General features: G+C 43.6%; 79 protein-coding genes (1 of these 79 running past the window's edge). 64 read left to right on the forward strand and 15 right to left on the reverse strand.

What is annotated here, in order from left to right; all coding sequences use genetic code 11:
• The 6 genes from Q1V85_RS13155 to Q1V85_RS13180 form a co-directional block, all read left to right on the forward strand.
• Positions 1-437: RHS repeat-associated core domain-containing protein (locus tag Q1V85_RS13155; protein ID WP_300600643.1), on the forward strand; the 437-nt coding region annotated here is incomplete at its 5' end.
• A gap of 453 nt (positions 438-890) precedes the next feature.
• A complete protein-coding gene (locus Q1V85_RS13160; RefSeq protein ID WP_300600645.1) occupies positions 891-1,283 on the forward strand; it encodes a hypothetical protein in 393 nt (130 codons plus the stop codon).
• A gap of 359 nt (positions 1,284-1,642) precedes the next feature.
• The gene (locus tag Q1V85_RS13165; RefSeq protein WP_300600647.1) at positions 1,643-2,143 is read left to right on the forward strand and encodes an RHS repeat-associated core domain-containing protein; all 501 of its coding nucleotides are present in this window, start codon (positions 1,643-1,645) and stop codon (positions 2,141-2,143) included.
• An 8-nt stretch (positions 2,144-2,151) separates the two neighbouring features.
• Positions 2,152-2,520, forward strand: coding sequence for a hypothetical protein (locus Q1V85_RS13170; RefSeq protein ID WP_300600648.1), 369 nt, complete (start codon positions 2,152-2,154; stop codon positions 2,518-2,520).
• A gap of 20 nt (positions 2,521-2,540) precedes the next feature.
• Positions 2,541-2,840 carry a hypothetical protein gene (locus Q1V85_RS13175; RefSeq protein WP_300600650.1) on the forward strand — a complete coding sequence of 100 codons (300 nt, stop codon included), beginning with the start codon at positions 2,541-2,543 and terminating at the stop codon, positions 2,838-2,840.
• Between the two features lie 43 nt (positions 2,841-2,883).
• The gene (locus Q1V85_RS13180; protein WP_300600652.1) at positions 2,884-3,033 is read left to right on the forward strand and encodes a hypothetical protein; all 150 of its coding nucleotides are present in this window, start codon (positions 2,884-2,886) and stop codon (positions 3,031-3,033) included.
• Positions 3,034-3,311: 278 nt separating this feature from the next.
• On the opposite strand, the gene Q1V85_RS13185 is transcribed toward Q1V85_RS13180, so the two are convergent.
• From Q1V85_RS13185 to Q1V85_RS13205, 5 genes are read right to left on the reverse strand one after another with little or no spacing between them, the layout of a single operon-like run.
• Positions 3,312-4,481, reverse strand: a complete 1,170-nt coding sequence (locus Q1V85_RS13185) for a type II secretion system F family protein (protein WP_300600654.1) — start codon at positions 4,479-4,481, stop codon at positions 3,312-3,314.
• A complete protein-coding gene (locus tag Q1V85_RS13190) occupies positions 4,478-4,996 on the reverse strand; it encodes a hypothetical protein (RefSeq protein ID WP_300600656.1) in 519 nt (172 codons plus the stop codon). Before Q1V85_RS13190 ends, Q1V85_RS13185 begins: the two co-directional genes overlap by 4 nt.
• Complete coding sequence (locus tag Q1V85_RS13195; protein WP_300600657.1) at positions 4,983-5,387, reverse strand: hypothetical protein; 405 nt, start codon at positions 5,385-5,387, stop codon at positions 4,983-4,985. The genes Q1V85_RS13190 and Q1V85_RS13195 overlap by 14 nt, the downstream gene beginning before the upstream one ends.
• Entirely contained in the window at positions 5,375-6,658 is a 1,284-nt protein-coding gene (locus tag Q1V85_RS13200) for a hypothetical protein (RefSeq protein WP_300600659.1), read from the reverse strand. Before Q1V85_RS13200 ends, Q1V85_RS13195 begins: the two co-directional genes overlap by 13 nt.
• 3 nt (positions 6,659-6,661) lie before the next feature.
• A complete protein-coding gene (locus Q1V85_RS13205; RefSeq protein WP_300600661.1) occupies positions 6,662-7,183 on the reverse strand; it encodes a hypothetical protein in 522 nt (173 codons plus the stop codon).
• A 1,138-nt stretch (positions 7,184-8,321) separates the two neighbouring features.
• On the opposite strand from Q1V85_RS13205, the gene Q1V85_RS13210 reads away from it, so the two are divergent.
• The 4 genes from Q1V85_RS13210 to Q1V85_RS13225 are packed head-to-tail and all read left to right on the forward strand — an operon-like array spanning position 8,322 to position 15,613.
• Positions 8,322-11,612 carry an RHS repeat domain-containing protein gene (locus tag Q1V85_RS13210; protein WP_300600663.1) on the forward strand — a complete coding sequence of 1,097 codons (3,291 nt, stop codon included), beginning with the start codon at positions 8,322-8,324 and terminating at the stop codon, positions 11,610-11,612.
• Positions 11,613-11,646: 34 nt separating this feature from the next.
• The gene (locus tag Q1V85_RS13215) at positions 11,647-12,138 is read left to right on the forward strand and encodes a DUF6443 domain-containing protein (RefSeq protein ID WP_300600664.1); all 492 of its coding nucleotides are present in this window, start codon (positions 11,647-11,649) and stop codon (positions 12,136-12,138) included.
• 8 nt (positions 12,139-12,146) lie between these two features.
• Positions 12,147-15,284 (forward strand): polymorphic toxin type 44 domain-containing protein, encoded by a 3,138-nt coding sequence (locus Q1V85_RS13220; protein WP_300600666.1) that lies wholly within the window; start codon positions 12,147-12,149, stop codon positions 15,282-15,284.
• Between the two features lie 2 nt (positions 15,285-15,286).
• Positions 15,287-15,613: a hypothetical protein gene (locus Q1V85_RS13225; RefSeq protein ID WP_300600668.1), complete on the forward strand. Its 327-nt coding sequence runs from the start codon at positions 15,287-15,289 to the stop codon at positions 15,611-15,613.
• 36 nt (positions 15,614-15,649) lie between these two features.
• On the opposite strand, the gene Q1V85_RS13230 is transcribed toward Q1V85_RS13225, so the two are convergent.
• On the reverse strand, positions 15,650-16,015 hold the full coding sequence (locus Q1V85_RS13230) for a helix-turn-helix transcriptional regulator (protein WP_300600670.1): 366 nt from the start codon (positions 16,013-16,015) through the stop codon (positions 15,650-15,652).
• Between the two features lie 125 nt (positions 16,016-16,140).
• Between Q1V85_RS13230 and Q1V85_RS13235 the strand changes: the two genes are divergently transcribed.
• The 29 genes from Q1V85_RS13235 (at position 16,141) to Q1V85_RS13370 (ending at position 48,325) form a co-directional block, all read left to right on the forward strand.
• A complete protein-coding gene (locus tag Q1V85_RS13235) occupies positions 16,141-16,419 on the forward strand; it encodes a SymE family type I addiction module toxin (RefSeq protein ID WP_300600671.1) in 279 nt (92 codons plus the stop codon).
• A 2-nt stretch (positions 16,420-16,421) separates the two neighbouring features.
• Positions 16,422-18,065, forward strand: a complete 1,644-nt coding sequence (locus Q1V85_RS13240) for a hypothetical protein (protein ID WP_300600672.1) — start codon at positions 16,422-16,424, stop codon at positions 18,063-18,065.
• Positions 18,066-18,121: 56 nt separating this feature from the next.
• Entirely contained in the window at positions 18,122-19,093 is a 972-nt protein-coding gene (locus tag Q1V85_RS13245) for a tyrosine-type recombinase/integrase (RefSeq protein ID WP_300600674.1), read from the forward strand.
• Positions 19,080-20,012, forward strand: coding sequence for a tyrosine-type recombinase/integrase (locus Q1V85_RS13250; RefSeq protein ID WP_300600676.1), 933 nt, complete (start codon positions 19,080-19,082; stop codon positions 20,010-20,012). The genes Q1V85_RS13245 and Q1V85_RS13250 overlap by 14 nt, the downstream gene beginning before the upstream one ends.
• Positions 20,013-21,031: 1,019 nt before the next feature.
• The gene (locus Q1V85_RS13255) at positions 21,032-21,985 is read left to right on the forward strand and encodes an RHS repeat-associated core domain-containing protein (protein WP_300600678.1); all 954 of its coding nucleotides are present in this window, start codon (positions 21,032-21,034) and stop codon (positions 21,983-21,985) included.
• The gene (locus tag Q1V85_RS13260) at positions 21,975-22,415 is read left to right on the forward strand and encodes a contact-dependent growth inhibition system immunity protein (protein ID WP_300600680.1); all 441 of its coding nucleotides are present in this window, start codon (positions 21,975-21,977) and stop codon (positions 22,413-22,415) included. The genes Q1V85_RS13255 and Q1V85_RS13260 overlap by 11 nt, the downstream gene beginning before the upstream one ends.
• Positions 22,416-22,962: 547 nt before the next feature.
• Complete coding sequence (locus Q1V85_RS13265) at positions 22,963-23,388, forward strand: prepilin-type N-terminal cleavage/methylation domain-containing protein (protein ID WP_300600682.1); 426 nt, start codon at positions 22,963-22,965, stop codon at positions 23,386-23,388.
• Entirely contained in the window at positions 23,348-23,929 is a 582-nt protein-coding gene (locus Q1V85_RS13270) for a hypothetical protein (protein ID WP_300600684.1), read from the forward strand. Before Q1V85_RS13265 ends, Q1V85_RS13270 begins: the two co-directional genes overlap by 41 nt.
• Positions 23,929-25,353 carry a GspE/PulE family protein gene (locus Q1V85_RS13275; protein WP_300600686.1) on the forward strand — a complete coding sequence of 475 codons (1,425 nt, stop codon included), beginning with the start codon at positions 23,929-23,931 and terminating at the stop codon, positions 25,351-25,353. The genes Q1V85_RS13270 and Q1V85_RS13275 overlap by 1 nt, the downstream gene beginning before the upstream one ends.
• A gap of 69 nt (positions 25,354-25,422) precedes the next feature.
• Entirely contained in the window at positions 25,423-27,318 is a 1,896-nt protein-coding gene (locus tag Q1V85_RS13280) for a hypothetical protein (protein ID WP_300600687.1), read from the forward strand.
• Between the two features lie 8 nt (positions 27,319-27,326).
• Entirely contained in the window at positions 27,327-28,547 is a 1,221-nt protein-coding gene (locus tag Q1V85_RS13285) for a hypothetical protein (RefSeq protein WP_300600689.1), read from the forward strand.
• Complete coding sequence (locus tag Q1V85_RS13290) at positions 28,544-29,080, forward strand: hypothetical protein (protein WP_300600690.1); 537 nt, start codon at positions 28,544-28,546, stop codon at positions 29,078-29,080. The genes Q1V85_RS13285 and Q1V85_RS13290 overlap by 4 nt, the downstream gene beginning before the upstream one ends.
• Complete coding sequence (locus Q1V85_RS13295; protein WP_300600692.1) at positions 29,077-29,475, forward strand: fibronectin type III domain-containing protein; 399 nt, start codon at positions 29,077-29,079, stop codon at positions 29,473-29,475. The genes Q1V85_RS13290 and Q1V85_RS13295 overlap by 4 nt, the downstream gene beginning before the upstream one ends.
• On the forward strand, positions 29,465-29,986 hold the full coding sequence (locus tag Q1V85_RS13300) for a hypothetical protein (protein ID WP_300600693.1): 522 nt from the start codon (positions 29,465-29,467) through the stop codon (positions 29,984-29,986). Before Q1V85_RS13295 ends, Q1V85_RS13300 begins: the two co-directional genes overlap by 11 nt.
• 505 nt (positions 29,987-30,491) lie before the next feature.
• Complete coding sequence (locus tag Q1V85_RS13305) at positions 30,492-32,570, forward strand: hypothetical protein (protein ID WP_300600695.1); 2,079 nt, start codon at positions 30,492-30,494, stop codon at positions 32,568-32,570.
• Positions 32,558-34,189 carry a DUF5977 domain-containing protein gene (locus Q1V85_RS13310; protein WP_300600697.1) on the forward strand — a complete coding sequence of 544 codons (1,632 nt, stop codon included), beginning with the start codon at positions 32,558-32,560 and terminating at the stop codon, positions 34,187-34,189. The genes Q1V85_RS13305 and Q1V85_RS13310 overlap by 13 nt, the downstream gene beginning before the upstream one ends.
• A 21-nt stretch (positions 34,190-34,210) precedes the next feature.
• The gene (locus Q1V85_RS13315; RefSeq protein ID WP_300600699.1) at positions 34,211-38,119 is read left to right on the forward strand and encodes a DUF6443 domain-containing protein; all 3,909 of its coding nucleotides are present in this window, start codon (positions 34,211-34,213) and stop codon (positions 38,117-38,119) included.
• Between the two features lies 1 nt (position 38,120).
• Entirely contained in the window at positions 38,121-38,612 is a 492-nt protein-coding gene (locus tag Q1V85_RS13320; RefSeq protein ID WP_300600700.1) for a hypothetical protein, read from the forward strand.
• A 224-nt stretch (positions 38,613-38,836) separates the two neighbouring features.
• A complete protein-coding gene (locus Q1V85_RS13325; protein ID WP_300600702.1) occupies positions 38,837-39,700 on the forward strand; it encodes an RHS repeat-associated core domain-containing protein in 864 nt (287 codons plus the stop codon).
• Positions 39,666-39,959 carry a hypothetical protein gene (locus Q1V85_RS13330; protein WP_300600704.1) on the forward strand — a complete coding sequence of 98 codons (294 nt, stop codon included), beginning with the start codon at positions 39,666-39,668 and terminating at the stop codon, positions 39,957-39,959. Before Q1V85_RS13325 ends, Q1V85_RS13330 begins: the two co-directional genes overlap by 35 nt.
• A 3-nt stretch (positions 39,960-39,962) precedes the next feature.
• The gene (locus tag Q1V85_RS13335; protein WP_300600706.1) at positions 39,963-40,424 is read left to right on the forward strand and encodes a hypothetical protein; all 462 of its coding nucleotides are present in this window, start codon (positions 39,963-39,965) and stop codon (positions 40,422-40,424) included.
• A 669-nt stretch (positions 40,425-41,093) separates the two neighbouring features.
• Positions 41,094-41,216, forward strand: a complete 123-nt coding sequence (locus tag Q1V85_RS25200; RefSeq protein WP_366914010.1) for a GH-E family nuclease — start codon at positions 41,094-41,096, stop codon at positions 41,214-41,216.
• 13 nt (positions 41,217-41,229) lie between these two features.
• Positions 41,230-41,553 carry a DUF2185 domain-containing protein gene (locus Q1V85_RS13340; RefSeq protein ID WP_300600707.1) on the forward strand — a complete coding sequence of 108 codons (324 nt, stop codon included), beginning with the start codon at positions 41,230-41,232 and terminating at the stop codon, positions 41,551-41,553.
• A gap of 390 nt (positions 41,554-41,943) precedes the next feature.
• A complete protein-coding gene (locus Q1V85_RS13345; RefSeq protein ID WP_300600709.1) occupies positions 41,944-42,768 on the forward strand; it encodes a M91 family zinc metallopeptidase in 825 nt (274 codons plus the stop codon).
• Between the two features lie 12 nt (positions 42,769-42,780).
• On the forward strand, positions 42,781-43,416 hold the full coding sequence (locus Q1V85_RS13350) for a hypothetical protein (RefSeq protein WP_300600710.1): 636 nt from the start codon (positions 42,781-42,783) through the stop codon (positions 43,414-43,416).
• A gap of 337 nt (positions 43,417-43,753) precedes the next feature.
• On the forward strand, positions 43,754-44,062 hold the full coding sequence (locus Q1V85_RS13355) for a hypothetical protein (protein ID WP_300600712.1): 309 nt from the start codon (positions 43,754-43,756) through the stop codon (positions 44,060-44,062).
• Between the two features lie 305 nt (positions 44,063-44,367).
• Positions 44,368-44,841, forward strand: a complete 474-nt coding sequence (locus Q1V85_RS13360) for a hypothetical protein (protein WP_300600714.1) — start codon at positions 44,368-44,370, stop codon at positions 44,839-44,841.
• A gap of 779 nt (positions 44,842-45,620) precedes the next feature.
• On the forward strand, positions 45,621-47,876 hold the full coding sequence (locus Q1V85_RS13365) for an excinuclease ABC subunit UvrA (protein ID WP_300600716.1): 2,256 nt from the start codon (positions 45,621-45,623) through the stop codon (positions 47,874-47,876).
• Between the two features lie 89 nt (positions 47,877-47,965).
• Complete coding sequence (locus Q1V85_RS13370) at positions 47,966-48,325, forward strand: SnoaL-like domain-containing protein (RefSeq protein WP_300600718.1); 360 nt, start codon at positions 47,966-47,968, stop codon at positions 48,323-48,325.
• A gap of 606 nt (positions 48,326-48,931) precedes the next feature.
• Here the strand turns inward: Q1V85_RS13370 and Q1V85_RS13375 are convergent.
• A complete protein-coding gene (locus tag Q1V85_RS13375) occupies positions 48,932-50,566 on the reverse strand; it encodes a helix-turn-helix domain-containing protein (protein WP_300600720.1) in 1,635 nt (544 codons plus the stop codon).
• A gap of 486 nt (positions 50,567-51,052) precedes the next feature.
• Between Q1V85_RS13375 and Q1V85_RS13380 the strand changes: the two genes are divergently transcribed.
• The 9 genes from Q1V85_RS13380 (at position 51,053) to Q1V85_RS13420 (ending at position 67,885) form a co-directional block, all read left to right on the forward strand.
• Positions 51,053-52,798, forward strand: coding sequence for a helix-turn-helix domain-containing protein (locus tag Q1V85_RS13380; RefSeq protein WP_300600721.1), 1,746 nt, complete (start codon positions 51,053-51,055; stop codon positions 52,796-52,798).
• 700 nt (positions 52,799-53,498) lie between these two features.
• Positions 53,499-55,529: a M43 family zinc metalloprotease gene (locus Q1V85_RS13385; RefSeq protein ID WP_300600723.1), complete on the forward strand. Its 2,031-nt coding sequence runs from the start codon at positions 53,499-53,501 to the stop codon at positions 55,527-55,529.
• A gap of 513 nt (positions 55,530-56,042) precedes the next feature.
• Positions 56,043-57,503: a hypothetical protein gene (locus Q1V85_RS13390; RefSeq protein ID WP_300600725.1), complete on the forward strand. Its 1,461-nt coding sequence runs from the start codon at positions 56,043-56,045 to the stop codon at positions 57,501-57,503.
• Between the two features lie 271 nt (positions 57,504-57,774).
• Positions 57,775-59,457: a hypothetical protein gene (locus Q1V85_RS13395; RefSeq protein ID WP_300600727.1), complete on the forward strand. Its 1,683-nt coding sequence runs from the start codon at positions 57,775-57,777 to the stop codon at positions 59,455-59,457.
• A 693-nt stretch (positions 59,458-60,150) separates the two neighbouring features.
• Entirely contained in the window at positions 60,151-60,684 is a 534-nt protein-coding gene (locus Q1V85_RS13400) for a response regulator transcription factor (protein WP_300600729.1), read from the forward strand.
• 12 nt (positions 60,685-60,696) lie between these two features.
• A complete protein-coding gene (locus Q1V85_RS13405; RefSeq protein WP_300600731.1) occupies positions 60,697-60,963 on the forward strand; it encodes a hypothetical protein in 267 nt (88 codons plus the stop codon).
• A gap of 1,543 nt (positions 60,964-62,506) precedes the next feature.
• Complete coding sequence (locus Q1V85_RS13410) at positions 62,507-66,562, forward strand: Ig-like domain-containing protein (protein WP_300600732.1); 4,056 nt, start codon at positions 62,507-62,509, stop codon at positions 66,560-66,562.
• Between the two features lie 20 nt (positions 66,563-66,582).
• Positions 66,583-67,593: a hypothetical protein gene (locus Q1V85_RS13415; protein WP_300600734.1), complete on the forward strand. Its 1,011-nt coding sequence runs from the start codon at positions 66,583-66,585 to the stop codon at positions 67,591-67,593.
• A 61-nt stretch (positions 67,594-67,654) separates the two neighbouring features.
• Entirely contained in the window at positions 67,655-67,885 is a 231-nt protein-coding gene (locus Q1V85_RS13420) for a hypothetical protein (RefSeq protein WP_300600736.1), read from the forward strand.
• 854 nt (positions 67,886-68,739) lie between these two features.
• Here the strand turns inward: Q1V85_RS13420 and Q1V85_RS13425 are convergent.
• Positions 68,740-69,360 (reverse strand): dihydrofolate reductase family protein, encoded by a 621-nt coding sequence (locus Q1V85_RS13425; RefSeq protein WP_300600738.1) that lies wholly within the window; start codon positions 69,358-69,360, stop codon positions 68,740-68,742.
• 517 nt (positions 69,361-69,877) lie between these two features.
• The gene (locus tag Q1V85_RS13430) at positions 69,878-70,855 is read right to left on the reverse strand and encodes a hypothetical protein (RefSeq protein ID WP_300600740.1); all 978 of its coding nucleotides are present in this window, start codon (positions 70,853-70,855) and stop codon (positions 69,878-69,880) included.
• 1,028 nt (positions 70,856-71,883) lie between these two features.
• Here Q1V85_RS13430 and Q1V85_RS13435 point away from each other — a divergent pair.
• From Q1V85_RS13435 to Q1V85_RS13460, 6 genes are all read left to right on the forward strand, one after another.
• On the forward strand, positions 71,884-75,168 hold the full coding sequence (locus Q1V85_RS13435; protein ID WP_300600742.1) for a SusC/RagA family TonB-linked outer membrane protein: 3,285 nt from the start codon (positions 71,884-71,886) through the stop codon (positions 75,166-75,168).
• Between the two features lie 11 nt (positions 75,169-75,179).
• On the forward strand, positions 75,180-76,670 hold the full coding sequence (locus Q1V85_RS13440; protein ID WP_300600744.1) for a RagB/SusD family nutrient uptake outer membrane protein: 1,491 nt from the start codon (positions 75,180-75,182) through the stop codon (positions 76,668-76,670).
• A 14-nt stretch (positions 76,671-76,684) separates the two neighbouring features.
• Positions 76,685-78,073 (forward strand): substrate import-associated zinc metallohydrolase lipoprotein, encoded by a 1,389-nt coding sequence (locus Q1V85_RS13445; protein WP_300600745.1) that lies wholly within the window; start codon positions 76,685-76,687, stop codon positions 78,071-78,073.
• Between the two features lie 57 nt (positions 78,074-78,130).
• Entirely contained in the window at positions 78,131-79,468 is a 1,338-nt protein-coding gene (locus Q1V85_RS13450) for a DUF4302 domain-containing protein (RefSeq protein ID WP_300600747.1), read from the forward strand.
• Between the two features lie 95 nt (positions 79,469-79,563).
• Positions 79,564-80,058 (forward strand): asparaginase domain-containing protein, encoded by a 495-nt coding sequence (locus tag Q1V85_RS13455; RefSeq protein WP_300600749.1) that lies wholly within the window; start codon positions 79,564-79,566, stop codon positions 80,056-80,058.
• Positions 80,059-80,077: 19 nt separating this feature from the next.
• On the forward strand, positions 80,078-80,320 hold the full coding sequence (locus Q1V85_RS13460; RefSeq protein ID WP_300600751.1) for a hypothetical protein: 243 nt from the start codon (positions 80,078-80,080) through the stop codon (positions 80,318-80,320).
• 81 nt (positions 80,321-80,401) lie between these two features.
• On the opposite strand, the gene Q1V85_RS13465 is transcribed toward Q1V85_RS13460, so the two are convergent.
• From Q1V85_RS13465 to Q1V85_RS13490, 6 genes are all read right to left on the reverse strand, one after another.
• Positions 80,402-83,263, reverse strand: a complete 2,862-nt coding sequence (locus Q1V85_RS13465) for a glycoside hydrolase family 2 TIM barrel-domain containing protein (protein ID WP_300600752.1) — start codon at positions 83,261-83,263, stop codon at positions 80,402-80,404.
• A gap of 57 nt (positions 83,264-83,320) precedes the next feature.
• Entirely contained in the window at positions 83,321-84,589 is a 1,269-nt protein-coding gene (locus Q1V85_RS13470) for a histidine-type phosphatase (RefSeq protein ID WP_300600754.1), read from the reverse strand.
• Between the two features lie 94 nt (positions 84,590-84,683).
• Complete coding sequence (locus Q1V85_RS13475; protein WP_300600756.1) at positions 84,684-85,877, reverse strand: glycoside hydrolase family 88 protein; 1,194 nt, start codon at positions 85,875-85,877, stop codon at positions 84,684-84,686.
• Positions 85,878-85,890: 13 nt separating this feature from the next.
• On the reverse strand, positions 85,891-87,756 hold the full coding sequence (locus Q1V85_RS13480; protein ID WP_300600758.1) for a heparinase II/III family protein: 1,866 nt from the start codon (positions 87,754-87,756) through the stop codon (positions 85,891-85,893).
• 6 nt (positions 87,757-87,762) lie between these two features.
• The gene (locus Q1V85_RS13485; protein WP_300600759.1) at positions 87,763-89,058 is read right to left on the reverse strand and encodes a hypothetical protein; all 1,296 of its coding nucleotides are present in this window, start codon (positions 89,056-89,058) and stop codon (positions 87,763-87,765) included.
• 27 nt (positions 89,059-89,085) lie between these two features.
• On the reverse strand, positions 89,086-92,025 hold the full coding sequence (locus tag Q1V85_RS13490) for a TonB-dependent receptor (protein ID WP_300600761.1): 2,940 nt from the start codon (positions 92,023-92,025) through the stop codon (positions 89,086-89,088).
• A 333-nt stretch (positions 92,026-92,358) separates the two neighbouring features.
• Here Q1V85_RS13490 and Q1V85_RS13495 point away from each other — a divergent pair, with 333 nt between their 5' ends.
• The 10 genes from Q1V85_RS13495 to Q1V85_RS13540 all read left to right on the forward strand — a co-directional run.
• Positions 92,359-96,306, forward strand: coding sequence for a two-component regulator propeller domain-containing protein (locus Q1V85_RS13495; RefSeq protein ID WP_300600763.1), 3,948 nt, complete (start codon positions 92,359-92,361; stop codon positions 96,304-96,306).
• Between the two features lie 1,345 nt (positions 96,307-97,651).
• Positions 97,652-98,368, forward strand: coding sequence for a LuxR C-terminal-related transcriptional regulator (locus Q1V85_RS13500; protein WP_300600765.1), 717 nt, complete (start codon positions 97,652-97,654; stop codon positions 98,366-98,368).
• Between the two features lie 629 nt (positions 98,369-98,997).
• On the forward strand, positions 98,998-99,522 hold the full coding sequence (locus Q1V85_RS13505) for a hypothetical protein (RefSeq protein WP_300600767.1): 525 nt from the start codon (positions 98,998-99,000) through the stop codon (positions 99,520-99,522).
• 48 nt (positions 99,523-99,570) lie between these two features.
• Positions 99,571-100,023, forward strand: coding sequence for a T9SS type A sorting domain-containing protein (locus Q1V85_RS13510; protein ID WP_300600769.1), 453 nt, complete (start codon positions 99,571-99,573; stop codon positions 100,021-100,023).
• An 80-nt stretch (positions 100,024-100,103) separates the two neighbouring features.
• Positions 100,104-106,730 (forward strand): FG-GAP-like repeat-containing protein, encoded by a 6,627-nt coding sequence (locus tag Q1V85_RS13515; RefSeq protein ID WP_300600771.1) that lies wholly within the window; start codon positions 100,104-100,106, stop codon positions 106,728-106,730.
• A gap of 12 nt (positions 106,731-106,742) precedes the next feature.
• On the forward strand, positions 106,743-107,333 hold the full coding sequence (locus Q1V85_RS13520) for a hypothetical protein (RefSeq protein ID WP_300600773.1): 591 nt from the start codon (positions 106,743-106,745) through the stop codon (positions 107,331-107,333).
• A gap of 401 nt (positions 107,334-107,734) precedes the next feature.
• Positions 107,735-108,178 carry a hypothetical protein gene (locus Q1V85_RS13525; RefSeq protein WP_300600775.1) on the forward strand — a complete coding sequence of 148 codons (444 nt, stop codon included), beginning with the start codon at positions 107,735-107,737 and terminating at the stop codon, positions 108,176-108,178.
• A 566-nt stretch (positions 108,179-108,744) separates the two neighbouring features.
• On the forward strand, positions 108,745-111,123 hold the full coding sequence (locus Q1V85_RS13530) for a glycoside hydrolase family 127 protein (protein WP_300600777.1): 2,379 nt from the start codon (positions 108,745-108,747) through the stop codon (positions 111,121-111,123).
• Positions 111,124-111,329: 206 nt separating this feature from the next.
• Complete coding sequence (locus Q1V85_RS13535) at positions 111,330-111,518, forward strand: hypothetical protein (protein WP_300600778.1); 189 nt, start codon at positions 111,330-111,332, stop codon at positions 111,516-111,518.
• Between the two features lie 696 nt (positions 111,519-112,214).
• On the forward strand, positions 112,215-115,343 hold the 5' portion of the coding sequence (locus tag Q1V85_RS13540) for a two-component regulator propeller domain-containing protein (protein WP_300600780.1). It continues 981 nt past the right edge of the window; the window shows 3,129 of its 4,110 coding nt (coding positions 1-3,129); its start codon is at positions 112,215-112,217; the stop codon falls past the right edge of the window.

Raw genomic sequence — 115,343 nt, forward strand, 5'->3', positions numbered from 1 at the left:
ACGGAGCAAGGTATTACGATGCACAGATCGGAAGGTGGCATGTTGCAGACCCTTTGGCTGATCAAATGCGGCGATTTTCTCCTTACAATTATGCTTTTGATAATCCGGTACGGTTTATCGATCCGGATGGTATGGCGCCTATTCCAGGTGCTGCGGAACTCATAGCATGGGCAAAGATGAAATCCGGGGAAGAAGATAATATGCCTCCTGATGAATGGGAAGTTTACCGATTTAATAACAGGGTTACCAATATTCGGCATATTTCAAATCGAGGAGGAGACGACAGAGACTATATTAACTTTATAGATGACATGGTCGTTGGGCGAGAGATGAAAACGATGCGACATTTGAAGAGCGTAAAGGTTCACTATAAAGTGGTGGTAGTGGGCGATCATCCAGAGCGGTTTGCTGACCGAATCCCCGGATTCAAAATATAAAATCCAAATTCGGTCCACAGGCTATTGAGCCAACTTCAAATCCAATTGAGTTTTTACTTGGTGCCGTTCCGGGGATAACGGAAAGGCTTTCTTTGGCGCTGCTATCCAGAAGTGCTGCCAAGGGCGGCAGTAATATTGCATTAGGTGTTTCGGAGCATTTGGATGATTTTGCGAAGGCAGTTGGTGGAAACACTTGGAAGTCTTGGGGAGCAAAGGACTTTCAAACTCAATTCCTGGAGACTATAAATAATTCTGCAAATAAAATTCATTTTAATTTAGACGGAGTTCGTAGCCGTAGGGCGCGGTTTCTGAAGGAGCTAAAGGTTTAGGTGTGAGTAGAGCAACAAGTTGGGAGTTATATCAATTGTATTCAAATCCAGCGGCGCTTCAACGAACCATTTTTTATCAAGGAGGCAAAGTAGTGCCAAATCCATTTCAATAAAAAGAAATATTATGAAGGAAGAAATTTTTCGTTCAAATAGGTATTTTACAACTTTTGATGTGTTGGTTAGTCATGGACAATTCCTTTTAAGATCTCAAAAAAATGAGAGCTACACATCCAATATTGATATCATATTTTTTGACACGACATACATTCAACTATTTAGCAGGCTGAATGGACTGACTATTAAAATGAAAAAAGGGAAAAATCTTACTGGATATAGGTCAGTCAGCAACTATTTAAGTTATGAAAATAATCATTTATTTGAAATAGAAAGTGGAGAAGAAAAGTATTATATAGCAGCTTCTTTTGTAAAAGTATTTGAAAATGTATTGGAATTTAATGAAACAAGTTTGGGATATGAGGACAGAGGTAGGGCGAATGAAATAGCAAGCAGCCTCTGAGGAGTGAGTGCAGGTCCTGATAGTGCAGGTCTGTAGTCCGGTTTATAGACACGGTTTTGTGATGCACAGATCGGGAGATCGGATGTAGTGGGCTCGCTGACGGATGAAAAAGCGGTGGGGTGGTGCTCTCCCTCTAACATCTAGCGCAGGTCTGTAACATAGCCAGGTGCAATAGCTGATCTCTGCTATCCGGTTACTTGCTTGTCTGCTTCCTTTGATCTGGGGGCATGATCTTTGAAATGATGTATTGCAGCATGTGGTCCCGATAGCTATCGGGAGAAGAGGGCCGGTTCCGCCCCAATGGTACGGCCTTTACGGCGGATTGTTTCCTTAAGGATCATTTGGGTAATGTGCGGTCGATGGTCAATGAGGATAAGACCTTGTTGGAGGAGACGCATTATTATCCGTTCGGCTTGGCGATGAGGGGGATATCGACTCAAAATGCAACCGCTTCTTTACGGAACAAGGACAAAACATTCCAGGGGCAGAAGTTTGATGATGACCTGGGGTTAAACTACTACAGCTTTAAATATCGGAATCATGATCCGCAAATTGGAAGGTTTATACAAATAGATCCAATTGCAGGAGATTATCCTCATAACAGTACTTACGCGTTTTCGGAGAACCGGGTTATAAATGGAGTGGAGTTAGAAGGGTTAGAATACATGACCTATGGATATAATTTGGCAGGTGTAAGAGCCAATCAACAAGCAACTGCACAAAGATCAACACAACGGTCAAGATCTGGTGCAATGAGGACATTTGACAAAGGAATAAAACTTGCGGGAGGATTGGCGTTGACAACAAAAACCCTACGGGATTGGTTGCTGGAGGGATATTGCTTGTGGGGACTACAATGATCGTGCTTATGCAGGAGGCATTAGAAGGTGATCATTTAGGAACATCGGGTGAAAATGTAAGCTCTTCGTCTTCGAAAACAAAAAGTGAGGAGATAAGGAATTTAGAAAAAGAGAATTCTGATTTAGAAAAAGCAAACAAAGGCCAACAAGCTGCTCTTGATGAGCATGAAGAGAAACTTGAAAACTATAAAAAAGATCCTGAGGGAAATGATAATAAAGGTCTTCTGAAAGGGAAAGAAGGAACTGAAAGGCAGAGGATAATTGATGGTAGAGTAAAAAAGTTAGAACAGACCATTCGCAATGTAAAAAATCAGTTAAAAAAGAATAATGACATTATCGAAAAGAACAAAGAAACTATACAGAATCTAAGAAAATAATCCTAAAGCAAATCAAAAAAATGATGAGTTTAAGTATTGAAATATCTTGTCTGATTTTAGAATTAAGAAGATTGATTGAAAGACTTGAGTCAAGTAAGGATAAACAATTAAATTTTATCGAGGATGAATATTGGGAGGTTCCACTTGATAAATGGTCTGATTTTGATAAAGAACCAGAATTAATTATAGGGTCTCTCTCGGATGATTATAGTCTTCTGAAAACAATTTCAAGCGCGGAAGGGGCGTTTTCGTTTGTTGAAATAGATGCCCTTATACCAATCCTTAAAGCGCTTAGTAAGCAATGGATGAGCGAATTGTAATTTGTTGTTAACAGCCCCATTGTTTTCTGGTGCAGGTCTGTAGTTGGGTAGCAGTACCACGTTTACAGCGGACTACTTCCTGAAGGATCACCTGGACAATGTGCGGTCGATGATCAATGAGAATAAGACCCTGTTAGAGGAGACGCATTATTATCCGTTTGGGCTGCTGTTGTATGCTTTTAACCTGGAATAAATTCCGGATTTGTTTATATACACAGGCTGATGGCCTTTGTAAAAAATATATGTAAACGGGCAGTCGCCTCACCCGTGTATCACTGCCCCCGGTTACTGTAAAGGACTGGGAAGTGGAACGCTATCGGCCTGAACCATCAATAAACATCGGTGATGATCGCATGCATCGTTTCAGTGCAGCAACCTTCCCGGAACCTGGCAGGGTGCACGTGGTGTATACAGGCCGTGTGCATCAATACTGCCGGCCGAAGATCTTTAAAAGGATATTGATGGTACGGCCTACTGTATCGTATTGCCCATATTAAACATCGGCAGGTACATGGCAATGAGTACAACTCCTACGACCAATCCCAATACAATGATGATCACCGGCTCGATAAACTTGCTCAGCTGCGCGGTTTGATAGTCGAGGTCTTCACTGTAACGTTCGGAGAGATTTTTGAAGAATAACTCCAGCTCATTGACTTCTTCACCCACCTTAACCAGGGCGGTCATTTTGGAGGGGAAGATCTTTTTGGTGCGCATGCTTTCATGAAGCGGCAACCCTTTGAGAATGTCCTGCTCCATTTGCTCCAGGGCATGTTCCAGGGGGTAGAAGCCCATCACCTGCTTGCTCAGGCTTAATGCCTGAACCAGGGGCACCCGGGCGCCCAGCAGCAGCTGCATGGTGGAGGCAAAGCGTGCCAGGTAGATCTTGGATACGATATTTTTTACCACCGGTAATTTTTGCAGTAGCAGATCTTTATACTTTTTATACCAGGGTTTGCTGCGGTTTATGCCAATAAAAATAATAACGGCCAGCAGCAGCAGGAAGAGTTTGCCGGCCGCCGCCTGCATAAAATTAGAAGCGTTTAATACCTGCCGCGTTAGAAAGGGCAGGTTGCCACCAAAACGCTGAAATACGTCGGCAAACATCGGCACTACATAGTTCATCATAAAGAGCACGGAACAGCAGGCTACAGACAATACAATCAGGGGATAGGTAAGGGCCCCGATGATCTGCCGCCGTTGTTTGATCTTTGCTTTATAATAAACCGACAGCTGTTGCAACACCGTGTTCAGTTTTCCCGTTTCTTCCCCGATCTCTACCGTAAAATATTCGTAGGGCGTAAAATTTTTGTTTTCGCGCAGGGCCGTAGAGAGGCTGCTGCCATTGATCACTTTTTCAAAAACGGTGCTAAGGATGGCTTTAGGGGCTTTTTTGGTTTGCTCATCCCGGATCAGCTGCAGGGCCGTGCGGATATCCAGGCCGGCATCCATCAGGCTGCCCAGCTCCAGGTAAAACGATTCCTTGATCTTATCGGAAAAAGGCTTGCCAAACAAGGTGAACTCCCGGGTCAGCAGTCCTTCCAGTTGCTTCATAAAGGAAACCGGCTGCGCTCCGGAAGGCTGTTGCGGCTCCCTGCTGCTTTGCTTTTTCAGCGAATGTATATCGATCGGTTGATTCATGGTTCCGTTTGAATTGAGTCGTTAAGGATCTCCGACCGCGCATAGCGCTTCTGAAGATACGTATAAAAGTATTGCGCCTGGTAGCGGTGCTGCAGTTTTAATGAAGCCACCAGGGTGCTGCTATCGCTCACGTAACGCCGGGCGGCAATGGAGGCACCCGGCCGGAGGGTATCGGACCCATCCGGATCTGTGCGTACAAAAAATGCGGTGTCCAGCTGGTAAACCGTGGTTGTGAATGCAGGGCCGCTTTTCATTTGCAGGATGAGCTGATTGCGTTCCGGATCCAGCCGTACCGTATTGGCCTTTTCAACATCACGCTGCAGCAGCTTTTTTGTGACATAATAATCGGTAAAAAAACGGTTGCCGGCAAAGTAATGGCCCGACTGCCGGGCGAGGATCATATACACGGTAGCAATCACCCCAAAGAGGATGGCCATCAGCAGCAGGCCGATCACCAGCTCCGGCAGCGTAAACGCCGGGATCCTGCGGGTAACTGTTTTTTTAAGGCTGCACATCGGGCAATAATTCAGAAGGGTTTTGAGGGCGTACCAGGAAGCTGCGGGTGATGAACGGAGCCGCCAGGCTGTCTCTTTTATAAACGGTAAAACGCACCTGCCGGAGAGCTGCCTCTTTTGTATCCTGGCTGCTTTCCCGGCTGACCGTCCAGCTATCGACGGTCTCCTTTTTAATGCTGAAGTCCCTGTGAAGAAAGGATGCCTGTATGTATTCATCCAGCGCGCTTTCGGCCTGCATCCGTTGTATATTGAACCCCGATTCTTTTACCGATACAAAGAAATGAATGCTGATAAAAAATACCACCAGGATCAGCACCAGGGCCACGATCGATTCGATAAGGGAGAAGGCCCCGAAGGCTTTTTTATATGGATGATTTTTTAATGGAGCCATTTTAAAACGGTTTGCCGGGTTGCACCCGTAAAAATAGAAAAATAACCGGCCTGTTGAAACCAGCGGGAAGGAACGATGGTGGCATCGATCAGGATATTCTCCATGCTCATGGGTCCCCGCTGCTCAAAAAAGAAATGCGTAAAAACGGCACCTTCCATGCGCCCGTTGAGATAGGTATACCCCTCATTATATACCAGGCCTTTTACCGTGGCGCCGGCCTTGATCTTTACCACAGGCTTGATATTGGAATGGTCGTTTTCGGCAAGTCCAAGGAGCATGCCATGCAGGATGGCGCCTTCATGCAATGTTACCGTGGCTCCGGTATTACCAATGGCATTGCTGCGCCCGAGACCCACCAAAGCCGAAGGGTATTCAAAAACACAGCCGCTTTCCGCAGTAATGCTGTCGAGCGCAATGGCCTGCACCGCACCTTTAAAACCAGTGGTGAAATGGATAAAGGGGGCCACCAGGATCACATCTTCCAGGTAAGCACCGGAGCTTACTTCAATAACGGAATCCGATAGTACGATCAGCTTTCCCCTCAGGTACTGATGCGTCAGCATTCCCTTCCGGGGTAAAATAAGCTGCCGGGATGCATTAAAAAAAGAATGTGCTACAGAATCTTCCAGGGCGCTGGTGGGCGATAGCAATGTGTCGGTGACCCGGTTGCCCAGTTCCCGCAGCTGTTTCCGGAATGGTGTTTCCAAAGCGGGAAGTTGTTTATGGCTGCTGTCGATAGTGCCCTCGATCAGGTTTTTCCGGGAAAAGCCTTTCTGCTGAAAAAAGCCGCTTCTTAACCCGGATTTGGGCAGGTAGGCCTTTCCTTCGATATAGGTATCGCCGGTGAGTGATAAGGGCCGGTCGTGATCCGCCAGGTAAAGACTGGCATCCTGGTACTGAAATGCTTCGGCACCATATAAAAAAGCGCTGGTTTTTGCGCGGCCTTTGTAAGCCACGTTGATACCGGAAGACCGGAAGCAGCCCCATTGTTCGTTCCGGTAATACAGCGAATCGGTTTGCCCTTCAAACAGCAGGCTGCTGTCCTGCTCCGCCGTTGCGGTAAGGCGCTCAGCAGCCAGCACCCGCTCCATGCCGGATTGCAGATCATCGTTTAACCGGAGCTCCAGCTGATCTTTGATCTCGAAATATTTAAAATGATAGAGGGCCAGCAGCAACATCCCGCAGGTGATAAAAATGACCAGGGATAGCACCAGGGTGGCGATCAGTGAACCGGCCGGCAGCTTCTTATAAAAAACAGCGGGGATCAGCACAGCCTATTTTTTTGCACCGGTTTGGCGAACGCCTTTTTTATAAATGACCACTACCGAACTGTCGTTAACCAGCTCTACCTGGCGCCCGGTAAACAGGTTGTTTTTTTCAACACCCTTTTTCAGGCGTTGGCCATCGGGGGCATAAGCCTCTATGCGCAGCGCCCCGTCCCAGAAACGATTGCGGGTAACGGTGCGGAGCCTTCCATTCGCATGCCAGGTACGCCAGACGCCTTTTTTAGCGCCGCGTTTAAAACGGCCTTCTTCCAGAAGGCGGCGCTCTTTGTCGGTTACTTTATAATAGCCATGCAATAGTTTTCCATAGTAGCCGCCTTCTGTAGTATGGATATGTCCGGATTTAAACCAGGTATAAAAACGGTGGATATGTGTCCGGGGCCGGGCATCGGTTACCTGGAACAGGAAGGAGCGGTCCAGCGAATCGATCCGTACCTGGCCGTTATAGTATTGCGCCGCCGTATCCGGGGAAAAAGCACAGCAGATGATCAACAGAGGGAGGATGCGTTTCATTTTCTCAGCATGTTTAAGTTGGGTATAAAGATAGGGGTTGTTGGGAAGAAATGATCTTTTTTTAATCGGAGCGGTAGGGTGATATATTTCAGCATATTATGGGCGTCTTTTGGTAATGACGGATTTTATTTTGTTAAAACATGTTATATTATTTGGAGATGTCAGTTAAAGTTTAGTATTTTGTCACTCTAAAGCTGAAATGAAACATGAGAAACAATAGACCCTGAGTACTGTATTGATAAAGACCCGATAAAACCACCGTTCTATGGAAGGAATCACCCAAGATTAAGATGCTGCAGAAATATCCCTTTTGTTTGGTGAGCGGAATTAGTAGTGGTGCCATGATATATTGCTTTTGAATGAAAGCATATGGAAAAGAGTAGAATAAATAGAATGCGTTGATCGCGTTTTGTTATTGGAGGTTAGTGCCAGGCGCTTTATAAGTGGATTTCTGGAATATATGTTGGTAACAGAAAAACAAACTTAAAAACTGATATGAGAAAACGACGTACACCCCTTTAATAGTAGATTTTTTTGTCTGCCGGCATTTGGCTTGCTGTCGGAGCCTGCCAGGTTTGGAGCCGGCGAACTTAGTCGCTTTTGAAACGTGTACGGAGTTTCTTCAACGTTTGGGAGGCTACTCTTTTTATTATTGATGTGGCAGCTATTAGTGGCGAATACGCATTCAATCCGCAGGATTTCGATATATAAAGCGTGGACGAAGTAAACGGAGTAGACTGCAATGTTGCAGTATATTAAAATTGGAGGACTTGTGTAGCGTATCGTGAAGTACCTGCCAATGGAAAAAAAAGGATTAAAACATCTATGTATTTAGTTTTTAAGAACTGTATTGCAAGGATAAGATCTATGAAAAATCGAAGGGCCTAACATGGAAATGAATATATATTTAGATAAAAATAAAATCAGTTGATATGATCTATTTTTTACCGTTACTACTGCCGTTTTTCTCTAAGACCATATCTGGTCTTGGTTGGAAGTGCTTAAAATATGGCGTTAAAAATGGTTTAATGGGAAAGCCTGTTTTTTTCCCGCGTTTTCTGTTAACAGCAAATTCAATCTGCGCTTAATCTGCATAGTATTACTTGGCTTAAACGCAACAACATATGGACAGCAAAGTATGGCTTTGAAATATGATTTTCCGCAGATCACTCCGCATTCGCCAAATGTGGCAAGCCTGGAACGGTATGGTAGCGTGCCTGTGTCTATGCAAACGGGGATGCCGAATATATCCATACCTCTTTTTACCATTGATCTTGGCAGCGTAAAAGTGCCCATTACCTTAACCTATCATAATAATGGGCTGAAACCTGATGAAATCCCCTCCTGGGTCGGGTTGGGATGGGATCTGCAGGCAGGGGGAGCGCTGGGCTATCAGCAAAGAGGGCGCCGGGATTTTGCAATGAATGGATTACTGGGGGGAGGAACCTCTAAGACACAATTGTATAAGTATGTCAACAGTCAAATGACGGCAATTGAGAAACAGCATTATTTTGAGAAGATTTTGGCCGGAGAATATGATACGGAGTACGATATGTACACGTATAATTTCCTGGGTAATTCAGGAGCTTTTTATTTTAACAAAGAAGGTAATATTGTTTCGGTACCTAAGAATAATTTTAAATTTCAGCCATTTAGTATTACAGATCAGAGCGGAAACCAATTTGAATTTGGAGAAACCGAATATTTCAGATCTGCCGGTGATGCGGGTGCTGTCGAATTAATGCCCGATGATCAGGGAATTTCGGCTTATTTGTTAAACAAAGTCAAAGCGATCAACGGGAAGCAAGCTGATTTTACCTATACCGGCTATAAATTTCAGTATTACAGGAATTCATACTCGTATAAACAGATAGCTGGTGGTATAGATCCTGCCGGTAAGCCTGCCTGCCCTAAAACCGGTGTGGATGATGCTGTAACTACTTATTATGGGCAGGATAGCAAACTGTTGGAAGGTATTTCATTCCCCGATGGCAGAATCGAATTTGTACACAGTACCATTGGAAGAAAAGATTTGCAGAGGTTAAGTCCCGGATATTTTATGCCGTATCTATCAAAGATCAGGGTTTATAACCTCCGGAATGAGCTGGTAAAAGAATACAAATTTGCATATAGCTACTTTGGAGATGAAAATGTATCAGGTGCACAACTGCGACTGCGGCTGGACAGTTTGACGCTGAACAATGATCCCGGTCAAAGCTGGGTGTTCACTTATCATACCGGATCCGTCAATTTTCCATCATTTTTTAGTAATGATCAGGACCATTGGGGCTATTGGAATGGTGAATCTGCCGGGTTAACAAGATTGCCAAAGCCAAATTATAACATGGTTAATTTACCTGCAATATGGCAAAATAGCGACGGGTATTTCAAAGACAGAACCAGTCACTTCTCCTATTCGAAAGCGGGTATGTTAACACAAATTAAATATCCTACCGGGGGCACATCTTCATTTTATTATGAGCCGAATCAGATCAAAGCGCATTCTTTTGCTCAGATAGATGGGCTTAGCCCCTTTTTCAGGCGTACCGTTGCAGGAAGCGGCAGTAGTAATTGGACTAATTTTTTAGATATTAATACAGAAAGTGAATCAGAGATTTCGGGAAGCTTTACGATAACGCAGCCCACACAGGTTAAAATATCTGCACTTAAGGCTTATGATCCTCAGAATTTTACGGATTCTTATATTTATTTTGGACCGAGCGCCTCTTATAATCTTCAAACAGACCTGCTCCTTGGTTATTATAGCCTGAGCTACAATGAATATGCCTTTTATGATCAAACTACGACATTGTCGCCGGGTACTTATTACTACCGGCTTGTTAAAAATGATCCAGACTTGCAACATCCTGAGAATGGACGGACTTTTTTATCAATTGACTCGCTGTCTGTTGTTCAGCCCCAGGTAGTTCCCTATGAAGTGGGTGGCGGCAGAGTTGAGAAGATAGAAGATTGGTCAGGAGATGGCCAACTGACACAGGTAAAACAATACGTGTATAATGATTGGCTAGATAGTGTTAGCTTTCAGAATATACCGCAGTATACTGTTGCACGTAAAATAAAGGCACAGACACCCGAAGTAGTTGATTTGTCGTGTACAGATTGCGGGTTTTATACCTTATTACATGACCAAAGTATTTTCCCTTTAGAGGGAAATAGTGTTGATTATATCTATGTGGATGAAATCATTGGCAATGAGGCGGGGAACGGGAAAAAGAAATATCAGTTTACGGTTAAAAATAATTTAAATGGTAATGCTTACCCGGTTATACCGCCGCTTTATACAAATTGGAGGGCCGGGTTGCCGAAGCAGACCAATACTTTTAGGGCCGAAGGCGTTGCCCCGGTTTTGATTGCGTCAGAAGTGAATAACTATGAGTCTGCAGGAGTATACGACAGTGTTACAAGAAGTATTAAGGTGGATTATGATTGTCAATGTCTGGGCTATAGCAACTTAAATTCCAATGACCCTGGTCAGATGGGAAATACCTTTTTTGTTTCGGTCAATAATCACCCTACGGAAACCTTTTATGATAAAGGTAGTATAACGACAAATTATGAAAAGAATAATACGGTAACCAATAGTAAGGCAAATTTATATCTATCACCATATCATTCCCTGATTTCTGAAGTTCAGATGCCCAATAGTGCGGGTATAACGGAGAAGATAAAAACGTATTATTCGCTTGACTATGTAGCTACTGTTTACGGGGATAGTGCAGCAAAGGGTATTTTGTTGCTGAAGGATAAAAACATCCTTACGCCTATCGAACAATTTACTACACGGATAGCGAACGGAGTAGAGTATGTGACAGGAGGGTTGCTTTTTATTTATAAATCGGATATCCCTGCGTTAAAGGAAGTAAGACGGTTAAATATAGTGGAGCCCATTCCTTTAAGTTCCTTTAATCTTTGTAAAATCGATGTTTCGGGAAACTTTGTTTTTGATAGCAGGTATGCTCCCATCGCTCAATTTAATAACTACAATGATTTTTTGAATGTTCTGGAGCAGCAAAAAGATAAGGATGCCAAGGAGGTGTACCTGTGGGGTTATGGAGGTCAATACCCGGTTGCAAAAATAGTGGGTAGTGATTATAATACGGTTATTGGGAAAGTGGCCAGCCTGGAGACCCAGATCAATATAACAACCGGTGGTAGCAATAGTGATGCGGCTGTTCGTTCTTTACTCAATAGCTTGCGGACGGCATTTGCTTCTGACGCGGCGGTTCAGGTAAGCAGCTATACCTACAGACTACTGGTAGGAGTAACTTCAGAGACGGATCCTTCGGGTCGTACGACCTATTATGAGTATGATGGTTTTGGCCGCCTAAGTCTTGTAAAAGATGACCAGGGTAGGGTACTGAAAAAGATCTGTTATAATTATGCGGGCCAGCCGGTAAACTGTAACTAAATAAAAATACCATTTAAACCGAAAAATTGACATTATGCAATTCCGGAACACTGTTTACATACTGATATGTCTGTTGCTTGGAACTCTGAGGTTCTATGCCCAGCAGCCCACCAACCTGCCAACTTATGGCACGGGTACGCCTGTAAATTTCATCCGAACGTTTACGGCAACAGCGCCCACAACAGATGCGGCGGGATTGACTGGTAAAGGGCTGAATGAAGTAAAGGAAACCACCCAGTATTTCGATGGGTTGGGCCGTCCCTTGCAAACAGTGGTGAAAAAAGGATCGCTGGCCACCAATGGATACGATATCGGGGATACTTTGGGCGCCCGTGATCTGGTAACACCAATACTTTATGATGCGTTTGGTCGTGAGCAGTACAAATTTGGTCCCTATAAGGCGTCAACCAATGATGGGCTGTTTAAAACGGATCCTTTTACAGCGCAGCAGGCTTTTATGGCGGGCAAGTATGGCGGTCAGGGAGAAAGTAATTATTACAGTCAGACGGTCTTTGAAGCCCGTTAAACCGGGTATTGGAGCAGTATGCCCCTGGCAAGAACTGGGCGGGCACGGCTACGCAAAGCGTGCACCGAAATATAAAGACGGATTATTGGATCAATACAGCCACGGACGGTGTAAGGATCTGGTCGGTGACCAATGCGGCGCCTTCTGTTCCTATTGCCAGCAGTTATGCCACCAGCGGGGTTTACCCGGCAGGCAGCCTGTATAAGACGGTAACGGAAGACGAGCATCAGAACCAGGTCATCGAGTTTAAAGATAAGGACGGACAGCTGATCTTAAAAAAGGTACAGCTTACGGCTGTTAAGGACAATGGTATCGGTAGCGCACATGATGGCTGGATCTGTACCTATTATATTTATGATGACCTGAACCGATTACGCTGCGTGATTCAGCCAGAAGGGCTTAAATTGACAATGGGTAATAGTTGGCAACTAACGGCTGCGCTTTTAGATGAGCAGTGTTTTCGTTATGAATATGATGATCGCAACCGGATGGTGGTAAAAAAAGTACCGGGAGCGGCAGAGGTGGCGATGGTATATGATGTGCGGGACCGGCTGGTGATGACCCAGGATGGCGACCTGCGCAGCCAGGGCAACTGGAACTATACACAATACGATCCTTTGAACCGCCCGGTAAAAACGGGTTTGGTGAACCTGTCTGGTAGTACGCCCAATACGCATTGGATGGCTGCGATGAGTAAGACCGGCGATGCCAATTTGGATATACAATACCCGGAGCCCGGTATGCTGAGCAGTGCCACGGTATTAACAGAGACCTTTTATGATAACTACTATTGGGTAACGCAAGCACCGCATTCGGCGGCACTGCCCTCCGGCTTTTCCGATTATGACAACAGCCTGGATGCGGGGAACCTGGCCACTGCTGATAATCCCAACTTTCCCTATGAGCAAAAGAATACGAAGGACACCCGTACCAAGGGGCTGGTAACGGGCACGCGGGTAAACATCCTGGGCACCCCCAATTATATCTATACAGTAACGATCTATGATGCCAAAGCCCGGCCCATCCAGGTTAAAACAAAGAATCATACGACGGGGATCGACCTGGTAACGACGCAGTACAGCTGGAGCGGTCAGCCGCTGACCATTGTGAGCAAGGAAACCAAGGCGGGCAGTACCCCTATAGCTATAACCACGGTCACCAAAAATACCTATGATGCCCTGGGACGGGTTGTAAAAACGACGAAGAATGTGAGCAGCAATACGGGCCTGAGCAGCGGGGATAAGGTCATTGCGGTAAACAAGTATGATGAGCTGGGCCAGCTGGTGAATAAGACCCTGGGAGCCAGCGATGCCAATGGTACGGCAGGCACAGAAACCCAAAGTTTTGAATATAATGTACGGGGCTGGTTATTGGGCATGAACCGGGGCTATGTAAACAGCAGTGCATCGGGCAATTTCTTTGGTTTTGACCTGGCTTATGACAAAACCAGCAACAGCAGCAGCAATACCGCACTGCAGGGCTATGCGGGCAGCGGTATGTTCAATGGGAATATCACCGGTATGAGCTGGAGGGGCGCTACAGGGGCTAAGGAGATCCGGCGTTATGATTTCAGTTATGACAATGCCAACCGGTTGATGAATGCGGATTTTAAACAGTACAACGGCAGCAGTTATACGGCTTCGGGAACTTTTAACAGTCGCATGGGTGACGGCAATCCCGCCAATCCTGAAACAGCCTATGATTACAATGGCAATATCAGGTCCATGACCCAGCAGGGACTATACAACGGCAGCAGTACTACGATCGACCAGCTGACGTATAGCTACCTTCCCGGCAGTAACAAACTGGCTAAGGTAACAGATAATGCAGACAATACGCGGAATTACCAGTTAGGCGATTTTAATGATGGGACCAATAGCGGTGATGATTATGCGTACGACATTAACGGGAACCTCACCAAAGACGAAAACAAGAATATTTCCGGCATCAGCTATAATATCTTAAATTTACCGGAGCAGATTACGGTTACGGGCAAGGGGACGATCAGTTATCAATACGATGCAACAGGCAATAAGCTGAGCAAAACAGTAAATGAGGGAAGTGCCCAGAAAATAACGACCTACCTGGGAGGCATGATCTTTGAAAATGATGTATTGCAGCATATAGCGATGGAAGAAGGCCGGTTCCGCCCCAATGGTGCGGTGTTTACGGCGGATTATTTTCTGAAGGATCATTTAGGGAATGTACGGTCGATGGTGAATGAGGATAAGACCTTGTTGGAGGAGACGCATTATTATCCGTTTGGGTTGACAATGGCCGGAATATCCTCAAAGGCTTTAAACAATGCTCCTGAAAACAAATACAAATACAACAAAGGTTCTGAATTACAAAACAAAGAGTTCTCCGACGGAAGTGGGTTAGAACTTTATGCAACAAACTTTAGAAGCCTTGACCCACAGCTTGGGCGTTGGTGGCAAATAGACCCTAAGCCGGACTACGCACAGAGTTTATATTCTGCGATGAATAACAATCCCATCTTGTATAACGACCCGTTAGGTGATACAATCATAGTGAATAAAAGAGGATATATTGTTAAACAGTATGGTGATGATAACTTAGTTTTTTTACAAAAGGGTAAAAAGCTAACTAACATTGGAGAATTAGGTAAAACAATAGATGCAAGTAAAATTTTTAAGAACCTTCTTAATAAAAACATTTCTTATGCAAAAGGCATAATTAACCCTAATACATTCCGGAATCTCGTAAAGAATAAAGGGGAGTGGGATTTAAAAAATAACAAGAATACTATTTATGGCTTAGCTAATAGTTTTGATAAAGGCAAGGAATCAAAAACGCAATTTTCTTTTCAAGGGTCAAATTACACGGCAGCAGATTTAGGTAATTATCATTATGGAGCGACAGGTAAAGCTGTGTGGGCATTTAGTGAGCGTTTCTTGTTAGAGAAAGCTGGCGAAGCTCAAATAGCCGCAGGAACATCCATGCCTGAATGGCAGAAATATAGAACATGGACTGAACAGGTAACCATAGAACACGGCATGCGCTCGACCATAACCCATAAAGAAGCACTACCCCCTTATGGAGATGACCCGCAAGACCAAGATATGATACAACGAGGATTTAAGTATTATAACGCCAATAAGAATAATTTAGAAGAGGAGGATTAATTATGAAAGCTGTAATAAAAATATTTTTAGTCATGCTATTTATACAAGCCTGTACTGTTTTTGAGAAGGATGAGCGGCTTTTAAATCAGCATAGGAAAGCGAATGGAGAAGAAATTAAAATACTATATGTTGGACTGGGGGCTACAACAGATGATGTAATACAGGTTCGTAAATCAAAGCCAGATACCCTTTTGTGGGTAAGTGAGAAATATAATTATTTAAAGAGTTCTGAATTAGTTGGAGATACTTCTTTGAGAATGATTTTGAGTGATACGGGGTATCATAATTACAATAACAAAATAGATACAATTTTTGTAAATATTAAATGATATAAAGCCCGGCACTGCAGTGCCGGGCTTTTGCTTTTACAGTGCAGCGATATTTTTTTGATAGAACTCTTTGAACTTTTTATTGGTAAGCATTTTATCAATGAGCTTGAAAATGGTTTGTTTGTCTTCTTCGTCAAGCTGCTGAATAAGCCGCATCTGCTCCACGGCTGTTTTATCTTCAATCACTACTTCTTTGGGTATTTTGCCGTCATAGTTCAAAATCTGGTCAGTGGTCAGGTTAAAGAGCTGTGCCATTTTTTGGAGTTCTTCCACAGTTAAAGCCCTTTGCCCCTTCTCAATCTTACTGTATGCGGACTTGTCCACGCCGATATGGGTGGCTACTTCCACCTGCTTGAGTTTTTTCTCTTCCCGTATGTTTTTAATGTTGTCGGCTAAGTTCATGCTGTAAAAGTAGTAATAAACGACACTTTTTTGAATATGTGGAAAATATCAAAACAAATATGTTGCTAAAATAGAAACTTAATGATGATTTTGCAGTATTGAAAATAACCACTAAAATTTTTGACATGCAAAACAAACGTATCCGGCAGGTAAAGCTGCATAGTAAGTACCGGGCATCAAGGAGCAAAACATGGATGAGCGACAACGGTCATCAAGTACCCTGGCTGAATATAAGCGGCAACTGGCTGGCAGAGCTGGGCTTTAATATTGGCGATATGGTTCGCATCATTGCCCGTGAGCAGTTGCTCATCATTGAGCCGCTGACAGATGATGCCCAACAGGCAGTTGAGTATAAGAATGCATTGAAGGAAGTAAAACAAACCATACTAAAAATAGCTTCCTGATAATGGCAACAGAAAACAAAATAGACAGCAGCAACCCCAACGCTATTACTTACTGCACAGAGGAGTTAGGTTTTACCATACTCGGTGGCATCCGCATGGACGGACTGGACAGGTTGAGAGTAACGATTAGAATAGAAGTTATCAACCGCAAGTTCGAGCATTATCAAAACAATGCAGAGTTAGCAGCGTTACCGCTGAACCATAACTTAGATTTATACAACGATGTGCAGGTAGAAAAGCTGATAAGAAAAGCGGCAGAACGTTTAGAAGTTGGTACGTTGCAGATAACAAAATCCATTGCAGACATTACAAGGCAGTTGGAACTATACAGGTTACAACAGATAGAACAGCAGCAGGCAGCAAAAGAAGTAAAGAAAAAAAACCTTATGCCGGAAGAAAGAGAATCCGCCATAAATTTTTTGATGCAGCCTGACCTGATGCAACGGACAAACGAGTTAATCGGCAAAGCCGGGGTTATTGGTGAAGCAGCCAACCGGCTGTTGATGTATGTAATCTTCACCAGTCGTAAAAGAGAAAACCCGTTACACATTATCAGCTTTGGCAGCAGTGGAGCAGGCAAGAGCCATTTACAGGAAAAGGTTGCCGAACTGATACCCGAAGAAGATAAAGTACCCAGTACCAGCTTTACCAGCAATGCCCTGTACTACATGGGCGAATACGATTTACAGCACAAGATTATTTTAATAGAAGATATGGACGGGGCGGAAACCGTACTGTATGCACTTAGAGAACTGATAAGCAAAAAGCATATTATAAGACTTGTGCCGCAGAAAGACAGCAAAGGCGTAACTAAAACCATGATGTTTAAAGTGAATGGACCTGTAAGCGTTGCAGGATGCACCACACAGGAAAGCATCTATGAAGATAATGCAAACCGTTCCTTCCTGATTTATATTGATGAAAGCAAACAGCAGGATGAAAACATCATGCAGTATCAAAGAAAGAAAAGTGCAGGAACGGTAAATATTCCAGAGGAAAATCAAATCAAAGAACTGTTACAAAACACACAGCGTTTACTGCAACCCATTACCGTTAGAAATCCTTATGCTGAATTATTACAAATCCCAAGTGAAGTTTTTAAACCGAGAAGAACGAATGCACATTATTTACAGTTCATTGAAGCCGTAACTTTTTACCACCAGTACCAAAGAGAAAAACAAACCGACACCGTAACCGGCGAAACCTACATCAGCACAACGTTAGAAGATATTGCAGAAGCTAACAAGCTGATGAAAGAAGTATTGCTACGCAAAGCAGATGAACTAAGCGGGGCAACGAGAAATTATTTTGAGCTACTGAAAGCTGCATTACAGGAAACGGGACAATCAACCTTTACCAACAAAGAAGCAAAGCAATTATTAAGGCTTCCCATCAGCACCGTAAAGCGATACAATGCAGAGTTATTGCAAAGCAATTACATCAAACGTAACGAAAGCAAAAAGGCAAAAGCTTATTACTTTGAAATCACTTCTTACGAAGAATACAACCAGTTGCAGAATAGTATTGCTACTGTCCTGGACAACATCTACAACCATCTTGCAGCCCATGAGCCAACAACAGCTCAAACAGGAAGTGAGCCGATGAAACGTAAGCCGGCAAAGGCTTTGAACACAACGGCTCAATAGAAGGGCAAAACGCATAAGCAGCACAAAATTTATTGTTCACTTACAACCAAACGGAAATGAAAAGATTACCCGTAACGGCAGCGCCATACCAGTACATAGAAAAGAGTTTTAAAGAATGGTTAGAAGTATTGGGTTACTCATGGCAGTCGGTGTACTACATGCCCATACAGATAAGGGGCTTGTTAAACTGGCTGGAGAGGCAAAATAAGACCGAATTAAGGCACATCACCGCCGAAGCCATAACAGACTACTACTATAACGAACTGAAGCAAAGAAAGGACTATTTGCACGATGCAGGCACATTAAGCAATAAGCACCTGAATAAAAATTTACAGGCATTACGGAAGTTCGTTGAATACCTGCGGCAAACCGGCAAGCTGCAAATACCGGCGCTGAACATCAGACAGGAAGAAATAATAGACGATAAGCCGACTGTATTAACGGAGGAGGAAATACAGCAACTGTACAAAGCAACGGAAGTAATACCGGAGAAAGGGAAACATACCAAACCGGTAGAGTTTTACGAGATACTGAATCAACGGGACAGGGCAATGCTGGCAGTTTTTTACGGTTGTGGCTTACGAAGAAACGAAGGCTATCACCTGAACGTAACAGACATCAATATAGAAAATGCAGTATTGCATGTAAGGAAAGGCAAAGGCTATAAAGAAAGGTTAGTGCCCATCAGCAATAAAAGCATAGAGCATATTACTACATACCTGTACGATGCAAGACCACAACTGATAAGGGATAACCGGGAAGAAGCATTTTTTATCAGCAGTGTTAACGGCAAACGGTTAGGCGGTCAAATGCTGATGCTGAATGTACAGGCACTGGCAACAAGAACAAACGATACGGCATTGCAGCAAAAAGAAATCGGGTTACATACATTACGCCACTCAATAGCAACACATCTTTTAGCAAACGGTATGAGCCTTGAAAAGATAAAGGATTTTTTGGGGCATGGCAGTTTAGAAAGCACACAAATTTATACTCACCTCATAAATGAAAAAGATGAACAAGTTTAAAGAATGGCTGATAATAAAAGGTTACAGCAGCAAGACAATAGAAACGATTATCAAAGCGGTAGAATATTTTTTACTATGGGCAGAGAAAGAAAATATCAATGATGTATCTGAAACCACACATAACGACATTATTGCTTACATACAGCATTACAACATCAGAGGCACAGGAAAGAAAACGATTGCTCATTATATACTGCACCTGAAAAAATACTTTGACTTTTTAATGAGTGAAGGCGAAGCAAGCGACAATCCCTGCAGCAATATCAAAATCAAAGGCATTAAGCGCAGAGTATTGCATGAGTTGTTGAGTATGGAAGAACTGGAAAAGCTGTATAGTGATTATGAAACAGAAATCGTAATAGAAAAAACCGAAACAATGAAATGCCCGCCACCGATGCAAATGCAGCAGCTTGCCCGGAGAAGAAACAAAATAATATTGGGCTTGATTGTTTACCAGGGCTTACGGACAGAAGAACTGATAAAGCTGCAATTAACCGATGTGAAACTAAGAGAAGGAAAAATATTTATAGCAGCAGCCAGGCGAAGCAATGAAAGAACATTGAAGTTAGAAAGCCATCAGGTTTTTGAATTGTTGGACTACACGGGCGATACAAGAAAGCAAATTTTACAGCACCGCAGTATTACAGCAGCAACACAGGATTTATTTTTAAACTTAGGCGACAGCGACAGGAAAAATAATTTGTTCAGCATGTTATTGATGCACTTGAAAAAGATGAACAGTAAAATAAAAACAATGGAGCAGTTAAGAGCAAGCGTTATTACTCACTGGATAAAGCTGTACAATCTTAGAAAAGTTCAAATCATGGCAGGGCATCGCTACATCAGTTCAACGGAAGCGTATAAAGCAAACAATCTTGACGACCTGAAAGAAGACATCAAAAATTATCATCCGTTCTAAATATCATCAATAAACCCACCGCACAAAGCATCACTGCCCAAGCACACAAACCAACGCTTCGCAGTCATGCTTTTTGCTCTGCCGGCATCAGCATCAATAAACATCAGCAAAGCCCACCGCACAAAACATCGCTGCCCAAACACACAAGGCAACGCTTCGCAGCCATGTTTTTTGCTCTGCTTCTTTGGCGACAGAATAAAGCCCGGCATCAGTAGTCATCGGTAAACAGAAGTGCAAAGCCCAACAGCAGTAAATAAGGTGTTCGGTCTCACGGCTCAATAAAAAAATGCCGCCAAGCAGGTTCGTTCCTCACCGTGCTTGTCATCATTTTGCTAACCCTTCGTTCGCCTTCACTCCAGCCGCTAATCTGCCCTTGCATTAGCCAACACACAAGACCATCCGAACAAATGCAGGTCAGGCGGCTTCCTCCATTGGCAGCCACCTGCCATCGCAAGCGGCACTGGCACAGAACCCATGCTATTTTTTTGCTGGCACGATGCCCACGCTTATGCAAGCATGCCACGCAAAAAAAGCCACGTTGAGTTGCGGCTTCCGTGTTCGTTCCTCACACTCCCAGCCTCACCCCGCTTGCTCATTGGCTGCTCGGTGGCGATGCCTGCGGCGCTGGCGACAGTACATAAATCAACAGTTGATTATAGCCACTATCAATAGTAACACGGATGAATAAACCCTAAACTTTAGGCAGTTCTTACTGATGGTAAAAATGTAGTACATGCCTGCCGCCGCCGATGGGCATTAGTACATATCCGGGCTGTAGTAACGGCGTTGGCTTGCACTCCGATGATACACGATTGCATCAGCTTCGGGTATCTGATGAACTTTAGAATAAACACATCATCAGTATATCATTAATCAGCGACAGAATAAGCAATCATATATCATCGGAGCGCCGTTGTTTTTACCTTCACCCGTAACAAAATTTTTGCAGGATAAAAACCAATAAACCTTTATTTTTACGTCAGTTCTTTGAGCAGGGATATAAGAAAGTGCCGATTTTTTTGGTAGTTGTACAGGGAAAACTGCAAGTGCGGGCAAAAGTGGGAACTTATTACACCGCCTTTGGGTTGACGATGAAAGGTATCAGCTACCAGAATACAAGCGTTGCTAAGAATAAAATAAAGTTCAATGGCTATGAAGAGCAAAAAAATGAGTTTAGCGATGGTAGTGGATTAGAATGGTATGATTATAAGAATCGGTTCTACGATAATCAATTAGGCAGATTTTTTTGTAGTGATCGTCTGTCAGCTAAGTTTCCTTATTACACACCTTATCAATTTGCAGGAAATGAGCCGACAATTGCTATTGATTTGGATGGATTGGAACCTCTTTACGTTATAGATTCTAAACATCCAACGGATTATTCGAAAAAAGAGAATAGAGTAGCTGCAAAACAAGCTTTGCTGACATATTTATCATTCACTGATGCCAATGACATAACAGTACTTGTTACGTCAGGCACAAGGGGTAGAGCGAGGGCGATAAATATTGATGGAACTCGTGCGACTAGGCTGGATCAATCGTCTGCTGTAATAGGTGTTTTTCTTCCGTTCGTAAGTGGGAGTGCCGTTAAAAATGTTTGGAGGGCTATTAAGACTGGAGCAGAAGGTGCTCAATCGTTGGAAAAGATAGCTGCTAAAGTTGGAAGAATTAGTACTGCGTTAGATGAAAAACATGTTGTTGCTGCGGTTAATGATATTCTTGGTAATCCAGTAGTAATTAATGGTAAAACATATGATCACCTTAAGGAAGTTAATGATGCTTTGTCAGGAGTCGGAAATCAGCTTGTTGAATTAAATAAGGTTATTAATGCTGGCAATTTGGGAGATGATGCTCTTAAAGCCGCACAGGATATGCGCAGTCAACTTCAAAAGCAAAAAGATTCTATCACGGATTTGCTAAACAGAGCAAGAGAGAAAGCAAAAGAGTTACAAAATTTACAAAATGGACACTAATAAAAGTATAGAAGAGCTTGAAGGAGAAGTTTGGAAGAAAAGGGGATTTCCAACAGACCTAGTTAAACGAAGTTTTGAACTGAGGAAGGTTCCTGTTAATAACCTTGATATAGATGATTTACGATTATTAATTGGTCAACAAATTGGCCTAAAATATATCGTACCCATGGCGTTAAATGTGCTCTCTAATGATATTCTTGCGGAAGGCAATTATTATCCAGGCGATTTGCTTAAGAGTGTCTTAGAAATCCCAATGGACTTTTGGGCGTCGAATCAGCTAGAGTTAGCCGAACTTTCCTCTATTGTTGGTAAAAATGTTTTAGTGATTAAAAATTCTAATGATATTGATGATGCTATAAAGGCAATGCTGTTTCGTGAAATAGCTACTTTAGGTATAGAGGTTGACTTGTCATCTAGCGCAAGTCTGTAGCAAGACTGAGTGCGATAACCGACCAGTGCCCATTCTAGCGCAGGTCTGTACCCTCTAGCGCAGGTCTGTAGCGAAGCTAAGTGTAATACCATTCTAGCGCAGGTCTGTAGCCAAGGTTTTGCATAGCTGACCTGTGCGGTACCGTTACTTGCTTATCGGCTTCCTTTTGGTCTGAGCCCATTTACAGTACGTTGTTATACTGGTGTTGCTTCACCAACAGCGATAGTAACGATGATTGTATCGAGGTCGATCCACTATTCTCCCCCTGGCTAACGCATTAAGAGCCTTTTTTCATCGCTTTGAATGGCTGAACTTATTCCATACAGAGGGGGCGGGGTTGCTGCATATTTTCTCACTTTTTTTTGATTTATTCTGCTTTTGAGCCTATTTTTAACACGACAAATTTTGTGAGAAACCGTCCTCATTTTGGCCCCTGTACCGGAGTAATTGACAATCAACGTAAAGAGCCTGTTAAAAGAGGCCGCTGGTTTCCGGATCGGTTGGAGAAGTACTGAAAAAATGTTATTTTAGTTAAAAATTAATCGACTTGAAGACACTCAAGCCCAAAAAAACTGCTCGTTACCGCTATGCTGCATTTACCCTTACCGAAGTACTGGTGGTGCTGATCATTATCGGCATATTGGTATTGCTGGCATTACCCAGCCTGATGCCGCTGATTTCCAAGGCCAAGAGCACGGAAGCCAAACTGCAGCTGGAACACGTGTATACCCTGGAACGGTCTTATTTTTTTGAAAACTCTGTTTATACCAACGATCTGAATGCCATTTCATTTGAGCAGCAACAGCTGACCACCAATGGCGGACAGGCCAACTATAAAATAGAAATTATTGATGCTTCTCCCAAAGGGTTTAAGGCGCGGGCTACCGCGGTGGTAGACTTCGACGGGGATGGCACATTTAACCAATGGGAAATTGATCAAAATAAAAAACTGGTGGAAACTGTTCCGGATTAACACGATGCAGCTGCTGAGCCTGATTTTACTGATGGCCGTTTTTGCGGCGATGGCGGTCCGGGATTTCCGGTTGCGGGCCATTGAAGGGTATTATTACCTGCTGCTGGCGGTGGCCGTTATTTTTTATGCGGTACTGCGGGCTCCGGCAGGGATCCTGGTTTCAAACCTGCTGATCAATGGGCTATTGTTACTGCTGCTGATTGCGGGGCTATGGGGCTATTTTAAAGCCCGGAGCGGTATTTCCCTGCAGGCGCTTTTTGCTACCCGGCTGGGAATGGGCGATCTCCTGTTCTGGGTCCTGATCACTCCCTTATTTGCCCCGTTCAACTTTATACCCTGGATGATCGGCTCTTTACTGGTCATACTGGTGGTATACGGCGTGGCGCAGGTTGCCGGTGCGCGGCAGCCGGTTCCGGCTACCATACCGCTTGCCGGTATGCAGGCCATACTCCTGGGCTTTTTGCTGCTGCTGAATCAATTCCTGTTACACTATAATTTTTTTGAAGAACCGGTTCTCTTATCCGTTGTTTACCACTACTGATGCATACCTCTACGAACATAGCAACACTGATCACGCCGGAACTGGCCTGGAAATATCATACGGCCTTTGCCGGGTTTGAAAACGGGGTATTGCTGCTGTGGGCCGACGAGACTGCAACAACAGCGGAACTAAACCTACACCGGGAAGAACTGGAGCTCATCACAGGCCACCCGGTCCGGTTTGAAAAGCTGGATGCGGCGTTGCTTACCCAAAAGATTGGCGAAGCCTATGCCAAAAAGGATACGGCCGACCAGCGCGGGCAGCATAATTTTTATACCGGGCATCCGGATCATTTTTTAAACGACCTGATCGCGGAGGCCAAAAGCCTCAAGAGCAGTGATATTCATATTGAAACCTATGAAAATGACTGCCGGGTGCGCATCCGGGTGGATGGTTTGCTGGTGTTGCGTTACCTGATCGAAAAGAAACAATACCCGGCCCTGATCAATAAGATAAAAATCAGTGCCAACCTCGATATTGCGGAAAAACGGCTGCCCCAGGACGGGCGGATCTTTTTCCAGAAAGGCAGTGATAAATTTGATATCCGGGTTTCGATCGTACCCACACTGCACGGTGAAAAAGTAGTGCTGCGGCTGCTCAGTAATGATGCCACCGATATCCGGCTGGAAACCCTGGGCTTTTCGGAGAACGATCTGAGCAATTACATGGAAGGACTGAAGAAGCCCTATGGGATCGTGCTGATCAGCGGCCCTACCGGGTCGGGCAAAACCACCACCCTGTATGCCACGCTGAAGCTGCTGAACCTTTCAACAAAAAATATCCTCACCATCGAGGATCCTATTGAGTATACGTTAAAAGGGATCAACCAGGTACAGGTAAAAGAAAATATCGGGCTAAGCTTTGCAGTGGCTCTGCGTACCTTCCTGCGGCAGGATCCGGATGTGATCATGCTGGGAGAGATCCGGGATGCAGAAACGGCCAATATGGCCATCCGGGCTGCGTTGACGGGACACCTGGTGCTTTCTACCATTCACACCAACTCCGCCTGGGGCACAGTGTCCCGGCTGATTGATATGAATATTCCGTCCTTCCTCATCGCCAATACGCTGAATACCTCTGTAGCGCAGCGGCTGGTGCGGCTCCTATGTCCGGATTGTAAACGGGAAGAACCCTTTCAGCCTTCCTTTTTTCCCCGGAACTACCGGCCGCCACAGATCCTCAACGCGCATTGGGTACCGGTTGGATGCAACCATTGTTTTAATACGGGGTACCGGAAGCGGAAGGCGATTTACGAGGTGATACCGGTGGATGGAGAACTGGCGGATGAAATAAAAAAAGGAAGCTCCCGGGTAGATGCATTATTAAAAGAGAAACAAATAAAAACATTGGCGGATAACGCTTTTGAGTTACTGAAAACAGGCGAAACCTCGCTGGAAGAGGTATACCCGATGTTGCTGAACTAGGGCCAAACAGATGAAGAAACATTTATGAGGAAATTTTATATAAGGATCTTATTGTGTATAAGCTGTTGCATGCACCTGACGGCCACGGCCCAGCAGGACCGGCTGGTACAGCTGCGGAATATACTTTCTACTTTATCCATGGACCTGCCGGGGCTCAACCAGCAGATCCAGATGGATGTGGCCGATCTTTCGATCGCCGATTTTATGCGCGGACTGGCCCAGTCCTATAAACTCAATATCAACATTGCACCGGAGGTGAATAAGAAAATGACCAATCATTTCTCCAACACAACGGTCAGCGACGTATTGCTGTTTGTAGCGGAGCAATACGGTCTTTCCTACGATTTCCAGGGAACGATCATCAATGTAAAAAATTACCGCGATCCGAAGCTGGACCTTCCACCGCCGCCGAAACTGATTAAGGCGGATTATAATACGGCTACAAAACTGCTTTCGCTCGATCTTTCCAACGATACCTTATATGATGTTACCAAAAAGATCACCCAGCTAACCGGGGTGAATATTGCCGTAATGCCCGCTTCGATCAATAAACTGGTATCGGGGTTTGTAAAAGACCTGCCGGTGGGAGAGGCGCTGGGTAAGATCGCAGTATCCAACCGCATTAAAATGACCTCCAGCGGGGGCGATAATTTTATCCTGGATGCGTTGCAGGAGGACGAGGAATATGTGCTGAAAAATACCAAACCGGCAACGGATGGGTATACCATTGCCCGCAAAACCGGTATGGGCGATAAAAATGCACCGGGCCGGATGTCGATTGATGCCAGCCAGGTGGGGGATGAAAAACTGCTGAATGTAAGCGCGGTCAATACACCGCTTAAAGAACTGATCAAAAGTCTTTCGGCGCAGGCCGGCGTGCCCTACTTTATCTATGCTGAGCTGAACGGCAATGTTACGGCAGAAGCGCATAACCTGCGGTATGCGGAAGTATTGCAAAAAGTATTATTGGGAACGCCCTATTCCTTCTCCCAGCAGGATGGCATTTATATGATCGGCGAAAAGAATTTTGAAGGTATCCGCGCCCAGCGCCTGATCCAGCTGCACCACCGTTCGGTTGATTCACTGGTACATTTCCTGCCGGATGATCTGAAAAAGGATATTTCGGTAAAGGAGTTTAAAGAATTGAATGCCTTCCTGGCCACCGGACCCGAGCCCCAGCTCAATAAGCTGGAGCTGCTGGTAAAACAGCTGGATCGCAAAGTGCCGCTGATCACCATCGAAGTGATCATTATGGATATTAACAAAGGATCGGTGGTAAAAGCCGGGCTGAAAGCAGGCATTTCCGATAGTATGCGCACCGGTGGCAACCTGTTGGGCGGCGGACTGGACTTTACCCTGGGCTCCCGCTCCATCAATAATATCATCGATAAGATCGGGCTCAACAATGTATTCAACCTGGGACATGTAACGCCTAATTTTTACCTGCAATTACAGGCGATCGAAAACCGGCAGAATGTGGAGATGCGGCAAACGCCCAAGCTTTCCACCCTCAACGGGCACGCGGCTTCCCTTAGTATTGGTAATACCCGGTATTATGAAGTGTCTACGCAGAATACCCTTCCTTCCTTAACGCCCACGATCATTTCAACAAAGCAGTTTACCCCGGTGGAAGCCAACATGGAACTCAAGATCACGCCCTTTGTATCGGCCGACGAGGATGTAACATTGAATATGGAAATGGATATCTCCAATTTCACCGCAGATACAAAGATCAATGAGCCGCCGCCGACAGCCTCCAGTAAATTTAAATCCATTATCCGGGTGAAGAATGATGATATGGTGTTGCTGGGAGGTATTGAACGTACTGAAAAAGGAGATAGTTATGATGGCGTTCCGCTGCTGGGGCGGATCCCCGTATTAAAATGGCTGTTCAGTTCCCGTAACCGAAAGAATGTAAAAGTTGTATCCGTTGTATTTATCAAACCCACCATTGTTTATAATTGAGCCTGTCCATGTTCCGGAAATTAAAAGATACCATCATTACCATTAAAGAAGCCGTTGGCCTGGAGTTGCATATCGGCCCGGATGAGCGCTGGCAATTCAATGGAGTGTATGTAAAGTTTATTGATAAAAAATTAAAAAAAATAGCGGAGTACACCGGTATTGAAGAACTGAAAGTGCTCAAGGCCCAACTGCCCAAACAGGTACCCCTGGTGCTGGTGATCAACGGCAAGGGCATCCTGATGCGGAGAACGGCACAGCCGGAGAAGAACCTGGTAAACCAGTTGTTCCCGGGTTCTAACCCCGGAGATTTTTTCTCTGTAACCTGTCCGGATGAACCAAGCGGACAGTATCATTTTATTTGCCGTAAAACCCTGGTAACACAGGTATTGGAAGTGCTGGACGCAGCGGGGCTTAAACCCGTATCGCTGGGCATCGGGCTGGAACCGCTGCTGCAGGCATTGCCCTTCCTGGAAGCACCGGATGCGGTATTGCACACGCCATCGTATATGGCAAACATCACGCAAAAAACGATCGGTGAAATTACCTATGGAGCCCATGAACCTTCTGTTGCGGCCACACTGGTTGTGGGCGGCGAGGCCTACCAGGCTCAACATATAAATGCATTGGGAGCGGTGCTGCAGGTATTGTTAAAACCCGCAGACCAGTTAGACGGAGCTGTTGCTATAGAGGCTGTTAAGGCGGCCGGCGAAGACTATAAATATTATAAGCTGTTTCATTTTACCAAATGGACAATATTAACGGTATTACTCGTGTTATTGCTGGGTAATTTTTTTGTATTCAATCATTATTTTGGAAAGAATAAAGCACTGGCGCAGCAGGCCGACCTGGTGCGGGCGGCCACCCAGGGCAGTTTGCTGGAGCAGGCCCGGTCCGATTCCTCCTATGCTTTTTTTACCAACGCGGGCTGGAACAAGAATACCCGGCACAGTTATTATGCGGATCGTATTGCGGCACTGGCACCGGAAACGGTACGCTTCTCGCTGCTGCAAACCGCACCGGTACAGGAAACGATCGGTGCGGGTGATCTTATTTTTGCCAACAATAAAATCATATTGCAGGGCACATCTGTAGACCCTACCGAACTGGAAACCTTTAGCCGGGCCATCAAAAATATTCCCGGTGTGCAGGCTGTGATTATTAATAATTATTTATATAAAAGGGAATTACTGGCCGCAGTGTTCACGTTGGAAATTACGATACAATCATGAGTAAGGCTGTAACGATAAAATCGCCCATTATGTACCGGCAGCGGCTGCAATGGCTGCTATGGTCGGTACTACCGTTGTTGTTGCTTTGCTACCTGCTGGGATTCCGGAAAACAGCGGCCGTGATGAATGACTATCATAAAAACCAGCGGCTGCAGCAACAGGGAGCATTGATGGCAGACAGTATGCAGGTATTTGAAAAAAAACAGGAGGCCGTTGCCCGCTGGCAAAAACAATACCTGGTAGACAGCGCACGGTTAGACGGAGCTATTCTTGCATCGATCAACAGCCGCTGTGATGAACTGGGGTTACAGTTTAAAGAATACAAGCCCCTGGGCACAAGCAGCCAGGATATCTGGACCCGGATCGTAACCGTAGAAGGGCCCTTTCATAAAATATTGCAGCTGATCTTTCAGCTGGAACAGCAGGAGCAGCTGTGCCGGATCGCTTCCATCAAATACCAGAACCTAAAGGACGGCGACAGCGAGGTACTGAACTGCAGTTTATATATTCAAAACGTAGTAAACAAGAAATGAAAAACAGGCGCGTTATAGCAATGACATTACTGGCAGGCCTGCTCATCGCATCGGCTTCCTGTGAAGAAATTTTTGATGATGACTATTCGTCTTATACGGTAAAACTGGCGGCACCGGCAGACAGTATGTTACTGGCCGATACCCTGGTGCAATTGAGCTGGACGCCCATCCAGCAGCCGGCCGATTACCAGGTACAGGTGGCCCAGCCGAAATTCGATTCGCTGGCAAAGCTGGTAAAAGATACCATTACCAGTGGCAGCAGCATCCGGATTGTTGCATTGGAGCGGGGCAAAAAATACCAGTGGCGGGTACGCGCCATTGGTAAGAATACGGTAAGCCCTTATAGTAAACCCTGGATGTTTTTTATACAAAATAATCAACTCATTGAAGAATAATCCCAATATGAAATACCTGCTGATCGGCCTGGTAGCGCTGATCTGGGGACTGATCATTTACAAAGTGATCCGGGGATTATCGGGCGATGACCCGCCTCCGGTGGCTACAAAAATGAAAGCCCCTCCGGTTGCAGATACATTGGCGGCGTACCAGCTTATGCCGGCGTCGTATCCTGATCCCTTCAGCAATAAATTGATCGAAGAAGAAGTGGTCACGGAAACAACAACACCGGGTGCAAAACCTCCTGCGGGCAATATGCCTGTTGGAGCACCGCCACCGCCTGTTGCTGCAATGCCGCCACCCATACCTCCACCAGCAATCAAATACAGCGGTTATATATACAACCCGCAGAGCCGGAAGAAGATCGCCATGATCACCGTAAACGGCCGGGGAATGAGTGTGGGTGTCAATGAAAAGATCGATGACAAAACAAAAGTGCTGAAGATCAGTGATCAGAAAATAACGGTGAGCTTTAACGGGAAGAAGATGGAGTTTGCGATTGGGGGGTGATGTGGATAAATAGTTTTTATGAATTATATTTCCTTTTTCTATCTTTAGTATAGAATCAATTTTATTAAAAACACAGCTAAACCCAGAGCTAAAAATGAGAAAATTTTGCGGCTACCGTTACCCTTTTTATGAGCGGCTCGAGTGTTAGTAAATTCGTAATTCTTGGTTGGATTATGAATTTATCTTGAGAATAATGTGCCTGGGCAAGGCTACGGCTTTGCTAGCCCGGGAATTATTTGCAAACTAAGCTTTCAAAGAAAAAGCATAGACTTCAATGCTAACAAGACGGTATAGTTCAAAAAATCCAAGCGCTAGGGCTTCATTTAAGAGATGGAAAAGCCACCATTGTGCAATGCCGATCGAAAACAAAATAATAGTAATAATTATATTCATAAAAAGCGACAATTAGAGGATGATGACCTGGTAGTCGTTGAGTCTATAGACGAATTGGGGGAATCAATCACACCTAAATGATATGCGCCTTGTAAAAAATAAATATTCGCTTATGTCAAAAACTGAAATTTTTAAAAGAATAATTCTGTTTTTAATGCTGTTGTTCTTTCAAGTTGACCTGTTAGCTCAATTAAGAAATATTACTCCCCCGTCGCCCGAGGTATCCCAATTACAAAAGTATGTGGACTATCCGGTAGATTTATCTACAGGAACAGTTAGTATGGATATTCCTATTTTTGAATTAAAAATAAAAGATCTTGTTTTTCCGATAGGCTTGAATTACCATGCTTCCGGATTTAAAGTAAATGATCAGAGCGGTGTTATTGGACTTGGTTGGTCTTTAAATGCGGGAGGATTAATTTCAAGGACGATTAATCATTCTCCCGATGAGCTGTCTGTTTTTCCTAGTCCGTTTATTGATGAAGCGCAAATCCCCAATGGAGCAGACTATGAATATGAAGATTTCGAGTATTTACATAAACTCTCAAGGGATGCTGATGATTTTGGAAATGGTAAGGATGCGGAGTATGATATTTTTTATTTTAATACAGGAATAAAAAGCGGAAAGTTCATACTTGCCAGCAGGCCTGACGGATCGCGGCTCCCAATTCAACTTTCAAAAAGTTCCACAAAAATTTTGGCAGATAACGCCAATTTTAACGCAGCCTTAAATCAATTTAAATTAATAGATGAAGGAGGTAATACGTTCTATTTTGGCCGGTCTTTACTGAATGGGTATAATTCAATAGAGACTGTCTTGAACACTCCGGGAAATCTGACCTATACTTCGGCGTGGCATTTAACAGAAGTTGTTTTAGCAAATAAAACAGATACCATCTTTTTTAAATATCAGCCGGCGACAAAGTATACACAATTCCGGCAAGACAATATAATCATTAATAACAGCTTAACCGATTTTAGGCTAAGCCCGGGCGATCCATTAAATACATTCACAGGTTTTCCGCAGGATTATATAATGAAAAAAGAGACGATGGTGCCGAATACAGCAAGTTTTTATCATACGCAGCAATTATCTGAAATTTCATTTCCCCAGGGGAAAATAAGTTTTGAATATCAGCGTATATCGTCTGTACAGACTGACAGAGATCGGTTAAAAAATATAATGATTTTTTCAAAAGGTGGTGAATTGATAAGGACCTTTACTTTAGATCAATCCTCTTTTTCGAACTTGCCGGAGGATGCTCAGCACTTGTACTGGAAGCTTGACTCATTAACAGTTAGAGATAAGACGCAACATGAGATTGGCAAGTATAGTTTATCTTATAATGAAACATTTCCATTTTCACAGCAAACTTCCAATCTTGCACACACGTCAGGAGTAGATTACTGGGGATATTTTAATGGGAAAACTTCCAACGTAGACATTATTCCATATTTTAAGATAACCTCTTCTGCTTCTGATCCTGGTTATCCAGGATATGTGTATTCTTCTGGTTCTGATAGACATACGGACCCAAATGCGGTACAAACGTTTATTCTTGAAAAAATTAAATATCCTACTGGGGGGCAGGTCAAATTTCAATATGAACCACATAGCGCTGAACTTTCTTTAGAAAATTATATTGGAGGGCTTAGGATAAAAGGGGTCGATTATTTTGATAAAGACGATCATAATGTATTGTCAAAACGATATAAATATGGTGTTGACGAAAACGGTAAAGGCGAACTGATGTTGCCTAATGATTTAAACGCTTATGTAAAACTTAAATCTCAATGGTATTATGATAATCCGCTTCAGCCTCCCACACTTCAATACAGTGGGGATGTAAAAATCTTGTCCAATTCGTTTGTTAATGGTTTTGAGAGTGTTACACAAGCTCCTGTTAAGTATAGCGTTCTGACAGAATATGTCTTTGATCCATATAACGGTGACGATAATGGCAAAACTGTTTATAGTTATAATGTTCCTAATATTTATCCGGGGGGCAATGATAATGAGGGGCAGATATTTACTAGAACTTTTGACTTTCGGTTTAATGACGAGTTAATTAAAAAGGAAACGTTTAGAAAAACAGCGCAGGGGTACTCGTTACTGGCAAAAGATGATTATGTTTATCAAACATCTTTGATTCGATTATTAAAGGGATGCATGCCAGTGTGGGGTTATTAGGTCTTGAAAACCTAGGTGCTGGCGAATTGTGGAATTTAACCTTGTCGAATAGCAGTAATTTGGCGCCCATTCCCAAAGAATATGTTTTTGACTATCATACCATACAATATTTTGTTGGAACGAACCGGCTTATAAGTACCAAAAGAACGGAATATTCGAATGATGCACAGATTACGAGTGTGAAAATATTTGTATATGATAATGAGGAACATCTTCAACCTACACGTGTTATAACCACAACAAGTAAAGGAGACTCCAGTATCACCGACTATAGATATCCACATGATTTTGTTGGCCAGCAACCTTACACTGATATGGTTAACCGTCATATTTGGTCACCAATAATAGAACAGCTGAATTACAGAAAGCTACCCGGCGGGCAAAGCTTTTTTTTGAACTCTACAAAGACGAGTTATGATTACTGGAACGGGCTCAGCCTGATACTACCTCAAAGCATAACAAACAAACAAAAAGATATTAACGGCACTCCTGACAACCGGGTTCAGTTTAATAAGTATGATAACTATGGTAATCTTTTAGAGCAACAGAAAACCAATAGCATCAAAGAAGTTTATTTCTGGGGCTATAAAGGCCAGTACCCGGTTGCGAAGGTTGTGGGTAGTAAAGGCTTTAATCAGGTACTCGCAGAATCGGGTATCGATACAGCACTGCTCAATGAACCTGGTAGTGCGTCAGCGCTAAGAGGCTATCTTTCTGCCCTGCGTAATGTTGAGGGGGTACAGGTGAATACTTATACGTATTTACCGTTAATAGGGATCACATCGGAAACGGATCCCGCAAACCGTACTATATATTATGAATATGATGATTTAGGCCGTCTTGCTTTGGTGAAGGATGATGCAGGAAAGGTTATTAGAAATTATCAGTATGCATATCGCCAATATCCGAGTGGCATAATCAATACTTCGCCTGATTGGCATGCAACAGGAGTGAGTCGATGTGTGGTTGGAATCAATGATCAAAATACGGGAGAGCAGGAGTTAGAGCAGAGAGACATTAATATGAGCAGTGCGAGTTACAATCAAACCCGATGGATAAGTAATGGGCAAAACCTGAGCTTCTGTCCTTTGCCTACTATTTTTTATAATACTGAAAGATCGCAGTATTTTACGCGTAGTAATTGTCCAACAGGGTATAGCGGAGGTTCCGAGAATTATATAGTACCGGCTAAAAAATATAGTTCGTCAGTTGATCAGGCTGATGCAGATCAAAAGGCGCAGGATGAAATCAACGCCAATGGCCAAAGCTATGCAAATACGAACGCGGGCTGTTATGCCGTTTGTTCATTTGTATCCGGGTCGCCTGGGAAATATCAGATTATTTCCGACCAAGTTCACGATCAGGGGACTCAAATAAACTTTAGCATTAGCTTTTCCACATCGTCACAGTATGTGTATTGGGATGAATCGAACACTATTGCGGTTCTGAATGGCGCCTGTAAACCCGCGGCAACACGTACATTAAATGTTACATCGAATGGTACCAATTGGAGTGTCCGTATTTCAGCGACAGGGGAGCTAACTGTGAGGGCTGTAGGGGGGACAATTCCAACTACGGGTGACGTTATTGAGCTGAACGGGATTACCTATCAAAAATAATTAAGGGTTAAAACTCTGAATATGAAAGGAAGACAAATAATAAGAGCTAATCTGGTATGTATATTGATTTTCTTTGGTTACATTGCTCAGGGCCAGCAGCCACCGGTTGTTACCTACACTACCTTGACTCCAATTAACTACATCCGCACGTGGACCGCCACAGCTCCTGTGGGTACTGCAGATAGTTTGATGAGTTCTGGAATGCTAAAGGCACAAATGGTCACACAGTATTTTGACGGGCTGGGCAGGTCCTTGCAAGCGGTAGTAAAGAAAGGTTCAATGGTGACTTCAACCATTATTGACGTAAATACGGACACTGCTGGTGCAAAGGATTTGGTAACGCCGGTGCTTTATGATGCATATGGCCGGGAACAGTATAAGTTCTCACCTTTTGCTGCTAACAATGCCGGGGGTAACACCTCGGTCTCCGATGGCCAATTTAAATTGAATCCTTTTGCCCAACACGATCAATTTATGGCGGGCAAATACGGCAGTCAGGGGGAAAGCAATTATTATAGTCAAACGGTATTTGAAGCCTCACCGTTAAACCGGGTAATGGAACAGTTTGCCCCGGGTAAGAACTGGGCTGGCAGCTGGCAGGCCACTACCGAGGAAACGCGGCACAGTATCAAGAGCAAATACTGGATCAATACAGTACAGGACAGCGTACGGATCTGGGAGGTAACGGATGGTACTCCTGGTTCCGGGGGCACTGCAGTACCAGCTACGGTAACCGTGGGCTCCGGCCATACGACGGCTGTTACAGAGTATAAAGCCTCTCAAAGCATTACGTTTACGGATGGTTTTTATGCGCCTTCAGGCTCCACGCTGCGGGCCTGGATCACCAATAGCGGCGGCACGCCGTCCGCCATCATCACCAGCAGTTATGCCAGCAGCCGGGTGTACCCGGCCGGGGAACTGTATAAAAATGCAACGGTGGATGAGCAGGGCAGGCAGGTCATCGAGTTCAAAGACAAGGAAGGAAAGGTGATCTTAAAGAAAGTGCAGCTATTGAATACCGCAACAGATAACGGGCAGGGCAGTGGTCATGCCGGCTGGATCTGTACCTATTATATCTATGATGACCTGGGTAACCTGCGCTGTGTAATCCAGCCGGAGGGGGTAAAAGCGCTGATGAGCAATGGCTGGCAGCTGACCCCCGGCCTTCTGGCTGAACAATGCTTCCGGTATGAGTACGACGGAAGACAACGGATGATTGTCAAACAGGTACCGGGTGCGGCAGAAGTGGTGATGGTATATGATGTCAGAGACCGGCTGGTAATGACGCAGGACGGTAACCTGCGCAGCCAGGGTAACTGGAACTATACACTGTACGACAACCTTAACCGGCCAGTAAAAACGGGGTTGGTGAACCTGTCTGGTAGTACGCCTAATACCCATTGGACGGCTGCGATGAGTAAGAGCGGAGATGCCAATTTGGATATACAATACCCTGAGTCCGGTATGCTGAGCAATGCCACGGTATTAACCGATACCTTTTATGATGACTACTACTGGGTAACGCAAGCACCGCATTCGGCGGCACTGCCCTCTGGCTTTTCAGATTATGACAACAGCCTGGATGCAGGGAACCTGGCCACTGCTGATAATCCCAACTTTCCCTATGAGCAAAAGAATACGAAGGACACCCGTACCAAGGGCCTGGTAACGGGTACGCGGGTAAACATTTTAGGCACCCCCAATTATATCTATACAATAACGATCTATGATGCCAAGGCCAGGCCCATCCAGATTAAAACCAAGAACCATACAACGGGGCTGGACCTGGTTACGACACAATACAGCTGGAGCGGCCAGGCACTTACGGTGGTAAGCAGCGAACAGAAAGGCGGAGCGGGGGCACTTACCCTCACCACGATTACAAAGAATACTTATGATGCGCTGGGACGGTTAGTAAAGACGACCAAAAATGTGAGCAGCAATACGGGTCTGAGCAGCGGTGATAAGATCATTGCAGTAAACAAGTATGATGAGCTGGGCCAGCTGGTGAATAAGACCCTGGGTGCCAGCGATGCCAATGGTACGAATGGGGCCGAAACCCAGGCGTATGAGTACAATATCCGGGGCTGGCTGCTGGGGATGAACCGGGGGTATGTAAACAGCGGCGTCTCCAATAACTTCTTTGGTTTTGACCTGGCTTATGACAAAACCAGCAACAGCAGCAGCAATACCGCACTGCAGGGCTATGCCGGCAGCGGTATGTTCAATGGGAATATCACCGGCATGAGCTGGAGGGGAGCTACGGGAACAAAGGAGATCCGGCGCTATGATTTTAGTTATGACAATGCCAACCGGTTGATGAATGCGGATTTTAAACAGTACAACGGCAGCAGTTATACGGCTTCGGGAACTTTTAACAGTCGGATGGGTGATGGCAATCCCGCCAATCCTGAAACAGCCTATGATTACAATGGCAATATCCGGTCTATGACCCAGCAGGGACTGGCAGGAAGTAACTCCCTGCCGATCGACCAGCTTACTTACAGCTACTTTCCAGGTAGTAACAAGCTGGCTAAGGTAACAGATAATGCAGGCAATACGCGAAATTACCAGTTAGGTGATTTTAATGATGGGACCAACAGTGGTGATGATTATGCTTATGATGTAAACGGGAACCTTACAAAAGATGAGAATAAGAATATTAGCAGCATCAGCTATAATATCTTAAATTTACCGGAGCAGATTGATGTTACCGGCAAGGGTACGATCAGCTACCAGTATGACGCAGCCGGTACCAAGCTGAGCAAAACGGTGAATGAAACCGGCCCGGGGCAGAAGATAACCACCTACCTGGGCGGAATGATCTTTGAAAACGATGTATTGCAGCATGTGGCGATGGAGGAGGGGCGATTCCGTCCAAATGGTACAGCTTTTACGGCGGACTATTTTCTGAAGGATCATTTGGGAAATGTGCGGTCGATGATCAATGAGAATAAGACCCTGCTGGAGGAGACGCATTACTATCTGTTCGGACTCTCCATGAGCGGGATCAGTTACAAAAATCCAACTCCGGCTTTACAGAATAAATACCTGTATAATGGAAAGGAGCAGCAGCAGGATTTAGGGCTGGATAGTTATGATTACGGGGCAAGGATGTACAATGCACAGATCGGTCGCTGGTTCCAACCTGATCCATTGAGTGAGAAGTATTTTAGTTTAAATCCCTATAACTATACGCTTAATAATCCGATAAGTTTATTTGATCCGGATGGCAGGGATGCAATAATAGAGTATGATAGGGATAAAGATGGTAATATTACAGCGATAAGGATTAGAACTACCGTTTATTTGACTGGAGGCACTGCCCAAGAGCGGCAGGATTTTGTTAAAGAGGGTAACGCTTTTGCTAAGGACAAGCACAATAGTAAAATGTTTAATAATGATGAGACCGGCGTCAAAATCAGTATTCAGATTGATTATGCGGATGGAGGTGATAATATGAGCGAGAAAGATTTAAAAGGTGGAGAAAACCTTATGTCATTAAATGATTTACACAATACTGACAAGGATCATCAGCGTTCTCAAGTATATGGGGGGGATAAACAAATTGTCGAGCGAAGAAATGGAATTTATGTCCCTGTTGGCAAAGACTATGATAGAGCTGGGAATACCGGAGATATGAGGAGAGGGTCTTTAAATAATAAAGGTTTTGATATTATTCATGAAACGTTTCATTTTTTAGGGCTTAGCGATAGGTATGATCAGAAGACCATGAAGCCACTTACTAATTTTGAAAATGATGTAATGGCTGGTACTAGCGCAACAACCCCCCGAGTTCATTTCAATAACTGGAAAAATTATTTAACTCAAACTCAAGTACAGCAACAAGTCAACCAAAGCACCGGTCAGTTTATCTTGCGTTATAAGGTTGATGTTGCTAATAAGTATACAAAATCTTTAAAAAATTAATATGCTTCGCTTATTACTTATATGCTCATTATTTGTTTTCCCCTCTTTTCAATATGGTAATAACAATAGTTCGCAAGGAAAAAAAGAAAGAGGGTGGCTAATATTTAAAGAAAGCGGAGGTGTTCTTTTCGCTCAAGATTCTTTGCCAGAACGAATTAGAAGTGGGGCTTTTTTTAATAAGTATCAATATTTGAAGGGGATCGATGTTTCTAATAATGGGTCGATATATGAGTTTGAAAAGTATGCAACAACCTACGAAGCGATTTTTTGGGGAAATAAGAATAAAGAAGATATAAAAATTTTACCGGTTCAAGTTGAAGTGTATAGCCGTAAAAAGTCTTTCGATCCTGAACAAAACGCATGGTCTTTTAAAAGAATAAAAGACTCCACAATTGTGTTATATAATTTCCCTGATACATTATATGTAAGCAATATTTGTCCTTACAAAAAGAAGACAGGTGATTGCTATGAAGCGCAGATCTGTTCAAAATAATGTTTAGTATAATCCAGGAATAGCAAAGCCCGGCGCAGCCGGGCTTTGCTATTTTAAGAGAGTATTATTTTTACTTGTTCATCTTTCTGGCACGGGTCTGTAGCCGAGGTTCCCTCTTGCGCAGGTCTGTAGCATAGCCAGGTGCGATAGCCGACCTGGGCTATCCCATTACTTGTTTATCCGCTTCCTTTGATCTGGCGGCGGTGATCTTTGAAAACGATGTATTGCAGCGTGTAGCGATGGAAGAGGGCCGGTTCCGCTCCAATGGAACGGTCTTTACAGTAGACTACTTCCTGAAGGATCATCTGGGGAATGTGCGGTCGATGATCAATGAGGATAAGACCTTGTTAGAGGAGACGCATTACTATCCGTTTGGCTTGACGATGAAGGGTATCTCTACCCAAGCGGCCACGGTATCTTTACAAAACAAGGAACTGTACAACGGTAAAGAGTTACAGAATGACTTGGAGCTGGATAGCTATGATTATGGAGCACGAATGTATAATGCCCAGATAGGTCGTTGGTTTCAACCAGATCCCTCGAGCGAAAACTATCTTGGTACAACCCCCTACAATTATACACTTAATAACCCTATTAGCTTATTTGACTTGGATGGAAAGGATGCCATTATAACTATTATGACAGATAAGAATGGAAGAATAATAATCAATGTAACTTCTACTATTTATATAAGTCACGGCAGCGAGGAAGAAAGGGATGAGTATGCTAGTGAGGCTACTAAATTTTATCGGAATCAGAAAAATGCATATTTATTCCATAATAACGACAAGAATATTAGTATTAATATAAACCTCACTTTCGAAAATATAGATAAACTTAAAGGAGGAAAGATTGGTGATGGAAACAATGAACTATCATTGGAGTATGTGCACTCCGGGAAAAGAGGTGGCAGATCACAGGTAAACGGCACTCCCATTCCAATACTCGGGGAGAATGGAGAGCGTACAGGGCGTTTTGAAGACGAATATATTACTGGGAATTTTGGGTGGTTAAATCCTGAGAGTATGGGGACTAAAGGAACTACAACGATTCATGAGACATTCCATTTCCTGGGGGTTGTCCGATAGATATATTGAGGGCGATAAAAGTGGGAAAGTAATTGGCGACGTTAAGCCTAGCGATATTATGGCTTATGGCGAATCCTGGTATAAACTTGGGCTTGGAATGAGTATGGGGCAGGGGCATTTTAAAAATTTTAAAAATTATATCTTGAATCCACCACAGAGACAGCAACAGGTTAATCAAAGTAAAGGTCAATTTATATTAAAATATCGTGTGGACGTTAAAAGTGTTGGACCATTAGAAAGACTTACGCTTAAGAATTAAAAGATGAAAACAATAATCCTCGCTGGTATTGTCTATCTAATCTGCTCTTGCGGTTTTAAGCAAAGCGGTACAAGAATAAATTCTGGATGGGTGATGATATATGGTGATTATATAATCTGCTTTCCTAAGAATGAGAATGAACAAAATAAAGGAATATCTGATGATTTTTTCTTGAATAAAAAAAGAAAGGGACAAAAAGTTTCAGATATTAAGTATGTTGAATTGAAGAAAAGAGCATCTAAGTTTATTGTTCAGGCAACATATGGAATTGATTCTGTTTATATAACTCCAATCCTATTTGATATTGAAGAGTCGAAGGGGACGAAAGACGATTATAGTTCCGCAATTAGATCAATGGGTGAGGCAAATACAGGAGGGTTCCCTTTTTCGTATAATAATCGTGATTACTATTATGAATTTAATCGTGTAGATTCATTTCTGTATGTTAATCTGAGAGCTCGATAAAATAAAAACAGGTGATTGCCATTTACCGTCATATTGATATTGCATTGATTTTTGATATAATTCAGGTGATAGCAGAAGGCAATATAAATTGGTCTCTGCTTGTGTAGGTTTGCCAGGTACAGTGCGATTGCGGACCTACGTAATGTTGTTACTGATTTGGCTCCGTCAATTTCGCCGAAGTATCTCTGGTTATCGACCTGCTGATATATAGCCAGCATACTCATTTCTGTAAGCTGATGAGCGGATAATAAGCTGCAAACAGCTACAACAGGCTTGGTGAATTTAACGATGGGATTTTGATCCGATAGACGAATAAGAATGTTGACAATATCTATTATAATATTTTAAATTTGATAGAGCAAATTAGTATAACTGGTAAGGGTCCCGTAAGTTATCGGTTCGATGCTGTCGGCAATAAGCTACATAAAAAAGTGGTAGAAGGCGGTAATCAAAAGGTTACTGATTATGTGGGCAACATGACCTTTCCCTCCTGAACATACTATGACCGCATAAAGTTAACCGCGGAAAAAGACACTTGAGAAGGTCAATGAAAATCAACCGCGGAACGAGTCTGGCGAAATGGTTGATCCTAACACTGGAGAGCCATTGGTAGACGGTGAAACAGATTTGGGACATAAACCGGGGAATGAATGAAAAACATGACAGAAAATGCATAAAGAGAAAGGTAGTTCAAGGAAAGAAGTAATTGATGCTGAAAATGATCCTGACTTATATCAGTGGGAGGATCGAAGCAGCAATCGAGGTCACAAATATGAAAAAAAGAATGATTAAAAACCTGATTTAAATGAGTAATAAGTTATTTAAGATAGAAAAAGAAAATATAAAAGAAGTTATTTCTCCCATTGGAGGATGTTACGCTTCTGATATGATTACTGTTGAAGGTTTGCCCGTAAGATATATGTATCGTGAGGAAAAAAACTTTGAGAAAGATAGTGGTTGGCGCTTTTTAGCTGGAAATGAGTCGCAAGAGTATCTTGATGACCCTGAAAATTTAATGATTTACGATGTAAATACTATAGCAAATTATGACCCTGCTATTATCCCTTATTTAAGTGCTGAAATTGGATCGGAGTTTACAAGAGAGGGCGAGAAATTTAAAAGAGTGTAGAAATTTAATAGCATGAACTTGAGATGTGCTGGTAAGATTGTTTCTTCTTCTGGTATCGGTCTTTAGCTAAGTCGGGTGCCCCTCTAGCGCAGGTCTGTAGCAAGGCTGAGTGTGATCGCAGACCTGTGCCATTCCGTTACTTCTTAGCCGTTGATCTTATTGCCCTGTAATAGCTATTAGAAATACAACGTGTGATCTGCCGATGACTGCCTTCTATCGCAGGTCTGTAGCCAAGATTTGTGTGGATGCCGACCTGTGTTGAAGTGTTACTTGATTCCTATATTTGTGGCATCCGGCTTATGCGTCGGAACTTTCTGAACGAGTTGAGTGCATGGTGAGTTCAGCATAAAATGATCAATAATTTCTTAAATTTACAAGAACAAGTTACTGTTGCCGGTAAAGGAACAATCAGTTATCAGTGGCAAGGAGCAGCGGAAATTAGGGGGAGCAGATGGTGGGCAATACGATTATGGAGCTAGATTTTATGATCCGGTAATAGGAAGGTGGCATGTAGTTGATCCGTTAGGTGAAAAGATGCGCGGGCATAGCGTATACAATTATGCTTTTGATAACCCGATAAGATTTACAGATCCAGATGGAATGGATCCAGATGATATAATTATCAGAGGGAGCGCCTCTTTTCGCCAACAAGCGTTTGCGGATTTACAAGGTTTATCAAGTATTCCGTTGGCTCTTTTAGCGAGTGGAAAGGTCGTAGAGGCAAGTTCATCAGAAACAAAAGTAAACTATGTAAGTGTTAAGGGAACGCCTGAAGGAAATTATGTTTTAATTAATCCTGTGTCAAAACCGACAGGAACAGATGCGATTTCGGATCTCATAAAGTCTGATAAAACCGTGATAATACAAGAGACTTCTGGTGGCAACACTACTGAGGCTAATGATCCAATCAAAATGTCCAATTCGGTGGGGACGGGCTCCGTGATAAATTACAATCCCAATAACCCAGGAGTGGGAATTGTGAATGCCGACGGATCACAAGGCCGGCCAGCCAAAATAGGACTTGGGCACGAGGTGAGTCATGCGAGACAAAATGCAATAGGACGAAATGACAGAACTAGAAACAGCAGAATGAGGGATCCGGATACTGGGGAAAGAGACCGTTTGAGTAACGAAGAGATACGAGCTAGAAGAGATGATTCTAAAATACGTCAAGAGAATGGTGTTATTAAACGGGCAGAACCTACCGCAAGATAAAAATTTATACTTATGAAGATCTCATTGTTTTATTTCTTGTTGCTTCTTTCACTTAGTGATTGTTCTACAATATCGAAAAAAAAGAAAGAAAAAGCATCATCTCCCATCTTTGTGAATAATTGTGAAAAAGTAAATATCGATAGTTTTTTTGCAAAATGGAATATAGCAACAATGCGATCTATTGAGTCAAATGTTAAGTATAATACTGACACTTTGCTGTCCAAGTATTGTAAAGCACTTGCTGGGAATTTTATGGCAATGAATGATTTAAATCAAATAGCTGAAATTAACCGTTCATCCATTCGTTATTTATTTTTAGAGCAGATTAACTCAGAAGGACATCTATGTCCTCCGTTATACATTGTCGAAGCCGGATCTGAAGGCGAACAGGTGATTTTAAAAAATTTTCTTGTTTTTGGCAACGAAAAATTTGCTGATAGCATCTGTTGCTATACTTATGTTAACAGGAAATGGATTAAAACAAAAACGAATGTTGGAGCCAATTTTTCCTTCCAAAAAGAACAATTTGGTAAAGGACAGAATCCAAATGACGTAATAATAACAAGACTAGATTTCAGGTGGGATATTAAGCTATCTGAGTATTTTGTTTATAATACTTTAAATATAAGCCCATTGGTATGTGAGTAGATGATGTGCAATATCTGCGAGTGACTGATACTGATGTGCAGATTACTTGTATGTTAACAGTACGATATCTCGCAAAAGATGATATGAGTTATAGCTATGAATATTTCCTGATCGATCATTCGGGGAAAATTTGAATTGTTCATAATGATACGAATTCTCTAATTCAGAGAACTGACTTTATGCCATTTGGGATGGAGGTGACACGAGATGGATATAACCCCAATAAATACCTGTACAATGGCCAGGAAAAGCAAGATGAGCTAAACTTGTATGACTATGGGCGAGATTTTATGATCCGGTTATTGGGTGGCACATAGTGGATCCGCTTTCTGAAAAGATGCGTAGGTATAGTGTTTATAACTATGCATTTAATAATCCGATAAGATTTATAGATCCGGATGGAATGGTTCCGGGTGATTTTGTAAATGAAGAAGGGGAGCTTGTTGGGGCAGATGGAAAAAACGACGGTAAAGTATATGTGGTTAAAACAACAAGCAGGAATTTCGATAGTGGCGCTCCGTCAGCAGGGATTTCTAAGAAAGAAGCTCGTGAAACAGAAAAGTTTATAAAGATAATTCAGGTAATACAAAGGCATTTGAGACAAATGATATTGCCTATCGAAATGGCCCTGTATCAAATCCGTTAACTAGCGGTCGGGCGTCTATTGACATTGCTTATACCGAGGGACAATCAAGGTTTCATTCTCATCCGAGTGGGAAAGAACAGAGTCGTCTGCAAACACAAACGCAACAGGTTCGGTAACGAGTATGGGGACATCGACTACAGTTAAGTTTCAAACTGCTCCATCAAATATTGGCGGTTATATCCAGAACAGTAGTAAGGTCGTGAATTCTGTTTTTTCTCGAAGAAACGGAATTGTGTATATTTATAGCAATACAGGAGTACTTACGACTATTCCTCAAAAGAATTTTGTTAAATTTAAAGCAAAAAATGAGGAGGGCTATTTTCTTGATGCTTTTTTTGATGGCCTTCAACAGCTACGCTCAGAACCGGAATGAATATAAAGTTGTGATAGATTCAGCCATTAATATAAAACTTAAAACAACGGCGGTACAGTTGAGTCGTCAGGATAAAGGAATGGCCTCGTCTAATGACTATTATTTAATCGATCAAGATAATAGAGCGCTATATTACTCATCATTGACACCCAATGGCATAAATTTAAAGTACATGGATGTTTATAATCCCAAAAATAAGAAAATCTTGAGGAAAGGAATTGCGGCGTGGAAAGTAATTGGCTCTTTAAATGGAAATAAATTTACTGTAACAATAATCGATTTCAAAATTACTTATGCGAAGCAAAACTATGATTTTTCGAACGGAGGGGGCTCTATGACACAGTTTCAATTTTCATGCAAAGAAAATCGATGGCTTTTTTTAAACCAATCGGCATCAGGGCTATAAAATGTAATGTGTATTGTTTACGGCATTTTTGCATCTTCTTTATTTACAATTTGCTGAGCCTTTACAAAATGTATTGAATCTCACCCACTATACAGGAAGAACTCTTCGCGATACGTTTTTTCTTTGCCGGTATGATGGTGATCTAAACAGTTGAGACAAGGTTCCCAAATTGTAAATCAATTCATTGTAATTAAAGCCCTCCTCTGGCGCAGGTCTGTAGCAAGGCAAGGTGCAATCGCTGACTTGTGCTATTCCGCTCCTTCTGGCGGAGGCGTTATAATGTCAAAAACGGTAAAAGTATCTTCTGTTGTAAAAAGCCCCAGTCTTAAAAATGTTGTTTTGAAACAGTCGGGAAAAATGGTGAACGAATCAGAAGTTTTATTGAAGGGAAAGGTGCGAAATGCTAATATAGAGCACTACTAAATATTTATAATATGGAATTGTTTCCAGATCTAAAGCCGAATGAAGTCGCTCTTCTTAGGGCAGAAAAAAAACAGGGCACGTTTTAGATGAGCGTTTTTTGTTAGCATTAAATGATAACCCAAAAGTGTATACTATATTTGATTCATTCGATGAGGCTCGAATATTTGCGCAAGGAATTATGATATTGAGATCGTTATATATTCCAGTAACAATGAAGTCTTGTATTATTCAAACGAGTAATTTACTCACTTCTTGCAACTCTCTAATAATAGTATAGTTATTAAAAGCCCTTAAGGTTTTCATCCTAAAATAAAAGAACTAACTTAGCAAACCGTTAACAAGCCAAATGAAAAACTATGGCGTTTATAAAGATTATCAATGCACGACAGCATAACCTGAAAAATATATCGTTGCAGATTCCCAAGCAATGTATTACGGTTTTTACCGGAGTTTCGGGATCGGGGAAATCTTCATTGGTTTTTGAAACGATCGGCGCAGAGGCACAGCGGCAGATCAATGAAACACAGAACAGTTTTGTCCGCAACCGGCTGCAGCACTATGGCATTGCCGATGTAGATAAGATTGAACAGCTCAACGTTCCCATCATTATCAACCAGAAAAGACTGGGAGGGAATGCCCGATCCACCGTGGCAACGGCAACGGATGTATATGCATCGCTAAGACTGCTGTATTCGAGATTGGGACAACCATTTGTAGGTTATTCCAATGTGTTTTCGTTTAATCACCCGCAGGGGATGTGCCTGGAATGTGAGGGCCTGGGTTTTGTACAAACGGTAAACGAGCAACTACTGATCGATAAAGAAAAATCACTGAATGAAGGCGCCATCTTATTCCCCACCTTTCAGCCCGGCGGATGGCGGTGGACCCGGTATGCTTACTCCGGTTACTTTGATAACGATAAAAAACTGAAGGACTTTTCTAAAGAAGAACGGGAGCTCTTGTTCAATGCGAAAGCGCATACACCTCCACGCCCGGGAAAGGAATGGGGGAAAACGGTGAAATATGAGGGACTGATTCCCCGGATAGAAAAATCCTTTCTCCGGAAGGATTCCAAAGAAACGCTGGCCCGGAAAGAAACTTTAAAGCAGGTGATTACCACAAGGGTTTGCCCTGTTTGCAACGGACAGCGGCTCAATAAAAAAATCCTGTCCTGTAAAATCAACGGTAAAAATATCGCGGATTGTACAGCAATGTCGATCGATGCGTTGCTGGATTTTGTCTGCAAACTGGATGCCGAATCCTATGCGGTCATTATTAAAGAACTCTCAAAAAAATTACAACATATTATAGATATCGGGTTGCAATATCTGACGCTCGACCGGCGAACAGATACGCTTTCCGGAGGTGAGTCGCAACGGATAAAAATGGTGAAAAACCTGGGAAGCAGCCTGGTGGAATTGCTCTATATCTTTGACGAGCCCAGCATCGGGCTGCATCCGAAAGATGTAAAAAATATTGCATCGATTATACAACAGATAAAGGACAAGGGAAATACGGTACTGATCGTGGAGCATGATCCGGACCTGATCCGGATCGCGGACTGGATCGTCGATATGGGCACTGGCTCCGGGGTTAACGGCGGTAACCTGGTGTACCAGGGGCGCTTTCCCGGGTTGAAAAAATCGAAGGGGAAAACGGGGATGTATTTTGCTCAAAAGCCCGTTTACAACCAGGCTCCGAGAAAGCCGCGCGGGCATCTGAAGATCCTGCATGCCTCCCAAAACAATCTCCGGAATATCAGCGTGGAAATTCCCCGGAACGTGTTCACCGTTGTTACCGGTGTGGCCGGCTCAGGAAAAAGCACGCTGATCAACCAGGTATTGCCTCGCTTTTATCCGGAGGCTGCCATCATCGATCAGTCTGCTATAAACGCTGGTGCACGGTCAAATCTGTTAACCTACCTGGCACTTTCTGATAGGGTCCGGAAATATTTTGCAAAAGCCAACCAGGTATCCGAAAAACTTTTTAGCAGGAATGGCGAAGGCGGATGTAAAAATTGCAAAGGCCTTGGAGTAGAGAAGATCGATCTGGCATTTATGGATGACGTGGAGCAGCCCTGTGAGGTTTGCGGTGGCTCCGGCTTTGATCCCGGCGTTTTACAATATACCTATCGGGGACGCAATATTGCCGACATTATGGGCATGACGGTTGCTGAGGCGATTCTTTTTTTTCCGGAGGAGCCGTTCTTTAAAGAATTTGATCGCATGATCCGGCTGGGGCTGGAATACCTGACGCTTGGCCAGCGGCTGGATGGCTTTTCGGGGGGAGAACGGCAACGGTTAAAACTGGCAAGGGAACTTACCGCTTCCGGTGATATCATCATCCTTGATGAACCAAGCACCGGGCTGCATCCCAGCGATACGGAAAAACTGCTGGTGTTTATCAACAGCCTGGTAGATCGTCATAAAACCGTGATCGTTATTGAACATAACCTGGACATTATCGGCCAGGCAGATTGGATCATTGATATGGGGCCGGGAGCGGGGAAATACGGCGGAACCATTGTGTTTCAGGGTACCGTAACGGAGTTATTAAAGGACCGGTCTTCTGCAACGGGGGTATACCTGCAGCAGTATCTAAACAGGAACTGACCGCGCGGGGATATTAACAAACACCATCCCGTCCCTGAAGGCCTTTATAAATTGCGTAATGCTTCATTTTAAAGAAATAAACCATAGTTATGACCGTAGCACAAATGGCAGCCCGCCTGGCGGAGTTTTGCCGCAACGAACAGTTTAGCCAGGCCCAAAAAGAGTTATACGCGGAGGACGCGGTAAGTATCGAGCCTGTTGAAATCCCGGGGTTTGAGAAGGAAACCAGGGGACTGAGGGCCTTAATGGAAAAGGATAAAAAATTCAGCGCAATGGTGGAGGCCCGGTATGGGACTACCGTTTCCGAACCATTGATTGCCGGCAATGCCTTCTCCTTTGTGCTCACCATGGATCTTAAAATGAAAGGGGGAAGTCGTGAACAGTTACAGGAACTCTGCGTATATACCGTTAGGGATGGTAAAATTATTTCGGAGCAGTTCTTTATGTAGCGGGCCCGGTCTGCAGGCATCATATCCCGGCACTGGTATGCACCTGCAGGATGGCTGAAGGACCGAAAGACCCGGATGTACATGGCCTCCAACAGCGCTGGAGGTAAAATGGAATATTGACCGTTCAACCTCCGGTGAGGGTTGAATGTATCCTGCATTGCCGCTTTTACTTTGCGGAGGCTATTTACATTAAAGCCCTTTTGGCTTTTTGTAACCGCTATTTAAAATATTTGCATTGTAAATAAAGCCGGCGGGCTGAGGCCCTTACCGCGCGTCCGTCGGCGGAAATCTGCGCTGCTTTTGATCTGCGAGATCCGCGGGAACCGCCGAACGGCTCATTAATCCATAAGCGCTAAACAGGTACGGGATATTGCGACGAAACTACCGGCAGTTCCTGGCTTTGCCGGATATAATGGCCGTATGAAAAGTACTGCCCCCTGGTTCGTGTCGCACAAACCACACGCCGCAGCCAGTCTGCGAAAAGCATTAGAAGAATAGGCCCCCGATATTATTTCATCACTTTATTAACGGCGAAGGTCTTTTGCAGTACCCTGTTAATATTGCAGCGTCATCCGGGAAAAGATCCGTATAAAAATGTACCGGGTCTTACCCTTCATGATTCAGATAACGGATAAAAACCGAAGGCGATAAGCCGGTAAAGGTTTTAAAGATGGCCGCAAACTGACTGTGTGAGGAAAACCCCGCGGTGGCCGCCAGGGTACTGATCTTATATTGCCGCCAGGCTTTGTTGCTTTTAAGCATATCGATCACATAGTTGATCCGCAGCTCGTTGATATAGCTGTTAAAGTCTTTTTGTTTGTATTTCCGGATCACAAAAGAAAGATACTTGGTATTGGTATTCAGGTGTGCTGCCAGGAAAGGGAGCGACATATCATTGGAGGTATACTGCCCGGAATGTTCGAACGCTTCCAGGTTTTGCAGCAGCTTTTGCTCTGTTTCAGGTGGCAGGACCAGGCCGTCTTTCTTGTCGTCTTTTTCAGGCATTTCTATGGATGCTGCGTTTTCACAGGAACAGGAAGCCGCAACCGTTTCCGCAACGGCTGGCAAAGGGGCCGGCGGTTGCCGTGTATCTATGGGCGCTGCGTATTGTGCCCGTTGCCGCTCTTTTGCAGCGGCTTGTTCCAGTATGCGCTTAAATTGTTCCAGTTTTTTTTGCTGTATGCTCCGGTACCGGATAAAAAAAAGCATACCGGTGCCCAGTAACAGCAGGCAGGCGATCATATACCAGGTTTTGCGGCTGCTTTTTTCTTCGGCTGCGGCTTGTTTCTTTTTCAGGGAAAGGAAGGTGTTCCCATAAAAGCTTGCGGTGTTCTTAGACAGCTGTTCTGCTACAGTATCCAGTGTATTGCGGGCGGCTTCCATGCGGGCAAGGTCCTGTGTTTTGGCATAATAGGTTTGCAGCACTTTATAGATCCTGTTTTTTAACCGCAGGTCCTCCAGGGTAGCGGCCAGTTTTGCAGCGCTGTCTATATAGGGTTGCGCGGTTTTTAATTCGTTTTGAACGGTATAAATGGCTGCCAGTCCTGCATAGGCCTGACCGGTAACATGATTGAATGCCCCCGGTAAAAGTATCAGGGCGTTTTTATAATGATAGATGGCACTGTCATATATCTTCATATGGTCATAACATTGCCCCAGCTGCTGCTCATTATCCGCGGTAAAAAAATCCCTGTTTTTTTCCGTATGGTTAAAAAAGGGCTGTGCGTTTTGCAGTTGCCGGATGGCTTCAGGATAATGCTCCTGTGCCATTTCGGAGTACGCCAGCTCCTGCTGTATCATGCCCAGCGTGGCATTGCGCTCGCCAGGACGATTGATTTTATGCGCCAGCTGCCGGGCTTCCAGGGCATAGGCTTTTGACTGGTCATATAACCGTACCTTCCGGTACTGGGCTGCCAGGAAGCCGCAAACCCTTACCCGCCAGTTATAATTATCCGTTGTTTTAATAAGGGCATAAGACCGCTCTGCATAGCTGATGGATTGGTTGAATGCTTCTTTAAACTCGTAAAAAGAGGCAATGAGCATCAGGCTCCGAACCTTGTATTCCGGTGTTTTGGAGCTGCGATAGAGCGAATCTGCAATGGCAATGGCCCGGTCCATATTTTTCGGGGCGATCTCATCCATTGCCTGGTCATAGATCCGGTTATAGGCAGCGGAGTCCTGGGCCTTAACAAAAACCGGTGCCAGCAGCAATATCCATACCCGGAATGCCTTTATGCTCATGTTCGTCAGTTTGTATTACCTGCAAAGAAGGGGGAACAATATTTTTTAATATCCGTCTCTGGAAGCAAGAAGCCGCTGAGCTCGTAAAATTCTAAAATAAGCGTGCCGGTGTAAAAATATAAGATCGGTGTAATGTGAATGCCCGGAATACCTGTCATTTTTCGGGAATTTTGCTATACAAGGTCTGGATAAAACAGATCCCCGAACCTGTTTGTAGGTTATTTTTGTGGCCGGAAACGGGTGGTAAGCATTATCTGCTGTGACCGGCCAATTGTATGTTGATTTTTGTTTTTTTGTAATTTACTGATTAGTAACGTTTATTGTCTTTGTGATTTTGAAGAATAATAAAGTGCCGGAATTTTGACAGATTTTTTTGCCGGAAGATGCCTGCTCCATTAGTTTCGTGCGCAGATCAACTTCCGGCTTGTGGTTACCAGCTAAAATCACTGCTGCAATTGGTTATTAAGGCAAAATGAGAAAAGGGATATGGCGATTTTTTTTCAGTACCGGAATAAGTGTAAACCAATTATTAACCAGGCAAATAAGCGCAGGAGCAGTAAAGCCTGCTTTTTTTCTTTCTTTTCATGTAAAGCATATAGTAAAGTATTGTTTTACTGGTTCTGTACGGCCGTTCTCCTGGTGTCTTCCAGGGATGCCCGGGCCCAGGATTCGATCGCGTTCGACAAAATTTACAACAGAATTTCCAAGGAAATAGCCCCCAAAGACCTACCCGCCGCATTGGCTGCGGCCGACTCGTTGTACGGGGCCTCTCACAAAACGGTGTTGCGCATCCGGAGCATGATGCTGGTTGCAAGGTTGTACCAGCAGAAAGAGGATATTGAAAAAGCCATAGAATATGCGCAAAAGCTGGAGAAACTGGCCGGGGAAACGGGCGACTACGCCTGGCAGGCAAAAGGGAACGCATACCTGGCGGGCCTTTACCGCATAACGGAGCTTTACAACAAAGCCCGGGAATATTCGGAAAAAGCCCTGAAGATCATACCCAAAATTGCAGATCCCGAGCAGGCCAACAATACCCGGGGCCTGTTGCTGCAGGAGCTGGCCTTCAGCAATATGGATGGGGAACACAACCGGCAGGCGATCGGGTACCTGCAACAGGCAGGGGAGAGTTTCAATAAACTGAAAATTAACAGGGATTTTTTGCTCCGGAGTAATGAGCGCCTTCTGGGCGACAACTACCGCCTGCTTAAACGCTACGATACGGCGCTGATACACTATAAGCGGGCAGAGGCATTGAGCTCCGGGATCCCGGCCGACTATATCACCGGTTTATTGTACAAGGGCATGGCAGAAACGGAACTGGAGAATGGAAACCTGCCGGAAGTGAAGCGCTACCTGGATAAAGCGGAGCAGGTAGCCGATGCATCGCAATATTTACAGATAAAGGAAGCCATTTACGCGCTCTCAAAAAGATATTACGCGCAGGTAAAGGACCAGGAAAAGCTGGCTGCGGCCCGTGAAAAAAAGGACTCGGTAACCGGCGAACTCCTGGATAAAAGAGCCGAGCTGCTGGATAAAACCTATCGAAAACTGGAACAAAGAGGCATAAAGGCTGAGCAGGTCAGTAATGTAAAAACAGGGGTGATCCTCGGCGCTTTGTTGCTGCTTGTTTCCTGTGTTGTCTTTTTTATCCTGTACCGCCGGAAAAAGCACCGGCAACTGGCCCAGTTTGAGGCCATCCTGGAGCAGCTGCGTAAAAAGGAAAAGGAATCATCCCTGGCACCGGAAGCAACTCCGGTAACAGAGGAGCTGCACGATGAACCCGTTGTGGCTGAATCACTCACAGCGCAGTTGCCGGTTGCAGAAAGTCCGGAACAGCGCCCGGATGCCCCCGAAAAAAGGATCATGCCCGAAGAAACCGAGTTAAGGCTCTTGAAACGGCTGACAGATTTTGAACAATCGGATCTTTTCCTGGATGGTGGTCTTTCTTTTTCGTCGCTGGCTACCAGGCTGAATACCAATACAAAGTACCTTTCTTATCTAATTAAAGTACATAAAAAGGCCGACTTTAACGGTTATATCAATGAGCTTAGAGTAAACTATATTATTGAAAAACTAAACCATCACCCGGAATGGAGGCACTATAAGATCAGTGCCCTGGCTACGGCTGCGGGCTTTTCTTCCCATAGCCAGTTTGCTGCGGTATTTAAAACATTTACCGGGTTATCACCCTCTGTTTTTGTGAAATACCTGGATAAGGTACACGAGTGATAGAGCGCGTTCTTTTCTTTTGCCGGTGCCTGCATGGAAAAATTACCCCGGCGACCACCCGATACTATCGATTTTCGGGATTTTTGACAGACAAGTCTTCCCGCAAAAGAGTCCGGTGCTGTTTTGGGTGGTATGTTTGTGATTGCGATTCCCGGTCACCGTTGCCAGCAGGATCTTCCCTTTTACTGTCTCTTTTATAGTGTTTATATATATGCGGTAGCAACCGTGCGCCGGGAAGCGCTGCGTAACACCGTGTAGTAATATCATTTAAAGCTGCTTTTTCAAAAAATACTAAGGGGCTGCCTATGAACCGGGGAGTATTTCTTTACTCCCTTTTTTGGCTGGGTAAATGATTCGGGAAGGGTAGGCTTTTTTAAAAATGGTTGAAACGTTTTTTTTGTAAATATTTGGGTATTAAAATTTTGTGATTTTTTAAACTTGGGTATGCTACTGGTTTTCCGGAATTTTGGTAGGGCCTTTTTTGTTAATAGATGGCCGCCCCGGTAGTTTCGTGGCTACGCCCGGCCGCTGTAATACTTCAAGCGCCCTTTAGTAAAGTTTGAAACCTCAGTAGCCTGCCATGAAATCATTGTGCAAACTACCAACTGGTAGTGCGGTATCTTTTTGAAGTTCTAATACCCGTTCTCTGCCGGATGGGTCTGTATATTTTTATTATCTATCATACTAAGCCTCCCTGCTTATGAGCACTTTTTTTAAGAAAAATCGTTCGTTTTTAATCGTTCTGCTGTTATTGTTGTCCGTATCCCCAAAAGCAGGTGCCCAAAAAAAGGAGGTATGCGGCTTTGATGCGCGACTTAAACGACAGATGGCCAGCCCGCAGATTGCACAACAGATTATAGCGGCCGGAACAGCAATAAGCCGTAAACAGGATGTGTTGAAGAATTTGCGCCAGACCAGTAAAAACCGGGAAGTACTTCCGGGGCCCGTGTACCAGATCCCCGTGGTGGTGCATGTCTTATACCGGCCTGCGGACGCTGTCCCTGGTGCTCCCGGCACTCCGAACGCCTATGACGATAATTCTACGGATCATCCTACGGATGCAGCTATTAACAGTATGATCAATTTCCTGAACCAGGTATACGCCGGGCAGTATGCATCCGGGGGCATCAGCACACCGATCCGTTTTGTGCTGGCCAAACGGGACCCCAATTGTAATGCAACCACCGGTATTGTACGAACAAAGGTTACGGATAGCCGGTATGTAGCGGATGGACTCCGGGATGGCAGTACAGGGCCCGGCATGCCTGAGGCGGAACTGCTGGCCCTGAGCAAATGGCCGCGGAACGAATACTATAATATCTGGATCGTGCATAAGATCGGTGATGGGGGTACCAATGGGTATGCTTATTTTCCCAACCGGTATAACGAAGAGGATGGCACCGTACTGGATGCACGCGTGGTAAACGGCACCGCCTTAACCCTGCCCCATGAAATAGGACATGCTCTTGCGCTGTACCACACTTTTGAAAGCAAAACCAATGGAGACGAAGAATCCATTTGCCCGGTAAATGCCAATCCGAACACCGATGGCGATGAGGTGGCCGATACCGACCCACATAAAAAATCCTGGACCTGTTTTGCCCCGGGTACAATCAACGATTGTACCAACCAGGCATGGGGTAATTCCCGTACCAATATCATGAGCTATTTCAGCTGTCGCGACCGGTTTACCCCCGGTCAGGGTGATCGGCTGCAGGCCACAATGCTTACGGAACGCTATAGTTTAATTTCCTCACTTGGGGATCAGCCACCATCCGGAATAGCTGTTACTTCCATCGATCATAAAACAGTGGTGTCTGAGCCGGATAACGGGTTTGGGATGGGGCCCCTGCTGGTAAAATTGAATACGATGTACTACCAGTCGGATGCATACAGATCCACATCAAAGATTGCCTATGAAGACAAAACCTGTACCATTGGCACCACGCTGTCAAAAACGGGCAGTTATACCATCGAAGTGTCAACGGGGTTAAACCAGCAGCGGGTTAAAGTATGGCTGGATCTGAATAATGATGGCTTGTATGGTTCGGGTGAATTAGTGGGAAGCAGCAACCCTTCAACGGGCGGCGATTATACACATAGCATTGCCATACCTCCGGCGGTATTAAGTAGCGCAACCGTATTGAATACACCGTTACGTATGAGGGTGGCGGCAGATTATGGCGGCAGCCCGGATTATAGTTATAATTCTGAACTGGAATATGGCCAGATGGAAGACTTTGCGGTTACCATTACCGATGCGGTGCTGCCCGTACAGTTTGGCGTCGTTACTGCGGTGCTCAATAATGGATTGTTAAAAGTGAACTGGACATCGGAAAGCGAGGTAAATAATGAAAAATACCTGGTACAGGTATCAAAAGACGGGAACATCTTCTATACGATCGGCGAACAAAAATCCCTTGCACCTTCGGGTAATTCCGATACAGCTGTTGCATATAGTTTCTCTATGGGAATGGATCGCTTAGGTGTGGCCCTTGCCGGACTGGCATTGCTGGGGCTGCTTTCTTTCCCCGCCGGCAGCAAAAAGAAATACCGGGTATATATGGCGGCACTGATGGTTGTGGCTGCATTGATAGCAGGACATTCCTGTAATAAAAGGGAAAAGGAATTTACAACAGGTACCGGAGGCGATCTGTATGTAAGAGTGGCGCAGGTTGATAAGGAAGGCAGTATTGGTTATTCAAAAGTAGTAAAGGTGATAAAAGAATAATGTTCAATAGGCCGCCTGTTGATGACCGGTGCTGAAGAATGGTATAAGGCTGCATCGCAACATGACCTTTAGCCCGGTCATGATCGCTGCCCGGTTTTTGATCCTACCCAGGTGGTAAACAAACCACCATGAAACCGGAGGGAGGTTGGGCTGGCCCCGCCCGGTAAATCCGTTGGATGATTCTCGGTTTTTTTACTGCCGGCATCCGGCACACCTGCGGCTAATGGCAACAGGAATCGGAGGGATGTTTAATAACAGGCCCTATGATCCTGGTATGAATGAAACCGGCAATGCAGACAATAAAAAGAAACGACGGCGGGAGGGCCGGCCGCTTTTTTATGGATCGCACAGGTGATAAACATAGAATGGTACGTTACTCAACAGTTATTAAAATAAATAATGAATAGCTGGATGTATTTTATATATATAGAGTGTTTATATTTACAGGGTAAAAGCCTCGTTACGGAAAATGCACCGGAGGCCTTGCAAAAACCCTCTAAAATCCTAGCGCTTATGAGCCGATGTCTTTTTTCCCTGGTGGCACTTATTTGCAGCCTGTATACCTATAGCCAGTGTGGCACAAGTATTACTACGGGCGAATTCAATGGTACTTTTGGTACGACTACCGTTCCACGGGATCTGCAGACACCTCCGGGAGGGGGGTATAGTTTCGGAAGCGGAAACCAGGGAGGGCAACCTGCGGGCAGATATGCGGTTATCAGTAAAAGTTATTACCCGAACTGGCATTCCACTTACATGGGCATCTGGTCTTATGCAGGCCATACAACCGGGTCTGATGATGATGCTTACCTGGCCGTAAACGGTTCCACCAGTATCGGTTCATTTTACAAGGAAACGGTGTCCTTATCAGCTGGCGCTACATATACCTTTGGCATCTGGCATGCGGCTGCATTCAATGGCTCGCTCTACGGCCTGGAAATACGGGTATATGAAGGTACGCCTACTCCTACATCAACGCCCATTGCCAGGGCACAAACCGGCACTGTTAGTCTTGCTGCCTGGACACCCCTGTTCCTGAATTTTACCACCGGCGCTGCCGGAGATTATACGATTCAACTGTTAAACTCGAGCACTGCGTCCGGTGGCAATGACTTTTCCGTGGATGATATCACACTGGTGGCCAACGCCACCTGCAAACCGGTTGCTTACCCTATCATCAAGGATGTTAAAAGTGGGCCCACTACAGTGAACCTGGGCGATAAGCCGCTTCGGGGCAATGAAACCGGAGATACGCAACATGACTGGATAGGCGGTAGTGCCACCATTAGCAGTCTGCCCACCAATGGTTTTGTATTGACCTATGACGGGCATGTGATTACCCAGGCAGATATAGACGGCGGGGGATATGTGATCGCCAACTATGATGCGGCTAAGTTGTCCATTGCTCCGGGACCAGGTACACCTGGAAATGCGACGAGCACTTCCTTTTCCTATGCGGTAAACGGAAAAAATGCAAGAAGCGATGATACTACTTATACAGTAAACTTCGCCGTGCCCCTGCCTGTTACATTTGGTACTTTTACTGCCAGCCTGAGCAATGGAAACCTGGTTATAAACTGGACTACCGGGTCGGAAGTAAACAATGATCATTTTGAAATTGAGGCGTCTGCAGACGGAACCCATTTTACAACCATCGGCACTGTAAAATCATTAGCCCCGGATGGCAACTCAACAGATGCCATCCAATACCGGTTCAGCGTGGATATGTCCTCAAACTTGACTGCACTGGGATTGGGCGTGTTGATATTGGGTGGCCTGGGGATTTGCTTCCGCCGCAGAAGCCGGATGCCCTTTGCATGCTTAATGGTATTGGGACTGGCCGCCACCATCGGGGGGTGCAGAAAAGCGGGAGAGAAAGTTGCGGATGATAGCAAGCTGTATATACGGGTAGCGCAGGTAAACAAGGACAATACCCGGTCGTACTCGAAGGTAATTATGGCGGTAAGGGAATAAGATACTGCTAACGATTGTGTGCGCAATGCAGTAAAAAGATTTGTTCCGCCCCATCATATGAAACCAAAAATAGTGTTCAAAAACGGTAGCGGTGGTTTTTCGCGTTTTTTAAATAACAGATGCATGCCACCCAATAATATACTGCAACCGAATGCACCGGCCGCGGAAGCGGCTTAAGTCCGGTTATACAAATACCCTTCAGCAGGGAAGCGAACTCACACTGACAATTCAATAAAACATGTTTTCAATAACCTCTAAAAATTTAAATTCTATGAATCGGATCTGCCTCTTACTAACCGTTCTTTTTCTTAGTTTGCAAACTTATAGTCAGTGTAATAAATGCGGCCCCCTGGATGATATGGATGGGGATGGTATTTTAAATAAGGATGACCTGGATGCGGACAACGATGGGATCCTTAATATTTATGAGTGTAACAAGTCTAATTTTTTTTGGTCGAACCCACCCACCATCAGCAACTCGGCTGGTGGGCCCTATAAGGCTACCGGCACCATTAATGGCATCGGATATACCTATAGTTCTTCACATTTCATAGAAACTACAGGTAATGTATTTTCTCATGGAACCTTTCCTGCAAAATACGCCGTGCCCAATCTGAATCCTACGATCAAGAACACCCAGGCAACCAGCGATACCCTCCGGTTTGCCAGTCCGATGATGAACCCTGTGCTGGTGTTTGCTTCGATAGGGGCCTCAAATACTTCGGTTCCGATCCTGTTCGGCAACGATATCCAGGTAGAGTGGTCAACGGGGGTTACACAAGATAATTTAAGACAGATCACGGGGAAAGAAGGATACGCCATCGTTCGTTTGAAGGGGACCTTCAGTATGGTGACTTTTCAGTATCTGAAAATTGAAAATTGGTGCAATTTTGTATTCGGTGCCGATTTCCAGGACTGCGATGATCTGGATGGGGATGGCATTCCCAACTACCTGGATACAGATAGTGATAACGACGGCTGCCCGGATGCGATTGAAGGCGCGGCAAACTTTACCGCAGCAGATCTCGACGCCAATAGTATGCTCACGGGTGGGGTAGATGCTGATGGAATACCCCTGGTGGCCGGAACAGCCGGTCAGATGCCCGGATCGGCTTATACCGTTAATGTAAATGCCTGTGATCCGCTTGCCTACCCGGTTATAAAGGATGTTAAAGCCAGCCCGGTTGCTGTAAGCCTGGAGGATAAACCATTACAGGGGAGCAGTACAATTGAAACCGGCGGTGCTCAAATCAGCTGGAAAGGACGTGCAGTAACCATTACCAGTATACCTACTAACGGTTTTGTGCTAACGTATGACGGGCATGTAATTACGCAGGATGACATAGATGCAGGGGGGTACGTAATTGCCAGCTATGACCCCGCGAAATTGTTCATTGCTCCGGGAGACGGCGCACAAACCACTTCCTTTTTCTATGCCGTAAATGGCACCAATGTAAGAAGTGCGGATGCGAAATATACTATAAATTTCTCCCTGCCGCTGCCTGTTACATTCGGCAGTTTTGCAGCCAGCTTTAAGAACGGCGCGCTGATGGTAAACTGGGCTACGGAAACGGAAGTAAACAATGACCATTTTGAAATTGAGGCGTCTGCAGACGGAACCCATTTTACAACCATTGGTTCTGTAAAATCGCTGGCTCCGGATGGTAACTCAAAAGATGCCATCCAATACCAGTTTAGCAGGGATATATCCTCAAACATGACGGCACTGGGATTGGGTGTGCTGGTATTGGGGGGACTTGGCTTTTGCTTCCGCCGCAGGAACCGGATGCCCTTTGTGCTATTAATAGCGGTTGGATTAGCTACTACCATTGGGGGCTGCAAAAAAACGGGAGCGCAGGCTGCGGATGATGGCAAACTGTATATAAGAGTAGTACAGGTAGATAAAGACAACACCCGGTCTTACTCAAAAGTGGTGATGGCGGTGAAGGAATAACTTTTTCGTAGTTGCAGTTTTAAGAAAAAAGGGGCGCCTTGTGTGCTCCTTTTATTTTGAGGTGATGCATCAGTGGTACTGCCCCGCCTTATTACTGCGCATACCAGGCCGGTATCTTTTTATCAAAATGGCTGTTTTTATAAATGGTTTGTGGTGATATAAACCATGACTTGCGCCACGGGCCGTGTGCTCACTGACAGGGCATAACTTATAAAGCTATTTTTGATACCCGTTCCTTATCAACTCCCGTTAACCGTACCGCATTTCTTAACGGTACATGCATTAACCCGCAGATGTGATGGTTCTTTTATTGGTCCATTAATTGAGCGCCGGAACAATCTGCGGGGTCTTTATCGCATAACCTGTCAGATTTCCGGAATTTTTGTAGATTCTTTTTTGGCAGGCAACCAGATCACGGATAGTTTTGCGCCGGAAACAATGGAACCCTATCGCTGGTTATGTTGTTTTTATCAGCAGCTGCCGGCAGCAGTTTTCATGCTGTATGCGCTGTAATTTTAAAGGGAACGCGATATTCAGGCGGCCTCTTTGATCACGGATCGGCCGGCCGCCTGTTGCAACTGCACCCATGCTCATCTCCCCCTAATCCAGAAGCTTCAAATGCATGTCCCCGGGGCAATGCAAATGAGCTGTTATGATCAATTTATAACCCAATAAGGTTTGGTAAAAATGGATATGCGAAATCAACAGGAGGCGGGGAAAACGGGATTCCGGTACAAGAGCAGGATGAATGCCTTTTATGAAGGCCTGCCGGGTGCGCCATACGGAAACCTGCGAAACGAACGGGGGAGCGGCCGGCGTCCGGCAGCAAAAATTACCATTGCCATTGCCGATGACTGTGCCATTCAACATAAGATCTGGGGGTTGCTGATCGGCAGCCATACCGCTCTGGAGCTGGTATGCCAGGCCTACAACGGGCAGGAACTGATCCACCAGATTGAAACCTCTGCCCTGCTCCCGGATATCTGCATCCTGGATCTGGAAATGCCAGTGATGAACGGGGTGTGTACCGCAAAACGTTTATCGCAACGCTTTCCATCCATAAAGATCTTTGGCTATTCATCTTGCGAGGATGACGGCCTGAAAAAAGAAATGCTGAAGAACAATGTGATCACCGTTTTTTCGAAAACAGAAAACAGGGTACTGTTGCATACGATCAGTCAATTAGGAAATACGGCAACGGTTACCGGTGCTTCCTGTAATTCATAAACACAAACATTGGTGAACAAACAAAAACTGCTCCATTCCATTTATGTAGCCATGATTTCCTATAGGCGTTTTGTGCGGTTGAGCTGGACGCGTATGCTGGTAGCATTGTTCATCCTGTTGTCCTTAACGACCGGGGTGCTGGTGTCTTATAGCTTCAATATAACAGAAGCGGCGGAGTTGAAGCCCGGTGAATCATCTTCTGTGTATTGGGAGCGCAGGGACATAAAAGGCAATAAAGAATCTTCAAAAATAGTTAAAGTAGTCAGTGATGTAAAGTAAGTTTAGAGGGCTAATAAGAACATCCCCCGTTATTCTTAACCCAGGGGTGTTCTTTTAGATTTAACGAAACGGTAGTCAACAAAGGAGATGTACAAGCGGGAGGTTGTTTAAACCTTCATCATATTTTCATCAGATTTACGGGGATATTTTTCAAGGGTTACATACGCTCAGCGTTCATCTGCATATCTTATGGCCACAGATGCGCAGATGATGTATTATGGGATCCCCATCGTCAATACATTTTTAGAGCCGCAGATGTGCAGATAAGGCTTTGTGGGGAGTATGGTGGTCATCCACACAATTTTTATAGCCACCGAAATACACAGCTAACGCTTTAAGGGAGACCTTTTACCTCCCGGATCAATGCTAATGCTTTTTTCAGATTGTGCAGGCGTTAATCAGTTACCCCTATATTTTTATAGCCACAGATGCGCAGATACTGCATGGAGGGATCATCGGGCTTCATTCGCATTGCGACCGGAGACACCTTGTATTCGCCGCAAATTGCATGGCTATTTTTTGCAGATCGCGCAAGTGCTCCGCGGCCGTCAACACATTTTTACGATCACTGATTCCCGTATCCCCGCCCGGAGGATTGGTTTTTCGATATAAAGCCCCAATCTGTGCATCTGTGGCTATATCGATTCACTGAAACAAAGTCCTTAATGATTGCTACAAGTATGGGTTTAACAACCATGTATACATTTTTATCGCTACTGATTCCCCGTATCCCCGTTCGGAGGATTGGTTTTTCGATATAAAGCCCCAATCTGTGCATCTGTGGCTATATATCGATGCACTGAAACAACTTCCGTAATGATTGCTTCAAGTTATAAGCTGCTATAGAAAACGGCCAATGGTAAGTTGTTTCAACCCGGACGGGCTTCTGTTTTTCCTGAATAATGATAATTGTCGTGTAAAAAGAAAGGCCCTGCAAATCATGAAATTAAAGCTTAATAAAGGAGCGTTGTTACCAAAATTCAGGAATTCTTGCACTGTATTCTTTGGCGCTCCCTGCAGTTGCTGATACTTTTGCGCCAGAGGAAAAATAGTAGAATGCCAATTTTAATTTGAACGGATCCTTTCTTTTTTAAAAAGGGACTTATTTCAAAAAAAAGCAACACCGCAAATTCAGCGGTTCAATGAGCAACCAATCATTGTGACTGCATACGGATCGGCTGACTGTTTTCTACCGGTTTCATATTTCCCTAAACTACCCGCCTTCTAAATCCTGACAATGGGGTCGTTATGCCATATTGGTTGGCCATGCGATCAGTTGTTTGCGGATTTGTTAACACAAAAATGTAAAAAATGAAGGCAAAGAAAATCAAGAGAAAATGCAGTGTACACCACCTGTACGAACCGTTAACCGGGTATAACTCTTTTTGCGTGCGGATTCCCTAAACGTCCTGACGGCTTTTTCAAAAAGCAGATGGTCTTTGATCTCAGGCCGGTTTTCAAGCGGCCTTACCCCCTTTGGGGAAAGGCCGCCTCTTGCCCGGAATGAAGAATAATAAAAACACGAAACAGAAATAACTAAAAAATGAAAAAAGGATTAAAAATAGCAATGGTAGTGCTGCAGGTAGTAATTGCCGCTTCTATTGGTATACGCGCAACGGCTCAAACAAATATCGGAGGGGTAGATCTTGGTAATTTACCTAAATACCTGTTTGTATTTACGGATGGGAGTGCCGATGCTAACTGGCAAGGGGCAACAAAGGGATTTGTTGGTAATGTAGCCGTTAGCGGTACTGCCGGTTTCAGAACCTCTGGCGGCGTTCCATATGCAGGAACCATCAATACGAACGGAGCTTCCATTGGAGCCTGGAATAGTATCGTAACACAAAATTCAGCACAGGCGTCTGCCTCATTGAATCAAACGGCATTGATGACAAGCCTGGCTGCCGATTTTAACCGCGCACTCAATCAGATAAATAGCCTGGTTTCAACGGCTGGTTATAACGGCGTTAACTCTTCAATACTAAACGGTTTAAATACCCAGAATGGGATAGGAGAAACATTTGTAATACATATCAATGCCGGTCTTACGGTAAATTCAAAATTAACTGTAACCGGTGATGCCAATGATGTGTTTGTTATTGTATGGGATACGGATAATAACCCTGCGAACGGTTACCAGGGGCAAGTAAAGTATCAAAGTGGAGGCGCAATTGTGCCCGCAGGAGGTTTAAAACCTACGAATTTTATTCATGTGGCCGGCGATATCAATAGCAGTGGGGGCGGTAATAATCCTGCGGCCCCTTATCCCCAGGGCCCCCGGTTTAATAATGGTACAGGCAACCTGGTTGCCGGTGGTGCCGACTTCTCGGGCGGCGGTTTTTTTACGGGCTACTGGCTTACTACCGGTAATGCAAGTGGTGCCACCTCCTCTTTAAGTAATGGTATTTTTGTAGGGGGATGGTATTCATCCACCAAACAATTTTCCATGACCTCTGGTACCAGCGGTGTGTATGTGTCTGCTCCGGTTATTGCCCCGTCTGGTTTCAGCAAGCCCGATATCAACCGTACTACGGTAAACAAACAGATCCCGGGCTCTGTAGCAACCAATGATAAAGCGCCTGCGGGTATGACCCTTAGCTATTCGAACCCGGTAGCAATCAATGGCGCGGATGGACTGCCCAATCCTTCGGGTGCCATGCCCAGCCTGAATGCAGACGGTAGCTATACTTTTACGGCGACCGTAGCCGGTGTATATAGCTATAATGTTACCGTATGTACCAATACGGGTACCTGCCAGCCACAAAACCTCACCATTATTGTAACAGATGATGCCAGTGCGCAGAATCCCCCGATCGCCAATACGGATATTGCTGCCACCAGGGCTGGTACGGCGGTAGATATACCGGTACTGATCAATGATTATGTAGGTAATCCTGGTGGTACATTAGGTACACCCGGTATTACTGTGAACCCGCTGCATGGTACGGCTGCCATTGTAAACGGGCAACTGCGGTATACGCCTGCCACCGGTTTTGCGGGAAGAGACACGGTCGTTTACCAGGTTTGTGAAAGCCCCGGTGGTCTTTGCACGAAGGCCTATGCCATTATTGATGTAAAACCATTGGCAAACATCATCAATACCACCAGTGCTGCGGACGATTATAACGAAACACGTATTGGTGTAGCGGTAGGCGGCAATGTAAAAAACAATGATGTGGATGCAGAGGGTAATACGCAAAGCGTTATACCTCAGAATATCACCAATGGCTATGGTACCTTTGTACTGGATGCGAATGGTAAGTATACGTATACGCCTGCGGCGGGCTTTACCGGTACGGCGCAGTTTATGTATACCACTACTGATAATGGTAGCCCACAGGCTTCCGCACAGGCTACCTTGTATGTATATGTAAGCGGTAAGGTGTCCGGCTTCAGTAAACCGGATATTAACCGTACCAGGGTTAATCAGCTGATTCCCGGTTCGGTAGCTACCAACGACAAAGCGCCTGCGGGTATGACGCTTACGTATTCTAACCCGGTAGCGATCGACGGGGCAGATGGAAACCCCAACCCTTCGGCTGCCATGCCCAACCTGAATGCCGATGGTACCTATACGTTTACGGCGGCTGTAGCAGGGGTGTATAGCTATAATGTGAAGGTATGTACCAACACGGGTGTGTGTGAACAACAAAACCTGACCATTACCGTAACGGATGATGCTGGTACACAGAACCCGCCGATCGCCAATACGGATATCGCTTCCACCAGGGCGAGTGTTCCTGTGGATATACCGGTACTGGTGAATGATTATATAGGTAACCCTGGTGGTACATTGGGTACACCCGGTATTGCTACCAACCCGCTACATGGTACGGCTACTATTGTAAACGGGCTGCTGCATTACATACCCAATACTGGTTTTTCTGGAAGGGATACGGTGATCTACCAGGTATGTGAAAGCCCCGGTGGTCTTTGCACGAAGGCCTATGCGATCATTGACGTAAAACCTGCAGGAGCGGTGAATACCACCAGTGCTGCTGATGATTACGATCAAACCCGTATCGGTGTGGCGGTAAGCGGTAATGTGAAGACCAATGATGTGGATGCAGAAGGCAATACCCAAAGCGTTACACCGCAGAATATTACGAACAGCTATGGCACCTTTATACTGGATGCCAATGGTAACTATACGTATGCGCCTGCGGACGGTTTTACCGGTACGGCACAGTTTATTTACACCACTACGGATAACGGTACTCCCCAGGCTTCAGCACAGGCTACCTTGTATGTATACGTAAGTGGTAGGGTATCGGGCTTCAGCAATCCGGATGTGAACCGTACAACGGTGAATAAACAGATTCCTGGCTCCGTAGCTACCAACGATAAGGCACCTGCGGGTATGACATTGAGCTATTCCGACCTGGTAGCCATTGATGGGGCCGACGGGAATCCCAATCCATCAGGGGCGATGCCGAACCTGAATGCCGATGGTAGCTATACCTTTACGGCAGCAGTTACGGGGGTATATAGCTATAATGTGAAGGTATGTACCAACACCGGTGTATGTGAACAGCAAAACCTGACCATTACCGTAACGGATGATGCCGGCACGCAGAATCCCCCAATTGCGAATACAGATATTGCTTCCACCAGGGCGGATGTTCCTGTGGATATACCGGTACTGGTGAATGATTATATAGGTAACCCTGGTGGTACATTGGGTACACCCGGTATTGCCACCGACCCGCTGCATGGCACGGCTACTATTGTAAACGGGCTACTGCATTACATACCCAATACTGGTTTTTCTGGAAGAGATACGGTGATCTACCAGGTATGCGAAAGCCCGGGTGGTCTTTGCACTAAGGCGTATGCGATCATTGACGTAAAACCTGTGGGGGCGGTGAATACGACCAGTGCTGCGGATGATTATAATCAAACAATCCCGGGCGTAGCGGTAGGCGGTAATGTAAAAGACAATGATGTGGATGCCGAGGGCAATACCCAAAGCGTTACGCCTCAGAATATCACCAACAGCTATGGTACGTTTGTACTGGATGCGAATGGTAAATACACCTATACACCGGCCAACGGGTTTATTGGTACGGCACAATTTACGTATACTGCTATCGATAACGGTAACCCCCAGGCTTCCGCACAGGCTACTTTGTATGTGGCAGTGAAGGTAAACAGTATCCCGGACCTGGTTCCGCGGATCAAATTAAATCCCAACAATATTGTGGGCGCCAGCGATATAGAAGTAACGGTTGTTGTTGCGGAGATCGCGGATGTTATGTCTTCCGGGAAGATAACCTTATTCGTTGATAAACTGGCAATGTTTGGTGATGTTTCGTTTGATAATGCGGCTACCAGTAACTCGGCAAATGAGGCGTTAAGCAACAGTGTCTTTGCATTTGATGCTACAAGCAACCCGGATTTCTATATTATTACTACAGACGCAAACTTGAAAGATGATCTTAAAAGAGTGATGTTTAAGGTAAAAGCCAATCCTGGTGCTAAAACGGGGGTCACCCAGGTAAATGTTTCAATAAAGGCAGGTTCCGGCGGTGATCAGAACAATGTTAACAATGGATATTCTGCCGGTTTTCAGTATTTCTTTAAAACAACTCAACCGTAAACTATTTAAATCTACATACAATGAAAAAAAAGTTAATTATTTTAAGCCTGTTTTGCTCAGTTATTTCGGGGATGGCATTGGGCCAGGAGTGGGTGTTAAACAATGCGGATATGAACCCGGCCCCGGCTACGTTTCCCGGTGGTAAGGAAACCATTAGTTTTGATTTCTATCTTAAGAACAGCCCGACTCCGTCTTCAGGGTATGATTTCAAACAGAGTGGTAATAAGTCTGGCAGTATCACCATAACTTTTACGAAAATGAATCCCACCAGTATCCTTCCCCAGGGAACAGGTGCTGACTTATTTACCTGGACCATGTCCACTCAGGGAACGAATGAAAGTAAAACATATACCTGGAATGGAACGACCAAGAATGTTAATATGACTGATATAGGGAGCACACCTAGCAAGTATAAAATTACTTTTGCGAATGTTCCGGTAACCTATGCCGCTACGCAGGCAGAAAAAAATATCAGTGTATTTGGGGAGTTTACGGTGCCAACCGGTGCTCCGGCCGGGGTTGACAACGATCATAAAACCGGGGTAGCTACCTACAGCACTACCGCGCTTCCTGTGGCCTTCCAGTCTTATGAGGCTAAAATTGTGGGCAATAAACTGGTGGTTAACTGGACTACTGCAACAGAGAAGGATAATAAATATTTCGATATCGAGGTAATGGGCACGGATTCCATCTTCCGGTCCGCCGGCCGCGTAGAAACCAAGGCGGAGAACGGAACTTCTGATGCTGCTATTGCGTACAGCTTTGAGAAGGACCTGGCTACCGGAAGTACTTCATTAATGGGCATCGTTGTTTTTGCCGCGGGCTTTATACTGTTGCTGTTCAATCGTAAAAACAAGTTGCTGTATGCATTGCTGGTTGTTTGTGGTGTGGGCATGTCTACCATTTCCTGCCGCAAGAATGAGGTGGAAAAAATGAATAGGGAAGACAGCCGGAAACTGGTGCGGATCGTACAGGTAGATAAAGAAGGAGCGCAAGCCTTTTCAAAAGTGGCCGTAGCTGTTAAACAATAAGGTTTATCGTTAACGAAGATGCAATAAAAAGTTATTATTTAAAAAGGATGGGATTTATATCATGAAAGTACATTTTCACAACCGGGAGAGGAAGATGAGGTTCCGTTCCGAAACGGACCTGGTCCAATGGATGCGCAAACATGATCCGGAACCATCCAGGGATATTACAGATTTTATGGAGGGGTATAAAATGCGAAAATGGCTTTTTGAGCAGATAACATTAAATACCGCAACGGTCAATGATTTTGTATCGGGGCTGGTAAATAATGGCATTATTTCGATCCGAAAATAAAAAAGCCCTGGAATAATATTACCGGTACCTGATCCTACGTTTCCTTTTTATAGAACCGGGCGCATAGCAGGCATATTGCCGGGAGATTTCTTTTTGTGCAGTTTAAGAATTGGGGTACCTACGGGTATCCCTTTTTTGTTAAAGCCACAGAAGCACAGATATAAGGAACGTCTTTTGCCACAGGAACATAAAAAAACAGGAATATCGTTGCGCCGCCGTGTTCCACAAATCGCCCCGGTCACCCAGGGCAATACACCTACCGCCCCTGTAAATTTTCAGTGCTTCACTGTTTCAGTGGCATAACGCCGCAAATGAATGAGAGGTATATATAAAAAAATAAGAGGGAATACGATGATCTGGAAAGATCCTGTAGCCCTCTTAAGCCCTCTAAACCGTAATAAAAATAGTACGGTTTTAGAGTTGTTTTTTATTTATTCGATGAAATGCCCCTGATTGTCGCCACATGGCCGGGAAATGACGCCCGGGGGGCGTTTTAATAATAAACCGGTATCCATTTTATTGAAATGCCTCCCAATGGTTTGTGGAAACACAAACCACAGCATAGCCACGGTCAGTGTCTCCACTGACCGGAAGGAGAGCAACCATTTATATAATAATTTTGATACCTGTTTATTATAAGGCTTCGTTGACTCTTTCCAACAGGATGGTGATCGGGGGGCTTTTGCCCGGTGTCTCCTGAAAGGAATGGGAGCTAGAATAGATAACAAAGACGCAGGGGCCTCTCACGGAAACCCCTGCTGGAAAAATAATAAATATATCATCCCGGACCTGTTCCGGGATCTATTCCTGTTTCAGGATCTCTTCTTATTTGCCGCTTTTAGTGGATAACGCGCTTATTTCTTCGTCAGTTTGTATCGCAGGTGTGTGGTCAGGTCTGATGGGATGACCTCTATAATCTGAATATCATATTTGTCTTTGTCCATGCCGTCAAACAGCCGGATACCGGTTCCTAAAAAAACAGGAGCAATATGAATGAAAAATTCGTCGATAAGACCCGCATTCAGAAATTGCTGAATGGTGTTGGCCCCGCCCTGTATTCTTATATCTTTTCCATTGGCAGATTTTTTTGCCTTTTCTAATGCGCTTTCTATGCCGTCATTGATAAAATAAAAAGTGGTGGATCCCTTTTGAACCCAGGGCTCCCTTTTTTCATGTGTGAGCACGTACACATCGGCTTCGTATAAATCTTCTGCCCAATGCACTGCTCCCTCTTCAAACATGCGCTTTCCCATAATGTAGGCACCGGTTCTTGCAAACACCTCATCAATGAGTTTGCTGTCTGCGCCGTATTCTTCACCGCCCTCCACTTTGATGTGTTTCCAGAAAGCTTTTTGTTTAAACATCCAGCTATGCAATTTTCCGGAAACGCCGCCCATAGGATTATCCGGACCTCTGTTATCGCCCGCAAAAAAGCCATCCAGTGATATACCGCTGTCAAAAATGATTTTGCCCATAATCTTTATTTATTGTTCGTTCAACGTTGATTTTTTTTGGCTTGGTGCAGGAACCCCCCATTTTATTTTAAAGCTAAGTTATACAAGTTACGTGTATCATAAAGATTGCAAATGCGACATACTAAAAGGCTGATTGCGACAACAACCGTTTTTGAAGGTGATAGCCGCCGGCCGGTGCCTGCCGGCTGCTGTATATACACAACTTAAGGATGTGGAAATAGAAACGAACGGACTGCTTTCATACGACAGGAAGGTAATGAAGATGCCTGAAACGATTTCGTGGGAATTACATCAGGAGTTGTACCGATGCTCCCAGTAGATTTAGCAAGACTTCTGTCTGTATATTTTTACGGTGTGCATATTTTATCCTAAGCTGCTGCAATTTTTTTATTACGATACTAAGACAATTAAGCACTAAAACTTCTTTTTCGCGCGCCGAAAAAAAGTAAGACTTCCGGGCAATGGATGCAGGTACGGTAATATCTTTTTCGTTTTTAAAAATTCAGCGGCCCGCATTCTATTTGCCCAGCATGTTTTTCAGCTTCGCGAAATCAATAGCATTTTTTATGTTGGCTATATTCGCTTCAAATACCGGGTCGCCGTGCGCTATTTTATATACAACAGTAAAAAATTGCGGTGATGATTTTGGCAGATTTTTCCGGTAGTAGGCAAGGTTGGGTATTACAGCAATAAATGAACCCGGGGTGCCCTCTTCAACAAATTTTTCGAACCATTCTTCTTCATTCCACATACAGATTGCCGGTTTCATCAATTCTGTTTCCGGTTTTTTTAAATACACCGCTATATTGTCCAGGAACTTGCTGATATACGCTTTTTCTCCCGGGCTGTCCTGTAATGCCTGCTCTAATCTTTTCTTTTGTATTCGTACATATTCTTTCTGGCTGAGATAGGAGAAAGGAAGCGTATCATTATAGGTGATCAGCCAGCGATATTCTTTTATTTTATTTTCCAGGTGGTTGTCGCCTACCACCTCATCCCCTAAAAAGTAATAGCCATCTTTCTTTTCCGGTCGCCTTTTCAGTTTTAAATAACCCCGGGGATCATCCGCAGGGAGGTTTGCAGCATATAAATTGTCTAATGAGTAAATCACATTAGCCGTTATATTAACGGTCGTGGGAGTGGAATTGTCCACATAGTACCTGGATTTGTCAGCATCACATAAATACCGGAGCACATACATTGCGTAATGATACGGATCGGCAATGAATGTTTGACCGGTACCCGGATATTTTCCGTAAACAGTGCTATAAGAAATTTCGCATCCCACCGGTTTATAATTAGTGGAAACCATTTTGTGGATCGTAGCGGTTAACGATTTTTCTTTTATTAAGTCTGCTGCGCTTATATTAATGACAGATCCCTGTGGCCCGGCTTTCCATGTGCCGGGTTTTTGTTGCAGCATTTCTTTGCTGCAATCCTGGGCCTGCAACCACAGTGGAAACATACAACAGGCAATTAGCGTTTTGTATTTCATATACCTTTTTTATTGATCATATTTCGTGATTGCTGTATTACAATCCGGATATTGCTGATTTTGGCGCTGCGATGGCCGCTTCAATTTTTGCCGCTTTAATATTTGCCAATATAATTCTGGCCTGATTCCCTTTCAATGAATGATTTCAACCCGCAGCCATATGGGGGCTCATACCATTCATGGCCCGCTGCATTTCCTTCAGCATCCCCGCCATTTCTTTTTAGGTGGCTTGTCTTTTTGCTTCTGCCTGGGCTGGCTGAAAGCAATGATCGCAATCTGCAACAGCATGTTCGGCAGAAAATATTTTCTCATTGTCTTGATTTTTTATAGGAGTAGCATCCCTTTTGGTAAAAGTCAGTTAAATGTGAGGTAAACCTAAGTATCTTTTTTGTAAAAAAATATCCCTAAAAAATGGGATATTTTATTTAGCAAGCTAACAGCTACATATGCAGCAGTAGTCAAGAGGCGATGTCAATGTGCTTGTCATTCTGGCTAGCTGGTTCTTTTCAAAAGATCCAAAACGGGCATTTGATATTAAGTTGTTTCAAAGATTTTGAAATGGTTTGTAATTGAATGCTTTTAAAGCAGGAGCCCGCAGGTTTACGGAAATGCTACTATGATTTGAACATTGATGCGCTTTGGCTTCTTTATGGCTCTTTAATTGGTACATCATTGTATTTTGTGTAATAGGACTGTTTTGAAAATAATTTAATAAAAGCTTTATTAATATAGAATTTTCGCTAATGTTGTTTAATTTCATTTATTTTTTTAGAAATTTTCAAAAATAATTGTAATGTTATTTTTATATTAAATTTTCATTGCCCTATTTTTACTTCTTTATAAAATACAATAAAGAGGATTGCTTTATGGGATTAATGCTTGCTGTTCGGGGCGATAAATTTATTGCTCCCGGTTTAAAATTTTCAGGCCATTACAAATATCTTAGGCGGACTTTTCTTGCATTCTGTGCTTTTTTCGTCTGTATTGGATCCAATGTTTTTGCACAGGATGTAAAACATGTTAGTGGGTTGGTTGTAGACGAACAGGGCGACTTGTTGCGAGGTGTTACTGTGCACATCATCCATTCCAACCAAAAGCGGACCACTGATGAAAACGGAACGTTTACCATTGATGTGGTTAAAGGTTATATCCTTGAATTTACACATGTGGGCAAGGTTAAAAAAACAATTGTATATGATAACGAGCCCGAATTGAAAATTGTGTTGCAGGAGGATGATAAAAGTAAATTGGATGAAGTAATTGTGTCTACCGGTTATCAGAATGTAGACAAAAAAATGTTCACGGGCTCTTCTGCCACAATATCAGCAAAAGACGCACTGCGAAATGGTATCCCTGATGTGTCCAGGATGTTGGAAGGACAGGCCGCGGGTGTTTCCGTGCAGAATGTGTCAGGGACCTTTGGTGCGGCCCCCAAGATTCAGATACGTGGTGCAACTTCGCTTTCCGGCGATAATAAGCCGCTTTTCGTAATCGATGGCATTATTTTGCAGGATATCGTAAACATTTCTAATGAAGCGCTTTCTACGGGGGACGCCAATACATTAATAGGCTCATCTGTAGCCGGGTTGAACCCCGATGATATTGAAACCATTACCATTTTAAAAGACGCTGCGGCAACTTCTATGTATGGGGCACGTGCAATGAACGGTGTGGTAGTAATTACTACAAAAAAAGGCCGTAATACACAAGGACGCGCCGCTGTTAGCTACACAGGAAATTTTACTACTTTTTTAAAACCCAGTTACAACCGGTTCGATATCATGAATTCCGCCGAGCAAATGTCAGTAATGCTGGAGCTGGAAAATAAAGGATATTTTAATCATAGCCAGGTGTCCAGGGCACCAACGGGAGGGGTCTTTTATAAGATGTACAATAAGATGTATGATTATGATGAGGCCACGAATACATTTGCTTTGAAGAATACACTTGAGGAACGACTACAATTCCTGGAGCGATATGCAAAGGCAAATACGGACTGGTTTGATGTATTATTCAAAAACTCTCTGATGCAGGAGCATTCGGTAAGTGTAATGATGGGAACAGACAAGGCTCAATCTTATTTTTCCACCAGCTTTTTAAATGATAACGGACAAACCATCGCCGACAAGGTTAAACGATATACGGCCAATTTCAGAACAACGATAAAAGTAAATGAACGGCTGAATCTTGAGTTTGGGGGTAATGGTTCAATCCGTGATCAACGGGCTCCCGGAACGCTTACCCGGGCATCTGATCCCGTTTATGGACAGTATTCCAGGGATTTTGATATTAACCCGTATTCCTATGCAATCAATACCAGCCGGTTGATTACTCCATACGATGAAAACGGGAACTTTGAGTATTTTACCCGCAATTATGCACCGTTCAATATCCTGAACGAGCTGGATAAAAACTACCTGGAGCTGGGCGTGCAGGACCTGCAGGTTCGGGCCGGTATAAAATACAAAATAATACCGGGGCTGGTTTACTCTTTTGACGCATCATACCGGTATGCAGTTACCAAAAGGCAGCATTATATAAAAGAAGGCTCGAACATGGCCGAAGCCTTCCGTGCAGATGGAGACGCATCGGTTGCTGAAGGGAACAGGAATCTTTATTCGGATCCGGATAATCCCAACGCGCTGCCTGTTGTTGTATTACCACAAGGTGGATTCTATAACGTTAATGACAACAATCTTAAACATTTTTATGTAAGGAATGCGCTCGACTATGACAGGCAGATCGGCAATGATCACCGGATAAAATTATACGGAATGGCAGAAGCCAGTTCTCTTGAAAGACAATATTCAAATTTTACCGGAGTGGCCTATCAATATGAAAATGGCGGGCTGGTAAATCCTAATTATCGTTTTTTTAAGAAAATGATTGAAGGAGGAGATGCCTATTTTGGGATGAGTTATGGATACGAAAGACTGGCTGCTTTTGCTTTTAAACCGGCCTATTCCTTTAAAGAGCGGTATGTTTTTAATGGTAGTATCCGGTACGATGGTTCCAATAAAATGGGCCGATCGGAAGTGGCCCGGTGGCAACCAACATGGAATACCTCCCTGGCCTGGGATATAGACCGGGAGCCCTTTTTTAATCGTGATAAGAATCTATTATCCGCAGCCCGTTTACGCGCCACTTATGGTTTGGTGGGCAATATGGGCAATGCCACAAACTCTTCCGCCGTTTTTTACAACCGCATCACATACCGCCCGTATGAGAATGAAAAGGAACCCGTAACATACATCAGTAGTCTTGAGAATTCTGAACTCACCTGGGAAAAATTGTACGAGTTTAACCTGGGTACCGATCTTTCTTTTTTTAAGAATAAGGTTAACCTGACGGTTGACGTATATAAGCGAAACATTTTTGATCTCATCGGCCCTATCCGTACATCCGGCATCGGGGGCGAATTTACCAAGTACGCCAACTATGGTAAAATGAGCTCAAAAGGGCTGGAGGTAACCCTGGGCGGCAATCCCATCAGCCACACAGATGGTTTTAAGTGGCGTACCCAGTTCAATTTTGGTTTGAACAAAAGCAAAATCACAGAGCTAAAGGTAAACCCCAATATCTGGACAATGGTGCGGGCTGAGGGCGGCACACAGGAAGGCTATCCGCAACGTGGATTGTTTTCTGTACGGTTTGATGGCCTGGACCCCACGTATGGATATCCGACTTATATTGGTACAAACGGGAAAAAGGATGCTTATGTATACCTGCAAAGCACGGATATCGGTTATCTTAAATACGAAGGTCCGGTGGACCCCGCTTTTACAGGAGGGTTCTTCAACCGGGCCGAATACAAAGGATTTTCATTATCCGTACTCTTTACATTTGCCGCGGGAAATTATATAAGGTTACAGCCAACGTACACCGCATCATACAATGATATGGTAGCCATGTCTAAAGATGTAGTGAATCGCTGGATTATCCCAGGCGATGAAAAAAGAACCAATATTCCCTCCCTGCTGGACCAGTTTGCAATAAGCAATTCCGTTCGAAGGGGCGATGGTACAACGGTAAGCGCGGTTTATCCTTATAATGTATACAACTATTCAGATCAAAGAGTAGCTAAAGGCGATTTTATTAGGCTCAAAAATGTATCCATTGCGTATATGCTGCCCAAAGCGCTATCCACGCGTATGGGGCTTCAAAATCTTCAGTTTGCATTGGTGGGTAATAATATTGCATTGCTTTATTCAGATAAAAAACTGAATGGTGCAGATCCGGAGTTTTTCAACAATGGCGGCGTGGCCATGCCGATCCCAAAACAATACACATTCTCCGTTAAAGCGGGTTTTTAATCGATTATATTATGAAGAAAGTAAAATTATCCATTTTAGGTACCGTTATACTGGCGGCCTTCCTGGCCTCGTGTAGTAAATTTCTGGATAAAAACCCGGACATGAGGGCCGAAATTAACAGCGTTGACAAAGTTGCACAGCTGCTGGTTTCTGCTTATCCCGAAAGAGACTACATCACTTTTGCAGAAGTGGCATCGGACAATGTAGAAGATAAATCAGCCGCATTGGCAACGTATAACAATGAGCCTTTCCCAACTTTATATAACTGGAATGAAATGCTGGAAGATATTAACGGCTCTCCTGTAAAATACTGGAATGCTGCATATGTAGCCATTGCCGCAGCGAACCAGGCGCTTGCATCTATTAGCGAGTATCATTTGGGCGCAGGTGCAGATCAGTATCGCGGAGAAGCGCTGGTAGCCCGGGCTTACGCACATTTTATGTTGGTTGTCTTTTTTGCAAAAACGTACGAGCCGGGTGGTGCCAATAGTTCGCCTGGTGTGCCCTATGTAGATGAGCCGGAAACGGTGGCAATAAAGCAATACAGCCGGGGTACTGTGGCGTCTGTTTACGAACATATTGAAAAAGATCTTACAGAAGGGTTACCTCTGCTTACAGCCGGAAAATGGGAGGTACCCAAATATCATTTTAATTCCCAGGCGGCCCATGCTTTTGCCGCAAGGTTTTACCTGTTTAAAGGGGAATGGGATAAAGTAATTCAACACGTATCCGCAATTTTGCCGGCGAATGATTTTAAGGAAAACATCCGGCAATATAACGGCTCTTTGTACAACCTCACTTATACCGAACATCGCATAGAATATACCAAGGCCGATAAATCATGGAACCTGCTTTTAGCCAATACCTATTCCAATTTTCAAAGAGGGAGTTCCTCCATTGGCGCCGCAGGAAATGCACGTTATAGCTTTGGAGAACTGAAAAAAAACCTCTATGGTAAAACTACTGTATTTGGCGCACCTTTCAGGAACCGGTACGGCGTATACACCGCTCCTAATTATACCACCAACAAGTACAACGAATATTTTTACTATACGAATGTAGCTGCGGGTATAGGATATCCTTATATCATGATGCCGCTGTTTACCATGGATGAAGCATTACTGAATCGGGCAGAGGCGTATATACAGAAAAGCCAATATGATGCGGCCATTGCTGATCTGAATACATTTGCCAGTACGCGTATTGTGGGTTATGATGCTTCGAAGCACGCCCTTACAATAGACAAGGCCAGGAGCTTTTTTAATGAACCGAACGACAAAAGCGCGCTTATTAAAGCGCTGCTGGAAACAAAGCAAATCGCTTTTATGCAGGAAGGCATCCGGTGGCTGGATATTCTGCGGCATAAACTTGCTGTAAAGCATAACTATATTGCCACCGATGGCACAGAAACGTTTCAAACGCTGGGGCCTGATGATAACCGGCGTGTGTTCCAGATTCCTCAGGATGCAAAACTTTCCGGGGTAGCTTCCAACCCAAGATAAAAATGATTTCAAAGATGAAAAATAATTTAATTATCATAACCGCTTTATTGCTGCTGTTTGTATCCTGTCGCAGAAGTGATGCCAACCTGGATGTAGATCTTAGTACCTATAATCCCGATAGCTATGTGCCCGATCCTGTAATTGACAAATGGCTGAGCGATAGTATCAACAATCCGTATAATATTCAAACCGTTTACCGTTTTGAAAGAAATCTTACAGACGTAAGCAAGGATATTTCGCCCATTACCTTAAACAGGGTAATACCTACCATGCAGGCGGTACTGCGCATTTTTCTTAAACCTTATGAGAAAATAGCCGGCCCCGCTTTTATAAAGAAGCTTACCCCTAAACAGTATGTGCTCTACGGTTCACCTTCTTACAACGCCGATGGAAGCATCATATTGGGCACGGCCGATGGTGGCCGGCGCGTGGTGTTGTACGAACTAAATAGTATCGATTTTTCGAATGGCGAGCAGGTGCGCAGGAAAATACGTACCATCCATCACGAGTTTACCCATATTCTCAATCAGAACATTCTTATTCCGCCGGAATTTGAGCAGGTAACAAAAGCCGATTATGATGCAGACTGGACCAATAAGGCCAATACCGATTCACTTGCCCAGGCGCTGGGCTTTGTATCCCGTTATGCCCGCAGCAATTATAAGGAAGATTTTGCTGAAATGACCGCGCACCTGCTGGTGCAGGGCCCCGTATGGTTTAATAATTACGTGAATACCGCCAATGCAGACGCAAAAGCAAAACTGCTGGCCAAAGAAAAGCTGGTGAGAGACTATTTCAGATCCTTCTACTCCATAGAATTTGGTGCGCTGCAGGCCGAAGTACAAAAAGTATTGAAGGAAACGTATAACGTTCAGGATCCGGAAGATGTTACCCGAACCCTGCCTCAGTGGTTATTGAATAATAAAGTGAGCACTATTACATATGACCCAGCGGCTGGTCACTATACTACTTATGGAAGCTCTGCATCGTTTACAACCGTGTATAACAATTATAAAAATGCCATCACCGCATTGAGCAGAACACTGGATAGTATTCAGTTCTTATTTCCTGCATCGGGGAAAATGATTTTCAGGGCTTATTACAGGAGCGGAAGTACGAAATATGCGGCAGACTATGACTTTAATTATACCGTAAACGCCGTAAGCGGCCTGGTCGTATTTACAAAATCATTACCGGAGGGCACCGGCGGTAATTACACGAATACATCGGTACAACCACCGTTTGAGCAATATATGCTGCCGTACCTTACAGCCAGGCAATTTATTGCGGCCTGGCTTCCCGCAACATTACCGCCGACCAGTCCGGACTACAGAACGTTTGGAGGATTTTATGTAAACGGCACCCCATCTAATTACTTCTACGGTCCGATGGTATTAAAATAAAATTTACGGCAGGTTTGCTATCCCGGCGAACCTGCCATACAAGAAACTGAAACAGAAATGAACAAAATAGTTGTTATCTTATTGGTTGCATTGATTGCAAATGGTTGCCGGAAGAACGACGTGGCATTGGTAAACGGGGGGCTGCCCGAAGAAAGAATGGCCGAACGTTTAGCTGAGCTGAGAAGTCAGTTAACCGGTGCCCAAAATGGCTGGCTGGCATCCCTTACAACTACTGCCGGGGGTGGTTATGGCTTTTATATGAAGTTTGGGGCCGATGAAAAAGTGATTATGATGGGCGACCTGAATAATAATACGGCTACCCAGTCCCAGGTTTCCACATATCGCGTAAAGTGGGTAATGAACGCCTCCCTGATATTTGATACGTACAATTATGTTACCTTACTTCAGGATCCCGTTCCAGGTGCCTACGGTGGCAAGGCCAGTAGCGGATATAAAAGTGATATAGAGTTTGAATACATACGCTCCTCCGGAGATTCCCTTATCCTTCAGGGAAAAAAATATCGGAATTACCTGTTCCTTGTAAAAGCTACGGCGGCACAGGCAACTGCCTATCAGCAGGGGAAACTGGCAGATAAAATAAAAGATGTACAGAATTATTTTGGTACCCATTTTAATAATTATGTTACTATTGGCGGTATCGTTAATAAAGTGTCTTTTGTGGTTAGTGATGATAAACGTGTTTCCGTTCAGTATGCAGACCCCAAGGACAGTGTTATTACGGTAAACAGTAAATTTAATTTTAATCTGGATGGAATAGGCTTTGCAGATGATTTTATCGTAAATGGCGTTAAATTTAAAAATGGCGTTATGAGCGATGGCGTTTTGAAACTTTACGATGACAAAGGAACGGAATATACGGTTGCTCAAAATGCTACCCCTGTGATTCCGCTCCGGATACTATTTGCCTATAATAAAACGTACAATTCGATAATGATACCCGGCAAGGCGTTGCCAGCAGGTATTACATCAAATTTTAACAGTGTGTATGCCGGGTTAATTAGCCGGTATTCAGGTAGTTCCGGAGGCCCAAGAACAATCGACAGCGTTGAGTTCCGGCTGTCTTCAGGCGCTACCGCCCTGGTTCGGATCTGGTATTGGAACAGCACAAATACGAGTCACTTGCTGGCAGATGCCTCCTTTGATTATACGTATGATAATGGCATTGTTACATTATCCAATTACACACCATCCGTCTCAAACACGAACTGGACAGTCGGTGTAACTAATGGCTGGATTGGAGCATTCTTGACATGGTTTCAAAGCGGTCCCTTTAAAATAGATTGGGTAGCGGCTTCCGGCGGCCAGAATTTGGGAGGGTTATACATGGTTTCTGATCCCGCCAGCTTTTATTATGGAGAGCTGAAAAAACGATAACCGTATCGATTGTTTTTTTACGCAAGAAGAAGCCGGAATCGTTGATTCTCCACCGCCTCTATAAGTTCATGAACGAAGATTAAACCATTGGATATATGACCATTCGGATTTTTATTACAGGTGGCACATTTGACAAAGAATACAATATGCTGAACGGGCGGTTGTATTTTAAAGACACACATATGCACGAACTACTGGATAACGGAAGGAACCAGGTGCCTGTAACGATCAGCAAATTAATGATGGTTGATAGTCTTGAAATCACTCAACAACAGCTCGATGTAATTGTTCAAGAGTGTAAACAATGTGAAGAAGAGCATATTGTTATTACGCATGGTACCGATACCATGGACCAAACGGCGAAAGCACTGGCCCAAAGGATAACCAATAAAACCATTGTGCTTACCGGTGCGATGATTCCTATCCGATTTGGTAGTTCCGATGGTTTATTTAATATAGGAAGTGCCCTGGCATTTGCACAAACACTTTCACATGGCGTATTTATTGTGATGAATGGCCGCTATTTTAATTGGAATAACGTTAGAAAGAATAAACAAACCGGAATATTTGAAGAGCTGAAGGACGTATGAAATGGCTTATCAGTAATATATGAAGACATTTTTCTATGTTACGGTGATTTTATGCCTTTTTTCCGGTAGTAAAAATAGAGACAATGCGGGTTCAGGTAGTTTGAAAGCAACGTTTGTTGCTGCTGCAACGAATCAGCAACGTCTCTTCATATCACCACGTGTATCTGACAATGGCATTAGCACCACGTTGAATATAAAATCGTATAACGCTAAAACAGGGGAGGTGGCCAACTTGGGCAAAGCCGAAGCCCAAAACAGATAGTATGTGAAAGTTTTTGAAACTCATCCTATTAACCTCACATTAAAATTGCAGGCAATCTCCCTGAATTCGATGTTGTTATTGTTATGGTCGTTTTGTAAGCTGCAAATTAAATGCACCAATATAGGACCGGTCTGTACGAAGCTCCGGAAAACTGCTATCTGCAGGGCGTTGTTTGTCGGGGCGCGCATACACCCCGGTTAACACAGAAATTTTATTGGAATTGGCTTCTTCTAGTTTTATATAACCGTTATGATTTATTTGTATACAAGCCGCACCAGCCCACGATTCCACCCGCCGAGCATTTTTAATTCCCGGGTTGCCATCCCATTTCCACTGTCCGAAAATCGGCGCAGCCTGTTTATTGGGGTAGGCATCATAAGGGCCTAATCCCAACCACTGCAGCTGGTTGATAGGCTGCGTTGTTTTAACATCCATCCCGATGAGGGGTAATCGCTCTACCGCTACTTCAGGACGCAATTCATAATGAACATTCAATAATCCATCTCCCGTGATGGTATAGGTATAGGCTACGGTAAAGCGATTGTTTTGATCCACCGTATATTCAACCAATGCGTGAATCATTTGCGCATACGCGCTGTCTTCGACCTTCCAGGTAATCACTTTTTGCTGGTACCGGTTAAGGTCAACAGCCTTTTCCGACCTGGCTTCTCCAAAAGCAACGCGCTCGTTCGGATCCAGGTTGTGCCAAATGGTAGGGGAGATGCCGTCTATTATTTTTAAACCATCCAACTGTGCGGCTATAAGCTGTCCCGGTGCCGGGTCGAATACATAGGTTGCCTTGCCGGCCGTAACAGTGACGAGCTTACCCTGATCCAGTACCGGCTTTGTGCCGCCTGCAGCTATAACTTCTTTCTCCCCTGATGGGCAAAGTTCAACGGAGCAGCGCGTAATTTCGGTCCCGTCTTTATGCAGGAAAATAAACCACGAATAATATGTTTTTCCGGGGTTGACTGTTTTTATCTTTTGAAGCGGAAGGGATAGTGTACCCGTTGTATGTGGTGCACCATCTAACGAAGAAAATCCTTCATCCAAAAGTGACGTATCTTCGTATACCTGCCAGTGCAACCGTATATCCGATAGATTGGTATAATCAAACGCGTTGCTGACCGGCACCTGGACCGAATCCTGACCTGCCACGAAATTGAGTTTTTCTACATTTACATAAACCGGTGCATACACGGCTTTTGTTTCCCAATAGTCTCTGGTTGGATTTCTGTAGGAATCGACGATACCGTCCCACCCGTTATCGACCACCCGTAAATATTCGTCCTGTATATTAAATTTAGGATCTGTTTTATAATTTTTTCGTTTAGGTATTTTTAACCCCTGATCGGCCCACATCCAGATGGCGGCACCCGCACCGGCCGGATGTTTTGCCAGGGCATTCCAGCGCGCCTGAAGTCCGCCCATACCCTGTTCACCATAGGCGTGCGTATACTCTGTTGATATGACCGGTCGTTTGGAATTTGCCGCCCAGGCATCATATTGGCCGGGTTGCCAATAGTGGGCCGAAAGGATACCAATCTCTTCGGGCAACCATTCTTCATGCCGCCAGGGAATCAATACCGGACGGCTGGGGTCGAGTGCTTTCACAAACTTAATGGTAGTAAGCCCCATTGTTGACAGTTCGTCTTCATTTCCTACAGACCAGTATATGATGGAAGGATTGTTTATTTCCCGTGTAATCGTTTCATAAGCGCGTGTTAAAGCGGCCGCCGTGTAGGAAGGGTCGAACTTCAGGTTTTTAGCGCCTCCGATACTGACTTCGTTGCCTATATACATTCCCAGCGAGTCGCACAGCTCTATAAACCCTTTTGCTGGTGTATAGTGTGAGCAGCGGATATAATTAATGTTGGCCGCCTTCATCAATTTTAAGTCTTGCAGCCAATGTTGGTAAGTCGTTGCCCGCCCAACATCCGGATGCTCATCGTGCCTGTTAACACCCCGAAGTTTGACACTTTGCCCGTTAACCTTCAGGATGCCCCCATCGGTCGTGATTTGTCTGAAACCAATTTTTTCGGACCATCTCTGGGCGATGGTGCCTGCTTCTAACAGGACGACCTCCAGTCTGTACAGGTAAGGGGTTTCGGCCGTCCACTGATGCGGTGAAGCAACATTTATATCCCATTGTATTTCGCGCCCTGTGGCAAGATGTGCGGGAATGGTCATTGTCCTTTCCGTCACCTTTTCACCTTGTGGAGAGAATAAAGAAAAGCTCAATTCATAGGGGTTATAGTCTATGGAATAATTGCCGGGTTTTTTCGGATTCCTTCGATCGGTTATCATGGTTTTGACCTGCAGGTTGGCATCAACGTACCGGTGATCGAAAGTTGTTCGAACGTTCACATAATCTATCCAGCGTTTTGCGGGCACGGTGATGATGTGAACATCCCGGTATATGCCACCTAAGCTCCAGTCATCATGAACGTCAAACCGGTATTCCCTGCTTACCTGTTGAACCCTGACCGCTAATGTGTTATTGGCGTCGCGGTTTATCTTTTCGGTGATTTCGAAAGAAAAGGGTGTAAAACCGCTGCCATGACTCCCTAAATATTTCCCGTTCAGCCAGACGTCCGCATGTGACCATACGCCCTCAAATTGTAACATAATGCGTTTCTGATTCAACTGTTCGGGAGGGATGGAAAATTCTTTCAGATAGTAACCCGCACTGGCTTCGTCATTTTCGAAAGACTGATAGACAGGCTCTTCATATCCCAGGATGGCCCAATTGGATGGTACCGGGATGGGCTTGAACTGTTTGCTTTTGTATCCCGGCATATTAAACTTATCCAGGATTTTAGCTTCTTTCGTATTGGTTGCTAATGCAAATTGCCACACCCCATTAAGGCTGATGTTTTCCTGTCCATAAGCATGTAAGCCAAAAGAAAGTAAAATGCCGAAATACAAGAGCCGCAATTTCATTATACTTGTTTTTATGGTCTTTGTGAAATAAGGATCGGTTTGCCACCCGATAGAAACCTATGGTTTCAACAGATTCCGATAAAAATGTTCAACAGCTGTCCATTTGTAAAAGGGGAATATCGTTGTTTGAACCGGAATTCGGGCTTCACTTTCGTTGTGAAGGAACTTTACCAAAATATCATTGGGGTTCTTTTCATGACGAAAAAAGATGATTTGAAGGTTTGTTGCCATAGGAACCACCTTATAGTCGCGCCATACTCGATGTACCTCTTTAAAATCACTTATAGAAACGGCAAAATCGTTAACCTGCATCAAAGCTAATAAAGGGGAAATATTACCGTCGTGTCCGAAGCGCAAATCGGCAGCTTTACCCCCCTTCCTGATAACCTTATCAGCGCTGTCCAGTATATTCGCTAGTAACCGCTTTTCACTGTTAGGTATAGCTCCATTTCCTCCGGCATAATTTGCTCGTTGGATATAACTCTTCACATTATCGATCTCCCAAAGGGAATAAAGCTCATCGATGGAAAACAAGTCATAGAAAGAGACATTGGTCTCCACATCCTGCATATCAACCGCGATGGAGTAGAGACCACGCATCAGATCGATTGGTTTTACATTCATACTCACAAACGCGGGATTGTTGAACAAAAGCTTCATCAAACGATCGGGATGAGCGTTAGACTCGGTGAACGTATTAAATTTTTTTTCCCATGCGCCATTTTCCTTAAAATCTTTTCCTTCAGGAGTAATATAGTTCATGTATGTCATGAACTTTTCGCCCGTGTCATAGTCCAGCTGAGAGCCAGGGTTTAGCTCTTTGAGTTTATCTCCAAATGACACCATGCTCATAATACATCGTAGCGCGATAGTCGAACGCAAGGAAATATATTGGTTCTGCTTGAATACTTCTGGAAATGATGTAAACATACGTTTAGCAATATCACGATGCTGTTGTTTACCTACTAATGACAAATCTCCGGCACGCAGAGCAGCCTCTTTCATAACTTCCTGTAATCGTTTATAGGTATCTTCGCCTACTGTTGTTAAAGCAGACTGTTCATGTGCCTTCGCAAACACGTCGATTACCCGGCTATAATGAACATCCTTGGTAAGATAGCGTGAACCATGCCGGCTATAGTGACTGATATAAAATGCCTTGTATCCTTTTGGCGCTTGAGTTTGGGGGATAAATTCAGTTGTATAAGCATAATAGCTACCTCCCGCCTTATCTATATTTCTATTAATTTCTTCACGAGCGGTCTGACCCCACAGGGAACAAAGAGCAAAAAGTAACAGCGAAACAATGAGACCTATTTTCTTCATGGTACTATGACTTACAATTGGCAATCCTAAAATAAGAAACTGCAGGCTTCCAAAGGGTGGAAAGTCTGTAGCTCTCTTCTTCTTACGACCGGTATTAACGGACTAAATGTTTGTATCGCAACAGCGCTTCTACATAATAGTAATCAGCATAGGTTAACGGAACATCCATTTCCCTGTTTTCATTGAAGTTGCCTACAGAATGTTTAAGAATAAATCCTCCATTTGAACCCAGGGCGGCTAAATACGCATCTGAAGTCAGCGTTTGCAATTGCTTACGCGCCACAGACAGGTATTCTTTTGCTAAACCTTTATCTACATATTGACTGAGTTCGATCAGTGCGGATGCCATTATAGCCGCTGACGAAGCGTCTCTATACGTATTCGGAATATTGGGCGCATTAAAATCCCAATAGGGAACTTTATCTTCTGGCAGATTCGGGTGATTTAAAATGAATTTGGCAATTTTTTCTGCATGTTCCAGGTAGGACTTATTTTTTGTTTCCCTGTACATCATGGTATAACCATAGAGCCCCCAGGCTTGTCCGCGCGCCCATGCCGAGCTGCTTGAATATCCCTGATGGGTATCAAATTTGGCAACTTTGTTGTTTACAGTGTCATAGTCGACAACATGGTATGAGCTGTAATCGGGGCGGAAATGATTAACCATGGTCACTTTTGCATGACTATTGGAAATCTTATCAAATAATGTATCTCCGGTCATTTTGTAAACCTCTTCCAGCAGTTCAAGATTCATCATATTATCAATAATGACCGGGAACTTCCATTTTGGTTTTTCGTCCCATGATTTGATGACCCCTAAATTAGGATTGAAACGAGTTGCCAATGATTTTGCACTCTGTAATAAGACTTTTTTGTAATACGCCTCTCCTGTGATTCTAAATGCTTGTCCGTAACTGCAATACATCATAAAACCAAGGTCATGGGTATCCAGTGAATATTGCTCCTTTTCGATTCTTTTTGTATAGTTTTCGGCATATTCTTTTAGTAACGCATCTCCCGTATCTTCATAAAGCTGCCACAATACCCCACTAAAAAATCCGCTGCACCACCAATGTGAATCTGAGGTTACAAGTGTTCCGTCCGGAAGGACATACCGGGGTAGTTTATCGGGTTCTTCCAGCAGGCTTGAAGCTAAAAATTTTGCCTGCTGTGCACTCCGGTTTAATCCTTTTTCGATAACGGCATTCATATCATTATTGTCCTTTGAGGTACAGGACATCAACAGGAGGCCGGTTAAAGCGCTTATAAAAAAAGTTCTCCTAATCATAGTGTAGTTAATTTCAATAGTTTTTCCAGTTTTTCAATTGTTGAATTTCTCTGACGTTTAATGGATGTTCGCCCGGTATCAGTTTAACCTGAAACGTTTCTTCAGCACCAGGCGTTAATTGGGCTTCGAAACCCACAAACAGGGTATTGGGATTTGCTTCGTCATAACTGTTGGGAGATACGGTGCTCCATGTTTTTAAAGAGATTTTTGCCGATGACGCTACCTGAATCAGCAATTTTTTCCCTTGTAAAGAAAGCTCCATGGTATGCGCATCGAGCATCTTTGGAGTGGCCTGGGTAAGCATATTCCAACGGACAACGGTTGGTTTATTTAATGTTTTTATCTCATCTCTTATCACAAAATACTGCTCATCTACCAATGCCATCCCGCGTTTTGCACTGGCAACCTGGTTCTTATAAGCAGTGCTCATGTCTAACGTTGCATACATAAAATGGCGCTTATTACCCGTTTCTGTAATTGCCGAATAGCTTTCTACATCTTGTAGCTGATTGTTGAAGGTTAATGTGTTATGTGCCTGGTTGTTGTATCTGAATAGTTTCCATCTGTCAGATTCCTGGTTACGCCCCCACAAATCCATACCCAATTGCTCAATTGAATTATAATCCTGGGGGCCGAAATCCATTGCCCAACGTACATCGTGATCTGTTATAATGAATGAGCCCACATCAAGATGTGTATGACCTGCCTGGGCTGTTCCCGCCTTGATGGCAGCAGATAAACCCTGTTTGAACTGCCAGTCGGTACGCATGATTGCTACAGGTTGCTGAGATGTGGCAGACACCCACATTTGCTCACGTGGAGCATGTATATCGTCTGTTTTTATCTGCGAACCCCATATAATAGCATATAATCCATAGCGATAATCTATAATATTGCTTTTGGAAGCATTTGAAAGGAAATACTTTTCGCCCCATAGGATATCCGTGTTTTTTGTTTGTTTCGCAAACCAAAACATAGGGGGATACATGCGCCCTGAATTATTGCAATCACCATAATTGAACGATTTGCCATCGCCAAGTATCATGTTTTGGATGAAGTTGCCTGTTTTCATAAAACCAGGCATTTGCGACAAACCATAGTCGGTACCCCTCACAGCTTTCAATGCCTCAATCAGCAATATATTATAGGTTGTTCCGTAAGCCCAGTAGCTATATCCTTCCGGATAGGCACCATCCGGAGCGTACATTTCCATGGCCAACTTTACCTTTTCGACAGCGCGACTTACAATGGTTGCTGCTAAGCGGGGAATGCGGTCATAAATTGCCAATGCGCCTAAAGTCATACCCGTGTGGCAAACCTGGTTCCAATTATTGTGATTATCTAACCAATGATCATTGTAGATTTTATTAAATGAAGGTCTTAACCCTTTCATCTCAATAGCCTTTGCCACACTCTTTTTGGTTGCATCACTGATATAGTTGAAGAACCAGTCGTAGCCGATTGCCATCGCGGTGGTCATTTCAGCCGCATCAAGAAAATGCGAAGGGTTCCAGTCTGCAAATTTTGAGACTTGTTTCATCTCCGACTCTGCCCGTTGTGCATAGCTTTCCTTTCCTGTCATCCTGTAGGCATACCCAAGGAGTAATATCCTGCGCAGACATTCCCGGGAAACTTCCAGCATTCTTCGTCCGTCAACCGTTCTGTTTAATACAGGTGCCAACAAAATAGAATCGGCACCTTCAATCATCCGGTTATGATAATCCTGCCACGTCTTATTTGAGCTAATTGCTTTTTTGATTTCCCTTTGTGTTTCCATATTCATAATCAAATAGGGATGCGTCAAAGGAGCAGATGCGCTCTTTGTGTTGCCCGATAAGAGGAAGAGTACAGTCAGAATGAAATAAAAAAGTTTTTTCATCTAAGTTTATTTAAACCTTGCGCCGATGGGTCCACCAGTAGTAGATGCAATAGCGGATGTTGTATTGGCCGGATAATTAAATGTGAACGTTTTTCCAAAAACAATCCCTTCTTTACCATCTTCATCAACAGCAAACGGCAAACCACTGGCATCGCCCATAGAAGAGGAACCTCCTTTATCAAAAAATAATTTCCAATAGGCCGTAGGCAACGGAGGCGCATAATCAAAAGTCAAAATTTCAGAAAAATTGTTTTCTTCAATAAAACGGCCATCATTTTTCATTTTAATTGCATCTGCCGAAAGACCCGTTCGGAGTTGGAAGTTGGGGTAATTCTTCAGCATATTTGAGAGTACCGGATCGTAGAATATATTGTTGTTGCGGATAATAATTTTTGCATTTTTTACACGGGGATCGTTTGCCTCGTTTTGCATCGTTACATCCCACAACACACCAGGCGAACTTGTCAATTTCCACCCACAATCAGCGAAGATGTTGTTTTCAATAAGCACGTCTATCGCATAATTAATCTCTATGTGTCTTCCAATATTAAAAAAAGTATTGTTTGTTAAAGCATAGTGTGCGGTACCTGAATTGTCAAATCGAACAATCCTGTCTGTCTGGCAATACACATAACTATTGTTAATAACAATACTTTCCTGGTTGTTAGCACGGGTGTCCACTATACGTCCATTATCCGGGCTGGTCGGATTCGCCGTGTTTCTAATCGTGCAATTGTCAATCAGCACTTTGTTTCCTACCGTGTTAAGACGGAAAAGCGCTTGTCTGCAATTATCTACAAAGCAGTTTTTAAGTGTTAATGTTAAGTTTGGTTGATTGGCAACCAATACACGGTCGGGAACTTTACCAGTAGCTGCATCAACAGCATTGATGTAAACATTTTCCAGTGTAACGTTTTTCTCAATAAGAATCATGTTGGAAGAGACAGCTCCATTAGCATCGGCCAATGGCTGAAGTTGCGCTAAATTACCTTCTTCTGCGTCTTCTGATTTAATCGTTACATTGGCCTGTATGGTGTTGTTCCCTTCAAAATAGTACAATCCCCCCCGGCGTAAAATATACGTTCCTTCACCATTCTGTGCGATTGCTTTAGTGAGTGAGTTTACCCGATCTATACCATTATCCGGTTCTACAATGATTTGCTTTCCGGGATTGTTACCCGGATCTGTTGCAATGTCCGGGAAATCCTGAAGGGTGAGTATGTTTTCTTTTTCGCAACTGGTTAGCGAGACAGACAATAAGCCGATCCCCATTGCAACCCAGTATATTTTAATCAATTTCATAATATTGTAATTTATGTTAGAGTCAAATTATCTGAAAATGTCATATCTAAAACCCAGGTACGCTGTTGAACCATAAAACTCTACTGATGTAGGATAGTCAGTTATATTGCGGCGTTTTCTGTCCGATGACATTGTAAAGTTTGATAACGTTCCGTAAACAGATAGCTTTTTAGTTAGGGTGTATTTAAGCTGTGCATCCCACTTGGTAAAAGCGCGTGTGGATTCTACGTCAGCTGCATCCGGACGGTGTTGTTCTGAAATAAGCACGCCGTCCTGATAATTGCATGATACCCTTCCCGAGAATTTCTTATAATCATATCCCAATGACACATTGAAAAGTAAAGAAGGTTGGTTTAATAACCGATCGGTATAAGTAACCTCGGAATTGACCGGTATAAAAGGTTTTGCAGTTCCTCCCGGTACATAATCAGGATTGGCTATTCTTCCCTTCAACGTTTCGAAATAATTCATTTTCGAGTCCATCAATGATAAGTTTGTACTTAGCACTACACCTCTCAGGAAATTATCCAGCTTACGGAACTGCATTTGAAGATCAACCTCTAAACCTTTGATGGTAGCGTCATTGGGGCTATTTAACGGGTAGTTGATATTAAAACCAGCGAGCTCAGGATAAAGTCCGTCAAAGTTCCTGGGATCTGTTACGGTACCATTTAGCAAATAAGCGGAACGTGTGTAGATGAAATTTTTGATCTTTTTATAGAAACCACCAACGGTGAGCAAACCCCAGTCCGGGCGATAAAAAGATAAGATTAAATCATAGTTTGTGGAAAGCGCTGGTTTTAGATTTGTCCTGCTCCAGGTAACATCACTTGATGTTGGTTTGATTATGGTTCTGGGCGCAAGCAAATTATAATCGGGTCTGGACAATGTTTTGGTATAGGCCAATCTGACATCCATCCATTGAACGGGCTTTATACGTAAATGCATTTGTGGTAACCAATAGCCAAATTTCTCGGAGTCGGAGGTTCTTTCAAAATTTGCCTCAAAATGGCTGGTTTCACTTTCCGGTACATTCTGGCCGCTATAAGCCTGATAATGTAAATAAGAATGGTCATAACGTACACCGGGAATGAATGTTACAAACTTTCCGAAGTTGATTTCACTCATAATGTACTCAGCTAACATTTCTTCGTGTCCGTCGTAATCATTTTGTAAAGTTGAAGACGGGGTAGATTGATAAACACTTCTATTCACATTATAGAAGTTTCTCATGGCATTGTGATCCAGGGCGAAGTTGAAATTCAAATTCGCATATTTGTTGTTTAAATACGGATGCGGTTTGAAATCTGTATCAAGGAAGCTCTGAATGCCCACCAGGTTCTTAAAGGTAGACTTCTCAAGATTGGGCATATTTGCATTTATTACATCAAGCCCTTCTCTTAAATCCATACGGCCATAATCCTGCGAGCTCGCCAGGGACCGGTCTTTCTGACGGTATTTTCCACCAAATTTAATGTAACCGCCTATAAAATCATTAATCGTGAATGGTTTTTTCCAATCTAACCAGGCACTATATTCTGTTTCCTTTGCCGCCTCAGTATTAAAATATCCCTCATACATATAATACTTTGAAAGCGGGGTTTCATCCACAAACTGGGGACTTACAGCTAAATAGGGGGGCAAATATAATAACGAACTTATGGGTACGGTAAATGGTGCGTTTATTCTGAACTGCAAATCATGGCTATAAGGCGTTTTAGAGTTGGAGTTGCTACGTCCGGCTCCGATTTCCAGCTTGGAACTTAATACATTAAATTCACCTTGCAGCATGTTGGTAATGTTAGTGGTATTAAACTCTATGTCCGTTTGGTTGAATCGTAGATAGTTGCCATTAAAGTCGTATCTTTTTTCACGAACATCGCGGTCACGATCCATCCTGCTAAACAGGTTAGACATTTTAATTTTGGAACCTTTACCTAAATTCCAATCCATATTGATGTTAGCGTTTAAGCGCTGACGTTTTTCAAGATTCGATTGTAAACGAGTGGTTCTCAACCAGGGCATTGTATAATTAAGGCCTTCTGTTGGGGCATTTCCACTAACGTCGTAATTTCCTCTAAACGCGTCATTACTGCGGTCTGTTTTATCCGCGCTTGCGGTAAAAATTACACCAAGACGATCATTTAAGAAACGGTTGCTGGCGAATAAATTACCTTTGTAACGGCCAATATTGCTGATTTGCGAGTGGTAACCCGATTCTCCTGAAACATTTAATTTAAAACCGTTGGATGCGTCTTTTAATATAAGGTTAACGGTGCCTCCCAATCCATCAGCATCTTTATCAGCCGTGCTTGCTTTCATTACCTCTGCACCGGCGATCATTTCCGGAGAAATCATGTTTAAGTCCGTACTGCGGTCTGTACTACTGGTAGATGGGGCATTCATACCGTTGATTGCGACCGTGTTATATTTCGGATCAAGCCCCCTGATGATGATCTTCTGACCTTCTCCGCCATCACGCTGAATCATCAGCCCGGGCAAACGGCCAACCGCATCCGCAACATTTGCATCCGGCAATTCGCGTAGTTTTTCTTCCGATACGGCGTTGATGATACCCGTGGCATTTAACTGCCTGTTAATAGCAGCAGTTTGTCCTTTCGCCTGGGCACTAACGACTATTTCATTTAATACACGTCCTCCGTCAGGAATGAGCACCAAATCAAGGCGCTTAACTTCGTTGGCTTTCAGATTAACTTCAAATTCCTGCGTTTGATAACCGGAAAATGAGAATCGAATCGTTTGTTTTCCTACCGGGGTGAACAATGTATAGTTGCCGTTAGCATCCGTAATGGTTCCTTTAGAGGCCCCTTTAATGGATACGGACGCACCTATTAGGTTGTCTTTTGTTTCACCATCTGTAATAACTCCGGTGACTGTCGCATTCTGTGCAACAAGCTTCACCGTTATCAGGGATAGGAGTGATAAGATAAGTAGTTTTGCTTTCATGAGTTTTGGGGATTGTAAATGTTTTGGTACAAAAATAGAGGGGAGTTTTACAATATAGGGGCGCAAAAAAATGAAAAAAATAGATCAATACTCTTTTTTTGATCATGAAATGGGCTAAATTTATTCAAAAATGTATACATTTAGGTTATTGCCTCTTTTTATCATACTTCTTTCGCTTGTGGGAGAGGGTTTCATTTGCCAGATGATTTAGAGGCAACCGATCATGAACAGAACCGGTTTTGAATAAGAACGTTCCCTTGAGGTAATCCTCTTTTTGGTTGCCTTGGTAGCAACAGCTGTTTTTGTTCGGATCTGAAAAAATAACGATTGAATATGAAATGTCGAACCGGCAAACTGCCTTTGTTCCTACTCCTGGTGGTTCTGTGGTCAGTATGGGGTCATGCTCAAAATACGCAGCCCTGGGGGCTAAAGGTTGCATTATCCAATACTACGGTTACTTCTATTGCGCAGGATTCCCTCGGTTTTATGTGGTTGGGGACCAATAGAGGCCTAAGCCGGTTTGACGGATATACCGCCTTACCATACGAACGGGCTATCGAAGAGGGAGTATATGTTAACTTCATTAAACGCGAAGAAAATAAGATATATGTAGGGTCTTATAATGGATTATTCTGTTATGATTATCTCCGGAATCAAAGCAAGATATGCTCTGAATTTTTGGCTGGGAAAAATATTGTTTCCTATTGTTCAAATGATCGTTATAAGATAGTAGCCACCAATAATGATATTTTTTTGTTTGACCATTCCTGGAAATTCATCAATAAATTGCTGATGGATAAAAACAAATCAGACAATCATATTATTTGTATGATTACTGATGATCATCAAAAGATATGGGTAGGGACGGAATTAGGACTATCGACCATCAGTATTGGACCAAACGGGAAGATGAAGGTCGAGAATTTGTATAAAGGAAAGCGTATTGCAAAGATATTTTTTGATAAGTATAATAATATCTGGATTTGCCGGGGGGAAGAAATCCTGTATGGTAAATACGATGATGTGCTTACTCCGGGTATGGCGGGAATGCGCCATCTGGCGTTTAATCATGAAGTGCTGTCTATTTTTGAATATGAAAATCAAATCTGGATTGGCACAAGGGGGTTAGGCATATCTGTTTTTGAAGCAGATGAAAACGGTGCGTTTGTTTTCAGGAACAAGCTTTTCATGGATGAATACAGAGAAAGTGAGTTGAAAAACACCATCTTCGACATCCATGAAGATACGAATGACAATATTTGGATATGCACGTTAGATGGTCTTTTTCTCTATAATGGAAAAGACAACCGTAGTTTTCACACGGTTAAATTTAATATTGACAAACGCAACGTTCCCTCCAGCAACATCATATCATCCATCTACTATGATCCGAACAATGTATTATGGTTGGCTACATCAAATGGTATTAACCAACTGGAATGGAAGGACGAGGAAAATTATACCTTTACTCCATACAGGGACTTAAGAGATAAAAACGATATCATTGCCAATAATAAAATTCAATATATTACCAAATACAAAGGAGACACCTTATTGGTTGGAACAAAAAATTCAATCAAATTCTTCGACACAAAAAGAAAAGTATTTTATGATAGTAAGAAGCTGAGCGACACGCTAAATACATATGGTATGCGATATGTACGTTCAGGGTTTAGAGACGAACAGGACAACATTTGGATCGCATTTTCCGAAAGTGTCGGTGTTATTCGCCCTTCGGATGGCAGTTTTACCAGGATTCATTTTCCTTCAACCATTAATCCACATCACAGAACGATCTGCCGTGATCCTAAAGGCAATTTATGGCTTTCGTCTGACAATGATGGATTATACTCTCTGAAGCTCGATAAGAATTTCCGTATTACGCACACCCAGCTCTATCCCAAGAAACAATTCGGAGATACATGGATCACTACTATTTTCATCGATCAGCTCAACAGGGTTTGGGTGGGTACGTCCAACGGGCTCTATCAGTATAAACCCAATAAAGGAGCATTTGAAAAAGTAGAATTTCCCTACTCCCGTAAGAATGCTTATATAGGAGGAATTATACAGGATCTTCTTGGAAATATATGGGCCGTAGGCCTGCGCGGTATCTATAAGATTGGCCCCGGTGATAAGATTTATTATTACGAGCTCAATGTTACGGAGGACATCGTTAAAACATGGTATGTTTTAGGCAGAGGCGTTAACCAGGCAGGAGAAATATTCATAGGAGGCGTAAATGGTTTGAACTTTTTTAATCCCACGAAACTTAAACTTGACACCTATCAGCATCAAATAAATATCTCGGATGTGGAGGTTATGAATAAACGACTGTCCAATAACCCAACGTATGAGACGCCGGAAATAAATTGCTCTGAAAAAATCGTTCTTTCACACAAAGAAAATCAATTTACCTTCAGGTTCAGTTCTTTGTACTACAAAGAACCAATGATGATCGAGTATGCTTATATGTTAGAAGGTTACGACAAAGATTGGATCATGACGGACGCATTAAGGCATTCCGCATCCTACTCTAATTTAGATGCAGGAGATTATGTATTCAAAGTAAGATCAACCAATGCCTCTGGTATTTGGCTCGACAATGTCAAAACGATCGCTATTAAGATCAGGGTTGCTCCCTGGAAGAGCTGGTGGGCCTGTTTAATATACATCAGCATTTTAATGGGAATCACAGCCCTGGTTATAAGAATATACAGACTGAGGTTTATACTCAGACGCCGGGATGCCCTTAACAACTGGAAGATTAATTATTATACGAATCTTTCCTATGGCTTTAAAGTTCCGTTAACGCTTATTTATGCTCCGTTACAGTATTTAATAAAAAAATATGACCAACTACCGGCGGCGGACATCAAACAAATGTTGCGCACGATGTCAGACAGTGTTTCCAAGTTGTCGGACCAGGTATCATATTTAGTCGATTTCAAAAAGAAATCCTTAAGGGAGAGTGATTTACAACTCTCTAAAGTGGATATCATACCTGTCATAAACCGCATCTTTACCTTGTTTACTGATCAGATGAAGGCGAAGCAAATTACGTATTCATTTGATTCAAATGTAGATGCTGTTACCGCATATGTCGATGTGACCAAGATAGAAATAGCGCTCTACAATATAATGGAAGATGCTATTGCTCAAACATCTGACGAAGGAAAAATAGATGCAATCTGCACGTTAGATACCGAGGATTATAAATTAAAAATTAAGATCGTAGCTACGGGAGATAAATACAGGGAGGTGAACATAAACGCATTAAACACCCGTTTTTCTATCGCATACGATTATATTAAGCTGCATCATGATGAGTTGCGTATCAGTCATAACATAAATAGTAAAACCCTTAGCTACCTGTTCGGGCTTTCCTTGGGTAGTTCGCACTATTCGCAGAAAGAAATTAAGTCGTTGGATAACGATAAACCTGTTTCTTTACTACCTATGGGTGCGTCATTAAAGCAAGTGGCCGGTCATGCACACGCATCTGTTAACACACTTCCTGTTATTTACTTATTCGAAGGAGATCAGGAAATAGATCTGTTTATTAAAAACGTATTCGCTGATCGGTTTGATGTACAGATTATTTCTGAATCTGTGGGGATAAAACCAATGTTGAGCAAACCTCCTGTGGTCGTTATATGTGACATCGTCCATGAGGAAGAAAGCAAGTATGACATCTGCCGTCAGATTAAATCGCATCCATTTTTGTCTGTTACACCCATTATATATATATCTTCATTATCTAACGCAGATATTGAGTCCAAAGCATACGAGGCCGGGGCAGATGTATTTATGATCAAACCTTTTGATATATCCAACCTTGAGACGCGTATTAACCAATTGAGGGGCACACGGGCGGCTATTAAAGAACATCTGAGAAAGGAACTGATTGTTAACCCAAAAGAAGTATTGATCACTTCTGATGATGATAAGTTTATGATTGGGGTAACTAAAATTATTGAGGACCATATTGCAGATATAGACTTTAACGTTGATGTTCTTGCAAGTAAATTGTATATCAGCCGATCCACTTTATATCGCAAACTATCGGAAATATCCAATATGCCTCCTATAGACTTAATCAGGAGTATACGAATGAAACGTGCTGCCACCCTTTTGGAGCTGACGGATAAAACAGTTTTAGAGATTAGTGAGATTGTCGGTTACGCCGAACAGCGTTATTTTTGCAGGTGCTTCAAGGAGCAATATGGTATTACTCCAAAAAAATATGCGAAAACAAAAAAAGCGGAGATTCATAAGTGACTTAGGTGACCTGAAAATCAGTTTCCATGGACAGGTTGTGAAGCCCGTGTGGTGTTTGTTATATTCCGTTGCAAACAGAACGTATACCGTGTAAATCATAAGCATAAAAAAAGCTCCATAAAGGAGCTTTTGTAGCGGGATCGGGAAAATGAACGAACCAGATTGTTGAAGAGTTTTTGAGATTCTGCGAATTGACTGACTGTCAAAATGGCGTCGTTAATTGCGGGTTATAAAATGTTGATGTATAATCAGGTCCTTGTTTCAAGCCAACTATCATTATCTGTTGATTAAACAAAATGCTCAAAATTAGTAAGACTCTGAAGTGATAACAACAGAAGGGAAGTGGGAGGAGGGGTGAATATATACCGAATCGAGGTAAAGATGCCAATGCCTTTTCTATTAAAGAAGGCTTCCATCGTGTTCATTTTTTATTTCCCTTTTGGTGCCGCGTACGGGAATCAAACCAATTTATTAATGATTTTTTGAAAATTGCCGGTTCTGAACGCGGCAGATGTAGATATCGTTCATTTTAGTGTTAGCTTGTTCAATCGGGTATGCTTAACAGAGACGTGTCTGCTAAACAGAAATCATTCAATGCATGAGTAAAGCTATACGGGGGCAACATTCGGGAAACTGGTTTACAGACCACTGTCATTGCAGGTCAACAGGGAGGACTTCAATTCGAATCAGAAATAGCGGGCGTCAGTAAAAATATTGTTTCTGTAATTATATGTATTGAGCATATGTGTCTGAAAGTCAATGTAATGCGTGGAACCGACGGCGAGCCATTTCAAATGCAAACCCCTCCTTAAAGGTCCTTTAACAAAATAAAGCTGATAATTTTTAATTAAATCGTTTTTTTTGTTAAATTGCTATATATAATTATTAGTTGATTTTTAATCAAATGATGCTTTGAGAAATGGAATATTTGAATAATAAAGACCTTTTGTTTTATTGACTACATATAAAAGATCTCTGTTTTTTAACAATTTCAATAATCGATAATGAAAAAAATAATATGTAACATCAATTTGGATGGACTTTATTGAATTGGTGTATGAATCTCGAGAAGGAGTTAAATACATTCAGTGTATACACTATTTAGTATCAGAACATCTTGCTTTTCCTAGGGGGAAGACCACCTTGTGAAGCTAACTGTTGAATTGAACAAAGCGTTACCATGATGAATTTCATACCGCTACTGTCTGAATGAAGCAATTTCGCTTATAACGGGCTACCGCCTATACGAAAGGAATTCTTTTTTCTGTTATACATCTTTGGGCCTTAACCTTTGCAAATGCCTTCGTTCATTTACAAGAGTTCAATTTCATCCAAATCTAAAATTATGAGATCCACAAATCCAGAGTATAGCAAAACCTTGAATCTGTATATTGAGACTGCAAAAACATTTAATCGATTAAATGAGCAGAGTATTTATGTGTTTGATTCTCATATAAGAAAATTTGTATACATGGCGGAAAACTCATTGTTTTTATGCGGGTACAACGTGAATTTGGTGAAAGAGTGGGGGTATAATTTCTTTTTTAGTCATACGCCAAGAGCGGAAGTTGACATACTACAAACTATTTATAGGGCAGGAAAAGAGTTTTTTCGCGCGCTTCCTGCAGCTGAAAAAACATGTTGTTCTATTTCGCACAATTTCAATCTTGAGTTTCGAAATAAGAAAATGCTCGTTAACCACAAAGTAACGCCTTTGTTGCTTGACGAGAAAGGGCAAGAGTGGCTGGTCTTAGGTATAATGTCAATGGCTTCGGGGCATTCTGTAGGTCAAGCACAAATTCGAAACGATACTACAAAGGAATCGTATGTTTATAATTTTGGAAGAGCGGAATGGTTGAATAAGGAACAACTCTTGCTTACAGATCGTGAAAAAGAAATTATTATGCTTTCGGCTCAAGGAATGACGAACAAGGATATAGCCAAGGAAGTCCATCTCAGTGAAGCTGCAATCAAGTTTCATAAAACTAAATTATTTAAAAAGTTGGAAGTTAACAATATTGCGGAAGCAATAGGCTATTTTATAAACTATGTTAAGTTGTAGCATCCTCTTTATTACTTGGCGGTATATTTTTACCAATTTGAGAAAGAACTTCTTACATAAATTGTATCTGCAACGGACTGGACAGCGCTTTTCTTTAGTAGCACCTGAATAAAAGAGGCTGCTTTCTGCTATTTGTTTGTTTTTTTGAAATGTCGGTATTTTGAGCTTTGGGGGGGACGCAATTGGCCTTCCTCTAACCAACTTTTGTCTTTGATTAGTACTTTATAATGTTATTTAAAAAGTAGATGAGCTTATAGTACTTTCCTGGTTTTTTGCAATCATTCAATTTGTCTTTTGGATTTTAATTGTATAAAGGATTATACTAAAGTCTAATTTTTTCAAAATAGGCGGCATGTTTGACGACAATTGTTCAAGTGTATATTAGCTTTATGTTGTGTTGTTTTATAGTGTTGGAAGATAAAAGCTATGAGATAAATATGATACGATGCCTATGGAGCCAGTTTGTTAGAAAAGAGCCCGTGAACTGATGCAGACCAAAGAGAACTGAATTCCATTTAGAAATGATTGTTGTTTGGATTTTGGCGTAATGCCCTAATCGGAGGAGCGATACGGATTGCAGGCAAATGTATGTGATGCCCTAAAGAAAAAAGGGAAATAAAAACAACGATATGAGAAAATATGTACTAACTGTTTTAATGGTGCCGCTTGTGAGCGTAGTGTCCTTTGGTCAGGCGCGTTCTGGCGTTGGTAGTCGTTCGTTACAAGAAGCTCCCGGATCCTCCACTAAAGGTAAAGTTTCTGACAAGGTCGTCGCTTTGTCTAAAGCTGACAGTATAGCACTGGAGCGCATGACAGACAGCCTGAATTTGGTGCGATTTAAAAAGGATTCTGTAAAATCCGTTCATTACGGAAACCTTTTCAGCAATGGGTTTGGGGCCAGGCTGGGGCTAAAGAAAGATCAGATTGATGAACTGTTTAAAATTAATTACCGGCTGGAGATGGATAAAAATAATGCTAAGGCCACCATTGAAGACAAGGCTGTCCTGTTTAGGGCGTTCGGACTGATCGAGCGGCAACGTGATGTGAGTTATAAGGAGGTATTAAGTAAGGAACAATATAAGTTATACCTGTCAGCAAAGCGGCAGATTATTAATGGTATATATGTCCAGGAAACAAAAAACAAAAAGCCCTGATACCGGTAAACATAAAAAAATATATTTTTCCTTTTTGAAAACTGAGATATGAGAAACAAATTGCTTCTATTATTATACATCATAGTTATGCAGAGCATGAACAGCTACAGCCAGACGATCCCTGTAGGAGCCTGCGGGCTGCAGTACACCTATGATGCTTCCGGTAATTTAACAAGCCGGCAGTATATATGTGTAAATGCGCGGATCAATAGTTATAAAAAGGGAGATGCTGCGGAGTATGCCAAAAGCAGCAGTATGGAACTGCGAAAGGTCGATGTTATTTATACGCAACCAGAAAGTGGGTCAGTTGCCCTGAAGTTTGTGAGCCCGCTAAAGAGGGATCCGGTGCACATAGTGGATGCAGCCGGCAAGTATATTCAGACTCTGGAGGTAACAGGGGATCGCGTAAAAATAGACCTGGCGCAGGCGCCCAAAGGGCATTATTATATGCGGCTCAAAAGCGGCGAGGTTAATATAAACCAGGAGATTATAAAGCTGTAAACAGGAAATCTCCCAGCCGGATCCGGAGCTGTCAAAAAACCAAGTCTAAAAACTTAAACGAAGCCCAAATGAGAATAACTATGAAAAGAGTTTTGTTATCCAGCGTACTAGCATTGCTGACGGCAAGCGTTCTTGCTCAAATTAATCCATCAAAGCCTGTAGGAGTATTGGAAGGAAATGCAGATGTTTCACTGGACGGTGCGGCCAGCTATAGTGTTCCAATAAAAGTACCGAAAGGGATTGCTGGGATGCAACCTTCATTATCTATAAGCTACAACTCAAGGACGACAGACGGCCTGGCTGGCTGGGGTTGGAACCTTACAGGTTTGAGCGGTATCACCAGAGGTGGTCAGACAAGGTATCACAATGGGTTAACGATCCCGGTTCGTTTTAATGCCGATGATAACTTTTACCTGGATGGGCAGTTACTCATTCCGGTAAGTGGCACAAACGGTAGCAATGGAACCGTGTATGAAACAGAGGCGAAAAATTATAGCAAAATAGAATCCTTTGGCACTGTGGCTGGTGATCCCGACTGGTGGCGCGTAACTTCCAAGGAAGGGGTGGTGATGGAGTATGGAGCGCAAACCAGTGACCGGCTAAGGGCTACAGCCAATTTCTCCTGGTTTATATCCAATACGAAGGACGTAAGTAATAATACAATTACGTACAACTATAGCCAGTATGAGAACGGTACATGGCTGGATAATATAGCTTATTCCAACGTAACGCTACAATTTGGTTATTTCTACAAACAAAACACAAGTATTGCGTTCGTGGGGGGGATGCCATTTAAAGGGTTTAATATTTTAAACAAGATAACGATTAATATAGATGGTGTGCGGCAGATAGATTACAAGCTAAACCAGGAGGTGAAGTTAAAACGTCATTACCTAAAAAGCATTGAATTGGTTGGGACGGATAATATGAGTTCTGTGCTGACAAAGTTTGATTATGGAAAGGTGGACGAGGAAGAAGGTACCTCGTTCACCTTGGGTAGTTACAACTCTTTAAACTCAATCAACGCAACGCTGGTTCCGGGAGATTTTGATGGTGATGGAAGAACAGACTTGTTGATTGCCGACAAGCAGGCGCGTTTCAATACAGCAGGCACGGCCATTGACAGTATAACATCTCAACGCTATGATATAGTAACAGATATACTTCCGGGCGGTGGCGTTTCGGCTCAACTAAAGTTGAGCCAGAATTTACCAGCGGCATCTTATGTAAAACAGAATGATCTCACCAGTCCATACTCCAGTTACCCAACGGATTTTAATGGCAATGGGAAAGACGGTATTTTAAGGGCAACAAATAAATATCACATTTTCTGGAACACAAAAGGTGGGCAGGAGGAAGATGGAATGAGCTATACGGATTATCTTAAGCTTGATAATTTTACGTCGAACGGAAGTGGCGGCCTTAGTGTAGATTCAACAGCACTTCCTATCCCCAATTCACTTGGGGATAATTACAATTTTTATTTGAAGGATGCTAACTCATTGGTTCAGGGAGACTTTGATGGTGATGGGAAAGGTGATGCGATCATGATTTTAGGACGGCAGTATCAAACGGGCACCGGCAGTAAACAATGGTCCTGGGTATTTCCAACAGGATGGACTTATGCGTATTATCCGATCTTCGATTATTCTTATAAAGCCTTTTTTACTAATACATCCAATGGCTATTATAATAGCGAGATCCTGGGGCTGGGCAATGAGGTGAAAGACGCAAAAGCTATTTATGCAATAGACTTTGATGGTGACGGAAAGCAGGAGTTAATTGTATTTAAGCCGTATAGCTATATCGTTTATGCAATCAATCAGATTCCTGCTAGTAGCGGCTATAATTTCCAGGCAACCCAGATACTGAATGCGGTTAACATTTCTTATAATAATTACCGGCAGGTAATGATCGGTGATTTTAACGGGGACAAAAAGACTGATATAGTTTGTATCAGTAATAATACGAGTTACGCATCAGTATTTTATAGTTCGGGTACAGACTATAAGTATGCACCATTCTATCTGCAGTATACTCCCAGTTTTGATTATAGATTGACACAGTCGCCTACTTCAATTGCCCGTCCTGCCAGGTTTGCAGCGGCAGATTTAAACGGAGATGGACTAACAGACATATATCAATCAGATACATATACTGCAACTTTTTCTTATCCTGGGCCAGGCACTACCACTACTACTACTCCAAATGATGCCACAATATGTAAAAACGGTACATGTACCTATTATTATATGCAACAACGCCAGGCTGTATATTATTCCAAAGGGTTGGATTCTTATGAAATGTACGAGCCCATGCAAACAGCGTATGTATGTGAAAGCAATTGGAATAATTTTTTGGATCAGCATCCTGATGCAGAAATAGTTGAGACCGATTTTGGGGGTTGTTGGAATCCCTATACACATCAGGACGAATATACCTATTACGTAACCTATGATTACCAGCCAGTAACAACTTATACATATATATATACGACGCCGACTGGCACTAACTACAATCTGGATAATACTCCTTATTTTCCGCTAAGCATCGGTGATTTTGATGGCGATGGCAAAATGGAACTGATTCAGGGAGATGCAACAAACTACGGTTTAATAAACGGAACCAAGGGGATAGGAGCAAACAAGGATGTAAGTTTGCTGAACAAGGTGACTGATGGTTTTGGTAATGAAACAACGTTTACCTATGAATCATTGGCGGAAAAAAACAGCGGTCCAATATACACTACTACCGGTGCTTTGAGCAACGCCTATCCCATTAATGTAATGTCACTGCCGATTAAGGTGGTAAAAAACCAGCAGTCACCGGATGGTATCGGGGGAACAGTAACCCGTAACTATAGGTATGAAGACCTGGTATTAGACCGGCAAAAAGGGCTCTTGGGATTTGCTAAAATGACAACATCATCGACGCTCGGAGATAAAACGGAGTCTACTAGTGAACTGAGTGGCTATTACCGTGTGCTCTTACCGAAAACAAGTAACATGTATTTGAACGACACGCTGATCAGCACTTCTGTACAGACCAGTACCATTGTACCACTGAGCACAACTTCTACCCGATATTATACATCGTTCAATCGTATCAAAGTGCAATCGGCCACAAGTATTGAGCGGAACCTGGTGAGTGGTGCTGCTGTGAAGAGGGAAATGTCCTATGATAGCTATGATAATGTAACGCAACAGGTCACCAAGTCCGGTTACTGGGACGGAAGTGATGTAACAGCTTTAGAGACAGCTACTGTCAGCACCCAGTACACACAAACGGGCAAAGCACTGGTGCCTGTATTTCCCATCCAGGTTACAGCAAGTAATACCAAAGGGACCAACACTGCCAGCAAGATCGGTACCATGTCTTATACAACAGACCGGGGCCTGCTGCAAAATAAAACGGATTGGGCATCCACGCCGTTGGCGGCATCTACAACTTACAGCTATGATATATATGGCAATATGATTCAGTCGGTAAGTTCAATACCCAGCAAACCGAATCTAACAACAACATATACTTATGATGTAGCCCAGAAGTTTGTTGTTAATACTGTAGCTAGTTGTGATGGCATAACAAGTACGGGATCCGTTACCTATCACCCGTTATGGGCCGTACCGCTAACGTCAACAGACGGGGATGGAACCTCGGGCAGCCTGACCACTATCTACGAGTATGATGCGCTGGGCAAGCTAATGAAAACGACAACGCCTTTAGGACATCAGATATTTGAATCGGATGTATGGGATGTTAACGGTCAGCAAACGTATTACCATTTAGTAGACTATCCTGATGGAGTGAAGTCGGATCAGAAAGTATGGTACGACCGTTTGGGAAGGGGTATTAAAACACAGGTATTGGGTTGGAACGGTCAATGGACAACACAGACGAAAAACTACGATGCAAAAGGGCGAATCTCCTCAGAATCTGCTCCATATTACACCGGCGAGACCATCCTGACGACAACCAGTATCTATGGTGCTCCGTTGAATCAACTATCAGCAACTATTACGCCAAATGGTACAGCAACAATATCATATAGTTACCCTGGCTATGGGCAGTCTGTTATAACGCGAACCAACCTGGCTGGTCAAGTAAGTAGCGAGAAAAGAGACGCTATTGGGCTGTCTATAGAGACATTAGATCATGGTGGCGTTGTGACATATGCTTATGATGAACGAAGGAACCCTCTTACTACAGTGGTCAATGGTACAACCATGGTAACGAATACCTATGATAGTTATGGAAGAAAGATACTGGCAAACGAAGCAAACGCAGGAACTATTGGATATGAATATGACGCTTCAGGCCTATTAACTAAACAAACGGATGCAAATGGGAAAATCACAAATTTGACCTATGACGGCTTGGGACGGGCGCTAACCCGAACAACAGTAGATGGTACAACGACGTTCGAATACTACAATGCGGCCAATAATAAGGCATTAAAAAAGATATCGAACGGGGACCACAGTAGAGAAACATTCTATGATAATTATCAGAGGGTTGTTCAGCAGCAGGATATTATAACTGGAGAGGGGACATTTAATACGGTTTACGAATATGACGCGAATGATAATCTCTCTGCAACTATATATCCAGATGGCACAAGGATTGAAAACCAGTATACAAATGCCGGTATCTTGACTAAGGTGCTAAAGGGAACAAATGTTCTCTATGAGGCGGCGGGTTTTGATGGTCTGGGGCATGCCACACAGTATAGGCTTGTAAATGGGTTACTAAGTACAAATTACTATGATAAGGGCTTGCCGACTAAATATTATACTGCTGGTATTCAGGATTTAAGGTTTAGCTTTGATTTGAATACAGGAAATTTAAGCTCGCGGAACGATGCTCTTAGAAGCTTGTCTGAGGTGTTTACGTATGATAACCTTAATCGGTTGACCTCCGCGACTGTAAATGGGACCCAACAATTTTCCATCACTTATGACGGGGCCGGCACATCGCAAAGCGTCGGTAATATAGCCTCAAAGTCAGATATTGGAAATTACACCTATATGACGGCGAGACCGAATGCTGTTGCGTATGTCAGCCCGATGGTGGGAACGTCTGCCCTGGTAAGTGACCCGGCATTAAGCGTAAGCTATAGCAGTTTCCAAAGGCCACTGCAGATCGTAAAGGGCATAAATACGTTGGACCTTACCTATGGAGTGGATGACGAAAGAGTAAAGACGGTGCAGAGTATAGCAGGATCGATGGAGACAAAGTTGTTCCTGGGTAGTTATGAAAGGCAAAGTCTGCCCGGTGGGGTGGTTAACCATATTGTATATGTAGCGGGTGGCAATGGATTATGTGCAATGATCATTAATGGAGCTCCTCATGCAGTGTATACGGATTACCTGGGGAGCATATTAGTGGTGACCAATTCCAGCGGTACCGTAGTCGCTGAGCAGAACTTTGATGCATGGGGCCGTAAACGAAACCCAGCTAACTGGACTTACGCCAGTGTGCCATCCGTACCCGTTTGGTTGTTTAGAGGCTATACTGGACACGAGCAGCTGGAAGCGTTCGGGTTAATCAACATGAACGCCCGGTTGTATGATCCTTTTACCGGAAAGATGCTGAGCCCCGACAATTATGGATCGGGGGTATATGGAACGCAGGGATTCAATAGATACTCCTATGCAAATAACAACCCGTTAATGTTTCGGGACCTAACGGGGAATTGGGCTGGTTGGGATGATGTTATAGTCGCTGGCGCCGGATTTTTGTTTGGGTATATTAAACACGGTATTACAACTCATGACTGGGGGCTGAAGGCCCTGGGTGAAGGTGCATTGACTGCAGCTACTTTTATGTTAGGTTATTATACAGGTGGCTCAAGTGTTGCTGCATCAGGGTATGCAAGTATATTTGGCCAGGCAGGCGCAAATCTCGTTGCAGCGGGCTACGCTGCCGGTATGGTAGCAACTAGTGCTGCGTCCTCCCTTTTTCCTCAAATGACGATACCTATAAGCAAAAATTTCGCCCTGAGTTTTGGACCTTCGATTGCATTCGGCTCAACCGGTGCGAGCTTTGGGTTGTCGGCGAGCGGAACTGCTACATTTGGGGACTTTTCCTTGACTGCTGGATTAGGTGTGGGAAAAACCTTGAATTCGGTAGATGTCAAGGCTGAGGGGTGGTATAATACGAATACTGTTGCAGTGAGGTTAGGTGGATTTGGAGTCTCATCGACGGGTATCAACGTCGGGGATGGGAAAAATTACTATAATCAAAGGGTGAACGGAATAACTTATAATAGCAAAAAAGGCTTTTATTTTGCGTTTTATGATGACTATAGTCCAATTGGATCTTCCACAGATAAGGGTAGGACTTTTGCTTTGGAGATGGGGTATGGAAATTTTGGATTTGGCACACAGATCTTTACAACTGATCATAGCAAATATGAAGATGCACTTGGGGGTGCATCATCTTGGAAATCAAGGATATGGGGGTATAATAATAAGAGAGGGGTGTATGATAATAACACACGGAGCATTTCCAGCCCACTTTATTTTTCTATAAAAGCGCAAAATGGGTTTTCCTATCGTTTTGGTATAGAGTCGCCAATGGTGCAGGACTTTTTTCAGAATGGATTTCATAAGTATCTTTTCCCTACTCCTTATTTTCGAACTGACTATGATACGCCAACCCGGCCTTATGGGTATTTTGGTAATGGCCCGGCTTATTGGTTTTAAATTAAATTTGCAATGATGCGTACTGTTTTAATATTTTGGTTGCTGATCATTTTTGGTCACTACTCCTGTGTACAGTTAAAAATACCTGAAAAGAAGTATTTTACCCTGGCCGCTTCAAAATGGACCAATAATGATATTGTTAAAACAAATGGTTATTATTACCGGAAGCATCAAAAGACCGGGGAATACTGGATAATTATTCTATATGATGATGGATTTTGCAGTTTAATTATGAAGCCTGGATTTAATGAATTAAAACAGGTGGAGGCGTATATTTATTCTAAAAAAGATGAATTTCAAAAAAAGAAGGACGATGTTAGTTGGGGGAAATATTGTATTCAAAGCAACAAAGTAATTACAATAGAGAACTTTAATTTCAATCCTGACAATGGAAATTTGGCTGTTTATCGTAAAGTAGGGCAGGTGCTAAATGACACTACTTTTCGGATGGATAGTTTTTGGGTAAACAATGAGCAATATAGGGATGACAAGGCGATTTACCATTTTAAGCAGTATAACCCTATGCCGTCCTCTCGTAATTGGATAGAAAATACTGGCTGGTATAAGAAAATAAACGGTGTAGATAATCATCCTATAAAATAATAGTATGCGTTTGATGACTTCATGTTCATTTGTCATTTTGGGTGGCTACTCTTGTAGACAATTAAAAGGACCGAAACGAAGTACGGAAGAGTACAATAGCGGAGATTCCCTGTTCGGGTTTAAGGACTTTGATTCATTGCCATCGTCAGCTAACTGGATTGAGAAAGGTGGTTGGCACGGGAGCATGAATTAGGAACATTGCAATGTTGAATGGCAATGATTGCTTCCAGATAGAATGTTTATTAAACTGCGGCGACGTATATTAAGACTCAAGATTTATGAAATTTGTTCTGTATTTGTGTGGGTCCCTTTTTTGTGTTGTTTCTTCATGTGTGCAGTTGAAAATAGTTGAGAAGAAGTACTTTACATTAGGCACATCCAAATGGGTTAATAACGGTATAATGAATACGAATGGGTACTATTATACTCAGGATGTTCACAGTAAAAAGTACACCGCGCTAATATTATTCGATAATGGCTTTTGTTGCGCCTGCCATAAAAGTTTTTCCAGCCTGGATGATATCAATGGCTATCTCAACACTAAAATGGCGGATTTTCCTAATGATAAAAATAGCAGTGAGGCCAGTTGGGGTAAATATTCTATAGTGGAAAATAAAATTAGTATTGAGTACTTTTTCCCCAATTATGACAATGGTAATATTGGTGTTTATCATTTCGAAGGGGAGCAGATAGGTCTTAATAGTTTTAAGTTAACTGAAATGCTCTATAATGGAACGAAACGCTGGCCGTTCGCTTCTGAAACATTCTATTTTAACCATTATAAACCATTGCCGTCTGCAGGCAATTGGATAGAGCAGTGTAGTTGGTATAAGAAAATGCAATAGAGCTACGGAAATGTGGTTTGTCAATAATTGAGTTTAGATAGAAGTGGATGTTTGTTAAACTATCGTAAGGAATATTTTGACCCGGGATATGTGAAATGCGCGCCTATTTTAGTGATTGGATTTATGATGCTGTCGACATACAAAGAGGATCCATTTGGAAAACCGGTGTAATGCTTGTTATGATCGGGGGCAAACAGTATATATACAGTGTAAGTCATAAGCATAAAAAAAGCTCCTTAAAAGGAGCTTTTGTAGCGGGATCGGGAAAATGAACGAACCAGATTGCGAAGAGTTTTTGAAGTTTTGCGCATTGCCTGATTACCGGGATGACATTGTTTGCTTTAAGTAAAGGTTCTGACGCCAAACGATTTATAAGAGGAACCCAGCTCATGTTAAAATCGGGAATATAAACAGGCCTACCCAATAAATTTTTTTGCTCACACTGTTTTTAAGTAGCATCTAGTGATGGCCCACGCTGTTATTTGTAAGGATGACATTTGTTTTTTATATTCGTGTAATCGATTTCATTTTTTTGTGTTTGTTTGCTGTAATAGGTTAATTGCCATATGTTTAAGCGGATCATTATAGGCGTATTATTGCTGGGTGTACTGGAGCTGCCGGCCCAGGATAAATTGTATAATAATACGTTCAGTCTTGGAGATGTGGTGTTGCTGCCAGGCCCCTTTCAGCATGCCCGGGATCTGAATATTGAAGTGCTGCTGAAGTACGATGTAGACCGTTTACTGGCGGGTTACCGGAAAGAAGCAGGGCTTCCTTCAAAGGCGGAAATATATCCCAACTGGGAGGGATTAGACGGACATATCGGCGGTCATTATTTGTCTGCACTGGCGATGAACTATGCCGCAACGGGCAATTTGGAATGTAAGCGGCGGATGGAATACGTCATAACGACGCTCAAAGCTTGCCAGGAGGCCAATGGGAAAAAATATCCAGGCTGGGGCAGGGGATATGTGGGGGCGGTTCCAAACGGGCAGGGTCTATGGCCGGAAATAAAATCAGGCAACCTGGTACCTGTTTCCAAATACTGGGTGCCCTGGTACAATGTACATAAGATGTATGCCGGTTTGCGGGATGCCTGGCTATATGCAGGCAATGACGAAGCCAGAAGCATATTCCTGAAGTTTTGCGATTGGGCCGTTGACCTCACAGCAGCTTTGTCTGATGAGCAGATGCAGCAAATGCTGGGCATTGAGCAGGGCGGTATGAATGAAGTATTGGCGGATGCTTTTCAAATGACCGGCAATCAAAAGTACCTGGTTGCCGCTAAGCGCTTTTCACATCGCGAATTCCTGGATCCGCTTTCCAAAGGGATCGATAATCTGGATAACAAGCACGCGAATACACAGGTGCCCAAAGCAATCGGTTTTGAGCGGGTGGGTGAATTGTCGAACGACAGCCCATATAAAAATGCAGGCCGTTTTTTCTGGGAAACCGTTACACAGCACCGCTCATTGGCATTGGGTGGTAACAGCCGGAGGGAATTTTTCCCGGGCGCCGCATCCTGCTACGATTTTATAAACGATGTGGAGGGCCCCGAAAGCTGCAACACCTACAACATGTTGAAGTTGACGCAGGATCTTTTCAGGCTGGATCCGAACGCCCGGTATATGGATTTTTATGAAAGGGCGTTGTTCAATCATATATTGTCTACCCAGCACCCCGGGCATGGCGGCTATGTGTATTTTACACCCGCGCGGCCACGTCATTACCGGGTTTACTCGACGCCCAACCAGGCCATGTGGTGCTGTGTAGGCAGCGGCATGGAAAACCATGGAAAGTATGGGGAACAGATATATACCCACCAGGAAGATTCATTGTTCCTGAATCTTTTCATCGCTTCTGAGCTTAACTGGAAAGAAAAAGGAATCCGGTTAAAACAGGAGACGGCATTTCCGGATGAGGAAAAAACAAAACTAACGGTTACCGGTGGACAGTGCAGGTTTACGTTAATGATCCGGTATCCTTCCTGGGTAAAGGCGGGCGCTTTTCAGATCCTGGTAAACGGTAAACCGGTTGCGGTGACAAAAAAAACGGGCTCCTATACCGGGATTTTACGCACCTGGAAAAAGGGGGATGTTGTGCAGGTTGCCCTGCCTATGCATACAACCATCGAACACCTGCCGCATGTAACGGAATACATTGCTATTATGCATGGCCCGATCCTTTTGGGAGCCAGAACGGGTACGGAGAACCTGCGCGGATTGGTGGCTGATGACGGCCGCTGGAGCCATATTGCCGGCGGCGAAAAATTACCCGTAAATCAGGCTCCGGTATTTATCGAAGATAAAATAGCAGCTATTGCCGGTCACCTCGTTCCTGTAAACGGAAAACCCATGCAGTTTCAATTTGTAGATCAAAAAATGGCGAACCCGGAAAAGTTGATATTAGAGCCGTTTTTCAGGATTCACGATGCCCGGTATATGATGTACTGGATGGCGCTTACACCTGCTCAATACAGCAGGCATATGGATTCGGTTGCCAATGCAGAGAAGGAAAAACTGGAGCTGGAAAAAAGAACGGTTGACTTTGTAGCCCCGGGGGAACAACAGCCGGAAGCGGATCATGCAATGCGATCCGAAAATTCAAAAAAAGGGGTGGCGCATGATCAAACATTTCGCGAAGCTGCCAGTGGGGGCTACTTCAGCTATTTGTTATCAACCGGCCGCCAGTCGCATTTGGGTATTTTGTTACGCTATTGGGGTGGAGAATGGGGCCGGCGAAAATTTGATATCTATGTGGATGATGAAAAGCTGGTGTCTGTAGATAATAGTAATAAATGGAACCAGGCGCGGTTTTTCGATGTGGTATATGCGATTCCTGAAGCAATGGTAAAGGGTAAAACCACGATCCGCATTAAGTTTCAGGCGATGGAGGATGTTAGCAGCAGTCCTGTATATTATCTGCGGTTGGTGAAACAGCGGTAATGCGGGTGCGCACATGATAAGGCATATAACATTTTTTCCGATTCGTGAGGACACGAATCAAGGTGCACAGCCTTCGCTAATGCGGGATCCTCACGCGCCGCCTCGGCACTAATAATGTATGCACCTTTTCATATGCACCGGGTATTCATAACAGCAACTAAAAAACGATTGGTTTTTAACCCTAACAATCAATGCACATAAATTCCATGAAGAAATTATTGCCTCTTGTAATCGTAATCCTCCTGAATGGCTGCGCCGGAACCCGGCAAACAAAAACGGCTGCAGGAAGCTTAAAAGATACCTATAAAAAGGACTTCCTGATCGGCGCAGCAATCAGCTGGCGGCAGGTATTGATTCACTATGCGACCGCAAGGGCGATGACCACGCAAGGTTAAGGGGATTCCCAACATTCAGGTTTCCATTGCGACCGCCGCGGATACGTTGCGTTCCTCGCGGTTAAATCGAACCACAAATTTGGCAAAGGATTTAGTCGAATTAAAAATATTTCAGCAACCATAAAAGTTATAACACAACGAATCAGTGACGCTGTGTTTCTGTGGCAGGTATTGATTCACTATGCGACCGCAAGGGCGATGACCACGCAAGGCTAAGGGGATTTCCAACATTCAGGTTTTCATTGCGACCGTTGCGGATACGTTGCGTTCCTCGCGGTTAATCGAATCGCAGATTTGGCAAAAGATTTAGTCGTATTAAAAATATTTCAGCAACCATAAAAGTTATAACACAACGAATCAGTGACGCTGTGTTTCTGTGGCAGGTATTGATTCACTATGCAACCGCGAGGACGATGACCACGCAAGGCTAAGGGGATTTTCAACGTTCAGGTTTCCATTGCGACCGTTGCGGATACGTTGCGTTCCTCGCGGTTAATCGAATCGCAGATTTGGCAAAAGATTTAGTCGTAGTAAAAACATTTCAGCAACGGCAACTATAAAAGACGCTTAAGGAAACAGTTTTTTAGGCCTTTTTCATTACTTTTAATTGTGGATTTGACAATATTTATCTGGGGATACACCCATTTGGATGTTTTCAACAGGTACTGTACTTTTATGATGTAATATGGGTTGCTTGTGAAACCGTTGCTGTTAACGCTGCTATTGTGCTGGTCGGTCCTTTTTGCTGTTGCGCAAAAGGGCGCCTATAATTTTCTTAAAATAAATACAGGAACGGGGCTTTCGCACAACCAGGTAAACACGATATTAAAAGATGAAGATGGTTTTGTATGGTTTGGCACTATGTCGGGGTTAAACCGGTACGATGGCTATGAAATAAAAACATTCCGGAAAAAGCCCGGCGATTCAACATCTTTAAAGGATAATTCAGTGCTGGACCTGTCCCGGCTTCCTGAAAGAAAAATGTGGGTCATGACCAGGGCCGGTTCCTGTGTCTATGATCCTGCCAGCGAAAAATTCGAACCCGATTTTAATGCCTGGTTACAGGCGCTCGGGCTTCCGCCGGGAAACGTTCAGAAAGTAATCAACGGAAAGAACGGCCGGTTTTGGTTTTTATATGATAACGGGAAGATATATGCCTATACGGAGAAAGAAAACAGGGCCCGGCTGATCTATAATAACGTGGCGGACAAAGTTGCATCGTTGCGGGAAACAGATGGCGACCGGGTATGGATCGTTTCGCAAAGGGGCATTTTACAGCTTTTTGATTTCAGGCAACATAAAGTGCTTAAAAGTTTTCCGGTGCTGCCGAATACCGGCGGCAATGTGCAATACGATCTTTATGTGGATGCCGATGGGGATGTTTGGGTTTGGAACCATATCCGGGGGATCTGTTATTTACACCCCCCGGATAATACCATCCGCCAGTTTAACGAAGCGGCTGTTTATAGCAGGCTGAATGCTAATCCTGTAACCCAGGTTGTTCAGGACAGTGAAGGAAAGATATGGATTGGTACCGATCATGGGGGGATCACCGTAATTGATAAACAAAATCATTTTAGTGCCGGCTACATTTTAAACGATCCGCAAAATCCCCAGAGCCTTAGTCAAAACAGTATTAACGCCATTTATAAAGATGAGAGCGGCATTATATGGATCGGCACCTATAAGCAGGGCGTTAATTTCTTTAACAGCGATATCGTACAATTCCCCTTGTATCGTCATCAGGAGTCCAGGCCCGGCAGTCTTCAGTTTGATGATGTAAACCGTTTTGCAGAAGATAGAGAGGGAAATATCTGGATAGGGACCAACGGCGGCGGGCTTATTTATTTTAACCGGAAGACGAATGTCTTTACCCGGTACCTGCATGATCCCAACGACAGGAACAGTATTTGCGCAAATGTAATTGTGAGCCTGTGCATCGACCACAATAATAACTTATGGATTGGTACCTACCTGGGCGGGCTCGACAGGTACGATGGTCATACTTTCACACATTACACCCACCGGGAAAATGACCCGTCAAGCATCAGTAACAATAATGTCTGGGAGCTATTTGAGGATAAAGAACAAAATTTATGGATCGGTACCTTAGGCTCCGGGTTAGACCGGTTTGATACAAAAACAAACTCGTTTGAACATTTCCGGGCTGATGAAAAGCGGGGGCTGCAATTTTCGGACTATGTTTCTGCTATTTTACAGGATAAAAAGGGCAATATATGGGTAGGGTCGGCAAATGGGCTGGCTGTTTTTAACACAAAAAACCAGTATCACAACACGTATACCGCTACGGCAGAAAAAAACAGCCTGAACTACAATAATATTATCTGTCTTTATGAAGATGCTAAGGGCCGGATCTGGATCGGTACCACCGATGGGCTGACCCTCTTTAACCCGGGCTCCGGGAAATTCCAGCGTTTTGACGTGAATGATGGTCTCCCCGACAATGTAATATTAAATGTTATCGAGGATGCGAATCATGCTTTCTGGATTTCCACGCCCAATGGCTTGTGTAACGCCATACCCCTTGATGCCGGGGATAATACGGTATTGACGATCGTTAATTACGATGAAACCAATAACCTGCACGGCCGGGAGTTTAATGAAAATGCTGCTTATAAAACCAGGCAGGGGGAATTGATTTTCGGAGGTACTTCAGGATTTAATATCATCAATCCCGCCTTCATACATAAAACAGCAGGCCGCCCCAAACTGATGTTTACCGGGTTACAGGTGCTCAACAAAAATATAGAACCCGGGGAGCTGGTGAATAACCGGGTTTTGCTGCCGCGAAGCATTGCACAGGTAAACGAGGTGCAGCTCCGGTACGAGGAAAATTATTTTACCATTCAATTTGCTTCACTTGATTTTGTGCATAGTGTAAAAGATAAGTATGCCTATATGCTCAAAGGGTTTAATAAGGAATGGGTGTATACAGACGGCAATCAACGGCGTGCCACCTATACGAACCTGAGCCCGGGCGATTACGACTTTATGGTAAAAGTGATGAACCGGGACGGGGTATGGAGCAAGGTAAAAACGCTGCATATTAAAATTACGCCCCCGTTCTGGCGCACCAACCTTGCCTATATTATTTATGTATTATTGGTAATAGGGCTGACCTTGCTGGCAAGAAAAATAATCCTCGACAGGATACACATGCGTTATACGGTTGCGGAACAAAGGAAGGAAGCCGAAAGAACGCAGGCTATTGAACAAATGAAAACAAAGTTCTTTACGAATGTAAGTCATGAGTTCAGAACCCCCTTAAGCCTGATCATTGCCCCGCTGGATAAGCTGGTAAAGCAGGTAACGAACGATGATCAGCGAACGCAGTTAAACCTGGTGCAGCGCAATGCAAAACGGTTGTTAGCGCTGGTGAATCAGCTGCTGGACTTCAGGAAGATCCAGGAACAGGAAATGAAGCTGCATCCATCGTTTGGCGATATGATCGGTTTTGTAAAAGATATCAGTGATTCTTTTTTAGATGTTGCGGAAAAAAAGAAAATCCAATTTTCATTTGATACAGATACGGAGCACCTTGAAATGTATTTCGACAGGGATAAGATCGAAAAGATCATGTTTAACCTGCTCTCCAATGCCTTTAAATATACCAGCGATTCCGGACGGGTGAGGGTCAGCATAAAATATAAGCCGGTGAGTGAAACGGAAAAACAAGCCATGGTAGTTGTTGAAGTGGCGGATACAGGTATCGGCATTGCCCCGGGTGACCAGGAGCGGATATTTGAGCGGTTCTTTCAAACCCATTTACCGGATTCAATGGTAAACCAGGGCACAGGCATCGGG

Source organism: Niabella sp. (genome assembly GCF_030150205.1).
In the GTDB taxonomy this organism is placed as follows: domain Bacteria; phylum Bacteroidota; class Bacteroidia; order Chitinophagales; family Chitinophagaceae; genus Niabella.

Coding starts and splice junctions, on each gene's coding strand:
- Q1V85_RS13160 (WP_300600645.1), top strand. CDS start 891: ATGAAGGAAGAAATTTTTCGTTCAAATAGGTATTTTACAACTTTTGAT.
- Q1V85_RS13165 (WP_300600647.1), top strand. CDS start 1,643: ATGGTCAATGAGGATAAGACCTTGTTGGAGGAGACGCATTATTATCCG.
- Q1V85_RS13170 (WP_300600648.1), top strand. CDS start 2,152: ATGCAGGAGGCATTAGAAGGTGATCATTTAGGAACATCGGGTGAAAAT.
- Q1V85_RS13175 (WP_300600650.1), top strand. CDS start 2,541: ATGATGAGTTTAAGTATTGAAATATCTTGTCTGATTTTAGAATTAAGA.
- Q1V85_RS13185 (WP_300600654.1), bottom strand. CDS start 4,481: ATGAATCAACCGATCGATATACATTCGCTGAAAAAGCAAAGCAGCAGG.
- Q1V85_RS13190 (WP_300600656.1), bottom strand. CDS start 4,996: ATGTGCAGCCTTAAAAAAACAGTTACCCGCAGGATCCCGGCGTTTACG.
- Q1V85_RS13195 (WP_300600657.1), bottom strand. CDS start 5,387: ATGGCTCCATTAAAAAATCATCCATATAAAAAAGCCTTCGGGGCCTTC.
- Q1V85_RS13205 (WP_300600661.1), bottom strand. CDS start 7,183: ATGAAACGCATCCTCCCTCTGTTGATCATCTGCTGTGCTTTTTCCCCG.
- Q1V85_RS13210 (WP_300600663.1), top strand. CDS start 8,322: ATGGCTTTGAAATATGATTTTCCGCAGATCACTCCGCATTCGCCAAAT.
- Q1V85_RS13215 (WP_300600664.1), top strand. CDS start 11,647: ATGCAATTCCGGAACACTGTTTACATACTGATATGTCTGTTGCTTGGA.
- Q1V85_RS13225 (WP_300600668.1), top strand. CDS start 15,287: ATGAAAGCTGTAATAAAAATATTTTTAGTCATGCTATTTATACAAGCC.
- Q1V85_RS13230 (WP_300600670.1), bottom strand. CDS start 16,015: ATGAACTTAGCCGACAACATTAAAAACATACGGGAAGAGAAAAAACTC.
- Q1V85_RS13235 (WP_300600671.1), top strand. CDS start 16,141: ATGCAAAACAAACGTATCCGGCAGGTAAAGCTGCATAGTAAGTACCGG.
- Q1V85_RS13240 (WP_300600672.1), top strand. CDS start 16,422: ATGGCAACAGAAAACAAAATAGACAGCAGCAACCCCAACGCTATTACT.
- Q1V85_RS13245 (WP_300600674.1), top strand. CDS start 18,122: ATGAAAAGATTACCCGTAACGGCAGCGCCATACCAGTACATAGAAAAG.
- Q1V85_RS13250 (WP_300600676.1), top strand. CDS start 19,080: ATGAACAAGTTTAAAGAATGGCTGATAATAAAAGGTTACAGCAGCAAG.
- Q1V85_RS13260 (WP_300600680.1), top strand. CDS start 21,975: ATGGACACTAATAAAAGTATAGAAGAGCTTGAAGGAGAAGTTTGGAAG.
- Q1V85_RS13275 (WP_300600686.1), top strand. CDS start 23,929: ATGCATACCTCTACGAACATAGCAACACTGATCACGCCGGAACTGGCC.
- Q1V85_RS13280 (WP_300600687.1), top strand. CDS start 25,423: ATGCACCTGACGGCCACGGCCCAGCAGGACCGGCTGGTACAGCTGCGG.
- Q1V85_RS13285 (WP_300600689.1), top strand. CDS start 27,327: ATGTTCCGGAAATTAAAAGATACCATCATTACCATTAAAGAAGCCGTT.
- Q1V85_RS13290 (WP_300600690.1), top strand. CDS start 28,544: ATGAGTAAGGCTGTAACGATAAAATCGCCCATTATGTACCGGCAGCGG.
- Q1V85_RS13295 (WP_300600692.1), top strand. CDS start 29,077: ATGAAAAACAGGCGCGTTATAGCAATGACATTACTGGCAGGCCTGCTC.
- Q1V85_RS13305 (WP_300600695.1), top strand. CDS start 30,492: ATGTCAAAAACTGAAATTTTTAAAAGAATAATTCTGTTTTTAATGCTG.
- Q1V85_RS13315 (WP_300600699.1), top strand. CDS start 34,211: ATGAAAGGAAGACAAATAATAAGAGCTAATCTGGTATGTATATTGATT.
- Q1V85_RS13320 (WP_300600700.1), top strand. CDS start 38,121: ATGCTTCGCTTATTACTTATATGCTCATTATTTGTTTTCCCCTCTTTT.
- Q1V85_RS13330 (WP_300600704.1), top strand. CDS start 39,666: ATGAGACATTCCATTTCCTGGGGGTTGTCCGATAGATATATTGAGGGC.
- Q1V85_RS13335 (WP_300600706.1), top strand. CDS start 39,963: ATGAAAACAATAATCCTCGCTGGTATTGTCTATCTAATCTGCTCTTGC.
- Q1V85_RS25200 (WP_366914010.1), top strand. CDS start 41,094: ATGCATAAAGAGAAAGGTAGTTCAAGGAAAGAAGTAATTGATGCTGAA.
- Q1V85_RS13340 (WP_300600707.1), top strand. CDS start 41,230: ATGAGTAATAAGTTATTTAAGATAGAAAAAGAAAATATAAAAGAAGTT.
- Q1V85_RS13350 (WP_300600710.1), top strand. CDS start 42,781: ATGAAGATCTCATTGTTTTATTTCTTGTTGCTTCTTTCACTTAGTGAT.
- Q1V85_RS13355 (WP_300600712.1), top strand. CDS start 43,754: ATGCGTAGGTATAGTGTTTATAACTATGCATTTAATAATCCGATAAGA.
- Q1V85_RS13360 (WP_300600714.1), top strand. CDS start 44,368: ATGAGGAGGGCTATTTTCTTGATGCTTTTTTTGATGGCCTTCAACAGC.
- Q1V85_RS13365 (WP_300600716.1), top strand. CDS start 45,621: ATGGCGTTTATAAAGATTATCAATGCACGACAGCATAACCTGAAAAAT.
- Q1V85_RS13370 (WP_300600718.1), top strand. CDS start 47,966: ATGACCGTAGCACAAATGGCAGCCCGCCTGGCGGAGTTTTGCCGCAAC.
- Q1V85_RS13375 (WP_300600720.1), bottom strand. CDS start 50,566: ATGAGCATAAAGGCATTCCGGGTATGGATATTGCTGCTGGCACCGGTT.
- Q1V85_RS13380 (WP_300600721.1), top strand. CDS start 51,053: ATGGCGATTTTTTTTCAGTACCGGAATAAGTGTAAACCAATTATTAAC.
- Q1V85_RS13385 (WP_300600723.1), top strand. CDS start 53,499: ATGAGCACTTTTTTTAAGAAAAATCGTTCGTTTTTAATCGTTCTGCTG.
- Q1V85_RS13390 (WP_300600725.1), top strand. CDS start 56,043: ATGAGCCGATGTCTTTTTTCCCTGGTGGCACTTATTTGCAGCCTGTAT.
- Q1V85_RS13395 (WP_300600727.1), top strand. CDS start 57,775: ATGAATCGGATCTGCCTCTTACTAACCGTTCTTTTTCTTAGTTTGCAA.
- Q1V85_RS13400 (WP_300600729.1), top strand. CDS start 60,151: ATGCGAAATCAACAGGAGGCGGGGAAAACGGGATTCCGGTACAAGAGC.
- Q1V85_RS13410 (WP_300600732.1), top strand. CDS start 62,507: ATGAAAAAAGGATTAAAAATAGCAATGGTAGTGCTGCAGGTAGTAATT.
- Q1V85_RS13415 (WP_300600734.1), top strand. CDS start 66,583: ATGAAAAAAAAGTTAATTATTTTAAGCCTGTTTTGCTCAGTTATTTCG.
- Q1V85_RS13420 (WP_300600736.1), top strand. CDS start 67,655: ATGAAAGTACATTTTCACAACCGGGAGAGGAAGATGAGGTTCCGTTCC.
- Q1V85_RS13425 (WP_300600738.1), bottom strand. CDS start 69,360: ATGGGCAAAATCATTTTTGACAGCGGTATATCACTGGATGGCTTTTTT.
- Q1V85_RS13430 (WP_300600740.1), bottom strand. CDS start 70,855: ATGAAATACAAAACGCTAATTGCCTGTTGTATGTTTCCACTGTGGTTG.
- Q1V85_RS13440 (WP_300600744.1), top strand. CDS start 75,180: ATGAAGAAAGTAAAATTATCCATTTTAGGTACCGTTATACTGGCGGCC.
- Q1V85_RS13445 (WP_300600745.1), top strand. CDS start 76,685: ATGAAAAATAATTTAATTATCATAACCGCTTTATTGCTGCTGTTTGTA.
- Q1V85_RS13450 (WP_300600747.1), top strand. CDS start 78,131: ATGAACAAAATAGTTGTTATCTTATTGGTTGCATTGATTGCAAATGGT.
- Q1V85_RS13455 (WP_300600749.1), top strand. CDS start 79,564: ATGACCATTCGGATTTTTATTACAGGTGGCACATTTGACAAAGAATAC.
- Q1V85_RS13460 (WP_300600751.1), top strand. CDS start 80,078: ATGAAGACATTTTTCTATGTTACGGTGATTTTATGCCTTTTTTCCGGT.
- Q1V85_RS13465 (WP_300600752.1), bottom strand. CDS start 83,263: ATGAAATTGCGGCTCTTGTATTTCGGCATTTTACTTTCTTTTGGCTTA.
- Q1V85_RS13470 (WP_300600754.1), bottom strand. CDS start 84,589: ATGAAGAAAATAGGTCTCATTGTTTCGCTGTTACTTTTTGCTCTTTGT.
- Q1V85_RS13475 (WP_300600756.1), bottom strand. CDS start 85,877: ATGATTAGGAGAACTTTTTTTATAAGCGCTTTAACCGGCCTCCTGTTG.
- Q1V85_RS13480 (WP_300600758.1), bottom strand. CDS start 87,756: ATGAAAAAACTTTTTTATTTCATTCTGACTGTACTCTTCCTCTTATCG.
- Q1V85_RS13485 (WP_300600759.1), bottom strand. CDS start 89,058: ATGAAATTGATTAAAATATACTGGGTTGCAATGGGGATCGGCTTATTG.
- Q1V85_RS13490 (WP_300600761.1), bottom strand. CDS start 92,025: ATGAAAGCAAAACTACTTATCTTATCACTCCTATCCCTGATAACGGTG.
- Q1V85_RS13495 (WP_300600763.1), top strand. CDS start 92,359: ATGAAATGTCGAACCGGCAAACTGCCTTTGTTCCTACTCCTGGTGGTT.
- Q1V85_RS13500 (WP_300600765.1), top strand. CDS start 97,652: ATGAGATCCACAAATCCAGAGTATAGCAAAACCTTGAATCTGTATATT.
- Q1V85_RS13505 (WP_300600767.1), top strand. CDS start 98,998: ATGAGAAAATATGTACTAACTGTTTTAATGGTGCCGCTTGTGAGCGTA.
- Q1V85_RS13510 (WP_300600769.1), top strand. CDS start 99,571: ATGAGAAACAAATTGCTTCTATTATTATACATCATAGTTATGCAGAGC.
- Q1V85_RS13515 (WP_300600771.1), top strand. CDS start 100,104: ATGAAAAGAGTTTTGTTATCCAGCGTACTAGCATTGCTGACGGCAAGC.
- Q1V85_RS13520 (WP_300600773.1), top strand. CDS start 106,743: ATGATGCGTACTGTTTTAATATTTTGGTTGCTGATCATTTTTGGTCAC.
- Q1V85_RS13525 (WP_300600775.1), top strand. CDS start 107,735: ATGAATACGAATGGGTACTATTATACTCAGGATGTTCACAGTAAAAAG.
- Q1V85_RS13530 (WP_300600777.1), top strand. CDS start 108,745: ATGTTTAAGCGGATCATTATAGGCGTATTATTGCTGGGTGTACTGGAG.
- Q1V85_RS13535 (WP_300600778.1), top strand. CDS start 111,330: ATGAAGAAATTATTGCCTCTTGTAATCGTAATCCTCCTGAATGGCTGC.